Below are 115343 nucleotides of genomic sequence, written 5' to 3' on the forward strand. Positions count from 1 at the left end.
CCTTACGATTTCAGACTTTTAATAAAGCTCAGATTATGACCGTCTGAAGTATAGATGTTGCCCATCCAGCAAAAAATGTGACTAATATGCCAAAGAGTAGAAGTTTAATAGTTATGGGGGTTTGTAGAGGAATTCGGGATTTGAACATGGTTTTAGATTCAGACATGATAGCTAATTCCCTTTTATTGTAGTCATCTTGCAACTGAAAAAACTACCGCGTTTTCAACCATTTCTATTTTTCCTTATTCCTCTATTCCTGAAACGATTTGCTTATTTAAAGTTTATCTCCCAGGTATTTAGCCACTGTTTCAACATCTTTGTCGCCTCTTCCCGAACAGTTAAACACGATACGATGATTCCCTGTTAATTGAGGGCAAAGTTTTTCGAGATAGGCAAAAGCGTGGGCGGTTTCCAAGGCGGGGATAATACCCTCTTGTTCGGATAACAAACGTAATGCGGCGATCGCTTCCAGATCTGTGACAGCATAATATTCTGCCCGTTGAGTATCTTTAAGATAGCTATGTTCGGGGCCAACACCAGGATAATCTAGTCCCGCACTAATGGAATGAGCTTCAATAATTTGTCCTTGATTATCTTGCAATAAATAGCTCATCGCACCGTGTAATATTCCTGGGCTACCTTCGGTTAAAGTAGCAGCGTGTTTGCCCGAGGCGACACTTTCCCCCGCAGCTTCTACTCCAATCATGCGGACGCTAGATTCGGGAATGAACTCATAAAACAAACCCATTGCGTTTGAACCCCCACCCACACAAGCAATTAAAATATCGGGTAGTCCGCCCCATTTCTCCTCGCACTGCTGGCGGGTTTCTCTGCCAATTACAGCATGAAAGTCCCTGACCATCATAGGGTAAGGATGAGGCCCAGCGACCGAACCTAAAATATAATGAGTACTTTCAACATTAGTTACCCAGTCGCGAATTGCTTGACTGGTAGCATCTTTAAGCGTACCCGTACCAGCAGAAACGGGTTCTACTGTTGCTCCCAATAGACGCATCCGAAAGACATTAAGCTTTTGTCTCTCCATGTCTTCTACGCCCATGTAAATAATACATTCCAAACCAAAACGAGCGCAGACAGTAGCAGTTGCAACCCCATGCTGTCCCGCACCAGTTTCTGCGATAATGCGCTTTTTACCCATACGAATTGCCAATAAAGCTTGAGCTAGGGCATTATTAATTTTGTGCGCGCCTGTATGGTTTAGATCTTCTCGTTTGAGATAGATTTCGGGGGTAAAATCTGGGCGAGTATAATGTTGGCTAAGACGTTCGGCAAAATAGAGAGGATTTGCTCTACCGACATAATCTTTTAATAGTCCCTGTAATTCTTGAGTAAATTCAGGATCGTTTTTATATTTATTGTAAGCAGCTTCCAATTCCGCTAAAGCAGGCATCAAAGTTTCTGGAACATACTTACCACCATAAGGTCCAAAACGCCCTAGTTTATCGGGTACTGAGGTTGAAGTATTTTTGATGGGAGTAGCAGTCATAAAAGTTTTTCTAAGCTTAATTTATTGTGGGGGAAGTCAGGGGTTCTGATATCCCTGGTTAATGATTTATTATAAAGTGAATCAAAATCATTCTCTTGTTTTGCAGCGGACTAATTATCTTCCGCGATCGCTTGTAAGGCAGCTTTGATTAACTGAAAATAAGGTGCTTGAGTCACATTAACTTCTTTTGCCTCATCTCTCGACTTGCCTAACAAACCAGTGGGATTTCCCTGACTGACTGCCAAAACATTGCCCCGATCGTTTCTGATCCGCAGTTCTTTGGGAGTTTTGCTGCATACATAGATTCTGCCACTATGAGTAAAAACTGCTTTTTGAATATTGTTTTGGATGGGTTTTTTAATTGGTTGATTTGTAGCAGAAATATTATTACTTGCTGGTGTTTGGGGCAATCTAACACCCACTAACTCTAATTCAATACTAGTATTACCCTGCCAATGGTTTTCTTGTAATTTATAAGCCAGATCCAAATATTCTGGTAACGGGCAATATTCCGCCCATCTCCAGGCTATAGCTTTGATTTTAGTTGATGAATTGGCTTCTTGTAGGGTTAGTTTGAGATGAATTTTTGCAGTTTTACCGATCGCTCTTTGTTCGACTACTCTAACATTCCGCGTCCAAAACACGGGGGGACTATTGCCAATTCCCCAAGGTTGCAAACCTTCTAACTGTTGGTATAGCTCAAAATCAATTTGGCTAAAACTAGCTTCCGCGTCTATCTTGACTAAAGGTTTGAGGTGTTCTACTTCTAGACATTTGTGAGCAAATTCCCTCAATCTTTGCTTGACTGCTTCCAGATTTTCGGCTAAGAAACTAAAACCCCCTGCTGCGCGATGTCCGCCATATTTACCTAGCAAGTCGCCACAGTAATTAAGGGCATCAAATACATTAAATTCATCGATGCTGCGTGCCGATCCGCGAATCATTAATGGAGTTTTGTTTGCTTCTTTTTTTTCTTTTACTTCCTCTTCTTCCTCCTCATAAGTGCCAATAAAAACGGGTACGCCATAACGCTCGACTAAACGAGATGCGACAATGCCAATTACTCCATGATGCCAACCAGCCGATACTACTACCAAAACTCGGCTTTCTTTCCAGGGAATTGGAGTAGATTCCACCAAAGCGATCGCTTCTTGTTCGATTTGTTCGCACAATTGACGGCGTTTGCGGTTAGTTTGTTCGCATTTATCCGCCCGTTCTAAGGCTATTTGAGGATCGTCTGTAGTCAATAGCTCAATTACCATTTGGGGGTCGCCAATCCGCCCGACAGCATTGATTCTTGGCCCCAAACGAAAGCCAATATCATCGGGTTTCAATTGCTTTTGGGTTTCATTAATTTCTGCTACTTCCATTAGTGCCTGAATACCGACTAATTCCGAGTTAGGCAAGGCTCGCAAACCTCTTTTCAGCCAACGACGGTTAACTCCAACCAAGGGGGCGAGATCCGCAATCGTACCTAGAGTAAACAGTTCTAAAATAGGGTTAGTCAGACCTTTAATTTTGCCCAAACTTTGAGCAGTAGCGATCGCCACGACATAGGCAACTCCCACCCCTGCTAATCCTTTGTAGGGAGAAGTCTCAGATAACATTTTGGGGTTTAAGATAGCATCGGCGGGAGGCAATTTTTCGGGTAAGTCGTGGTGATCGGTAATAATCACGCTCAAACCCAATTCTATCGCTCTGGCGATCGGTTCGTAAGCAGAAATACCATTATCTACAGTAAGGATCAAACCCACACCCTGTTCGGCGAATTCTTCCACAATACGCTCGTTGATACCGTAGCCGTCTTTCATCCGACTGGGGATAGCGTAATCTACTTTTGCCCCTAAATGTTTTAAGGCTCGCAATAATAGTGCGGTGCTAGTCATACCATCCGCATCATAATCCCCACAAATAGCAATTTGTTCCCCATCGGCGATCGCATTCTTAATCAACTCGACACTAGCTGCCAAATCTTTAAACTCAGACAAAGGGGAAGGCAAATCTTGAGATTCTGGCTCGATATATGTATGGGCTGCATCGGCAGTAGCAATATCGCGATTAATAATCACTTGAGCTACTAAAGGTAGTAAACCCGTCGAGACACTTAATTCTTTAGCAGTATCGGGGCTAGGGGTAGCAATTTGCCATCTTTGAGTAGGAAAGGATTGGCGGATCGAGCGATCGCTCATTATTCAGTTATATATACAGGGGCGATTAGCAGTATAACAATTAAATTAAAAGCGATCGACAGTAGTCTCGAATTGGGATCGCCTTTCAAATTGTTCGTCAATTTCTAGATCGGATTCGATTAATGGCTTGATTTGCTTTTCCCAATCACGACCAATTTGCACTGTAATATCTGATTGTAGATATCCCGTACTTTCAACCACTACTTCCCCCACGCCTAAAACAGATTTTACTTCTTCGGCTGCTTTGTCATCTCCAGATTGAGCAATGACTCTAGTTTTGGGTAAAGGATTTTGCCAATTTTTAGTAGCAAATACTCTTCTATAACCTGCTCCTCGAAGAGCATCCAATGCAGACTGCAATACCTGTTGATCTTTAGTACTATCCTGCACCGCAATTCGTATTCGGGGGTTAGTGACATTAAAACGATTGTCTAAACTGGCATATGTGTTGCGAACATTATTGTTATATTCTTTTTCGTAGGAAGGTAAATTAAAATGACTAACCATTAGCTTGTTTATACCTTCGTAGTTGGGCAACCAATAGCTAACAGGCTCGTCTCCACTATTAAAATCTCCTGGTAACATCATCATATTGATATGAGATCTATCTCTTTGAGAAGCAAAATTAGCCAGTGCCATCAACTCCCTAACAGTTAGGTTGGTATCGAGATGAGATTGAATTACTGAAAGTATTTTGGGAATCTTAACTACAGTTGCGGGTTTGAGAGTTTGCTCTACTGTAGAACGCATCAACATTTGCTGTCGTTGTACTCGTGATATATCGCCATATTCATCATAACGATAGCGCAGAAACTGCATCGCTTTATCGCCATCCAAGTGCTGAATGCCTTTTTTGAGGTCGATATAAAGGTGTTGGCTAAAATCTGTATACTTCATATCTTTGGGTACATTAACCGTCACGCCACCCAAAGCATCAATTAGTTTTTCTACCCCTTGGACATTAACCCGCACATAGCGATCTATATTGATTCCCCCCAGTAGCTCGCTAGCCGTAGAAGCTGCCAAAGCGGGGCCGCCATACTCGTTGGCGTGATTTATTTTTCTAACCCCATGTCCGTCAATATAAATACGAGTGTCTCTGGGGATGGATAATACCGATACTTTTTCTTTCTTGGGATCGAACCGTAGGAGCAACATACTATCGCTCAAACCATCAAAGGAATTAACTAGATGCAGATAACCAACATCTTGTTTTTCATAATCTATTCCCTTTTTATCCAGATCGGAGGTAATTACTTTGATGCCTAGTACAAGAACATTTACGGGACGGTCTAGTTCTGGTAGGGTAAGATTCTTCACACTGACAGTTTTTTCTTGACTAAAAACTTTTTGTTCTTCAGGACTCAACTCTACCTTTTGTAGAGGAGAGGCGGTAGATAGAGCAACAGCTAGAAATGCACCTACTCCCGCTGATACTAGAGAAACACCCGCTAAACCTAAACCGACTAGAATTGCTCTTCTCTTATTCAATTTCCGTTTTTTAATGGTTGGATGATAGTTAATTGAATCAACCCTAGCAGAGGAATTTCTGCCTGAAGGGTTGGTTTGATAAGCTTTTCTAATTGGCACTCTCTCGCCCTCATGCTAAATAAAAATTAATTATGTTTTTAAAAGAAAATTAAGATATCTATATACACAAATGTAATTCAATTAATATTAACAGCTATTTGTTAGTAAAAATACTTAGAGCAGAAATTATTGTCTGATAGACCGTATACTCTACCGCGATTGTATTTGATTTTAACTTTTTCACTAAAGTAACGACAGTTTAAATTAGTGGCAACCACAAGATACATAACTTCGTCATGTTGGTGGTTGCTTATAAAACTCGATCTATTTTATCTGTTGACGACAAGCTTTTATGACTCAAGCGAGACATTAAGAATATACAAGCTACAAAATAGGCTGTAGTCAAAATAGTATTGGCATAAAGCAAGCGAAAAGCAACAATTCCAGTAGTATTAGAGGCACCTAAAGAAAGGGAAGTATATGAGATTAACCAAATTAAAACTAAATTAAGAGACAGACGACTGGCTTTTTTTTCTGACCGATGTTCTGCTAAATTGCTCTCATTGTTTGGTTGGGGTCGATACAATGTCCAAACAGCAGGAATAACCCCTACAACAGGTAATAAGTAAATCCATAGTTTGAGATGTCGCTCTATTTTTTGGGAATTTAATAATCGGTTATTCATGGATATTTTTGCTGAATGATGAATGAAAATGGGACAACCGAATTAATTGAGCATGAAATTACCGCCATTGTCTTGGCAGGGGGAGAAAGCTCTCGCATGGGACGAGATAAAGCTCTTCTAAATATGGGTGAGAATACATTGTTGTCTCATGTTTGTTTGATTGCTCTAGAAGTTGCTACTAAGGTTTATGTGGTAACTCCCTGGATTGAAAAATATCAATCTATTTTGCCTCCAAATTGTCAACTAGTTAAAGAGGAATTGGTTTTAAATACAAGATCTAATACGCCTATTATTGGCTTTCATCAAGCTTTACAGCTAGTTCAAACAGAGTGGGTATTATTACTGGCGTGCGATCTACCTTACTTATCCTCGTTTCAAGTAAAACAGTGGTCGAAAACTTTGGCAACAGTATTACCCACAGAAATTGCTCTTTTACCACGTCATCCCAAAGGTTGGGAGACTTTGTGCGGTTTTTATCGTAGCAACGCTAGATCCTCCCTAAAATTTTATCTAGACAATGGTGGTCGGTCTTTTCAAGGTTGGTTGAAAAATCTTGCGGTCAGAGAGTTGAAAATGAGCGATCGCACTTGTTTGTTTAATTGTAATACTCCCGCAGATTGGAAATTGATTAGCGATCGCTAATAGCTTCTGGTTTCAGTTGTTTGAGATAGAGGAGATCGAATTCTCTACTTCTCAAACCCACAAGTCGATGTAGACAAAGACTGCTTCAGATATTTGTTTGTTAGGGTTGTCAAACTGAAAATAGTCGATAGAATCGGAAATAGTGAAATAGTATTGTCCTCATGGGATAGTTATTCTTAAAAATAAATGGCGATCGAATCTCGTACCCAGTCTAGAAAGACTAATAGTCCTCAAGTCAAGCTGCAATATTTCGGACAATCTATTTGGTCGCTAATTCTATCCTGGCAAAGATTGGATTGGGTTTTGTTGATATCTATAATGGTATTAACCACATTTGGCGGTTTGACAATCTACAGTACGGAATTAGGAGAAAGACACGACTATAGTTATCAACATTGGACAATTAGCATTCTGGGTTTAGTTGTCGTTATGGTGTTGTCTCGTTGGCGTTATCAGATATTGTTGCGTTGGTATTGGTTGATTTATGCTTTAACCAATATTTCTTTGATTGCCGTAATGATAACAGGGGTAACTGCTAAAGGCGCGCAACGCTGGATTGCGATCGCAGGATTTAACGTCCAGCCTTCTGAGTTTGCCAAAATTGGCATGGTGATTGTCTTAGCAGCACTATTACACGACCGAGACGCAGCAGATCTTAAAACAGTGATCCGCACCCTAGCAATTACTGCCATTCCTTGGGCGTTAGTTTTTTTGCAGCCAGATTTGGGGACTTCCTTGGTTTTTGGGGTAATGCTAATTAGTATGCTCTATTGGGCGAATGCTAAAACAGGTTGGTTGATTTTGATGATTTCCCCCTTATTTTCGGCAATTCTTTATCATTTGTATCTCCCTGGTTGGGTCATGTGGGTTTTAAGCGTGGCGGGAATTACTTGGCTGACTTTACCCTCAAAAGTTGTTTCTACCCTAAGTGCGGTGGCGATTAATTTGGGTGCGGTGGAATTAGGTAATTTTTTCTGGGGGCTCTTGAAAGACTATCAAAAAGCCCGATTGATTATGTTCCTCGATCCCGAACAAGATCCTCTGGGAGGTGGCTATCATTTAATTCAATCTCGTATTGCCATTGGTGCTGGGAAAATGTGGGGACAAGGATGGCATCAAGGAACGCAAACGCAGCTTGATTTTATTCCCGAACAGCATACAGACTTCATTTTTTCGGCGGTGGGGGAAGAATTTGGCTTTGTTGGCAGTATTGTTTTGTTGGGGGTGTTATGGCTCATTTGTATGCGCCTAGTTTGGATTGCTTGTACTGCTAAGGATAACTTTGGTTCATTGCTGGCGATCGGAATTCTGGCGATCGTCGCTTTCCAAGTAGTAATCAATCTCAGCATGACAATTGGACTTGCTCCTATTACGGGTATTCCCTTACCCTGGATGAGTTACGGGCGATCTTCTTTGCTTTCAGGATTTTTAAGTATTGGTATCGTGGAATCAGTTGCCAATCATCGAGAAATAAAAACTAGGCGTTCTTATTAAGAGAATATTTAAACCCTGATTATTTACCAATCATTGTTAGTTTCGTAGCCGAGCTTAATTAGAACATCTCCAAATATTTGTTTGAACTCTTGTTTGTGGCGATCGCCAAATATTTCTCGCCACTCCCCCGTTCGACCAGAACGAAGATGAGACTTTTGATTGACTATTCCTTTTTTACGTCTACTTTGATTTTTGAAACTAAATTTATCAGCAATTCCAAGGCAATTCTGAATTGCTTCTTCATTAAAACCATAGTGTCGAAAAATTTTAGCAAAAACGGCTGATTCGTTTGTAATTAGATCTTCGTATTTAAACTCAATAAAGTGTGGATTGTTATAATTCCAGCGAGACATTTCTTCGATCGTTTCTTGGGAAGTCCCCCTCATTTCTGCTAGTAAACCTTCTTCCCGATTGAAAGAATGAAGATATTGTTGATAAGTCAAATTCTTCAAGTTTTTGCGAGGAATGTGCGCCCATTCTTCTTTTGTCCACAAATGATAAAAATACCCCGATATAATGATATCTCGCGGGTCACGAATCATATGAGAGCCGATGTAGTCGGGCAGCTTTGCTACGTCTACCCGACTCATATACTCCATAAAAATATCTGTGTCCCTTCTGAGATCGCTTTGGATGGAATTTTGAAAATTTAAGCCATAATATCTAGCGATACTTCTCAAGATTCTAATAAACCAGGCAGTACCCACTTTGTGATAACAGCAGTGGACGATTAATTTTTTCTCACTGTCATCAATGAAAGGAGTTCTAAATTTTTGCTTGACTGTAGACTCTAAAGGCGTGTAAAACAGGGGTAACATGATGATAGTTAGTTCAAACCAGCCTCAAAGTTAATACTAGATATATCTAAATATAAATCATACATACTAATTTGAGATCCTTGCTTCTTTCACACTTCAGTTAAAGACAATTTTGTAAAGACAACGTGAAGAGATCGGAAAAAACTTGACTAAACTGGTCATATTTACTTACCCATAAGACTCTATTTTCTCTTTCCCATCAGGCATTGTAGGAGCGAATTTTCTCAAGCCTATATATTGTTGGAAGATATGCCACAAATAAAGAGGATTGAGAATAGCATAACGCTGCCACAATCTTTTTGGCTCTTGAGTCAGACGGAAAAACCATTCCAAACCTGCATCTTGCATCCATTTAGGAGCTTGGGGTAAAGTTCCAGCATGAAAATCAAAAGCAGCACCGACAGCCAGAATTGGAATATTGAGCAAGTTACGGTATTCATAAGCCCAAGTTTCTTGTCTCGGACAACCCAATCCTAAGAAAACAGCACTTGCACCCGAATCTTTAATTCGTTGTACCAATGCCAACCTTTCAGATTCGTCAAGTCTTCTAAATTTGGAAGCTTCCATGCCCGCAATTTTTAACCCAGGATACATTTGAGCCAAATTGTGAGCGAACTTTTCGAGAGTTTCTGTCTTACTACCATAAAGGTAGATGCTCAAGCCCTCTTTAGTTAATGATTCTGCTACTTTTAAGGTTAAGTTGGGTCCGTATACGCGATCGGGTAGTTCCTTGCCGTGCAACCAAGACAATGCCCATCGAACGGGCTGCCCGTCGGGTACGACTAGATCCAAGCCATTCAATCGTCTAGCATGAACCCGATCTAGAAATCCCGTCATTACACCGTGTACGGCTAAAGCACTTACAGAACAAGCTTCTTTGGTTTTAGCTGCCGAAACAATGCGATCAACGGCAGAATCATAATCTACCGCATTGATATTAATTCCTAATATAGAATGTTTTCCTTGGTCAATCATTGTTCATTCCATCTTTCTACGCCACTTTCGTAAATCTCTGTCAAGATTTGGTTGATGTTGTATTTGAGCGACCAATCTGGATAGTGAGATTTGAATTTTGCTAGATCGCTGATATACCAAATGTGATCCCCGCTACGGTTGTCATCTGTGTAGGAGTAGTCGAGCTTTTTACCTGAAAGTTTTTCCGAAATTTCGATCGCCTCCAGCATCGAGCAATTGCTGTCTCTACCGCCACCAATATTGTATATTTCAGCCACACGGGGGTTTTTGTAGAATTCGTAAAAAGCAGCGATCAAGTCTGAAGAATGAATGTTATCGCGGACTTGCTTTCCTTTGTAACCATAGATGGTATAAGGTTTGCCAATGGCAGTACACTTGACCAAATAGGCAAGAAAGCCATGAAGTTCCGTACCAGAGTGGTTTGGCCCTGTCAAACAACCCCCTCTAAAGGAAGCAGTACGAATGCCAAAATAGCGTCCGTATTCTTGGACTAAGACATCCGCTGCAACCTTGGAAGCCCCAAATAAAGAATGTTTGCAGTTGTCAATACTCATGCTTTCGGGTATACCTGCATAGTATGGGTGAGATGAATCTATTTCCCAACGCTTTTCTTCCTCGATTAGAGGCAAAGCATTAGGAGTATCTCCATATACTTTGTTAGTAGATGTGAAAATAAATACCGCATCGGGACAGTATTCACGAGTTGCTTGCAATAAATTTAGAGTACCGTTGGCATTAACAGTAAAGTCAGAAAAGGGATCGCTGGCAGCCCAGTCATGGGAGGGTTGAGCAGCAGTATGAATAATTAAAGAAATATCACTACCATAGTGTTGGAATATTTCTTTAATATCTTCGTAGTCTCTAATATCTACTTCTTTATGCTGATAGTTATCAATTTCTTTTTCTAATCTTTGGCGATTCCATTTAGTAGAAGCTTCTTCGCCAAAGAAAAATTTCCGCATATCGTTGTCAATACCGACAACATTCATACCAATGCTGCTGAAAAACCTGACAGCTTCGGAGCCAATTAAACCAGCCGAACCAGTGATAAGTGCTACGCCCATACTTAACTTTATTTCTAATTATTTATTTAACTTGTTTCTAAGCTTGTTCCTTCAAACCCAACCAAAAGATTTAGAATCTAAATATTTTGGCTTATTTTTTGCGTATTTTCTACTACGTAGATTCACGAGTAATTTTAGTAATATTACTATGGAACTTGTGAATATGTCGATAGCTAATTGGCAAACTTCATGATAAAAATATTTGGACAAAAAAAATGTAACGATGGTATGATTACTAAGTTTAAAAAAACAACTTTTAACCTTTTAAGTAGAAGCTACTCAAGCAAATAATTCATGATTTACTTGATATAGGAGATAAATTTTCAGGGGGTAGGTAGTTAACTATATTTCAAGATTTTGTTGTCTAGGATCGAGTCAGTATCAGACATGGATTAGTTATTTTTGTTTGAGTATTATATAGTCATTTAGTTAAAAAATTATCATTATGTTAATTGGAATATTTGAAGTTAGCGAACCAAACCATTACTCTGCGGTAAACGGTTTAGTGAAAACTTACGCTAGCAATCCTGACAATGAAATAATAGTTTATACCCTACCTTCAATTGAAAAAGCACTTGTAGAAAATGGCTTGCCCGAGAACTGTAAATTGGTAATCTTAGCAGAAAATCAATCTTTGAAAAAGCTTTTAGATAGTGCAGAAAAGATTGCTTTTGATCGCATACATATTTGTACTATTTTTGATAACTATCTTGAATTTGGCAAGTTCAAACCTCAAACAAAAGATATATATTTCCACGTACATCAAATTGAAGAATGGTATAACGATGATTTTAGCCGTGCCATTAATACCTTGATTCCTAGTTTAAAAAATAAGGATCAAAATAGACAATATTCTCGTATTATTGCGCGGGCAGTCCGCGATTATTTAGTTTATCGACCTATTCGTCAAAAAATGTTAGATAATTTTGATCGCAACTATAATTTGCAGTTGATCGTTCATAGTGAAGGACAAAAGGAAGCTTTGGAGGAGTATTCTTGCAAATCTCCCATTACGATCTTTCCTTTTGCTATTTATGAAGGAATGGAAGATTCTTCCCAAGACAACAAAGTGTTACGAATTTGTATACCAGGAGTGATTACTCAAGCTAAACGAGATTATTTAAGCTTTTTTGCCGTTTTAGAAGAAAATGCTGCTATTTTGAGCGATCGCATCGATCTTTATTTATTAGGCTATGTTACGGATCGCGAGAAAGATGAAATGGGAGCAGCAATTGAGAAATTAATTAATAGTGGTTATCAAGTTTGCTATCACGATACATTTGTCTACGGAGAGGAATTCGATAGAGCGATCGCCAATTGCGATATATTATTAAACAATCAATTTATTAGCAAAAATAGTACAGAAGTTTATGGTAAAACCAAGGAATCTGGCATGATCTTTAATATGCTCAGAGCAGCGAAGCCTGGTTTTTTACCTAAAGAATACAATGTTTCTGAAGAATTTTACGAGTGTACTTTGTTTTTTGACAGTTACGAGCATTTAGTAGAGTTGATTAAGGATCTTGCCAAAGATCCACAACAATTGTCACAACTTAAATCCTCTGCCCAAAAGTTATCTAAGAGTTATTTACCCAACAATCTTTATCCCAGATTGGTAGGTAAGTAAGCATAATTAAATTAGAAACTCACGGTGATTCAACTTATCATCGTTGAGTTATTTGTCGCGCCATGCGATCTATTTCTTGTTGCAACGCGGTATTCCATCGATCGCGATCTTCACTAAGGTCTAGCTCTCGTAGTGATAGTCCTCTAATGGCAGCAGCGATCGATTCTACTGAATTATCAACCACTATCGCCCAATCTCCAAAGAGTTTTTGGGTTAAAGTGGTTTTGCTAATCACCAGTTGCGTATCGGAAGATAGTGCTTCACAAGCACCACTGGGTTGAGTTGCATTACTAGTAGTTAAAACCAACGCAGCAAGACTGGAACAAAGCATATTATGATATTCTTCTAGAGCTAAAAAACCAGTCAAACTAACATTATTTAATTCTTTAAGGCTAGCTGCTGTTGCCGAATCTAGCTTCTTAACATCGGCCGTGACTACAAACTGATATTCTGCTAATTCCTTCATGGTTTGAATTAGTAACTCGACAGGCTCATCCCAAGGATCGAAAGAAGCAATGACCAAAATTTGTTTTGCTTGGCGTTGTAGAGGGGAGGATGGTGCAATCGACACAATGGGGTCTGAGATGGTAAATAGTTGAGAATCAGGAGAGATCTTGCTAACCAACTGATACATTTCAGAGTTATGGACAATTATGCCCAAAGCATCTTGCAATAAAGTTTGGCTCAAAGGTAGTTTTTGCCACATTTCCACTTGAAACAAGGGGTTGTGAGCGTCAATTATATAAGGTGTTTTGGTTAACCAAGCAGGTAAAGCACTAAATGTAGGAGGACATTGAGCCACTACAAAGTCTGGCTTTTTCAGCCAAATATCTTTGATGCTAACAATTAATTTAATTAGATAATCTAAAGGTCGTAGATATTTACTGCTAAATAAATGAGGGATAAATTTTAGTTCGCAATTAATGGAGGGAGCTAGGACTTCTGGTCTTCTTTGATATTTTTTCCAGACTAAAAATAAACCAGAGGCTTTTTTTATTGTTGTATTATCAGGCATTATGAAAAATATATTTACTATAGTCTCTAAAAAAGCAATTATTCTGTAAAAACTTGGCAGCGATCGCTTTTTATCACCATCAATTTAATTTTACTCTTAGATTCTCTTAGATTCTCTCTGAGTCCCAAGTAATATTTTCTTTAATAACTTTAGCTGGAATACCCGCAACGACAGTATTACTCGACACATCTTGGGTTACTACCGAAGCAATACCTACTACAGAATCTTGGTTGATGGTAACTCCCTTAAGAATTTTAGAATAGGCTCCAATCCATACGTGGTCTGCAATCTTAATGTTCTGGGCTAGATTGATCCGCTTGCCACTGGCTAAATCGATAATTGAATGAGAATCGCCATTACGAATGTCAATACTATAAGCAAACAAACAATTCTTGCCTATTTCAATCGAAGAATTGGGTTCGGTGATAGAAATATCTACATTGACAATATAAGTATTGTCTCCAATTGATAAGTTGCAATTGCGATCTTCGATCCAAATTTTACCTCCATTGGTAAATCGACAGTTTTTGCCAATATAAATATTATGGTCGCAACCACGAATATAAAAAGTCACATTTTCAATAATTGCCTCTGCGCCGATGACGATTGTATTGCGATCGCCATTAATATCAAAACTAGAATTTTTAACTATAGAATTATTGATATCTATTTTATTGGATTTGCCCTCAATCTTGGTATGGTTATTAGTTGATTGCCACTTGACAAATATTTTTCTTATAATGTCCCTAGTTCGAGGATAATCAGTCAAATAAATGTTCGCTTTTTTTGCCCAGTGATATATTTGATATGTTTTGTTCATTGTTCTTAATCTCTTCGTTCGACTGTTGCCAATGAAATAAATTCATAAGTTAACGACAGACGGCTTTGATTGACATCACTACAATAATTGATGGCGGTAAAAATCTAGCTTGAAAAAAGTAGTTTTAATATATGTTTTAAACATATCTGAGAATAACATCTAGCTTTTGATAAGAATTTTTCTCAATTAATTTATTAGATCGTACTTTCAGATAAATAATTAGACTTTTATAATAATTAATGAAAATATATACTTTTGGAGCATTGGGAACTACTCGTGTAGAAATATTGTGGTCTCTCAGACCAAAAGATCGAGATCCAATCTTCACTCCATATATCGATGGAGCTAATCATATAGAAGTTGATTCGATTCAAGATTGTGAGATCGCTATTTATCCCCGACGAGTTTTCCACCCAGAAACTTTAGAATTTGACGATCGCGTTTATGATGCAGCGACCAAGGCAAAAAGATATAATAAGCCGCTGATCGTCGATGGGACCAGCGATTCTGATGTGTTTTTGAATCTACCAAATACTCATATATTACGTTGCGGTTTATATAAAAGCTTGCAGCAACCATTTGAGACAGAATGTCCTTTTTGGAGTAATTATAGGACCAAAAATAAATTAGATGCGCTCAAGATTTCATCTAAACCCAAAAAACCGACAATTGGTTTTTGTGGGACTACTTCTTCCATGGGTACTTTATCAAATATAGCAAAGTTTGCTGCACCCAGTATCCTGACTAAATATATCCTATCTCAAGGAAAAAGAGCTTCTCAGGTTGATATTAGACTCCGAGAAGGCATGAGCCTCAAGTTAAGAGAAATAGCAGTTAATTTACTAACCTCGGACAAAAGACTAAATAGTTATTTCGACCTCACGAATGATCATAAAAGTTACTATTCTAATGACGAAAATAATCGTATTGCTCTAGAAAATTTATTTATTGAAAATACTAGTAAATCTGACTATATTTTGTGCGTTAGAGGGACGGGTAATTATTCAGGACGTTTTTATATGGCATTAAATGCAGGAAGAATACCAATAGTTTTAGATACAGATCTTGTAATTCCTTTTGAAGATAAGCTTCATATAATCAAAATTTCTCTCGAATCTTTAGCGCAAATAGGAGACATAATTTTAGAACACTTTGAGAACACTACTGAAGGAGAATTTAAGGCAATTAAAGCGCAAAATCGCGAGGTATATCGCCAGTTTATAGCTCCCGAACGATTCTTCAATAATTTTATTAATAATATTGTGGAGTAGAGAATGTTTTAGGATCGATCGAGATTACTTATCTAGACGTCATTTTATTACTTGACGATTTAAAAGATAGAGAAAAATGTAGCTCGCTCAGTTGAGATTGAATATAAGACAATAAGCCATTGATAAAGATCACTATACCGAACATTTCTAGTAATTCTTCAATACTAGAAGCGATGCCATATATAGTTGTATATCCATAATTATCGGCTATATAACCTCCTACTAGCTCCATTCCCAAAGCTCCACCAACATAAACTGCTCCAGCTAAAATAAATAGCGTTCTTGTTTTAGTAGGTAAATTTTGAATAAATTTTCTAAAAGCAATCAGAAAAACAATTAATAAAAAGAATGCAGGAATAACCCAAGTAAAATATAAGATACCTTTTGCATTAATTGCTCCCCGCAAAATAGGAATTAATAGCTCGTGGATACTACAGGCTTCATCGAAAGCTAAAAATAAGAAAATAAAAGATAGTGCTTTCCAATGTTTGACATATTTAGCTTTTTGGGTTTTTCTGAAGGTAGTAATAATTGCCAAAAGATAACTACAAAATCCTAAAGCTAAAGCAGAATATAAAGAAGGAAAATTAGATTCCTGGTCAAAATTAAAGTAATGAGAAATAAGCTCTGTACCGTTAGTAGCATTGAACCAATAAACAATTACTCTTTCTGTGAGATTAAACAGAACTAACAAGGCAATTATTGAAAGCAAGAATCTCGTAACTCTTTTAGCGGATAGGTTATATACAGGTAGCTCGAATTGCTCTGAAACTTGACTAGACCTCATAAATATCTGTAGTTAACTCGATACTGAACGACGGTCTATTAATAATACCTTAACCCAATAATAATTTTATACCCACTGGTTCTTAACTTTATACAATATTTATCCGATCGAGTTATGGCGATCGATAGCAAAGTCTTCTGCTTGTTACCAATAAAAAACTCGACATAAGTTACTTAGATCGAGAAACATAAACTATCGGAAATGACTTTTTAATTTATTCATAGCCGACTAGGAGCTTCTTTCAAAGCTCTCGCCACTGCTTTCCAAGCAGATTTGGGTTCGTATTGCTGGTCTAACAATAAAGGGCGTACTGCTGCACCATCCTGTCTGGGGGCAAAACTAGAAATCCAAGTATGGCGATCGCTCAATCCCCAACTAATAATTGTGGTAACAGCAGGCTCATCTAGTACTACAGAAAGATATTGATAATAAGCTTCCGCCACAGCGCGATCGCGTTCGGCAATATTTTTAGGTAGTTTATTATCTCTGACATCTAATTCTGAGATAATAATTTTAATACCCATACTGGCGACATCACTTAAAAACTTACGAAATTTCTGAGCATCAAACTCTTTATTACGATGTCCTTCAAGATGACTTTGAATTCCTAAGGCATGAACTGGCGTACCTTTAGCTTTCAACCGTTCTAATAAGCGAAGAATGGCTGCTCTACGCTGTTCTTCGTAGCTGCTACCAAAAGGATTGCTGTAGGTTAATCCATTATCATTGTAGGTCAAGATTGCATTGGGGTCGGCTTCGGCTGCGATCTTAAAAGCACGTTCGATATAGTCTGGTCCGAGGAAATTCAGCCAAGTACGATATTTTTCTCCTCGAACACCACTTTTAGTAGTATCTTTTAAATTATCGCTACGACCATCTTCCACTCTGATCGCTTCGTTGACTACATCCCAAGAGCTAACTTTTCCTGCATGACGCTGGGCTATTGTCTTAATATGATTGGTAAAAATTGTATCAATTTCACTATTAGTAGTCTCGCTAGCCTTGAATTTATTAATTAACCAATCTGAATTAAACTCATTCCAAATTAAAGGATGACCTCGAAAATCAAGCTGATTTTGATTGGCAAAATTGAGAAAAGCATCAGTTTGACTAAAATTATAGTTGTTATTACCAAATGGACCTACAGTAACGCCAAAGAAGCCTCCAACTACAACCTCATATTCTCGGGTAAAAATTCTTTGAAACTTTTGATCGTTAGAAATATCTGTGTGAGATCTTTGAGTAAAGCCACCATATTTAATACCTTTTGCTGCTGCTAATTGACGTAAGGTTTCTCCTCTAGCTTTATTATTTTGTTTAGTTAAATTATTAATATATTCCCTCACTTCCTCTGCTTGTGCAGTAGAAGACAGGTGTTTATGTACCAAACTTAAGGCACTGAAACCACCCAATCCTAAAAGAAATGAACGTCTTCCTTTTTGATATTTGTTTTTAGTCATAGAACTAGATTCTTGACTTCATAATAGCTTTACATTATTAAGTTTATCCTTAAAAAATAAAAATTTACCTCTGTATATTTATCTATATTCAAGTTATAAAAATCGCAATCATTATGTTATTAAGATATCATTGAAATCAAGTAGATTGATTGTGATATTTATAAATAGCTCCCCAAAGAAAAACCATTAATAAAAATTCTGATGCAATTGTTGCCCAAATAGCTCCATGCCAGCCATAGAGAGGAATTAGCCAGAAGTTTAATAAACCATTAAAAATCGCTACTATTACTTGAGCCGTAGTTCTAACACTTTGATAGTTTGCTCCAGTTAAGGTATCTGCTGCAAAAAAGTGCATGGTTCTAAAGACAATTGTTGGTGACAACCAAATCAAAGCAGCAGCAGAATCTTGATACTCCGAACCTAATATCTTAGGTATGATTGGAGAGCAAATGGCAATGCCTGCAATGGCTATCATAGAGTATGCCAAAGACATAGGTAATAGTTTTTTGCATAGAGCAAAGCTACCTTTAATACCCGAAGCTCCCTGTTGAAAAAACTTTCTAAACGAAGCTAATGCCACTGACTGTATGGGAGTAAATGCTACGTTTAAAATCTGGTAGGCAGCACCGTATATCCCCGTGGCTTCTAAAGTAGACAACTTCGCCAACATTGACTTGTCTAAGTCATTGTAAATATTCTGAGCTGATATACCCACCGCAAAAGAAAGTCCCAATCTTAATTCTTTTCCTACCTTAGATAGATTAAATTTAGGATAAGCAACTTGCTTGATTACTAAAAAAGTTGACATCAAAGATGCAACGAATGTAGCAAAACAATATAATATGCACCAAGTTAATATACTGTGGTCGTCAAAACAAAGTAAAAAGAGTACGGATGCAAAGGATCGATTGAGAGCAACCATGATAATCGATTTAGCAGTATGACTAATCAACCCAACAGCAATAAAAACATCTCTAGTAGTATCATTTAACCTTAAAAAAATTAGATTGGCTAAGGAAACTAAAAATACCGCCCAGATAGAAATACCAGGTATGGGTATAAATTGATAAATTATTAAGATTAAAGAAGTAAATATAGAGCCAAAAATTAGAGTTTTAAGGATTGTTGTTCCCCAATATTCTCTAAACAAAGTGCGATCGCGAGAAACATTTTGAATTAAGACTTCTCCTGCCCCCAAACTGGCAAAAGGAATAAAAATAGAAACAATCGCAACTATACCGACATAAGCTCCATATCTTGTTGGCTCGAAGGTACGAGCTAAAATTACAAAATAAACCCCTTGAACGCCTAACTTTAAAATAAATGACTTAAAAATCGTCAAAGAGTTTTTTAATGTTTTACTTTGCAATAGATTATTAAACTTTGAATCAGACCTCTTTTTTGACATTAATTAATTAAGTAGATGCTACTACCTTTTTCTCGGTTATTACTTGAGTTTTTATTTTCATTGAATATATGGAAGCTAAAGCTACAATCCAAATACTGCTTGAAGAAAAGAAAGAAACTTCTGTCATATTCAAAAATACAGTATATATCAAAAACAAGAAAATCCAGAGCATTCGCAGATCTTTAGATACTAAATACTTGAATAAAGAGTTAAATAAACAGCTAAAATAGCCAAGAGTAAATACGCACAAACCAACAAGTCCTAGATTTAACCACAGTTGAATATATCCGTTATGGGAGTGTACGGGAGACCAATCATGTATCTGCCAAAGTAAATTTGCTTCGCGACTTTCACCAGAAAAGAAACTACCGTAGCCATAACCCAGTAGAGGTTTTTCTCTAATAAATTGCCATAAAGTATCCCACAGAATTGTCCTTCCAGAGAGAGTTACATCTTTATCATTAACAGTCAGAAATGCGTTGAAATTTGCTAAAAATAAAAATAAAATTATAACGGTAGAAATTGAAAACATCAAGAGGATCAATACGCTTTTTTTCGATGTTATTGATAATCTTTTCAACCCTTGAGCTGTCAAAAAAATAAAAAGTACGCTCATCAAAGCAGTAGCAGATTCTCCAAAATAAATTATTAATACTGACAAGAAACAGCAAACTTGAAAGAACAATTTTTTTTGCCTATCTTTACTTATGATTGAAGAAAAATAGAAGGTCATAAATCCAACAAACATAGCTTCTCCTAAACCATTTTTGTGAGGAAAAATTCCTTGCCATGCACCCACAATAGCATCGGTATTCATAATTCCATACTGCGGTAAAGCTAGGGCGAAGATATAGCTAAAAAATAAAGCAATTCCAAAAGTCCAGCTATAAACTTTTAATTGCTCTTCAAAATTGTATCGAGAACTCAGATAAACCCCGAATAAAGTTGCTCCAATTAAAGAAACAACTTTTCTAAATGCTATATGAGGTACAGAAGACCAAGATATAGAAACAACAGCCAAGCCGAGCAAGAATAGCAGCCATAAATTACTATTTAAAATAGTTAAAGTTCTCTGCCAGCGAAAGGCAAGCAGGATTAGAGTAACAAAATATATACCTATAAAAACCATCCGCAGTAGGGGACTATCTATATCTCCTTCTCCTACAGTGTTGCCCAAAATGATGGGATAAAATCCATTTGAAAACAACAATAAAGATATCACTGTAAATATATTTTCAAATGGACGAATTGACTGTTTCATCTTGTTCTACCAATGCTGGAAACTATTGCTATACATCGATCTCTACCTCCCACACCATCCCACAGGCTGTAAACTAGCAATGCTTTGCATATCAATTATTTGTAGGCAATTGAAAGAAAAACGTATTAGGGGGAGAGATTTTAAAAATTATTTTTAACTAATATTAGATTCAATCAATTTTTAAATATTAGTTATAAATATTAGTTACATACAAAGACAAACTAAAATAAAGAGATCGCATTTATTGAATCCAATTAATTACTATTGACGCAATGCGATCGGGTATTTGATTCTATAAAAATCAAATACCTAACTAGCGATCGTATTTAATTGTTGTTTTGCTCTTTGTAATAGTAACTATTGTAGTAATAGGGTTCTCGATTCATGTCTGCTCCATTGACAATTACACCCAACACTTTTAGTCCAGTACTGTCTAACATTTTTTTCGCAGCAGAAGCACTGCCATAATCTGCCACTCCAGGACGTACCACGAACAAAAATCCATTTACAAGTTTGCCAATAATTTTGGTATCGGCAATACCAATAATAGGAGGAGTATCAAAAATTACTTGATCGTAGTGTCGAGCTACATTATCGATAAAAGCTTTCATAAAAGCAGAATCAAGCAAGGCAATAGGATGATCGGGAATAGTTCCTGCGGTCAAAACATCTAAATTTGGCATGACATTTTGTACGCCATCTTCCCATTGAGTTTCATGTTTGAGGACATTACTCAAACCGACTTGGTTGGAAATTTCCCATATATGATGCTGAGTAGGGCGACGCATATCCGCATCTACTAGCAAAATTCTTTGACCGCATTGAGCGCGAGCTACAGCTAAATTAGCTGAGACAGAAGATTTACCTTCTTGGGGAACGGAACTGGTAATAGCAATAAGTTTTTGTTCGGTATCGCTATCCAAAAGTTTGAGATTGACTTGAATATTTTGATAAGCTTCCTTAAGAGGAAGCATCGAAACATCGGTTACTACTTGCTCTGGCAAGTTTGCCGTAGTCGTCCCTGCCAACTGCAATTGACCTTTTTCGGGACTTAAGCTTAAATTAGGAACAATACCGTGTAGGGGATAAGCAAACAGATCTTCTACTTCTTGAGTATTTTTGATGGTGTTATCTTTCAAATCGAGCAAGAAAGCCAACGCCATGCCAAACAAAGCTCCCATCATAGCTCCCGCAGCGACAATAACCTTACCATCAGGATTTACCGGATCTTCTGCTAGGGCTGCATTTGCTACTACGCGCACTTTATCATTATCCTTATTAACCAGAACATCTATTTCTTGCTTTCGGGACAAAAGAGTGTTGAAATTCTTTTGAGCAGCTTCTACTTTGCGCTGTAGCTCTCTTTGTTGCTGTTGCAATTGTGGTAAATTATCCGATCTGCGCTGGTAAGCACTGTAAGTATTTCTCAAAGAGGCTAACTTTTGCTCCAATCCTTCTTTACGCAGTCCCAATTCACCATATTGAGCTAACTGAGCTTGTTTTAGTTCTCCCAAACTAAGGATATTGATTTTGCTAGTTAAATTGCTTGGTTGACTGCCTAAAGTACTAGCAATTTCTCGTTCCAAAAGAGCATTTAGATCGGCTTCCTCTTCCTTGAGACTAACAATTTGAGGCGCACTATCAGACAGAAAGTTTTTTTTCTGAGCTAAGGCAACTTTCACATCTTGTAGTCGACCCAGTACTCTTTGGACGCTGATAGACTGACTGAGGGAACTGACCGCAGAAGCTTCCTGCCAAGTCATGTTTAGTTGAGTCCCCAATCGATTAAATTGAGCATTAATGTCTTTTAATTCTGCTTCAACTCCGTCAATTTGACCTTCAACTCCAGAGAGTGAATCAATTGTAGTAGTGGTTATGCCATCAATGTCGGGTATGCGATTGCGATTTTTGAACTGGCGTAGTTCTTCTTCCGCTTGTCTGACATTATCTTCTGCTTTGGGCAGTTCTGATTCTAGAAAATTTCTGGCTTTTTCTACTTCTCTACGACTAAATAAAGCATAGTCTTCCCTGTATATTTCTACCGCGCGATCGACAAATGCCACCGCAACATCGGGGTCGGGATCTGCATAGCTTACCTGTAATAATTCTGTGCCAATCACAGGCTCTACTTGAAGATTTTTGGCTACATTCTTATAAGTTAAAGTTTTACCATTTTTATCTTTGAGTTCTAATTCTTTAATTAGTTTTTCGACGATGGGTCGAGATTGAAGAATTTTCGCTTCAGTCTCTAGAGGATCTTTAGAATCTAAAACTCGGGTTTTACTTTCTCCTGCAACTCCTTTAATCCCCAATACGTTTTCTGTATTATCTGGTTTAATTTGTAATTGTGCCTCGGCTTCAAATACTTTCTCTGAAGTCAAAGCAGCAATTAAAGAAATTCCCAATATTCCCGCGAAAGTTGCCGTAGCTGGTACCCAACGACGTTTGATAACCTGCCAATATCGATTAAAGTCTATATATTCTTCTAAATGTAAGTTAGGATCCATAAATCTTAATTGATGAACTTACTGTAATTAAATTTATTTATGTTTGAACTATTATTTTTGGTTAGTTTGGGCTTCAATACGCACCTTTGGCAAAAAAGACAACCTGCACTGTTTGTAAAAGAATTTTGAAATCCAGCCCTAATGACCAATTCTCGATATATTCAAAGTCTAGATTAAATACCCCATCTGAATCCGTATCAGAACGACCGCTAACTTGCCACAAACCAGTGATACCAGGAAGAACTTCTTGACGAAAATAGTGACCTTGAGCAAATTTAGCTACATCTCTAACAGGCAAAGGACGAGGACCAACCAAACTCATTTCACCTCGAAGTACATTAAATAGTTGAGGTAGTTCGTCGAGACTATAGCGTCGCAAATATTTACCAACTTTTGTAATACGAGGATCGTCTTTTATTTTAAATAAAATGCCACCCTGTATTTCATTTTGAGTTTCTAGTTGCTGTTGTAACTCGCTGGCATTCTCGACCATAGTACGAAACTTCCAGATTTGAAAGTGATTGCCTTTTAATCCAACCCTAGTTTGTTTGTATAAAATAGGACCAGGAGATCCCAGTTTAATTAAAGCTGCGATCATCGACATTGGTATGCCAATAATGACCAAAAGAAATAAAGAAACTACAATATCAAAAATACGTTTGCTAAAGAAATCAATCCCAACGATCGCAGACTGAGCTAGTCTAATTGTGGGTACGCCAATGATGGTATCAATTTCTGCTGGTCTTTCTGGTAATTTGATATTAATTGGTAAAATACGCCAATTTACCCCAATTGTTCTTAGTTTCCAGTATAAACTGGCTGTTCCTTTGATTGATTCCCAAGAACAGATAAAAACTTCATCTAGCTCTTTGTCATTTATTCTATCTAAAGTTAAATGTAAAGAATCCTCATCATCAAAATCTGATAAGTCTAGTTGTCCAGCTATTTGAAATACTTCGCTACTTTCTAAAAGAAGCTTCGATCTTTCTAACTCTTCTGGATTACCAATGAGCAATATTTTTTGTCTTAGGGGAGTATGCTTCTGGCGCACGTATGACCAAATCCAGTTAAGAAGCGTACGTTGAAAAACAATTAAGAAGGTAGTCAATAGAGATGCAGCGATCAACTGATAAATAGTATCTGAATTATAAAATCTCAATACAATTGGTACTACGGCCAAATGAGATAATAGAACCGCTTTAATTGAGCTAAAAACTTTTCTACTCTTGTCACCTTTGCGATACAAATCAAAAGCAGAAAATAAGAAGATCGTAAACACTAACACAGTCAAAAATAAACTGTATATTTCCGCGTTTTGACTCATTATATTGACTTTAAAGTCCTGCCAGCTTGAAGCATATGCCATCGACCAACCAAGCCAGAGAGCAAGACTATCTACGACTACTAAAATAACTATTTTGGATCTATAGGAAAACTCTTTTCCTGCTAACTTGATAGAGCCAGGGGAGCGAAGATCTCTAGTCTCAGCTATTTCACTATCTACATAGCCTTTACCTATTCCGTAATCTGGAGGGCTGGAAAACTTATCTAACATAACTTGCTTTTCAATTTATTTTTTAGTGCTGAATCAGATCGCTGAAATTTCACTAGTTCAATCGGCTACTTAGCCTAAGTAGCTTGATAAAGGGGAGGTTTCATCTACGATTCAACAAAAGTCTTCTCACGATAATTGAGGTTCAAAAAATTTTAATAAATATCTACATAATAATAACTAAGTATTTCTATTTAAGAGAATATACGCAAGTTATAGATTAATGTATAACTCAGTGTTTGCTACCCTGTCAATTAATTATCTTAAAACTATCTTCTGCTTTATACGAACTTTACTAACAACGCAGAAAACGGTAAAGAATTCTAGTAGAAAACACTTGTCTGTTGATAGATAATCCTGAAAATAATACCAGTTCTTGTGGCTATACGAGAGCTGGTATTATTTTTCAACTAAATTAGTCTTAATGAGCTAATTTAATCGACTGCGATCGCTTTCTTCAACTTCCATTAGAAAATATCTTTACGACGTTGAACAATCAAAGCAATAACAGCATAAATTAAGGTATGAGCAATCAAAACGCCCCAGTTTAAGCCCAAATTATCCCAGGTAGGATTGTAAACATCAGAGGCTTTAAAGATGTCGTTAATAATCTCTTGAGTCAAAATTGGATTGGGTTTGGGAGCCATGGCATTGACATCTGCCAAAGAGCCATAAGCTCCAATAGACCAACGACTCAGCATCAACCAAGAAAGCTTGCTAGACCAACCTTCGAGGTTGAATAAGACCCCTGAAAAAATAATTTGAGGAATCATAATTAAAGGAAGAATTCCATTACCTTCATTTTCGGTTTTGACAAATGCAGATAGCATCAAACTCAAGCTAGTACTAGCCAACAAGGTCAAAAATGTAGTGATAAAAAATCCTAGAGACCAAGGTATTAGCTCGGACTCGGGAGCGTCGAATATTAGTAGAACTATGGCTGTAATTAGTAAAGTTTGAGCGAGAGCCAGACCCCCACGAATGAAGAGTTTGGAGGAAAAATAAGGCAGTAATCCTAGATTGAGCAAACGCTCGCGGAAATAAATGGCACTTTCTTTGACTATTTCGCGAATTGAGTTGGATAGTCCAATCCAAATGGCGACACAGCTAAAGATAAACAGCAAGCGTAATGCCAGAGATCCTTGAGTAATGCCTGGTTCTGACAATACACTGAGGGGTTGTTCGTTTTTTAAAGGAAGACCAGTTAATGCAATAGTAATTGGTCCAGCCAAGAGGGTTAAAATCAAACTGGTAGTATCTCGACTAACCAACTTCCAATAACGTTTACACAGCAAAGAAAGTTGGGCGATAGGAGAGATTCCTGTCTTGGTACTGTTGGACTTGGCTCCTTGCTGATTTTCTTTCCCAGGACTGAGGGAGTTTTGAATATAGGATTTATATTCAGGAGAATTGGCAAATTTCTCCGACCAATAGGCAACTCTTTCAGTAATGGCTGCTTTGTCTTTGCCTTTATTTAATTCAATATAGATATCGGCAAAATCGCCAAAATGTTCGCTTTCAAAATTCCCTGCATATCGCTGGAAAAAAGGCAGTGCTTCTGCTGGAGGCCCATAAAAACATAAACTACCTCCTAGTCCCATAAAAGCAATGCGATCGCAAATACCAATGTTATCTGTGGCGTGGGTTACTAAGGCAATAGTTCTACCTCGATCTGCTTGCTCTCGCAATAGCTGCATCATTTCTTTGTCCAAACCAGGATCTAATCCTGAAGTGGGTTCGTCTAAGAAGAATAGCTTAGGATCGGCTAAAAGCTCCACCCCAATACTGACTCGTTTGCGCTGTCCCCCACTCAGCCTAGATACCAGGGTATTGCGGACATGAGATAGTTTAATTTGATCTAAAGTATTGGTGATTACTTTGCTAATGTTTGTATCCGGGGGCAAACGCAATTGACAAGCAGAGCGAAGCACTTCTTCGACAGTTAATTCGCGGTGAATAATATCATCTTGGGGAACATAACCAACCTGAGAGCGATAGATCGGCCAATTTTTGCGGAGATTGTCGCCATTGAGATATACATTACCCGAAGAAATAGGCGCAATACCTAACAAAGCCTTCATCAAGGTAGATTTCCCCGCACCACTACCACCAACAAATGCGACTAATTGTCCTGGCTCTAAAACCAGATATACGTCGTTAAGAATTGTAAATGTATCGCCTTTTTTGTCTTTGACTCGAAAATTCAACTTATGAGCATCGAGACGAATCTGATTGGTAGCATTAGTAAGCTCTAGGGATTCCCCTGTAAAAAGCAATACATAAGGCCCTATTTGAATCGTATCGTCTTTATTGAGGGTACAAGATTTGTCGATGCGATTACCATTAACAAAAGTTCCGTTACTACTACTACTATCCTTTAAGATGTAGCCTCCTTTGCCATCGGGGTTAATCGTAGCGTGGAGACGAGATACGGTAGGCGCGTCCAATTCCATGGAAGAGGTACTGTGGGGGTTGGGGGATCTTCCTAGTTCTACTGGCCAATTTTGCAGTCCTTTGAGGCTCAATTTACGAACGCTGGGAATACTCATTTCGCCCAACTTGGGATTAAAATAGGTCAAAGAAATTTGATAGCGGGGATCTTGACCTATGTGTAGCTGTTCGCCATTTTTGAGGAGATAACCGTCGGTAAGGTTAATCCGAGACTGGTTGAGAAAAATACCGTTACCACTAGCTTTTTGACTGTTGCGATCGCCGTCATAGATCCGAAATCCACTACCTTCTTGTTCGATGGTGGCTTGTTTTCGGGAAACTACATTCCAATCTTGGGGAGTTTGTATATTTGCCCAGTTGGGATCTCGACCCAAACAATTGATACCATCTCTTAAATTTAAGATTTCTTTGCGACCTTGATTATCTAACTCGATGTATGGAGTTGTATTAGCAACTGTTGTTCTGTCGGAATAATTACCAGTCATGTTGCGTTTTATTAGGGTTTATTTTAAGGATTAAATGTAAATTTATCTTTGTATTTTAGAAACTTTATCTTGAAATTTTAATATATGCAATATATGCAATCTTTCGAGATCTAGCCTTTTTTTAACTATTTATGGTTATTTACTACTCCAAGATAAAATGTATCACAGATTAACTACAAAACTTGACCGTTTGGCAACTGTGGAAAAATACTAGCAAAGCTGTGCTTATTTCAAAGATGAAGCTAGATAATCAAAGACTTATAGCTTATAGTCTCTAAACTAGAGGTAAAAAAAACCTCTGGAATAGACTATCGGTGAATTAGCATTGTGTAGTATTTTGGTTAGAGAGTGTGGAGATTATGTCTTCACTTTTGTTATGTATGTTACTTTACGCCCTGCTTAAATACAGTACTTATGTATTCAAGCAGTAACGCCGAACTAACTAATTAAAATTAAAAAACACTATCTTTCATACTTGTTGGGTTTATTAATGCTCCCTCGCCAAGACACAGTTAAAATTTTTTCTACTTTTATTCAATTTGATTACGATCGCTTTAGCAGTTGGGCAACAGATAGTCGTTTACGCCGCAGTATGAAGCAGTGTTTGGCTAAAATACCCAGGGAGAGTTCGGAAAATTTTTGGGCGTTGTATTGGCATCAGATATGGGAGCAACAGCCCAAAAGTCTTGCTCGGGAACACTTGGTAGCCTATTTGCAAGAAATCTGTTTTTGGTCGTCTACCAAGACTATTAATGGCTTCACTAGTACCCAATATACTGTATCAGATTGTTTTCAAGTAGCGATCGCAGGTATTGATAAAGTCCTCAAAGGATTTGATCGTGAGCGGGGATTTAATCTTAAAAGCTATGCTAGTATTACCTTTGGCAATTTGATTCGGGAACTCCTCAGACAAAAAAGAGAAATTGACATCTGTTCTGATTGGTCTTTATTGCGCAAGCTGAGTCAGAAAAGAATGACTGAAGCATTGGCAGGGGCGGGATTAGATCCTGAAGTAGTAGCAAGCTACATCTTAGGGTGGAATTGTCTCAAGACAATATATGTCCCAGAAAGGGCTAGTTCTACGCGAAAATTGCCCAAACCAGAGCCAGAAACCTGGGTTGCAATTACTAATCTCTACAATCAAGAGCGACAAACGAGCCTCGATCAACCAGGGAAAACTGCCACCACCGAAGATTTAGAAAAATGGATGTTAAGCTGCGTCAAAGCTGCTCGCGCCCACCTATTCCCTAATGTTACTTCAATCAACCAACCCAAACCAGGATATGAATCGGGAGAAATAGTTGATTCTTTAGTAGGGGAAGTAGATGATTCCTTATTAACCGATATGATTGCCGATGAGGAAGCCCAACAACGCAGTCAACAGCAAAGTGAGATCGGTCAATTTTTGACTGCTACCATTCAACAACTCAAACCAGAAGAACAAAAATTATTAGAGCTATATTATTCCCTCGGACTAAAACAAGCAGAAATTGCTCAGGAGCTAAATACCCAACAATACACGGTTTCTCGTAAGCTGGCGCGATCGCGAAAAGCCTTGCTCAAAGCTCTCGCAAAATGGACTACAGAAACAATGCATATTTCTCTGACATCGGACATACTCGACAACATAAGCTCATTATTAGAAGAATGGCTGGCTGGGTATTACGACAGCCAAAAATAAAGAAAATCATATATATACCCTTAGGAGTACCCCGATGACTATTACTAACCAAATATTATTTAATCCTACTCAATTAGTTTTAGAACTAGACGAAGCTACTGTTGATCGAGCTTGGCAAACAAGCCAAGTAACTACTGGTAATTCTACTAGCCGTTGGCAAAGATATTTAAACCAACTCGCTTTGGATACTATTTTACCTTGGTTGCAAGCAGAAGAAGATGAAACCGCTAAAGCAGGATTGAATGAGGCTGTTCGAGCTGATATTTGGGAAGTAGTCAACGGTACGATAATTAATCTCAACGATGCAAAAATAGTCTTGATTCCTACAGAAGCAGAAGACTTAAGCGAGTTGCGGGTACCTCAAGAATGGATCGATATTCCAGAATGGAAAGCAGACTATTATTTAGCAGTGCAAGTAAGTATAGATGCTGGTTTTGTTCGGGTATGGGGTTATGCTACTCATCAACAATTAAAAAACAATGGTAATTTTAGCCATAGCGATCGCACTTATAGCTTGAGTGATGATGAATTGATCGCCGATATCAATGTTTTGTGGGTAGCTAGAGAACTATGTCCTGATGAAGTTACTCAAGCAGCAGTCGAACCAATCAACGACCTCGATCCCGATCGCGCAGACAGTCTCATTGAACGATTGGGCAGCCAATCTCAATTATTGCCTAGATTAGCCGTTCCTTTCACAACTTGGGCTACATTAATCAAAAATCCCCAATGGTGCGGTCGTCTGACAGCAAAACGTCGAGGTGAAGCCACTAAAACTCCTGTCTTACAGTGGTTCAAACGAGGGATTGCTAATATGGCTACAGAATTTGGTTGGAGACAGATCGAAATGACTGCCGATACTTTAGGTGCTAGGGGAATCAATATTCCAGAATTAACTAGTAATCTCGTTCCTACGGTGGGTTTCGCCAAACAAATTGCGATCGCCAACCAACCTTACGAACTGAGAGTTTTTCCTTTGGGAGAATCGGGTTCGTGGAGATTTGAATTAGGCTGTCTTACTCCTGGGTGTGTAATCCTGCCTGGAGTTAGGCTAAGACTGTTGACTGAAGATTTGCAGTCTTTTGAAGGAAACGAAGAGGTGGCTACCGAACCAGTACCCTTGCTGTTTATCGAAGTGGATCTAGAAGAGGGAGAATCTTTAGTATGGCAAGCAGAACCTACCCCCGACAACTATCAACAGGAAGTATTGCAATTTTAGATTCTTTCTGGAGTTATATTTGATGATAACAGGCCATTCAGGACTTGAACCTGAAACCTACGCCTTAGAAGGGCGGTGCTCTATCCAATTGAGCTAATGACCCAGATTAGCTAGATAATCATAGCATATTCATACCAAAACTTGTCAAGCTAGGTTTTAACTCAATCACGACCATACTAATAGCTACTACTAAACATCAAAATAGTATCTCATTGCTCCTGTTTCTTCATCATTATCCACATGAGCCAAACCTTGTTTGATGGCTTTATCTAACAGTGGCTGAACTTTTTCTATGGGAAATTCAGTCGATAACATCGCTTGACCTACTGATAAAACATTGTTGTGTTTGGCAGCAGCCTGAAGTAAAGTCAACATGGGATCTACTTCTTTTTTTTCTTGTTTGACTAGAGTTACGCGAGAGCCATTGTTATGGGATTGGACTGTAGCCTCATGCAAAAGATAAATATTTCTTTCTTTAACCATTCCAGGAATCAGAAATAAATCCACAAATTGACCGATACCAAAAAAACCCAGAGTGGCAAAATAAACTAAACCACTGGTGATTTTACCCGAATAAAAACGATGGAGACCATTAAAACCCATCAATCCAAACGCCCATAAAATATATGCCACACCAGGATCGAGTTTTTGCTTCTGCTGGTTCATATTCAAAATTGAGCCAAAATATCTACTATCTTTTTATTATAGACATTTCGCTCTTAGGACTGTCGATTTAATTAACAATTCAACCTAAACTATGATTTTCAATATTTTTTTCTAACTCCCCATAAGGAACGAGCCAAATAACATCATAGGGATGTAGGACTAGGAAAATTTTTTGTTGTTGTACTCTCCAGCCTCTATTACCAATTAGATCGTACCAATAATTATTCTCTGGGCTGCTACCCAGGTAAGAGTTATTTAATGGTAAGCAATCTAAAGGAATTTCTAATTGGCAAGTTTGATTAGAAACATTGGTAATAGTTAAAATATGCTCTTTTCCATCGGGAGCAACTCTTAACACCACAAAACATTGATGAGAAAGATTGAGAATTTGTTGTTTTCCTTGGGGATGAAAAGCCCTCTGTCGCACCCGATTTTCGAGTAATTTCCCTAAAGCTTGAGTGAGTTGAGATAATTTGGAATTGGCTAATTTTAGTTCTTTATCTAAAACAGTTTCCGAAATTACCTGTCGGTTAATATCTCGTTTGGACTTAGTTTTAATTACTGTATCTACATCATTGCTCGTACCAATCAAGCCATGTAAATAAATTCCTGGTACTCCCTTTAAAACTAAAGCGATACTGCGGGAAGCGACAAAACGTTTGATTTGAAGAGCCAGAGGTTCGCTACCACTATCGAGATTTAAAGCACTATACCAAGTAGTATTAATTTCGTAGGGTTCATCTTTACCACCCGCTCCTGTTTTATAGGAAATAAAAGCTCCATGTTCTCTAGCTCTACTAATTAAAAAATCTATATCTTGATTGGTAAGAATATTTTTAACCCCCATCAAGCCGATACCATCGTGGGTATCCAAGATATTGAGATAGGTGCAAGCCTCAGAAGGAAATTCTAAATTACTCGCCCATTTAGCCAAAGCTTCTGTATCTTCGCGATAAAAAGTATGCAAAACTAATGGAGGTAGAGCAAAATTATAAACCATTTGAGCTTCATCATTTCCATTGCCAAAATAAGCAATGTTTTCTTGATGGGGAATATTGGTTTCGGTAATTAAAGATACTCCAGGGGCAACTATGGCAAAAATATCGTGAAATAGTTTAATAGTTTCGTGGGTTTGGGGTAAATTAGCGCAACTCGTACCAGGAATTTGCCATAGATAGGTAACAGCATCGAGACGAATTAAGTCTGCACCCCGACGGACATAAAGTAGAAGGGTTTCAATTACCCACAGCAATACCTTAGGGTTGCAATAGTTGAGATCGATTTGGTCGGCAGAAAAAGTAGTCCAAACCCAAATTGCTCCATTGATACTCTGAAATTTAGTTAAAACATCGCTAGTACGAGGGCGTACTATCAGCTTACGATCTTCGGGAGTAAGTTCGTTAGGATCTAAATATACGGTGGCAATATCTTTATATTCGGGATTGCCACTGAGTAATTTTTGAAAAGCTTTACTCTTGGATGATGTATGGTTGCACACCGCATCAAACATCAGTTTGTAATCATCGCCAATTTTAGCAATATCTTGCCAAGAACCTAATTTGGGATCGACATTTCGAAAGTCAGTTACGGAAAATCCGCGATCGCTTGAATAGGGAAAAAAGGGCAAAATGTGCAGGGTATTGATCGCTTTTTTAAACCCTGGAACTTGTTCGAGAATATGAACTAGGCTAGCTAAGGGAGAAGAGGTTTCACTACGGAGGAGATCCCCGTAAGTAATGAGAATAACATCTTGTTCGGTAAAACGATCGCCTACCTGAATATTTTGTTCTGCGGCAATTCTGGCTGGAGGTTTGTGAGCATAGTAAACTTGCATCACTCTTTCTAGTTCGGGTAAATATTGTTTGGCAGTTTCCTCTCCATAGAGAAAACAGAGACGTTGGAAGATTTTATCTCTGGCTTGGGTAGGAATTTCTAAAGGAGAGCGATCGTAGTCGGGATATTCGTAGTGACGAATTTTTGTCCAATTTTTAAAGTCAGAATTTTGAGCTTGTTCTGAGGGTGTTGGGCTAATTTTCCGAGAAGCAACCATGCTTTTAGTTGTTGTTTTAAATTTTTGCTGATTTTTGGCAATAGACGTAGTTTAACTTGCCTTTAATCAAGATGTAATGGGTTTTATATTATAATCTTCTAAAAAAATTGCACCCTCAAAATCGACCTTATGAGATATATTGTTGTAACAGATTTGGACGGGACATTATTAAACCATAAGACTTACGATTATGCTCCAGCTTTAAATGCCATTGAGGAATTAAATCGACGGGAAATACCGATTATTCTCAACTCAAGTAAAACAAATGCGGAAATTTCCGATCTAAGACGTGAATTAGGCAATCACGAGCCTTTTGTCTGCGAAAATGGCGGAATTATTTGCGGGATTGGAGAGATTGAATATTTAGCAACTCCTAGAGAGGAATTTTTAGATAAACTAGCTGCTATTAAAGAAAAGCTACAGCTTCGGTATGGAAGTTTTTCTGAAGCAACGGTAGATGATGTGGTGGAATGGACGGGATTAGATTCAACCTCCGCAGCTAAAGCAATGCAACGATCTGCTACCGAACCTTTATTCTGGCAAGATAGCGATTCTGCATTAGATAACTTTCGCCGAGAATTAGAGAAATTAAGTTTACAGTGCGTCAAAGGGGGTAGATTCCATCATGTGATGGGTAATTTCAACAAAGCTAGTTGTTTTGACAAATTGAAAGAATATTATGCTCAAGCATGGGGACACCAAGTTAGTCTTTTAGGGCAAGAAGAAGTCGGAATTATTGCCTTGGGCGATAGTCCCAACGATCTGCCGATGTTAGAAAAAGCGAACCATGCCATTGTGATTCCCTCTCCTAAAGGAAACAATTTGAAGCTAAATAATTCTTCTGTTTATTATGCTACTCAAGCAGCACCTCATGGTTGGTCAGAAGGTATTAATGCGTTTTTGAGTGGTTACTAAATAAAAGATATCGAACAACACATCTCAAATAATTTTTTTCAGATATATTTAAGAATATATTTCATTTTAAAGGGTTACGAAATGGCTGATTTCTTTCAAAATGGAGAGATAACAACTCTACACGACCTACACAATCGTTCGATAGAATCTCTAGAAACAGAATTACTCCATATCTCCAAAACCTCTACACCAATGGCATTGGTTTTACCTTGTTTATTTTCTGAGTTAGAAGGTCCTGCATTGGGTAAGATAGTAGACGAACTAGCTCGGGTGAAATATTTAGATCAAATCATTATTGGTTTGGATCGAGCAAATGAGGCACAGTTTGAATATGCCAAGCAATATTTTTCTCGATTGCCCCAAGAACATAAAATTTTGTGGAATGATGGTCCTAGAATGAAGGCCGTCCATGAGTTTTTACAGAAGGAAGAATTAGCCCCTCACGAAAGAGGAAAAGGATTTAACGTCTGGTATTGTATGGGATATTTTCTCGCTAGCGGTAACGCCAAGATTTTGGCACTCCACGATTGCGATATTTTGACCTATGACAAAGGACTGCTTGCTAAATTGCTCTATCCCATTGCCAATCCTTTGTTTGATTTTAAATTCTGCAAGGGTTATTACTATCGACAGGCTGGTAATAAACTAAATGGTCGAGTGATGCGCCTACTGGTAAGTCCTTTAGTACGATCCTTTCAAAAATTATTTGAAGATAGCGATTTTCTCGACTATATTGGTAGTTTTCGCTATCCTCTATCGGGAGAATTCTCGATGGCTGCGGATGTGGTCAATAATGTCCGTATTCCCTATGATTGGGGTTTGGAAATCGGTATTTTAGATGATGTTTATCGTAATTATCACGTTAATAAAATCTGCCAGGTAGATGTTGCTGATGCTTACGATCACAAACATCAGGAACTTTCGATCCAAGATCGGGAGAAAGGTTTGTCGAGAATGTCAATTGATATTTGCAAAGTCTTTTTCCGTAAGATGGCTGCTAACGGTCAAGTCTTTTCTCAAGAAGTTTTTCGGACTATTAAAGCCACTTACTATCGTACTGCCCTAGACTATATCAAACGCTACTATAGCGATGCAGTGATGAATGGACTAACTCTAGATCTCAATAGCGAAGAGAAAGCGGTCGAACTATTTTCCCAATCTATCATTCATGCGGGTAATGCTTTCTTGCAAAATCCTCAATCGCGCCCTGTAATTCCTAGTTGGAACAGAGTTATCAGTGCCGATCCCCATATTTTTCAAAAGATATATGATGCGGTAGAAGCAGATAACAATGGACAATGGACAATGGACAATGAACAATTAGTAGGAGAAGAAGAGAAACTAGCAACTAGCAACTAGTCATAATTTTAATATCGCGACTTTTCATTACTTCGATAAATAATGGGGTAGATAAAGCTTGTTCTACAGGATAGATACCTGGCTGTTTTAGCTTTCCATCTAAGATTAACTGAGCGATCGCCCCCGTTCCCGCCCCTGCTGCGATCGCGGTATTATTATGTGTCATTGTTGCACAATATTTTTTTTCTTTGCCTTCATGCTCTCCGATAATTTCTGCCCGCATCGCCACGCCAATACCGCTAAAGCGATCGGTTATCTTGGTCATGAAGTAACTTACTTGAGAGAAGAATTCAATTCCCTTGGGGCTTGTTACCCAGCGTTCGGGGAATATATGGGCGGTAATCCAAGTTAAGTGATTGTACCAATCAGGAATAGAGCCAAATTTGGTAATTACGGTATCCACAGCAAAGGAATCAGCAAACGTATAGGTTTCGGGCATATCAAACCAATATACCCCCGTTTTACCATAGGGTTGGGGAAATTCTATGATTTCTCTTTCTGTATAGGGTAATATATCTTGCCACTTGCCGTTAATTAATGCCGAGAATTTATTTCTCAATCCGAGAAAAGTCGTTCGCATCACCGTTAAACCAGCACCCCCAGAACCTCCTACTATATAGCTGAGATGGATTTTTTGGGGTCGATCGAACTCCTCTATCCCTTGCTTGACCATGCTATTAGAAATGCCAGGAAATATACCCGTATTTAGAATAGCAGTAACGTTACTGGCGATCGCTTTTTCGTGGTGTTGAATTACTCGTTCGTAAAAGGAACGGTGGTCGCTAACATCAATATAATCTACCCCTGCATCGATACAGGTTTCTAATATGCTCCCGTCTCGATAGTGGAAAGGCCCCGCACAATGTATGACTAAATCTGTATAAGCGATCGCTCGTTCGATTTTTGCTTTGTTTGCTAAATCTAAACTTAAAAAATTAAACTTGGAATCTATTTTTTTTTGGCGATCGCGCGAAGTAACCGTAATTTCTGCATTGGTATGACTGGCAATATCTTGTGCCACACTATTACCAATTCTGCCACATCCCCCTATTACCAGTACTTTTTTAGTCATTTTTTTTGCTAAATTGTCCTTTTTATAACTATAAATTCGATCTAGTTTTAGTTTGATCGATAATTTTTTTGAAGTAAATGAATATTAAGAATCTTTATTGAGAATAAGCAACGAGTTTACAAGGATAGGCGTTCCGCCATAAAATGTTGGGTTATTAAACAACAAATTTTCTTTAGACTGGGAATTGTTGTCAATTTTCTAAAGTGAATTGTTTTGTATTTTTTGTAAGCTATATAGAACAATAATTACAGAGACACTCAAATCATCAACTTAATTGATCGCAATGATATCCTGTTTTTTCTTAATTGACTAAGTATAATAGCTGATTGACAAAGCAATTTTTATAATTACCAATAGCCAACAGATAAATTTCCTCGCTAATACAAGCAAATAATAAAATAAATTTGTAATATTCTGCTCTAAGGTTAGGTTAGGAGTTGATGCTTGCAAAGCATGAAACTAGTTTTGACTAATGAAATAGAAAACATCCTAAGTAAAGTTAGTATGATTTTGTCGAACATAATCTTATGGTTTATCCAATAAATAATGAGAAACTTTTATTTTTTAGTGGTTAATTATAATGCCAGTGAACTAATCACAAGATTATTACAATCTATTACTTTAAGAAAAAGCGATCGCATAATTATTGTTAATAATTCTCCTGAAGATAAAAGCATTTTAGATTTACAAAGTTATTTTGTTAACATACTGGAAGCCGAAGAAAATCTTGGGTTTGGCAAGGCTTGTAACTTAGGATTAAATTGGATTGCGCAACAAAATAATGAGGCTATTGTGTGGTTGATTAATCCTGATGCTTATTTTGAAATACACACTATATCTCCTGTCGATAAAGCGATCATTTTCTTCCAAAAATATAGAGAAATATCGATTTTAGGGACTACTGTTTATAACTCAGAAGGAGAACTAACTTCGGCAGGAGGTACGTTTGCCCCTAACACGGCTGCTTTAACTATTATCGATCGCTTACCAGAAGATTTAGCAGAAGATTATTATCAAACTGATTGGGTAAGCGGTTGTAGTTTATTAATTAATTTGGCTAACTTTGCAGAAGTTCCTCAATTTTGCGATCGCTTTTTCTTATATTACGAAGATCTTGATTTCTGTCTCCGCTACAGCCAACAAGGACACGAAATAGCCGTAACTCATCTATTAAAAGTTATTCACGACACTTCGACCATTACTAACCGCAACATTGTTGAGAAGTATCGTCATATCACTCAGAGTTATTTAATTTATCTTGAAAAATACGGCAGTAAAAAGATCTTCTTTATAACTAATATTCGTATGGCTTTGAATACAGCGAGACTGTTAATTTTAAAACCAAAACAAGGCTTAGGTAAAATATTCGGTATGTATCAATACTGGCTTAATTTTTTTTAGTCAAAATAATATCGAGGTTGATAAATATAGGTTCTATTCCTATACTAGTTAGTCCTGTTTTATAATCGCGATCCAAATCACACTTTCTATTATGAAGTAAAGATAAAGTTAGTCTAATGAAACATGAAGCAGAGACAAAGCATTCAAAACTTTTAAACCATTAACAATATTTTTATAAACTCATGATAGTTCCTAAAAATAGCGATACAAAAGCATCAACAACTGACGATTTAACAATCATTAATGTAGATAGTGATTTTAAAGGAGACTTGGAAAAAGCGATCGCTGCTGCCAAAAGTGGTGATGTAGTTAAACTGGGCAGACGTATATACGATACCGACCAAATTGTAATCGATAAGGATATCACCATTGATGGTCAGCAAGGTTCAATCATCAATGGAGGAGGAACTTCCGAATCAATCTTTTACCTTACTGCTGATGCTAGCGGGACAACTATCCAAGACGTTGAAATAACTAATGGTAACAATGGAATTATAGGAGAAAACGCATCTAACCTAACATTAAAAAATCTGAATATCCATAACATTGGTATTACAGAGTCTATTAGAGATGGGGTAAACAATACAGGAATAGCTCTAAGTCATGCTGAAGGACTTCAGTTATTAAATTCCCAGATACACAATATAGGCAGAAAAGCTGTTGGTCTTATAGATACAAACGGTGGTCTAATTAGTGATGTTTCAATATACGATGTCAATCTAGAAGCAGAACACGCTCAAAGTCATGATGCTGGTGGTATTAAGCTTTTCAATACCAATGATATTACAATACAAGATAGCTACCTTTCTAATATAAACGCTAACTATATCTGGAATGACACCACTAATGGCACAAGGATAGAAAATAATGTCTTAGAAGATGTTGGAGAAGACTTTTTAGCACCAGGCTTTAATCAAAATGTAGATATGTCTGGTATTTCTAACGAAAAAAGCTCTAATTCTACCGTCATAAACAACCAAGGTGATGCTTATGAAGAATTTTTAGCTTTTAAAGCAACGGAATTCTCTACCGAAACGATGACTCTTGAGGGCAATATTTTCTCCGCTTATGAGTTAGGTACAACAGATTATTGGGTAAATGAATCAGCAGAAAAACTTGTTGCACTGACAGAAGATCCCGATAGTGCCAACTACAGTTTGTTTGCTGATGACTATATCGCTCAAGCCAATATTGGTAATTAATCTTATTACTTATTACTTATTACTTATTACTTAAAATCAGTATCCTCCCAAGTAGTAGGTATAATCGGGATTATTAATAGCATCGATAACTTTGCGTTGAGAAAGTATTAAAAAGACAGTCGAACCGATGACTAAACCCAACACTGCCCAATCTGGGGCGATCGCATTAGCAGTAATATAGCCCACAATTAAATTAATAAGCAAACTGGGAAACAAAGAGGCGATCGCATTGGAAGCTAAATTGAGACTGAATAATATTACGGCGTTTAATAATGCCAGGACTAATAATAAGTATCCCAAACATCCAATCCAGCTAAGAAGAGTATTATCGGTAGCCCAAGCTTGAGGAGAAGGAAAGCCAATAGTAAAGGTTACTAATAGAGCAAAAAAACATAAAGTAATTCCTACTAATAGATAATAGTGACGTTTTAAAGATCGAGATAATTGTGCCATGTTTTCATAACTAACTACCTTGGCTTGTTTATACCAATAATTAATCAATTTATATGCTAGATATTCACTTAAAGGTACTGCTAACAAAAAATTCAATAAAGCCAAATCCATCCCCCTTTGATAAGAAGAATCAATGGCAAAAATTAATCCAGAAGTAGCATCAACTGCCCAACCAGCTACAAGGCGATCGGCAAATATAAAGCAAAAATAGATAATACCGTAAGCGAAAAAAGGTGCAAGTAAATAAACAGTTGCACTCAAGCTTGGTAATGGAACATTGAATCCATCAGAGTCATCTTTTTTCCGTTGACTAAACAACAAAAAAATAGTTATAGATAAGACGATCAAAACTATAAAAATTGCTATCATCTGGGCTTCTAAAGCAGCCATTCCCCCTAGAAAACGTAATGCCCAATATAAAAACGTCAACCCAATTAAAGTTAAGGGTGTTCCCCAAATAGATAATAAAGAAAGCATGGATAAAAGCATCCACAAAAGACTAAGGACTAAATAATAACCAGTCCCCAGAATTAAAAAATTATCGGGAAATAAACTGCGATAAAAACCAAACCATAAACTAACTACCGCCAGGAGAAAACTAGTCAACATCCCCCAGCCCAAAAGAGAAATACAAGCGCGTTTGGCTTGTTGAGACAAATTTAATCCTAGATAAAACTCTCCCCGTCGTGCGATCGCTTGAACAAATCCCCCACTAGTAATCAAACTGGCTAAAGTAGCAATAGTAAATAGGGCAGCCAATTGGGGTGGAATGAATTTCCAAGTATCGCTGGCTTTAATATTACCCAGGGCTAAAAGAGATATCAGGGGAATGGCATAGACAAAGCTACGAGAAAACTGTTCGACAAAAGCATAAATTTCCTCGATGGCGATCGCTTGCCAATTCCTGCGGGGTTTAACTTCTGGAATTAGTGCAGGAGGATTATTGTGTTGGTAGATATATTCCCCAAGTTCTAAAGCATCTTTAAAATCAAATTCAGCTTGAATAATGCGATCGGTATAGCCCAAAGATTCTATAATTGCAGTAGCTTGCCAACAATCGACTAGTTTGGGGCTAACTGCTTCTACTTGAGCAATTAATTCAGAAAGGTTTTCTGGATGAGACATTAGTAACTAGGGACAAATACAACTAGACTGTTAATTACTAATTGTTAATTGTTAATGGCTAATTGTCTCTCTAATCAACCGCAATTTCTCGAACCTCTGGCAATTCTTTCCTCTTGGTTAATAACTCCTAAGAAACAAATTAATCTGCCAATCCTTTAGGAAACCCTTTACCAGTCCTAACAGATTGCTCGGTGCGCAACATCAGTTACTTAGAGATTATGAGGTTATTGTTGATTATGATTAAAATGATATTTTCATCAAGCTTAAAGCTCATAGCTTGAAGTTTACCATTATTATATGAAACGTCTCCGTCGACCAATACTAATTACGATCGCATTTATTTTCAGCTTGTGGCTGATTTTTGAAGGTACGGCGCGTTTGTTTGCCGAGATACTTTGGTTTGAAGAAGTTGACTATCTCTCAACATTTATCACTCGTCGTACTAGTCAGTATATTTTATGGTTTGTGGTTAGTAGCGTTTCAGGATTATTTCTTGGGGTTAATCTTTGGTTAGTAAATCGTTGGCAATGGCAATGGTTGTCTAAGGATGCCCTGAAGAAGGGGGAAACGATCGGAAGATCTGATCGTGTTCCACCCGGTGATACCGCTGCCCATAATTGGTACTATTCGGGTATTCCTTATTTACCCCAAGATAATCAGCAATTAATCGCCTCTGGTACTGCACAAAATGTTTTGGGTAAGGAGTTTATTTCCCGACGTTATTCCAAGAAAAAAACCTATTCTCCTCGTTTAAACTTACCCTTCTTACTATTAAGTGCGATCGCTTTATCGGTGTCCATTACCTTAATTTTACTCCGCTATACTGAAATCGGTTTGGCTGTATGGAAGACTAGTTATCAGCTGTCAGAGTTAGCTTTGAGCAGCCAATCTACTTTAAATGGCGTAGAGCTTAATACTTTTTTATGGCGTTATATATATCAAATATCAATCACGGTAATATCGGTCGTATTACTATTATTTAAACCGAGAATTACCATTAAGGCGATCGCTGGTTTAATTAGTCTAGTTTTTGGGTTCATTGCTGCGGGTAACTGGGCAGTAATTTTACGTTTTTTGAATCCTTCTAATTTTGATTCTGTAGATCCACAATTTCAGAAAAATATCAGTTTTTATATTTTCCGCTTGCCCTTTTGGCAATTAATTGAAACTTGGTGTATTGGCTTATCTTGCACTGCTTTAATTGCCTGTACTTTATATTATTTGTTATCGGGAAATAGTTTATCCGAAGGACGTTTTCCTGGCTTTTCTAAAATTCAACTCCGCCATCTTTCCTTTTTGGGTGCTGGAGTTATGGTTAGCATCGCTATTCGACATTGGCTCAATCGCTTTGATTTACTATATGGTTTTCGGGGAGTAGTTTATGGTGCGGGATATACCAATATCACAGTTCAATTGCCCATTGAAGTCTGTTTGACTGTAATATCAATTATCAGCGCATTATGGTTACTATACAAAGGCTTTGTTGGCTATCACAATCGGCAAATACAAAAGCTTAAATTGCAGAGAATCCTCTTTTTGGCTTTGCCTTTTACGGTTTATTTACTAATATTTTCCCTGAGTAACTTTTTTAGTGCTACGGTACAGCGTCTGGCAGTCGAACCTAATGAATTAGTTAAAGAAAAACCTTTTATCGAGCGTAGTATTGCGATGACTCGAAAAGCTTTTAACCTAGATAGTATTGAAGCTAAAACTTTTAATCCCAAAGGAGAATTAACCGCCCAAGATATTAACAATAATAATTCCACGATTAAAAACATCCGTTTGTGGGATACTCGCCCAATCTTACAAACCAATCGTCAATTACAGCAAATTCGTCCTTACTATCAATTCCACGACGCAGACATAGATCGTTATCTGTTAAGTAAAGACGATACGGTTAAAAATGGAGATCGACAACAGGTAATTATTGCAGCGAGGGAATTAGATTATGCTCAAGTGATTAATATTGCTAAAACTTGGGTTAACGAACATTTAATCTATACTCACGGCTATGGTTTTACCCTCTCTCCTGTAAATCGCGTTGCAGACGGGGGCTTGCCCTATTATTACGTCAAAGATATTGGCGAAGGAAGTAAAAAATCAGGCACTCTTACCGTATCTGATGAGACGATTCGCAATAGTATTCCCATTGGTAAACCTCGCATCTATTATGGCGAATTAACTAACCCCTATATCATGACTTCAACCAAAGTAAGGGAGTTGGACTTTCCGAGTGGAGAAGAAAACGTCTATACCGTCTACGATGGACAAGGAGGTATCAAAATTGGTAACTATTTCCGACGGGTATTATTTGCCGAATACCTCAAAGATTGGCAGATGTTGTTTGCCCAAAACTTTACCGCAGATACTAAGCTACTGTTTAGACGAAATATCAAACAACGAATCAAAACGATCGCCCCTTTCCTTAATTACGATCGCGATCCCTATTTAGTAGCAGGCAAAACCAAAAGTCAAAATAATCTCTATTGGATCGTTGATGCCTATACTACTAGCGATCGCTATCCTTATTCCGATCCTGGCAAAAATGATTTTAATTATCTCCGCAACTCTGTCAAAGTGGTAATCGATGCCTACAATGGCAAAGTAGACTTTTATGTTGCCGATGAAGATCCCATCGTACAAACGTGGGAGAAAATCTTTCCCAAACTGTTTAAACCCCTGTCGGCAATGCCGTTAGATTTGCGCCGTCACATCCGCTATCCCGAAGATTTATTTAGCATCCAGTCAGAAAGATTGCTAACTTATCACATGACAGATCCCCAGGTATTTTATAACCGAGAAGATCAGTGGCAAATTCCCAAGGAAATATATGGCACAAAACCCCAAGCAGTAGCCCCCTATTACCTCATTACCAAGTTACCCACCGCCAGGGAAGAAGAATTTATTTTACTACATCCCTATACCCCCGCCAGTCGCCCTAACCTCATTGCCTGGTTGGCAGCTAGATCCGATGGCGCGGAATATGGCAAACTCCTACTCTACAAGTTTCCCAAACAAAAGCTCATTTATGGGCCCAATCAAATCGAAGCCTTAATTAACCAAGATCCCGTAATCTCGCAACAAATATCCCTCTGGAATCGGGAAGGATCGCGAGCAATTCAAGGAAATCTCTTAATTATTCCCATCGAGCAATCATTACTCTATGTAGAGCCTTTATACATCGAAGCAGAACAGAATAGCTTACCTGCTTTAACTAGAGTAATTGTGATTTATGAAAATCAGATTGTGATGGCGGAAACCCTAGAGGAAGGTATTAACGCAATTTTCCAACCCCAAGCAAGTGATTCTAATGCAATTGTTCGCCCAGTAGAAGATGTGACTCAAGAGAATTAATTTTAATACCTATTTACCGAAAAAACTTTCTCTGGATCTTAAAATTGAAAGGATTACCTGCTTTGCCATCTGCCATTTTTAAATTTCGTCGAACTCACGTTTAATAAGTTCTGCCTTTCCAAGCACCGCCTTTACCTTGATAGTATTTGATGGCAGAGTCGATGGTCATGAGAGTATATAAAAAAGCGATCGCGGGTAAACTAAAGACTCTCAAGATTGAAAGGTTGTATAACTTGATGGTAGGAGTATAAGCGATCGCCATTAAGCACCAAGTAGTAATAGCCATTCCCATTAATAGCCAGTTTTGTCTTTGGATGCTAATTATTAAACCGATGGGTGCAATTAGATAGACAAGACACATTCCAATTAATGTGCCAATTAATAATAGCCAGGAATAGTTTAATTGAGTAAAAGCGGTACGGGAGATCGTATCCCAAATAGTTTTTAAGTGATTGTAAGAACGCAAACTAATAGTAGTTTTAGTTAAACCAAGCCAGATGTTTTTATCCTTAGATTTAACAGCTTTGGCTAGAGAACAATCATCAATTAAAGCATCTTTAATCGCTGCAATACCGCCAATTTCTTCTAGAGCTTGGCTGCTAATTAAAATACACCCCCCCGCCGCCGCAGCGATCGCCTTCTGAGGATTGTTGACCCAAGAAAACGGATAGAGTTTTTGAAAGAAAAAGACAAAAGCGGGGATTAATTGTTTTTCCCAAAAGCTTTGACAGCGGAGTAACACCATCAAGGAAACTAAATCTAAATTCTCTGTTTCGGCTTTAGTAACTAAATTTTCTAAGTTATCAGGATCGTGATAGATATCGGCATCAGTGAAGAGAAAATAATCTGGTAAAGGGGTTTGCTTTTGGGCATAATCGATTCCCTGTTGCATTGCCCATAATTTGCCTTTCCAACCTTGTTTTAAAGCTTTACCTGAAATAATTTTAAATTGTTCTGTTTTATTGAATTTATTAGTAGTAGATAGAGCAATTTCTGCCGTGCGATCGCTACTATTGTCATCAACTAGAGCGATCGCAAAATTCCCTGGATATTTTTGATTTAAAAGAGAAGTCAAACTATCTTTTATTACTTCTGCTTCATCTCTAGCAGGAACGATAATCCATACTGTGGGATAAGATTTTAATTCGTTATTATGGCGATCAATATAGCGATCGCACAACCAAAAATCGCCCCAAAATAAGATTAAAAATAGCCAAATAAATAAGGATAAACCGACTAACAATATTACGATCATTTTGATTAATTTAATTATTAATGATTAAAAACATAAGATAACCAAATCATGACTAATGTAACTTTAGATTGAGATGGTTCAGAACATTGCCAAAATGGGAACAATCTAACTGGGTGCTTATCTTATCACTCTTTCTAGGTGACCTAGACTTGATAATAAATCAATGAACTCTAATTATTTATGGTCGATTCAACCCCAATATCGTATTTTAGTTGTCGACGATCAAGAACTCAATCGAGAGTTACTAATACAATTATTAGAGTCGATTGGATTTGAAGTTCAAACCGCTGACAATGGCAAAAAAGCGATCGCAATTTGGCAAGAGTGGCAACCAGACTTGATCTTGATGGATATTAGAATGCCTGTGATGGATGGATATAGTGCCACACAAAAAATTAAAAATAATTCCACTTTTCCAACCAAGATTATTGCTTTAACGGCTAGTGCATTAGAAGAAGAGTGTTCTGTGATTTTGGCAACGGGGTGTGATGATTTTATGCGAAAACCTTTTCAAGCCGACGAACTATTTTCTTTAATGACGAAGCATTTGGGGGTGTGTTATACCTATGCAGAGGCATTTAATTCCACAGAATCATCAGCTTCTTTATTACAGTTAGATAATGACTCTTTGGCGATGATATCTGATGAATTACTTCAAGAGCTACAGCAGTCTATTATGGCAATTGATTTGGATAAAATAAGCAAAATTGTTGATCGCATTAGTCAAGAAAATCAGCTTCTCGCCCAAACAATCAATCGACATATTAATAATTTTGAATACGAACATATTTTAAAACTTATATCTCTAACTTAAATTTTTTGGGAGCTTCAAAGATAATGAGAAATCTAATGGTGGCACAAGATCTTAATAATATTTTGGTAGTAGATGATACTCCCCAAAATTTACATTTATTAGTGGATATTTTAACTAAATATGAGTATAAAGTTAGACCCGTACCCAATGGCAAATTAGCTCTTTCCGCGATTGAAATCAATCCTCCCGATCTGATTTTACTAGATATTATGATGCCCGATTTAGATGGATATCAAGTTTGCAAAGAGTTAAAAAGCAATCCTAAAACTAGAAATATTCCAATTATTTTTATTAGTGCTATTGACGAACCTGTGGATAAAGTTAAGGCTTTTGCTTTGGGAGGAGTTGACTATATTACTAAACCATTTCAGATGCACGAAGTCTTGATAAGAGTTAGGCATCAGCTATCTTTAGTCAATCTCAAAAAGCAACTGAAAGAGAAAAATAAACAGCTAAATGAAACAGTAGATAAACTACATAAAAATCACAAGCAAATAGTAAAATCAAGCCATTCTGTAGTTTTAGAAAAAATTACTTCTGGTATTACTACTCAAGTGAATAGTCCGCTATCAGCTATTAATGATTCTTTGGCTGAACTAAATCAGTTTGGTAAATCTAATCTTAAAAATTTGCCAGATTTTTTGCATCAACTTTCCATAGAACAGCAGAAATATTTTATTGCTTTATTGAAACAATCTCATGATGATAATATTACTATGCTGCTCTCTAAAACAGAAAAGCAACAACTAAAAGATCTCATTCTCAATAAATTAGCAAAATTTGAGTTAGACAATTGTGAGAGAGTAGCGGATATGTTAATAGAACTAGGCTCTGATGAAGAAATAGAAGATTTCTTCCCCCTATTAACATGTAAAAACTATTTAGCAGTTTTAGAAAATGCTTGCCTAATTAAAAATATACATAAAAGTATTGACAATATTACTCAATCTAGCCAACAGTTTAATAAGATAATTACTGACTTAAATAATTATGCTATTTCTCATCAAAGTAGTGCAGAAAAGCGTCAAGCTCATCTTAAAAATACCATAGAAATGGCGTTGAGTTTGGCGAAAAAACAGATCCCCCCAGGGATTCGATTCATGAAAAATTATGGTGATGTTCCTTCTATTTATTGCTATCCAGAAGAACTACAAAAACTTTGGTATCATCTAATTAAGAATGCTATAGATGCTATTGGTTCTTTGGGAATAATAACGATTAATATCCATCGGCAAGATGAAAATTTGCTAGTGGATATTATTGATACGGGAGAAGGTATCGATCCAGAAATAGTTGAGAAGATGTGCGATCCTTTCTTTACTACCAAATCCCCTGGAGAAAACACAGGATTGGGCTTGACTATTGCCAAACAAATTATCGATCGCCATGAGGGAAATATCGCCGTAAACTTATTATCAGGAAGAACAACTCTACCTGGAAAAACAAAATTTACGGTTTCTTTGCCCCTAAGTTTAGAGCTTTAATCGGCGGGCAATAAACATCTAAATAAACATCTATAATAAATTATCTTTGCCAGTAGGAATTAAATTCAAAGTGCGATCTCTTGAAGAATTTTTTTCCGAGGTTATAGTAATAAAATCAGGAGAAGATACTCGTTCGTATCCAGATTCTAGGAAATGGTTCCATATTTGTAGAACCTCAGAATTCTCTAGAGTAGATTCAGTTTTAATCAGATTATTTACATAATCAAAATATTTGTTTTTACTCGTGCTTTTTTGACTAACTCTACGGGGATGAAAGCACAAAAACAGATCTTTTAAAAAATCTCCTAAAGAAGCCTGATTGTTCATTTCTAGTAATTCAGATAGTTTCAGGTTCAATTTTTGGCGATCTGGATCGTTTTCGACGGTATTGGTTTGAATAATATGATCGACGGCAAATTCCATTACTGCATATCTGATGCTATCGGCTTCTCGATTGATTAAATACCAAAAGAAAGGTAGAGCTTTGGGATAATGTTCTTCCAGAAAACTATGATATCCTCGATCCTTTAAAGACAGAGTTTCTTGGTCGGGCATTGGTAGTGCGGGATCGATTTGCGGCTTTTGATAGAGTTTTAAGAGAGAATTATAAATAGCTATGTTATTTTTTTGATAATACTTTAACAATTCATCTCGTACGATAGTATTACCAATTTCAAAGTTGGGTACGACACTGGCTACATCAGCAGGATAAAGCTTGACCAACCCACGATCGCCCATGTCATCGATAAACTGAATTAGCTCGATTACTTTGACTTTTTGATTAATCGTCCTCTCTTCCTCAAGCTGTTTTTTATTCTTTTTTGGCTCACCTCCTTCCATCGTAGGCAAAAGGGAATTTTGATTTTCTGTTTCTTCTGTTTCTAATTGGATCTTTGATAACAGAGTTTGTTTGAATTCTGCAAGATTGTTATAAGAAGACTTGACTACTTCAATTTCCTTTTGACGTTTGATATCGCGGTATCGATCTAGCAATAATTTTATTTCAGCTTCTTCGGCTTTGATTGCATCTAAAATACGCTCTTTTTCTTTAATAGTTTCTAGGTCGATCGCATTCAATTCCGATTGATAATCGCTCAAACTGAGCCTAATTTGCTCTAAATTTAATTCTGTTGATTGTGACATGATTTTCGATATTTTTACTCTATATTGATTCTAGAAAATTAGTATAAAGTATAAAGATTGAATATTTTACAAAATTCAGGCAAGTTAAGAGTAAAGTGTGGTGACATTATCAATAGAATCAATATCTCAAGCAAAACTAGATCGAGCGATCGCCAATTCTCAAAAACATTTACTATCAATTCAAGATAAACAAGGTTATTGGTGGGGAGAATTAGAATCAAATGTAACTATCACGGCTGAAGTTGTTTTGTTACACAAGATTTGGCATACTGATAAAACCAGACCCTTAGATAAAGCTGCCAACTATTTGCGATCGCAACAACAAGAACACGGTGGTTGGGAATTATATTACGGTGATGGAGGAGATCTTTCTACTTCGGTAGAGGCTTATATGGCATTGCGTTTGTTGGGTATACCTGCATCAGATCCAGCCTTAGTTGAAGCCCGAAAATTTATTTTGCAACAAGGTGGTATTAGTAAAACTCGCATCTTTACCAAAATGCACCTAGCATTAATTGCTTGCTATGACTGGAAAGGATTACCTTCTATACCCCCTTGGATTATGCTGCTTCCCGAAGAGTCCCCTTTTACTATTTATGAAATGTCTAGTTGGGCTAGGGGTAGCACCGTACCATTATTAATCGTATTCGATCGCCAACCTATCTTTGAAATTGATACGCCGATCAATTTAGATGAGTTGTATGCAGAAGGAATCAACAATGTCGTTTTTGAATTGCCCCGCAACCACGACTGGACAGATATTTTCTTAGCATTAGATAGTGCTTTTAAATTTGCCCAAGAGTTCAATCTAGTGCCATTTCGCCCTGAGGGTTTGGCTGCTGCGGAAAAATGGGTATTAGAAAGACAAGAAGCAACGGGAGACTGGGGCGGAATCATTCCTGCCATGCTCAACTCTTTGCTATGTCTGCGTACTCTTAATTACGATCTCAACGATCCGATAATTCAAAGAGGTTTAATTGCTGTCGATAATTTTGCCCTAGAAGATGAAACCAGCTATCGCATCCAGCCCTGTATATCTCCTGTATGGGATACTGCTTGGTGTTTGCGGGCTTTGGTAGAGTCGGGGATTAACCCAGACCACCCCAGTCTAGTCAAGGCGGGTAAATGGCTATTAGACAAGCAAATCCTCGACTACGGAGATTGGGCGGTTAAAAATAAAGGAGTGACCCCAGGGGGTTGGGCGTTTGAATTTGACAATCGTTTCTATCCCGATCTAGACGACTCGGCAGTAGTAGTAATGGGTTTATCTCAAGTCACATTACCCGACGAAGCCACCAAACAACAGGCAATTGCGCGTTGTCTAAATTGGATGGCATCGATGCAGTGCAAACCAGGAGGATGGGCAGCTTTCGACCTCGATAACGACCAAGATTGGATTAATCTGATTCCCTATGGCGATCTTAAAGCGATGATCGATCCCAATACTGCCGACGTGACTGCCAGGGTATTAGAAATGCTGGGAGAAGGCAATCTATCGATGGAAGATGGACGAGTACAAAAAGCGATCGCCTATTTGCTCGACGAACAAGAAGCGGATGGCAGTTGGTTTGGTCGTTGGGGAGTAAACTATATCTATGGTACGAGTGGCGTACTTGCTGCCCTTGGCGCGATCTCTCCCAGTCTCTGTCAGTCAGAAATCGAGCGGGGTGCAATGTGGTTGGTAAGCTGCCAAAATCCCGATGGTGGTTGGGGCGAAACCTGTGCTAGTTATAACGATCCTAGTTTAAAAGGTATTGGAGTCAGTACCGCTTCTCAGACAGCCTGGGCGTTGACAGGTATCTTGGCTGCTATGGATTCGATTAAGTTTTCAGGAGAGATCGCCGTTAACCAAGGAATAGAATATTTAATTCAAACTCAAGGGGATGATGGTAAGTGGAATGAAGATTATTTTACGGGTACTGGCTTTCCCTGTCATTTTTATCTCAAGTACCATCTTTATCAGCAATATTTCCCTCTCCAGGCATTAGCTAGATATCAAAAAATGGTTGGTAGTTAATTGCGATCGCGATTAGAGAGTAAAATAAATTGTTGCTCCGTTATCGGTTGCTCCATCAGCCCAAACTTTGCCACCATGACGATAAATAATGCGTTTTACAGTGGCTAAACCTATTCCCGTGCCAGGAAACTCTTGTTGGGTATGAAGACGTTTAAAAGCGGTGAATAGTTTATCGGCATATTCTAGATCGAAACCCGCGCCATTATCTCTAACATAGAAAGTTAGTTTATCTTGTCCTGAAGAGATGGCATTAAATTCGATTTTGGTTTGCGATCGCTTAGAGGTGTATTTCCAAGCATTATTTAAGAGATTATCTAAAACTATTCTTAATAGCTGAGGATCTCCTTTGGCGGTGATATTCCCACTAGTGATAAATTCTACCTGGCGTTGGGGATCTTCCCCCTGCAACTCTTCGATGATGTCTTCGGCAATCTTGCTCAGGTTAACTTGCACAGATTCCATCTGAGAGCGAGTCACCCTAGATAGTTGCAACAAAGCATCAATTAAGTCGCTCATTCTTTCGCTGTTAGCTTGTATTCTTTGTAGATAGTGCTTGCCGCGATCATCTAAATTAGGTTGATAATTTTCCCATAATACTTGACTAAAACCGTTGATTACTCGCAGAGGTGCTTGTAAATCGTGGGATACAGAATAAGAAAAAGATTCCAATTCTTTATTAGCAGCTTCTAGTTGTAAGGTACGTTCGGAAAGTTCTTCTTTGGTAGCTCCCAAGTCGGGTATATCATTAGAAGTGTGTAACAAAGCGTATATTTCGCCACTTTCATTATGTAGGGGCGTAATCGTAGTATCAAAATAGTGGATACCATCAGATAGAACGACTTCTTCTTGAACGTGAATTTCTTTGGCGTAAGTCAAGACTTGTTGTTCTTGCCAAAGAATTTGACGAGTATATTCTGAAGAAAAACACTCATAGATAGTCTTTCCTTTAAAGTAGTCGGGATCTGACACTCCCAGACTTCGAGACAGTTTGAGATTGATCAGTGAAATAGTCTTATCGCCGACATCTATGACAAAAACATAAGAGGGCAATACATTTATAATATTTACCAGCTCTTGGTTAGATTTGGTCACGTTTTGTTGTCGATCTTGCTGAAAATTAAGCTTGACTTTTGGTGAGTTTTCTTGATCCTTGGTAATATCCATCACTATTCCAGTCACTCGGATTACTTCTCTGGCAGAATTGTATCTAAGTTTACCTTGAAGCCGAATCCAGCAAATGGCGTAACTATCCCTGATAATAGGGTATTTCAAATCTATATTACGGTCAGTTTTAATCGCTTTAATTAAGCTGAGATCTATAGATTCCTTGGCTTCGGGATGAATGGATTGCAAAAAGCTGCCATAACTGCCATCAAACTCATTTAAACCCAAAATATCACGACTGCGATCGCAAATATTAATTTGATTATTAATTAGATCCCAACTCCAACCACCTGTATTAGTCGCTTTTAGCACCGAATTTAGTTTATCTTCCACTTCCATCAGTTGGGTAGCTTGGGTGACTACTTCGGTAATATCTTTGGCAATTGAGATGGTTAATTGTTCTGGTTCGTTATCCAAATTAAATGGTGCGCTATATGATTCCCAAAAACGCCGTTCTCCCCTGCTGGTAATGATGCTGACTTCGTTGACGGTGGCGCGTTCGATTTGAGCTTCTATTTCAATCTGAGCAATTTCCTCAGCCAAATTACTGAGAGACTTAGCAATTTGTCTTAATATATTTTGGGTTTGAGTTTCTATGTCAGACAACCTTGATATTTTTCGAGTATTATTCCTTAGAGAAACTTCTGGTGGGAATCTTTTTCTTAGTTTATGTTGTTTGACTTGAGCTTTCTGTTTCCACTGTGTCAGGGTAGATGTCTCCCCCATGTTGTAGCCAGTAGTCTCGATCCAGTTGTGGTTGAGATATAAGATTTCCTCGTTGTGGCTATGTATCATCACAGGAAAGGGTAGATTAGCCAAGTATTCTGTTAATGCTACTTGTTTTTGTTGCCAATTTAACCTGACTGTAGTGGAAGATGTTGGAGAAACTCTTAGTGGTGAAGAAATGCAAGACTTTTTTGCCGATAGCAAGTTTAACGATGAAGTTGAGGAGGGAGAATTGTCTAATTGAAGATTACTTTGAAAAAATTTAATTAATCTGCTTTCTGATAGTAGCAAAGATCCTAAGTGAGCTTGCGATCGAGGATCTTGTTGATGAGATATGCCTGGATTGCTGCTTACCCATTGATGACATAGTTTGATATAGCCCAGAAAAATTACCAAGTAATTGTAGTAAACTTCCCCTAAAAATTGTTTTAGGGTTTCCACGCATTTATTGGTTTGAGATCGATCTAAAAAAATTAAGCAAGAACAACGCAGCAATATTTTTTCCAACTGTGGATTATTTTGCCAAGGAATACTATCGTGCCATTGACTGTTTAGTAATTCTAAATCTGCAATCAGATCGTCTTCTGTATGGGGATTCGTAATTTCTTCCAAAGCCAAAATTTCTGTTGCGTTCATCCCTAAGGATCGCAAGGTACAGCTATGACAAACAGTAAAATAGCTAACACCAAAGTGACGGGATAAACAAACAAAAAGCTTCTCTTTGAATAAGCTAGGTAAAGGGTTATTTACGTAGGCAGATAAAGTTTGTTGAGATAGAGTCCGAAAAATTAGAGAAGAATTGATGGCGGGGATTAAGAAAGCGGGAAAATAACCTAGTTGTTTGGCAACTTCAGTTTTAGTTAAATACGAGCGATCGTGATTCATTGATAAGTTAGCGCGGTTTAAACAAATGAAGTCAGTAGAAGTCTTAAAAACTATATTTCTTATAAGTTAGCTAAAGATTTAAAAAATACTGAAGTTACGATTAAACCCTAAATTATATTCTTAAGTCTTGTAAGCTCTAAGGAATTTTACTTAGTAGTTTTGCTAGTAAATTTTTTTACGGTATCAGTGAAATTTAATTTAGATTGAGCGGTTTGAGTAGATAAATTAACAAAAAGTAATGTTGGTGATAAAAATTACCTAGTCAAATAGCGTCTAATTTCTCCTATTACTAACACGATGGAAGTTGCACCAATATATAGTCAAGCAATCCCCATAAGAAGGAAATTTATGAAAGGGACGATTAAAGTATTAATACCTAGGAGATGGGTTTTAGCTGTTTGATGCACTAGTAGTGAAAAAGAGAGACAATTCGTAAGTACTAATTTCAATAAAAAGCAAAGCAGAACATTCCACTTTGCTATGAATTATTAAATTTGTTTTGCTGATAGCTAAGAGCTAAGAGCTAAAAGCTAAAAACTTTATCAAAAAAGCTTTTTACTGATCGATTATCGTCCCATGCCGATATAACGTAAACCAGCAGCTTCTACTTTTTCGCGATCTAAGAAATTACGTCCATCAATCACTAAAGGATTATTCATCAATTTAGCCATTTTAGGGAAATCAAGCTTGGCAAACTCTTTCCAATCAGTGACCAAAACTACTGCATCGCAACCATCTGCAAGCATTTCGGCATTGGTTTCAATAATCACATTGGATAAGCCGTGACTCAAACCAGATTGAGAAACAATCGGATCGTAAGCTTTAACTCTCGCACCAAGACGATTGAGTTGTTCGATTAGATCCAGTGCGGGTGCGTCTCTCATATCGTCTGTATCTGGCTTAAAGGTTAAACCCAACAAACCAATAGTTTTACCCTTAAGGATTTTGAGTTCGTTTTGTAGTTTCTCTAAAGCCAACAGACGCTGACGCTGATTGACATTAATCGCTGCTTTCAATAGTTCGGTATCGTAACCATAGTCATCAGCAGTATGTACTAAAGCAGAAACATCTTTGGGGAAACAAGAACCACCCCAACCAATACCTGCACTCAAGAATTTACCGCCAATACGGGAATCCAAACCAATACCCTCAGCCACTTGAGTTACATCTGCACCAACGCGATCGCAAATATTTGCCACTTCATTAATGAAACTAATTTTGGTAGCAAGGAAAGAGTTGGCTGCATATTTAATCATTTCCGCAGAACTGAGATCGGTTACTACCACAGGTACAGGAGGTGCAGATTTATCTTCGGCGAATTCTCTCGTTACTAGAGGTTTATATAACTCCTGCATCATCGAAATAGCCTTTTCGCTATTGCCACCTAACACAATGCGATCGGGATTAAATGTGTCGTATACCGCAGAACCTTCTCTTAAAAATTCAGGATTACTAACTACATCAAATATAGGTTCAACAGTACTGCCAGATTCTTTATTGCCATCTAAGACAATCATTCTCACCCAATCACCAGAACCAATAGGAACGGTAGATTTATTAACAATTACTTTATATTCATCTTTTAAATGAGTTCCGATACCACGGGCTACTGCTTCGACGTAACGAGTATCGCTTTCTCCAGTAGGTAAAGGAGGAGTACCCACTGCAATGTATAAAATTTCTCCATGGGATACACCTTTTGCCAAATCCGCAGTAAAAGTCAATTTACCAGATTCTGCCGAAGACTTCATTAGTTCGGATAAGCCTGGTTCGTAGATCGGAGATTGTCCAGACTGCATTAACTTAACTTTTTCTTCGTTGTTATCAACACAGATAACATCGTGTCCGATATGAGACAAACAAACACCTGTAACCAAACCGACATATCCAGTACCAATAACGCAAACACGCATAAACTTATTTAACCTCTTGTATTATTTGTTGAACTTTTTGCGACATACATTAAATAACAAAAATTAAGCATATCAATAACAAAAAAACTGATATCTAAAATACTGCTTTCTGACTAATGTTGTCTAAGCTTCTCCCCGTTCGATTCGAGAACGGAAGTCTTCGATAGTCATTTTTAAACCTTCTTCTAGATCGATCTTGGGTTCCCAACCTAAAAGATTTTTAGCCTTAGTAATATCGGGCTGTCTTTGCAGGGGATCGTCTTGAGGGAGTGGTTTAAATGTCAACTCTGAATCGGGATTAACCATTTTTTGGATAGTTTCAGCCAATTGTAGAATTGTATATTCTCCAGGATTACCAATATTAATCGGTCCAGTATGTTCGCCGTTCATTAATCGCATCATGCCTTCAATAAGATCGGCAACATAGCAAAAACTGCGAGTTTGCGAACCATCGCCATAAACAGTCAAAGGAATACCTTTGAGAGCTTGAACGATAAAATTACTAACTACACGACCGTCATTTTCAAACATTCGAGGACCATAGGTATTAAAAATACGCATTACTCGAATATCTACATTATTTTGACGATGATAGTCAAAGGCTAGAGTTTCGGCAACTCTTTTGCCTTCGTCATAGCAGCTACGAATGCCAATAGTGTTGACGTTACCGCGATATTCTTCTGGTTGAGGATGGACGTCGGGATCGCCATACACCTCAGAAGTAGAAGCTAGCAAAAATCTAGCTTTGACTCGTTTGGCTAATCCCAACATATTTAATGTGCCCAAAACATTAGTTTTGATCGTTTTGACGGGATTATATTGATAGTGAACTGGGGAAGCAGGACAAGCAAGGTGATATATCTGGTCTACTTCCAAGCGAATTGGTTCGGTAATATCGTGACGAATCAACTCAAAATAAGGGTTGTCCATCCAGTGGCTAATATTACGTTTGTGACCAGTAAAAAAATTATCCAGACATATCACATCATTACCTTGCTTCATTAGGCGATCGATGAGATGGGACCCCAGAAAACCAGCACCGCCAGTTACTAATACTCTCATGCAATTAGATTTACTTTTTGACTATATTCAGAACTAATATTAAACCAAGGTTGTATTCTTTGGGATAATCACTTTCTTAACAACTTTGAAAATAAAATATTTCTAAAATACTTCTAATCGGCAATATTTAGTAAATAGTGTCTCTTTGTTGATAGGGACGATCTAAAGCTATTATCGCCTGTTGCAAATTCTCTACAGACATACAAGTGCCTCCTTTCGCCCCTGCCATCGTGGTAATGTGTTCTTCCATTAATGTCCCCCCAATATCATTACAACCACCTTGCAAAGCCTGCTGCGCCCCTTCTAGACCAATTTTGACCCAGCTTGGTTGATGATTGACAATCCAGTTGCCTAAAAAGATCCGAGATATGGCTGTTAAGTGCAGTACATCGGCTACACTTGGTTGATCTCTTCCTACCCGACGACGAATGGGTGCGGGGGCTTCTTGTCCTACAAAAGGTAAAATAATAAATTCAGTAATTTTGGCGGGGTAATTATTATCTACGGCAGTTTGCTGGAGCGATCGCAATTTTGCCAGATGTTCTATTTGTTGTTGGGGTGTTTCTATATGACCTGCCAACATGGTACTAGTAGTAAAGATCCCCAAACTGTGAGCCAAACTAATTATTTCTAACCAAGTCGCACTATTAATTTTTTCAGGACAAATTACATTTCTGACGCGATCGTCGAGTATTTCAGCAGCAGTACCAGGCATCGAACCCAATCCTATATCTTTTAGAGCTAATAAAACTTTTTCGTAGCTAATGCTATCTTCTCTGGCAATAAACTGAATTTCTTGGGGAGAAAAGGCGTGGAGGTGTAGTTGAGGAAAATGGGATTTAATTTCTGTAACTATGTTGAGGTAGTAAGCCAAAGAAGTACCTTCAAGTTTGGCTTGGGGATTTAAACCACCCTGCATACATATTTCCGTCGCGCCAATTTTCACTGCTTCGGCTGCTTTGTTAATTATTTGTTCTATATCTAGCCAAAAAGAGCCTGCTTCACCTGCATCCCGACGAAAAGCGCAGAAACTACAGTGTTGCTCGCAGATATTAGTGAAATTAATATTGCGGTTGATTATGTAGGTAACAGTATCTCCTACCTGTTGTTGGCGTAAGAGATCTGCTGTCTTTCTAATAGTTTTTCTAACTTCGGAATCGCTCTGCTCTAGCAGCAGCACTCCCTCGTCAATTGCAATATCTTTGCCATCAACAGCTCTTGTTAAAATATCTGAAACTAAGTCAATATTTTGGACTTGATTAACCACGCTTTATATTTAATTTGGTCTAGAAAAATTTTTACATCTGCCTTTAATTATTAACTATATCGCTAACTTGGATAGTCTTGGATGGTTGTAGCTTACCAAATTATTTCCAGCCCGCGATCGCTTTTTTTAAGACAAACGCACTAACATCTGCTATTTCTTGCTGAGTCAATTTATCCCCGTAAGCTGACATGATGCCTTTACCGTGATTTACTAAAGAGGCGATCGCATCTACGTTATCGACTTTATACTTATGGAGAGCTTTTAACTTCAGATTTTTACCCCGTCGTACAATATTTCCTCCCTTCACATGACAGCCAGCACAGTTGGCTTGAAATACTTTCGCACCATTATCTAAATTAGTAGCACTATCGGCTAAAACAGGGTTAGTCAAAAAGATCAAACAAAGAGAAAAGGCAATAATACTAATGCCTAGCTTGTGGAGGGCAAAATCGATCGATTTTAACAAAATAGTTTTCTCCTTTAATTAAGAATATAATTGCGGTGGGCATTGGGAAATTATTTGTTGCATTCGTTGCATTCTATGTATTCTGAAATGCCCACCCTACCCATCGATAATGAATTAAAACTCAACAATTTCGGGCTTACCATCGACAATTTTGCCGACCATAATAATATCGGCTACGCCTACAAAAATACCGTTTTCCAATACTCCAGGCAGATTATTAATTTCTTTTTCCATCTCAGCAGGGTTCTTAATGTGGTCGAATTTTACATCAATCACCAAGTTACCTTGATCCGTAACTACTGGCCCTGCTTTTTTGACTCCCATACGTAATTCTGGTTTACCACCCAACTTTGCTAAACTTCTCATTACAGGAGCAACAGCCATCGGAATAACTTCAACAGGTAACAGAAAGGTAGAGCCTAACTTGTCTACTAATTTACCCTCATCTACCACTACGATAAACTCTTTTGCTAAGGAATCTACAACTTTTTCGCGTGTGTGGGCTGCACCTCCACCTTTAATTAGGTTTTTATCGGGATCTACTTCATCCGCACCATCGATCGCTACATCAATGTGGTCGATCGCATCTAAAGTAACCAAGGGAATATTGAATTGTTTTGCTAATACTTCTGACTGAAATGATGTGGGTACGCCAACGACATTTTTAATTTCTCCTTTGGCAAGGCGATCGCCTATATACTCAATAGCATAAGCAGCAGTCGAACCCGATCCCAATCCAACAATAGAATCTGATTTAACGCGAGCCGCAGCAGCCCTACCAACTTCTTGCTTCATGGTTTTAACTGGATCGCTCATTACATTTTATCTCCGTATATTGTATAAATATTTAATCTGGTGTTCATTTTCCCAGATATCTTCCCAAAAGCATAAAAAATCACGGTGTCCAATTCCCCTTTGTTTGTAGAGTCCTTGTCACCGTTTTAGAAGCTGAGAGCCTCAAGCCCAAAGCTCTGAGATTAGTTGTTCGCCGAAGCAAGCATTTCTTTTAATTTTGCCAACTCATCTGCCCAACGAGGATCGGGTTGAATACTACCACTACCCTGTTGTTTCTGTCCTCCAGTTTGCTTTTTGGCACGTTTGTTATTATTAGGTTTGCGTTTAGGTGCTTCGCTACCTTCTGCTGCTGCACCCTCTTCTGTCTTAGCACGGGGTAGAGCTTTTTCAATTTTTAGGGGGCTGTCCATAAAGGGCTGACCATTATATTTCTCGATAAACTGGTCTGCAACTTCATCACTAGGGACGGTAACAAAGGCAAAACCACGACATTTCCCTGTTTTACGGTCTTTGATTACTTTGGTAGTAACTTGTTGTGCTTCGTCAGCAAACATGGTTGCTAGAGCATCGCGATCGATTTCTTCTTTAGGTAAATTACCTACATACAAACGAATAGACATGAGAATATATCTCCCAAACTTAGGTTAATTTTAAAATAGTGTGCAGAGCGAACGCTTTTCTGATGGCAACTGAGCCAAAATATAAGAAATTGTCCAAAAGCTTTTTATAGATGATTCTTCTGGTAAACTACTCTACTTTACACAACTATGGACACGCCAAGATACATACCACTCTTAAAATTAATCAAATAGTGAGGAGTACGATCGCATCTTGAAATGAAACAGTTATTTAATATGACGGTATTTTTAAATGTTGTCACAGTAGTTGGAAAACATCTGCTAACGAAATAAATGTCAATCAATTAGATTAGATTTGAAAATTTAGTTTGAAATTCTGCACTATCTCTAATTATTACAGAATGTTTACACTATTAGCCAATTTATTTATTTTTTTCTTTAAATGATGTGCCAAAAATAGTCAAAAAATATGCAATTGAGTAAAGGTTACTCTCTCACTCGGCAATTTTTTTTGAGATAAATTTAATGATTATCCGTCAAAATTCACAACGATGAAAAATGGCAACGCATTTTAGAGCTAATATTGTCAAATAATTGTTACATTAGATTACAATAGAATCGACCATGATTTTATTGTTAATCAGAAAACTAGAAAACTAGGAGATGTGCTATGTCCAACCCAATGGAACTATCACTGGAGCAGAAATTCAATATCCGTTCTTTTGAAAATCAAGTACAGTCCATGAGTCACGAGCAAGCTCAAGACTTTTTGGTCAAACTATACGAACAGATGTTGCTAAGAGACAATATGTATAAAGACTTTATTCGTCATCAGTGGGGGATAGAATCTCCCCCTCAATTGTGATTTGTTCTGATTAGCTAGTTTATCTAATCTCCTTCTCTTGCTCGTTTCAGTAGAAAAAAGCTGGGGATGTTGGGGTTATTTACATTAAGGCGAAAAGATACAAAAATCAAGATTATGGCGACGGTCGATCTTTTTTTTGCTAGTGTAAGAGGAAAAGAGATTTGCCCTTAATTCTGTATGTTTCAAAGTTGCTTGATCTGCACCGATTTTACTGACGGTTTATACCGCTTCATTGATTGCGTTCCTAGTCTGGCTCAGTGTGGTTTAAACAAAATTATCTTCTTTCATAGCGTTCCTTTCTGGGAAGAAGGAGAAGTCCCTAGGATTGATGAAGAAAAAGTAGAGCAAGCAAACCAACGCCTACAAAAAGCTCTAGAAAATATACCATCTAGCGTAGAAGTAGTAGTAGAAGTTCTTTCAGGAAAGCCATTAGATACTATTCCTCGCATCTTAAAAAAGCACTCCGTCGATGTCATTATGACGGGAACTCCGATTAAAAGCTTATTGCAAGAGAAGTTTTTTGGTAGCACTAGTGCGGGGTTAGCAAAAGTAACCACTCAACCCCTCAATATTATTCGCCCCGAACTTATTACGACTTATACCCGCGAAGAATTGGCTTTGCGCTGTCAGCATTTATGGCGTTATCTTTTGATTCCTTATAACAATAGTGAAACTGCTCGCTATTTAATCGAGGAAATTAAAAAATATGCCAAAGATCGCCCTGAAAATTCTCTCAAGCAGTGTATGTTAATGTCAGTGGTTGATGACTGCGGCAGAAAGTCAGTTTTGGCAGAACAACGTACTAAAGAAGCAGAGACTAGTTTGGGTTCTGTTAAAGCACAATTAGAAGAGTTGGGAATCGAAGTGAATACTTTGGTGAAAACAGGTAATCCTCTACAGGAGATTATTACTGCTGCATTGGATTTTGATATTAGCGCGATCGCAATTGCCACTGACTATCGTAACAGTCTTTTGCAGTGGACGGTTCGCAGTTTTGCTAATGATGTGATGCGGAGTAGCTGGTTTCCAGTATTGCTTTTTTCTCCGAAAAAGTAAGTCTCAGCTTGTTTCTAGATGGTTTATAGCTATTTCAGCTTCTTCTAATTGACTATAACCCATTAATTTTAACTATTAAAAATTAGAGAGAATAAAAAACTATGGTACAAACATCGTTAGACAAAAACGATAAGCTGAAAGAACTAGATTGGAATTGGCAAGGTCATAAAATTCGCTATACTGTTGCAGGAAAAGGAATACCACTGGTTCTGATTCATGGTTTTGGGGCCTCCATCGGACATTGGAGAAAAAATATTCCTGTCTTGGCAGAGAACGGGTATCGAGTTTTTGCTTTAGATTTGCTTGGTTTTGGAGGTTCGGACAAAGCCTTTTTAGACTACACCTTAGAATTATGGCAAGAACAAATCAAAGATTTTTGGTCGGAACATATTGATCGCCCAACAGTGTTTATTGGTAACTCTATTGGTGCATTACTCAGTCTAATGCTAGTCACTAATTATCCTGAAATTTCTGCGGGGGGAGTTCTGATTAATTGTGCGGGAGGATTAAATCATCGCCCTGGAGATCTTAATCCTGTATTAGGTTTAGTGATGGGTGGATTTGCTAAGTTAATAAACTCCCCGATAACGGGTAAATTTATTTTTAATAATATTCGCCGTAAAAGCCAAATTCGTCGCACGTTATATCAAGTTTATCGCGATCGCAATGCCGTAACAGATGAACTAGTGGAAATGCTGTATCAACCATCTTGTGATGATGGAGCGCAAAAAGTCTTTGCTTCAGTTTTAACCGCCCCCCCAGGAAACTCCCCCGATCGACTGCTGGTGAATTTACAACGTCCTTTATTAATTTTATGGGGAGAAAAAGATCCTTGGACACCTGTGACAGGAGCAAAAGTATATCAAGATCTAGCAATACAGAATCCTGATGTTCAATTTCAGATTATCGAAAATGCTGGTCACTGCCCCCACGACGAAAATCCCGAGGTAGTTAATTCTAAGATTATAGACTGGCTTCCCAAGGTTGAGGCAAACTTAGAAAGGGGACTTTTCTAGACTCCGATCGGAAAGATTAACCTTGTGAATATATTACACAACAAGATAGATGATATTTTTGGCAGTTATTTTAGTTTTGCTTTTATTTGGCAATTGGTTGATTAATGTTGTCTTAATATTTATCCCCGTTAGTTTTTTTATTCGTCTGACTCATCTTGGTTGGTGGGGATTAGCTTTATTAACGGTTTTGTTTCTGGCTTGGTGTATGGCGGAAGATTGAGCCAACATCAAAATAAAAAATACCGCTGTGCCATGGGTAAAACTCGTGCAGGTTCGCAGGTTAATAATTCACCATCGGCTTTTACTTCGTAAGTTTCAGGATTAACTTCAATATTGAGTAAAGCATCGTTTAACTTCATGTCTGTCTTACTCAACTTACGAGTATTACTAACCGCAGCCACCATTTTGCTTAAACCAATTTGTTCGGGGATACCTCCATCGATGGCAGCTTGGGAAAGGAAAGAGATAGATGTTGCTGCAACTGCACCACCGAAACTACCAAACATGGGACGCATATATACAGGTTGAGGAGTGGGAATACTAGCATTAGGATCTCCCATTTGAGCATAAGCGATCGCACCACCTTTAATTACGATCTCTGGTTTAACGCCAAACATGGCGGGTTTCCACAGACAAATATCCGCTAATTTACCTTCTTCAATCGAACCAACGCGATCGCTTATTCCATGGGTAATGGCTGGGTTAATTGTGTATTTGGCAATGTAGCGTTTGGCACGGAAGTTATCAGACCTCTCCCCCGCCCCCTCTCCTGTAGGATAGGGGAGATTGCCTCGCTGAACTTTCATTTTATGTGCCGTTTGCCAAGTACGAATGATGGTTTCTCCTACTCTCCCCATTGCCTGAGAATCAGAAGCAATCATACTAAATGCCCCAAGATCGTGCAGAATATCCTCTGCTGCTATAGTTTCTTGACGAATGCGGGATTCGGCAAAGGCTACATCTTCAGGAATACTTTTATCTAGGTGATGACACACCATCAACATATCCAAATGTTCTTCTAAAGTATTGACGGTGAAAGGACGAGTAGGGTTAGTAGAAGAAGGTAAAACATTACTTTGGGCGCAAACTTTAATAATATCGGGGGCGTGTCCGCCACCAGCACCTTCAGTATGATAGGTATGAATTACCCTGTCTTTAAAAGCTGCGATCGTATTCTCTACAAATCCAGCTTCGTTGAGGGTATCGGTATGAATTGCTACTTGCACATCGTATTCATCTGCCACATTCAAACAAGTATCGATCGCTTTGGGAGTTGTACCCCAATCTTCGTGGAGTTTTAGCCCCATTGCTCCTGCCTGCACCTGTTCGACTAGCCCTTCAGGTTTGGCACTGTTTCCCTTGCCCAAAAAGCCCAAATTCATGGGAAAAGCATCCCCCGCCTGTAGCATTCGCCAGATATTCCACGCCCCAGGAGTACAGGTTGTCGCGTTTGTACCTGTTGCAGGGCCAGTACCACCCCCGATCATAGTAGTAATACCCGATGCGATCGCCGTTTCTATCTGTTGGGGACAAATAAAGTGAATGTGGCTATCAATTCCCCCCGCTGTCACTATATGCCCTTCCCCTGCGACAATTTCCGTGGCGGCACCAATGATAATATCGACGTTATCCTGTATCTGAGGATTCCCCGCCTTACCAATTTTACAAATATTGCCGTCTTTTATCCCAATATCTGCCTTGACAATACCCCACCAGTCAAGAATTAAAGCATTGGTAATGACTAAATCTACCGCCCCATCCTTGCGGGAAATAGCAGATTGTCCCATCCCATCGCGAATTACTTTACCACCACCAAATTTAACCTCATCGCCGTAGGTAGTGTAGTCTCGTTCAACTTCAATAAATAATTCTGTATCTGCTAGTCTAACGCGATCGCCCGTCGTTGCACCATAAGTATCTGCATATGCCCGTCGATCCATTTGATAGCTCATGTTTATAATCTTTTTTATAAATTAATGATAGAACAGGATTAATGATAGAACAGGAAATCTCAATAACACAACAGAATATATTAACGACCTAAGATGGAAGGCGATCGGTTACCTATCTTGTTTTGCCCGAATATAAAGAAACATCGCCCAAGAATCAATTGCTTCTGGATTAGTTTCCGTATCTGCTAATTCTTGTCTAGCAATTTCTAGACAGTATCTTAGCAGTTTCGCATCAGCTTGTACCTGTTGATATTGCTTGGTTATTTCCAGTTTTTTTAAAGACAAGTGACTATGTTTAGTCTCCATTGTCTCAATTATGGGATCTTCTTCAGGATTAATACCATATTTTACTTCTTCGGCAAAACCAGAAGCCACAATACCTGCGGGGAGAACAAATACGCCAATACCAAAAAAAGCCAGACTCGCTCCTAATAGTTTACCAATAACTGTCACGGGATAAATATCGCCATATCCTACGGTAGTTAGAGTTACCGCTCCCCACCACATAGCAGCAGGAATACTCGAAAAAGCTTCTGGTTGGGCATCGTGTTCGGCAAAAAACATCAAACTAGAAGCAATAATTAGTAAGAAAAAAATAGTAGAAAAAGTAATGAGGAGTTCTTCTTGTTTGCGAATAACTACTTGCGCTAAAGAGCGTAAGGCTTTGGAATGTCTGCCAATCTTTAAAATCCTGGCTAATCTTAGCAACCGAAGAGTTTTTAAAAAAGCTAAGTTATGAAATACCAAAATTAGATAAAAGGGAAAGGTAGAAATAAAATCTATAATTGCCATCGGCGTGACAGCGTAATGGAGTCTACCCCAGAAGGGATGGCGAAAGCGACGTTCAAAAGTACACAACCACAAACGCAATCCATATTCTAAAGAAAAGATGATAGTCGAAAAAATTGCTACAGTTTTGAAAAACCAATAATATTGTTGATTGAGTTGAAATGAAGTTTCGAGAATAAACGAACTAATATCTAAAACAATTAAGATAAAGAGTAGAATTTGGTCTAGTTTGCCAAGCCAGCTACTATATCTAGTATCTTCTAAAACATGGTAAAGTTTGCGTTGAAAAGCCCTTCTCTTCATCTGTTATTGTTACTCTCCCATTCTGTAATTTGATATTAATCTAGAATTTCGATCTTAATGATTTTTACTCGTAACTTATATAAAGCGATCGCTTTGCTACTATTGTGTTTATTTCTGGCAACTGGTTGTAGCAATAGCGATCGACTAGAGCAACAGGGAGTTACCAAGATAACTTTTTGGCATGGTATTAACCCCCCAGAAAATCGCGATATCTTCCAAGAATTGGTAGCAAAGTTCAATCAAGATAATCCCCGCATTGAAGTTGAAGCTTTGTATGTGGGTCAACCCGACGCTCAATTACCCAAAATATTAGCAGCAACCGTTAGCGGACAGCCTCCCGATATTCTTTGGTATGTCGCTCAAATTACAGGGAAATTAAATCAATTGGGTGCGTTGTTTCCCTTAGAAAATTGGTTGGACAATTCTGCGATAAAATCCGAAATCGATCCAGCAATGTTTGACTCGATGGAGTTGGACGGACACATACTATCAATTCCTTTTGCGACTAACAATGCAGCGGTATTTTATCGTCCTAGTTTGTTTGCCCAAGCGGGTATTGAAGATATCCCCAAAAACTGGGATGAATTAAAGGCTACCGCGCAAAAATTAACTCAGGATACTAACAACGATCGGCGCGTAGATCGACACGGTATTTTCTTGTCTCTAGGTAAAGGAGAATGGACGGTATTTACTTGGCTGCCTTTTATCTATAGCGCGGGAGGAGATTTATTAAAAAATGGCAAACCTAATTTAGTCAACGATGGGGCGATCGCAGCCTTACAATTAGGAGCGGATTTGGTGCAGGATGGGGTTGCTATTTTATCTCCCCCCGAAAGGGGTTACGAAATCGATCGCTTTATTGAAGGTAAAGCTGCCATGCAAATTACTGGTCCTTGGACTCTAGCACAATTGAAATCAACTAATATAGATTATGGTGTCTTTCCCATACCTGTCGACAAGCAACCTGCTGCGGTAATAGGCGGGGAGAATTTATTTGTGTTCAAAACCACCCCCGAAAGACAACAGGCTAGCCTTAAGTTTTTGGAATATATCTTGAGTGAAGAATTTCAAACCAGTTGGGCATTAGCTACGGGTTATTTACCTGTTAATCTCAAGTCTCAACAAAGCCCAGGGTATCAAGAATTTGTCGCCGAAAATCCTGTAATTAATGTTTTTCTCGAACAGATGCAGTGGGCAAAATCTCGTCCGATAATTCCTCAATATACTAGGGTGTCAGAAAACTTGGGTAGAGCAATCGAAGCTAGTTTGCTGGGCAAACAAACCCCCTCTGAGGCTTTAAAGCGATCGCAACAACGTTTGGAGTTAGTTTTTGGTAATTAACTCTCAAAAAATGTTTTTAAATTAGAAATATTTACATAATCTGCTGTGAAATCTCCTTGAATAACTTGGCAGGGTTGATCTATTTCTCCCAGGTCCCTTACAACTAAATCCGCTTGACTGAAATCTTGTTGTTTTGTGTAATTATTAACTGTAACTATGGTTTTTAATCCTGCTTTTTTAGCGGCAATTAATCCATTATCAGAATCTTCAAACACCAGAAAATTTTGAGGTAGAATTTTGATCTTATTCAAAACATATTTATAAATATCTGGGGCGGGTTTTTTAGCTGCTACAATATCTCCTGCTGCAATCACCTCAAACCAATCTAGATCTAAATATTTTTCTAACAAAGCAATTACATTAGGCAAAGAAGTTGTAGTTGCGATCGCTAAAATTATATTTGCTTGTCTGGCTTCTTCGATTAATCTTATTGTCCCCCTTCGCATAGTAATTGCACCATTGTGAAGCAATTCTAAATAGTATTTAGTTTTAAGCTGATGAATATAGGCTGCAAATTGGTTTATATCTTGAGGGTCGACAAATCCAGGTTTATATTGACGCAAAAAATATTTGACACGCTCTTTTCCTCCTGCAACTTTTAACAACTCTCCATATAATTCTACAGACCAATTCCAATCTAATTCTGCTTCTTCAAAAGCAGTATTAAAAGCTACTCGATGTCCGTCTCTTTCTGTATTAGCCAAAGTCCCATCAACATCAAATATTAAACCTTGTAACTGATTCATCTTGTATTTATCAAAGTTTCTGAAAATAAAAAGATATACCTATAATTCAAAAGCCGACTGTAAATATTTTTTAATAGTCAACTGGTATTGCTCAATAATTATAGGCTGACCTATAGCAAGTCGAGTAATGTTTTGTAGATCTATTTCTGCGTCTATGTTCTTGCTGATTGGCATCAACTTTGTATAACCAACCAAAGCCAAGTCAAAACGACAAGGAAGTTCTCCTAAGAGAGGATATTTAGCCAAAAATAAAGATGCAGTTTTAATCATCTTCCCTTGCTTGATAGCATCAACAGCCAATAAACCACCTTCATCCCAATTATTCTTGCTGCGGGTTTTTACTTCCACAAAAGCGATCGCTTGATTGTCTCTATCTTGGGCAATAATATCTATTTCACCCCAACGGCAACGCCAATTTTGCTGCAATAGATCATAATCTTGCAACTCTAACCATCTACTAGTTAGTTCCTCGCCTAATACGCCGATATCTTTCATCCTGATTATCATTATTATAGATTTTCTACTTGCGATCGCGTAAACGTATTAATTCATTCATTACCACTCCAAGAATCGCGATCGCCAAATATCAAATAAATTGTTTACCAAGGACTACCAATAATAGTAAATGGAGCCCAGAAATAAGGATGAGACCAATCTGCATTTTCGTTGTTTTCGTTCTGGAGTTTTTCTGGTAAAGGTATAGTACCCCAAGTAGTTGTTATTTCATCCTCACCACTTTTAACTTGTTGTTCGATGACTGCTTGTTGAGCTTTTCGTAAAGCTTCGGCTTTTGTAGGAGCAGTTTTTAGCTGATGATAAAATTCACTCATCAGACCAGAAGTACTAGTGTCTCCCACATACCAAAGGCTACCAATGGCAGTTTTTACCCCCGCTTTGACAGCCAAACCGCCAAAACCGAGTTCTGCTTCATTATCGCCAAATGCAGAGCGACAGGCAGAGATAACCATGAGATCTACGACAGGATCGTTAAGTTTTAGTTCTTTCAACTCATCAAGAGTAAGCTTGCGATTGTAGAGTTGAATGTAAATATCTTCGATGTCTTTGGGGTTGAAGTCTGCATGGGTAGAAAGGTGAACGATCGCGGGGCGGCGATCGCCTAAATTTTCCTTGAGGTTATCAAAGGTAAAGTTCTCATTCATAATCGATTTACCTCCTCTGAGTTTTTTAATTGTGGATAATTCAATTTCTACGGCAGGGAGTGCAGATTGATTTTCGTCACTCTCAAAATCCGAAGCTCCAAAAGCCAAGACAGCAGAGTCTTGAATATTTCTATAGGTGGTGTTCATTAGGTTAAGACTCGGAGCAAAACCAACATTAAAGCTTTTTTGGGCTAAGAATAAATCAGTTTTAGCATCGTATAGTGCTGCGATGGGGAGCGATCGCAATTTGGGAGGCATAATAAATAATAAGTTATCTATTTCCCGTTCTTCTAATTGGTTTTCGATTGTACCGATCAACCACTCATACATTTGTTTGGCAGGAGCTTTATAATATCTGCCAGTAGGGCGAGAAACTTGTCGGTAGAGCTTTTCGGCTACTTTTTCGACTTCCTCGCGGGTAACATCTACAGGGACGTAAATTGGCTCACCTTCGCTAGTAATGACCAAAAGTTCCAAGCGATCGCTCGGCTGAGGTGCAATGCACAATGAAGGTGCAGTATCGACTTGTTTGATACCCAATGAAGCTTGATATTCAGCAGTACGACAGCTTTCGGAATTGAGAAAAGAATCTTCGGCAGTTTCGTTAGCGTTGAGTTTTGCAGGAGAAAAATTGACATAGGCTAAAGCAGGTTTTTGCGCTGCTTCTTCGGCAATTTTCATCAAAGTTTTTTGCGCTTCGGGAATGGAAGAAATATTGAGAGTAGGGTTAAAACTAGAGCTAACTGCTACTTGTTGTTCGGGTGGATGAGATAAGAATTCCCCTGGATCGTCTTCTGTTGGAAGGATTCTGACTCCATCGACAGAGATGATGCTGATATTGCTTCGTATTTCGGTGAATAAAAATGAGTCGCCAATCGAGAAGGGGAAGCTGTTGCTATAAATATTCCCTTCAGTACCATTAACTTCAGCATTACCAATAGTGAATGGGGTTTCGCCATCTCCCCCATGACGGATAATAATATCACCACTGCTACCATCAGGACTCAATGTCGATATACTGACGTTAGGGTTAGGAGAAGTGCTTTCTGTTTCTTCTGCTTCATTCTCTTCTTCAAAAGATAGAGTGGATATCAGGGAAATAAATTGTTCGGTGGCGCGGAAAAATCTTTGAGTTGTGACGTTAATATCTCCACCATCTCCTTCGTTACTTTCCGCATTAATAGTGCTGGCAACAATATCTCGATTATCCGTACTGGTAGTTAAGCTAATTGCACCACTATTGTTAATCGAAAAAGAACTAATCCCAGATAAAATAGTATCTGTCAAATTGAAGTCTGCGTTATTTCTAATTTCTTGTGGTAAATCAAAAAGCAGTCTTTCGGCTATATTTGATGGTTCTAATGTCAGATCGGTTCCTTCTGGATTAATGTCAGGGGAATTATTAGCAATGGTAACAACTCCATCGATATATGCTTGATTGACACCTTTACTTGTATCGATATTCCCTCTCGTACTTTGAAGAAAAACATTTCCTCCTTGGAAAGATTCGCTGTCAACTTCGCTGTCAATTTCGCCAAAAGAACCAGAATAAATATATCCCGTGGTAATATCCTGCGCTGCTTTCAAGGTGATATCGCCACCTTTTTCTCTACCACCAGATACGAAAATTCCCAGATCTAAAGTTTCAGCCAGTCCGTCATCATCGCTATCTATAATAATTTCTTGGGTAGCATCAATTCCGCCTTCAACAGATGTAATTTGAATATTTCCACCATCGCTTTCACTCGAACCTGAAGCAACACCAATAATCCGAATATTATTTTTGGCATATAGGGTAACATCGCCACCATCGCCATTAGCAGTATAGGAATAGATACCCAGAGGAGACGAAACATCGATCGCGCCATTGGTACTGATAATGGCAATATCTCCCCCTTCCCCTTCTTCTGAAGAAGAGTCAATGGAATTGAGATTAAGATTGTTTTCGGCTACTGCGGTAATATTATTACCTTCAGTTTCAACAACTCCCTCAAAAGTAATTTCTCCCGCACCTATGGCTTCATTTTCGGGGATCTCTAGATCGAAGTCGTTGGGTAGATCTTCTACTCCTTCCGCATTAGTAACGCTGTTATCTGCAAGATTAATAATCGTTCCCGCACCATTTTCAGTTACGGCAATTCTAGTAGGATTGCCATTCAAGGGACTAAAATCACCAGAAGCACTAAACCAGCCTTCGCTAAAACCAATTCCGTTAGCAGTAGTGACAGTAGTGACGGAAAAGTCGGCAGGAACATTTAAACTAGCCTGTTCGCCAAAGATAACCCCCGCAGGATTAATTAGGAACAGATTGAGATTACCATCACCTGTAATTTGGATTGCGCCATTAATCTCGGAAGCATCGCCACTAGATACTCGCGCTAGAACGTTATTAATGGAATTGTTACTAATAACAAAGTTGGCAGTTTGATCTGTTTGAGGTAAATCAAAGCGAGAGAAACTATGAAAGAGATTTTGATTTTCTGGATCGCTGGAAGTCAAGCCACCAGTCAGATCAAAAGTAACGCCATCTTCTTGGGCGGTAACAACCGAACCCGTATCGTCATTAGCTGCGACAATGGGTAATTCTCCTTCAACGGTTGGGGAAACTACGGGAGGAACTACAGGAGGTTGATCTGTAGTTAAAATTGCGATCGTATTACCAGTTGAAGTAAAACTATTGGGAAAAGGAGTAACAGTATTAACGTTTTCGGAAGTAATAATATTTCCTGTCGTACCGTTAATAGTTGCATCGCCAACCGTAAATTCGGTTCTGGGATTGGTATTACCACCACCGTGTTCGATAGTTACATTTGTTCCTCTGATGCTGGTGCTTGTTCCAGGAATAGTCCCACTAGTAGTAAATAAACCTTGAGTATTATTGCTCGTTCCGTTGACATCAATATTAATATCTCCGTTACCATCAATAGAACCAGTTGCGATCGCATTGGGAGAAGTTAAGCTAATGTTTCCTGCTGCTGATTCGTTAGCAACTGCATTAATAGCATTGGTGGAGATCGCACCATTGGCAGAAGTTATTTCTACATCACCAGAAGAATTAATATCTGCATTTACATTGATATCATTACCTGCATTTAACACCAATCCAGACGACTCAATATTATTATTAACTGCGATCGTGCCATTGGGTTGTGGAGATTGTAGAATTAATCTAGTGTTGAAATTGAGATCGTTAGCAATTGTTATAGTACCGCTACTATCGTTTCTGCCAAAGGTAATAACATCAAAATCACCTTGAATGGCAGCAATATCTTCAATAGTAAAATCGAGACTGTCAGGATTTTCAGAAGTACCTGCGATCGCAATATTTAATTCCGAAGTATCTGGCTGGATAAATATGTTGTTTCCGCCCAGCAAAGCAACCCCACCATTGGTACTAGAACTAGTTTGTAGATCTATTTCATCTGCTGTTAGGGTAATGTTACCCGATCCCGCATTAATAGCCGTAGTATTAATGCCGTTATTATCATCAACATCTCCGCCTTGAATGGCAATACCAGCAAAATTATTAGTTCTACCAGTGAGGGTGATATCCCCTCCAGCAGAATTAATTACAGATTCGCTACTGCGAGGAGAACTTATAGATATACCTTCCTCTCCATTACTCGTGCCAGTGAGGGTAATATTTCCTCCTCCCGAATTAATTTGACTGTCAATAATTTTTATGCCTTCATTATCATCAGCAGTCGTACCAGTTAGGGTAATATTTCCTCCCTCGGAAATAATATCGCTGTCATTGATTTCCATTCCCTCACTGTTACCAACAGTACCGAAATGATTGCCAGTCAGATCGATATTGCCACCGCCAGAATTAATTAAGCTAGCATTATAGACACCCAACTCATCTTTACTAGTAATAATTACATTGCCACCACCAGTAACGAAAGAGAAAGGGAAATTAGCTTGAAATTCGCCAATATTATTATTATCGCGATCGCCTGTTAAAGTAAGATTTAATGAGTCTGGTGTAGTAGGATCGCTATCGGTTATTTCTAATCTGTCTGTTACTTCGTCAAAGTCGGCCGTCGGATCTCCTAAATTAATACTATTATCCGCTTCAATATTTAAACTACTATTACCCGCACCATTGAAATTAAGATCGGCTTCTGGTGCAAAAGTAACGTCGCCATCGTCTAGGGTGCTTTCAATCGGATCGAGTCGATTTTGGGCAATGATGTTTATATTGCGATCGCCCGTACCTAATTCTATCGGTGCATTAAAGTTAAGATCGTTACCCTGTAAAGTAATATCTTCACCGTTTTGTCCTACAGATAATCCAGTGTTATAAGTCTGATCTCTGGTAGTAGTTACATTACCATTTAGAGAAGTAGTTCCCGTACCGTTAGTCGTTAAACGATCGACATTGACAGTACCGCCTAAAATAATATCTCCTACTCCAGCAGTCAGATCCAGACTACCAGTACTAGCATCGCTGACATCTATCGTTCCTTGAATATCGATATTTGCGCCATCAAATCCTTCATCGGTAGTATTGAGGCTGCTATTTCCTGCCACGATTACATTATCGTCAATAATATTAATCGGTTGTCCTTGAGTAGTAACATTACCGTTGAGAGTAGTCGAACCAATACTAATGCTGTTGAGATCGACACTGGCGTTATCTCTTCCTTCGATGTTGCCATTAACTACAATATTTCCCGACTGGAAAGTTACAGGATCTAGGAAAACCGCATTACCATTATTTACTGTCAGGGTGCTGGTGTCGTCTTCAATAGTTTGCCCGATAATTATCGAAGAGAAACCATCACTTAGGGCATTGAGATCTTCATTGCTAAGATCTAGACTATCAGGATTGTCTTCAGTAGCGTTAACAACTACATTTTGACCTGAAGATCTTTTTTGAATCGTTAGAGTATTTTCCAATCCGCTAACTGCATCAGTTGTAGGAGGGAGATCTATTTCATCGCCAGTTAAAGTAATTTCTCCGCCAAACACTTGCGTACCCTGAAGGGATATATTATTCGCTTCTAAATTAATTTCTCCTTCCGTACCTGTTTGAGTGACAACACTACCAGTAACAGTTAAATTGTTTCCCGAAGTAACGTTGATATTTCCCGAATTAGAAATTCCTCCTGCATCCAAACGACTGAGAATAGTATCATCTCCTGCATTCAGAGTAATATTTCCTGCCGTTTCGCCACCAGAGTCTAAGCCTAAGATGCCATTGGCAATAATATTACCTCCAGCAGTTAAATCTATATCGCCACCGTTACTACCAGTACCGCTAGATAGCGCGCTAATATTTTGACCATCACCATCGTTGTCAACAATATTGATATCTCCACCAGCAGCAAGATCTACCGAACCTGCATCGAAGCCACTGCTATTAGAAATAGCAATATCTCCCAAAATATCGATATTGTTATTAGCCCGCATTAATACCGAACCAGAATTACCATTATCAGCAATAGTAAAAATATCAGTTAAAAATGAATCGCCGATGCTAATATCATTTCGAGAGTCAATAAAGATCGAACCGCTATTCCCAGTAAATGTCGGAGGATCGCTACTATCGCTAGTACGAATATTAGCAGTGGTAATATCTCCTCCCGATAAAGTAGTGTTAGGAAAATATTGATTAGTTAATAATAAAACTCCATCAGCAGCTTGGAAAGAAATATCGCTAACAATAATATCTGCATTGGTAGCATCATTAAGAGTTGAAGGAGGAATCGAGAAATCGCTTTCATCAGCTACAGAATTGCTTATTAACCCTCCTGGTACTTGACTCCAATCAATACCAGCACGTAAATCTAAAGTAGGTTGACTGTCTCCTGCGATCTCAACTTGGGTAGTACCATCGGAAAGAGTAACTGTTTCAGTAATCGAGTTAACCGTATCGGGGTTGGTAATAATCACATCCCCTGTAATATTAATTTGTCCCCCTGCCAAAATATGTAAAGATGCTCCTGTATAGTCTTGGAGAAAGACATCTCCTAAAGATCTAACAACAGGATCGAAAGGACTAAATAAATTACCTGGAGTACCATCCAATTGTTCGATGCGGAAGTCTCCCCCAGCAGTATAACGAGCGTCGCCATCTACTGTATTATTAGAGCGTAGAGTCATCTCTCCCCCCGAAAATAAACCGCTATCAGGGTTATTTAAGGCAAATACATCAATTTTTTGATCGCCTTGAAGAGTTAATTCGTCTCCTGCTTGGGCAATAAAAGGATTGTTTTCGCTATCTCTTGCTAGGACGGTATTGTTGGCTTGTATATTAAGATCGTCAGTGGCGATTATTTCGCTTTCAACGAGGGAAATATTGTTATCTGCCTCAAGAGTAATATTTTCTCCTGTAATATCTTTGGCTACTGTATCTCCAGATTCGATAGTAGTTTCAGAATTAGCAACGGTAACCTTATCATTAGCTGCGACTTCTACCCCCGTATCTACTTCTACGGGCAAACCCCGCAAGAGATTGGGTAAGTCGGTAACTTTAACGGGCAATTGTTCTCCAGAATTGTCGGTGGGTACGGCTACCTCTAGGTTTAGTATTTGTCCTTCTTGAGAAATACGGATGCGGTTTGTTCCTGGTACTGCGGCGACGGTAATATTGCCTCCTGGGGCTTTAATCGTACCAGTATTGATTACATTTCCCCCAGTTAGAGATATATTATGTCCTTTGGCTATTTCTAAATTACCTGCATTAATAATCGTTCCTGCATCTGTCTCTGAAAAGTTAAAACTGTTGGGGTTTCCTTCCAGATTGAGATAGTCGTTTGCCCCTACTGCATTAAAGAAACCATCCCCAATACCGATACCCGTAGCGGTGGTAGCAGCAAAGTCACCAGGAACGTTTAAACTGGCATTGTTGCCAAAGACAATTCCCGATGGATTCATTAGATAGAGGTTGGAATTGCCCCCCGTAACTTCGATTAAACCATTGATAATAGAAGGATTTCCGCCGTTAATTCTGCCGAGAATATTTTGGATATTGGGATCGGAGAGAAAGTTAGCAATTTGTCCCGCATCCAAACCAAATTCTTGGAAGGAATGAAAGAGGTTTTTGCCATCTTTTGATAGTGTCCCCCCATCAATATTAAAACTATTACCATCTTCGGTAATCACAGTCATTGTCCCGTCGTTATTCGGTACGATCTGCTGTGCTTGGGCGGGTGCAATTGCTAATGCGAGAGTGAAAGGAATACTCGCCAAAAACATTGCTGCTTTAGAGAGTAAATTAAATTTTCTTCGTTCTTGTTGAATTCGAGTTTTAGCAGATTGAAAATTAAAACGAATATATTTAGGTTCAATATTTCTAGACATAATTTTAATTAATAAATAATTGATAAGCGATCTTTGTGGCGGGCAATAAAGGGTTGTTAGTTTATTACCAACAAATTTATTTGCCTTCCCCGCCCGACAATTAGGTAACTGATTTAGAAGCTATAACCCGCACTAAAATGCCAACCATCATCTTGAATATCGTCACCGCGATCGCTAAGATCGATGAGAGGCGGTGCGTAATCTAAACGCATATTTAAGTTCTCGATGGGTTGCAGCAGTAAACCCAAACCCGCACCTGCAATGAATTGTCCGTCGGGGATTTGGTTGGGATTGCCGATTGTTTGCCAGACATAGGCGAGATCTGCAAAGGGTGCGATGACAAATACAGAATCACCATTACTATTACGCGCTACAGTCAGGCGATCTTCAACGGAAAAACGTATTCCTTGATCGCCAGAACGGACATTTTGTCGATAACCCCGTACCGATTGACCCCCACCAATACTAAACTGTTCCGAGGGTAGTAAAGTATTGGGAGTTGCTTGTAAGTCTGCTTGGAAAATTAGAAAGTTGCTATTGTTAATTACTTGAAGACGTTGTAGTTGAGTTAAAAAGCTAATAAACTTACCATCAGGAATGGGAGAATCGTTTTCTGTCGCCCCAAAAAGCCCTGTTCCCCAACGCAATCGCGATCGCCATCCCCAAGCACCAGCGGTATCTCTTTTGGTGTATTCATAGCCTAAATGGAAGACGCTAGTACGGCTTACTCCATCTTCATCGGGACCAAAACCAAAGGGTGTCGCGCCTTGAAAAGTAAAGGTTTGTCCGTCTTGATAGTCAAAGCCAACTGATATGGCTGATTCTATTACAGGAGTGCGGACTACTGGCTGTCTGTAGGTTAGAGAATATCTTTCTGATTCTCCTTGAATATCTAGCTGTTCTAATTCTCCTTGAATCACCTCATTGCGATTGATGCCAATATTTGCTTGTATTGTGCCATTCATGGCATTGATGGGTACTCGATAGCCAAAATCTAGGCCGTAAGTAGCAAAGTTTTCTAGTCTGGGGCTATATCCAACAGAAATTTCGTCTCCTAAACCAGTCAGGTTGCGATAGGCTAAACCCATTCCAAAACGCTCACCCCCGACACTAGGAGGGGAAAAGTTATCAAAACCCACGCTACCAGAAATACGCGTAGCTTCTGTTACGGTAACTTTTAATTGGGTCTGATTTTTGACTTTTCCTGGTTGTAAGGTTGCTTCTATATTATTAAATAAAGGATCGTCTTTTAACAGTCTGAGTTGGTCTTCGAGTTTTTTGGTATTTAAAGGATTGGTAGCTAATTCTAGACGCGATCGCACGTAATTTTGCAGTCTTTTTGTTCCTTCTACTACAACATCGACTTTTCCTTCATCAACTACAATTCGGGCAATGTTACCTGGATTATCTATTATGGGTATGGCTCGCGAATTGATATAGCCCTTATCGATATAAATTTTAGTTATTTGTCGGGCAACTTCTTGTAATTCTTCTTCTGCGATCAAAGCTTTATTTGATGGCTTGAGGGTAATTATTTTTTGGGGACAAAATGTTGTCGGGGAAGCTGCATTTAGAGATTCTTGAGGATTTGTTTGCTTGCTGGTTTTACTATCGATCTTAAAATCGGGTAGAACTTTTTTTATTTCTGTTGGTGTTAAATTTGTCGTGCAGAAAATCTCAATTGATTTAAAATTATTTATCGAACTTTCTATTGGTTCTTTAGATGTATCTGTCGTTTGAGCAATTATACTTGTCGAATAAAAGGCATTAATACTTAGAAAAAGGACCGTTAGAAAAAACAATTTTGTTTTTCCTAAACTTAAAAATCTCAAACAAATATACAACATCAATTTCTCTTCAAAAAAATATTTGATATTATTGACAATTTCGATCTATATCAACTAGGTCAAAAAGCTGGAATGCGAGAATAAAATGAATTTTTACGCAATTTAATCCATTTTGATTATTAAGAAGTCAAAATACCTCTAGGAATACACTTAGATGTCTTACGTAGTTAATTAGACTACTGGTAAAAACACTACTATTATCTCGATAAATAAATGATAATTATGCTATTTACCATAATTTACGATCTATAAAATTAATGTCTTAGACTGCAAATAAAGAATTATTAATTATTTTAGTTTTTGTTAAACAATTATTTTTTTATTCGACTTTTTGCATAATGGCTTGTTTGGCTTTTGAATGTTGCGATCGATTATAATTACTCCGTAGAATCACCCTTTTCTTTGAAGATTATAAGGATTACTTTACAAGCGATATTAGGGGGTGTAATTTCTTTAGCTGGAATTGCTTTGATGTTCGTGCGCTGATGGTTTCGAGATTTCAAAGTATTCTTGTAGCTTGTCGTGTGAAAAAAAACTTAAATCTTGACTAGCGATCGCTTTTTATGGTATTCTAAAAAAAAATTATCATAATGGAAATATTAGCCCTCATCAATAAGAGTCACCACTCCCATTATAAAAATAATTTTAACATTAAACGGCGATCGCCGTAAATCCCTAAAATAAAAAATTTTCGCGCCGATCAAAAACCTTGAAAATAATCAGTTTTCATCATACTACTTATTGCTTAATTTATTGCCAATTTCCCACCAAAACATAGGGAGACCAATAATAAGGATGGGGTGGTAAATTATTCAATGCGGGGGATGGAGGATCTTGGCGCAAAGAATCAATTAAGGATAGTTGAGCCTTCTGTAAAGCATCTACTTTTTTAGCGGCAGGGTCTTCAAACTCTTGGTAAAATTTACTCATCAATTGGGCAGTAGAAGAATCATCCACCGACCAAAGAGAAGCTATAGTACTACTGGTACCCGATCGCACTGCTACCCCAGCCAAACCTAAAATAGCGCGATCGTCACCTACGGCAGTATCACAAGCACTCAAGACAACTAATTCGGGATGGATACTACTAGAATTCAAGAGATTGCTTAAAGTCTCGATGCCAATTTTTTCCCCATCCCCCGTAATAATAAAAGTTTCATCGGGATTAGAACTAAAAATTCCATGAGTTGCCAAGTGTACGACAGAGAAACCAGCTTCAAGTTGCTTTTTAATACTGGCGGTAGTAAATTCTTGATTGAGTAACTTATGAGATTGAGGAAAAATATCTTTAATTCGATTTAATTCTTGGGGAACATTAGCCAAAGCGGGAAAAATGTTTCCCTGAATTTCTACTTGTTCGCTCAATCCTGCTGCTAATACTTTTGTTTTATCTCTGGCTATAGTTTGAGGTTCGAGCAATTGCAAACTAGGTGCTAGAGCAACACCATACTTTTCTAATAAATATTGCTTGCCATCATAGAGTGCAGAGATAGGTACGTTTTGTAGATTTCCATTTAAAACAAAGACTAAAGTACGAACTTGATTTGCCGTTAAACTAGGGTTTAGAGGTTCGATGAGCCAACTATATATATCTTGCAGAATAGGCAAAAGAGTTTGCATATTTGCGGTGATTTCTTGAGGATCTAGAGGAGTGGTACTAAAAATATTAACCGCAGATTTATTGACGCTGGGGTTATAAAGACTATCGTAGAGTAAATCTATGGTTTGATTCAACGTAGTTTCAGAAACTCTCGTCGTAAATCTCTGTAGAGGTTGATTGGGTAAAGAAAGAAGTATTTCTAGGCGATCGCCCAATACAATTGGATAGATTACTGCTGCTTGATCGTCTAGTCGATCGATAATAATGGTAGTGTCGGCAGTTTCCGAACAAGGATCTTGAAAGAAGTTATCCAATTCTGCTAGTTGCAGAGATTCAATTACCTGACGAGCTAACTCTAAGTTGGGATTAGAATCAGTCTTAGTAGCAACTAGTTCAAAAGAGTTGATAGCTTGGGGATGATCGCTTTGTAATAATAAGTTAGCCAAACGCAGATATACGGGTTTGACTTCCTGGCGAAAATCAAACTGTACGACTCGATTGTTGGCATTTAGATCGGTACGAAGAGATTGAAGAGTATTAAAAGCGGATGTATAGGCAGGAATTGCAGCGGATATCTTTCCTTGCTGTTCTAATAATTGACCGAGTTGAGATTGCCATAAATAGGTAACTTCCCGAGCATCATTAACAACACCTTGTTCTTGAGCCAAAATTAGAGCTTGATTGGTAAGAGCGATCGCTTTGTCTAATTGTTGCTGTTGACCGTAATATTGACCCAGATAACCCAAAGCGTAACTTTCTCCCAAGGGATAGTCAATAGTTTTTGCTTGAGTTAGGGCGGTTTGTAGAATTGATTTTACTCGTTGGCTTTTACCCAAGGCGGCTAGGCTGCGACTGTAGTTAATGCGAGCATAAATGCTTTGGTGACTGGGGGGTATTTGATGCCAATATCCATCGATAGCTATGATGGTACTCGCTCTAATCTTTGTCAATCGAAATTCTAGTAGCTCAGAAAAACGATTTGCAGCCTCAATCAGTTTAGTTTCCTGTTGTCTTTGCCAAGTCTCAATTCTCCTCTTGGTTTGAGTTTTCCACCAGTCTTCAATTTCAATTAACAGATGCAAATAATTAAGCTGTGCTTGAACTCGAACAATGGGGGATGCTCGATTGTCTGCGGTGACTTTGGTATAGGCTAAAAAAGTTTTTTGATAAGGCTCTAATGCCAGTTGGGGATCTTGGCGATCGATAATTTCAGTAATCTTATCATAGCGATCGCGATCGCGACTGCGATTTGCCAAAGCTTGTTCCACATTACCCAATGCCAACAATGTCGCCCCAAATTCAGGCGTATTTTGGGTAGCACGTTCGCTCAAACTTAACAATCTGGCAGATTCTTCTAGTTTGCCCTGGTGTTTTAAGACTTCTGCCAAACTCCGCAAACCAATACCTTGAATCGTTGATAACTGATTCTTACCTTCAAAATCCTCCATTAACTGATTGATTTGTTCGCGATCGCAATCGGGATTGTTGACTCCAAAAACAGCTAATAAAGTGTCGCAGGCTTTGGGATATAGTCCGAGATCCTGCAACACTTGAGCTTGATTGATCGAACTTTTTGTTCTGCCTAAAGAATCGTTTTGCTCTTGATATGCTGTTGCTGCTTGTTGCCAAGTGATGGCAGCGGTTGATAATTTACCTGTGCGATATAGCTGTTGTGCTGCGATCGCCAAATCCAAAGCTGGCGAAGATCGAGATGTCTGAGACTTGGCAGGCAAATGGAAAGCGACAGCCAATAAAGCGGAAAATATAAAAATAATAATTTTGTTAATAGTCATTTTTTTTAAAAAAGATCGTATTGTAGTTGTAGATATACTCCGCTTTCCTGTAGGGTATTGCCTGTAGAATTATCATTAATTAAAGGAATACCCCAATCGATCCGCGCTGATAGTTTTTCGTTGCTTTGCAAAATAAAACCCACCCCCGTACCCAATAAAGTAGTAAACTCAATCGATCGATCGTCTGTATTCCAACCAGTACCAAAATCAATGAAGGGCGCAAATTGGAGGCTGGTATTGAGCTTAGAGAAACGAGCAATAGGTAAGCGCAATTCCGCAGCAGCGGAGAAACCATTATCAGTCAATAGAGTATCCTGACGATAACCCCGCACCGTTGTCGCACCACCCAAACTAAATTGTTCCGTGGGTATTAAAGGATCGGTTGCCAATTGCAATTCCGAGCGGAATAATATCGTCGAGCCAACGGCAGGTATACCTTTAGGCTTACTCAACAATCTCAAATAAGATGCTTGTCCCCGCCAAGCGAAAAATTGGCTGTCGGGTTCGCTATCATTGATGGTAGCATCAAAAACATCTAGCCCAATATTAAACTGAGAACGAGCGGAAATGACTTGTCTGCGATTGCGTTGCAACCATTCTTGACCAAAACTTAAAGCAGAAGTACGAATTTCTCCCCGAGCATTTCCTCCTGGGGAGATACTGGTGGGAGTGTCGAGCAAAGAAGTATCGCTTTCTCTTCTGGATGCGGCGATATTAAGCGCAAATTCCCGACTAATTTCGGGGGTTGCTTTTTGGATAATTGGTTGTCGCCAGGTTAGGTTATAACTTCGGGATTCGATATCAATATCTATTTCTTCAAAATCAGCCTCGATTATTTCGTTTTGTGCCAGGCGAAAATCAAAACTAAGAGTACCATCGCGAGAATTAAGGGGTAGAGTATAATCTCCGCCATATTGGTTACTACCCTCAGTATTAAAAAAGCTTAAGTTGAATTCATCTCCGATACCCAAGAGATTGGCTTCTGATAGTTTAATACCCCGTTCAAAACTACCAATAGTAGGATTGCGATTGTTGTTGACTCTTGCTTGGAGGGTAAAAGTATCTGCACCTATAACCGAAACTTTGAGAGCATTTGTCCCTGGCTGGATCCCCGTCGATAACTCTGCATCCAGGCTGGCAATCAGAGGATTGAGTTGAATTAGTTGTAATGCAGATTGAACTTGATTGATGTTAAGGGGGGTAGAAATCCTGTTCTCTAAGCGATCGCGAATATAGTTTTCTGTTAACCTCCCTTCCTCGATATTGATTTCTATATCTGATAAAGTTCCCTCAACTACTTGAATCTGTACCGTTCCAGAACTAAGATTTTGGGTGGGAAGATAAGCCCCAGAAGTTATATAGCCTTGCCTGACATACAATTGGGTGATAGCACTAGCAGCTTGAACTAGTTGAGCAAAAGAAATAGGCTTGCCTGTAAAAGAAGCGATCGCTTTGTTTAATTCTGCTTCCTCGAATACTGTACTTCCGACAAAGGTAAATCGATCCACTACAATTGTCCCAGGAATATCTAAGACAGATTCGGGAAGAGGCGGAGCATCGAGAGAATCATTTAAGGGATTGTTCCTTGGGGGTAAAGGTTGGGGTTGAGGCGGTATATCGCGATCGGGGGTTAAAGGTTGGTTCGGCTGGGCTGATACTCCCGATCGCGGAACTATGCCCAGAACAATAAACAAAATGTAGATAAAAAGTTTGCCTAATTTTTGGAAATTCTTTGCATGGCGATCTCCAAGTAAAATAATGGCGTAGAGCAAATATTCCCAGAAAGCAATTTTAAGTTGATAACGAGAATGGAGATCGCCCAAATTGACTTGAGAATTAGGATATAACGCAATTTTAAGTCTACTAGAGCGGGACTTAGGGAACATGACAGTCAGGAGAATTAAATCGAGGAGTGTTATCAGAAGGTTGAGAGGTGAGGATAATTTCTCCTTTACTATTTTGATACCAGTTGCGAGCGGGACTGGGTAATAGAGCTTGTTTTTTCGGTTCTTCTTCTGTTCTAGTTTCGGTATTTGCTTGGGGAATATCAAAACTAACTATAGATTTACTGCTTAATGTTTCCCTGGGGCTATTGGGCAATCCTCCCCTACCTGTAACGGTTAGTTTGCTATTGTTAGCCAGAGTCGAATTAGAACAAGCTCTAGCTACGGTTTCTTCTGGTTGAGTCAACTTAATTGGCACCTCAACAATGCCAAAAGTAGCTTCTGGTTCTAAAGTATCAATTTCCACCACTCCATCTACCCCTAATCTTGAACTGGCACTGATTATACATTCTTGGCAGACAAATAATCCCTTCGCACTAATATCAATATTGCCACCCGTTCCGTTTTCCGCTTCTGCGGTAAGCTTGCTGGATTCTAAAACCACTAGATTTGTGCCAACAAGGTTAATATTGCCACCATTAGCATTGCCCGTTGCCGTTGCAGTAGTAGTACTGTTGCCACGCCAAAAAATATTACGACCTAAAATATCAATATTGCCACCATTGCCAAAGTTATTGGCAGCAGAGATTATCCCTTCGTCGTCCAATAAAATATCATTAGCCGACTCAATATTTAGATTCCCCGCACTTCCCGTTCCCAAACTTTGAACGTCAATACTCGCACCGTTTTGGATCTTTAAATTGCCAGTGTCGATTCTAATATCTCCCGATGCACCACTAGCTACTAAATCGGGAAATGCAGATCGTCCTGAGGTAGTGATAATTCCCCCTCGTTTCATATTATTAATCGTAGTTGTACCAAATAATTCTAGAGAATCCAGGACATTAATGTTGACACTACCTCCATTTCCCGAACCAAGAGTGGTGGCAGCAATTTCCGAACCATCTCGGATAAATAGCTTGCGGGCAGAGACTTGGATATTTCCCGCAGCACCATTAGTAAAAGAACTAGAGTTGATACCGCTGGCGAATCTAGGATCGGTAGGAATGCCCAAAATTTCGATGGTATCTGCTACATCAATATTGATATTTCCACCATCTCCACCACCACTAAAAGTCAAATTAGCATCGTCATTAATAAACCCCCCTGTAGTACTGCTAACAAAAGCATCTTCAATCGATAAGTTATCGGTTCGGAGAGTTACATTTCCTCCTTTTCCCTCGCCAATACTGGTGTTAGCATAAATTCCCGTGAATAATCGAGAACCAGAAGGGGTATTTCGCAGATTGATCGACTCTCTGGCATCAATGTTAATATTTCCTCCTGTCGCCTCGCCAAAAGTGGCGTTGACAATCGTGCCACCATTTTCCACTATCAATCTATCTGTATTAATAAAAATATTTCCTGCCGTCGCCAGACTGGTACTATCAACCCCCGCACCAATTTGTAGAGCCGAAGCATCAATCGTAATATCATTAGCGTTAACTTGGATCTCCCCTCCCGTGCCGTTGGTGAAAATCGGGCTAAAGATAATTCCTCCTTCGGCTATGTTTAAAGCATTAGCATTAACTTCTAAATTCCCTCCTATACCCTCGGCAGCTGTTCCGAGAAAGATTCCCGTGCCTCTTGTGCCTGGTGTTAAATTGCCATTTAAAGAGTTGGCTTGGAACGCTTCTTGAAATTCCCTGAATCCTATTCCCGTAATATTAACCTGGTCGAGAATATTGAGAACGATATTACCACCTCTACCCGAACCAAAAGTAGTAGTAGTAATAAAAGAGCGATCGCTTATATCCAAAGAGTTGGCAGCAATCTCGATTTCTCCCCCGTCTCCCGTGCCACTATTGTCACTAGAAATTTGACTGCCCCTAGTAAGAGTAAAAGAATCTGCTACTTCTAGATTAATTGTGCCTCCTAAACCCTCTTTTACTGCTGCGGTGATACCTCCTCCATCGCGCAAAGCAATAGTGTTGGCATTGATATTGAGGTTTCCTGCATTACCCGTACCGTCATTTCGCACGGTTACTTGCCCTCCGTTCATAATTTCTAACTGAGGCGTTTCAATAATGACATTGCCAGAGTTAGCACTAGGAGTTGGAGGTAAATTAAACAATTCTCGCAATGCGGGATCGAGAATGTTAGCTGAAGCAATAATGAGGCTGGGGTTAAGTGAATTTGGTACTGTACCCGTTACCATAATTGACTCGGAGGCATTAATCGTGACGTTTCCTGCATCCCCCGTCGCGGTAGCCGAAGCATCGACTCTTCCCCCCTCGATCAAAGTCAAATTTTTAGTATTTAGTTCGACATTACCCGCATTTCCAACACCCCCACTACCAGCGGTAATTTGACTGGGAGCAAAGGCGATGGGATTAAATCCCGACAGCAAGATTGATTCCCTGGCATTAACCGTGACATTTCCTCCAGAACCTGTACCGTTAGGGGTTGCCGTAACAGAGGCAATGTTTCCTCCATCCAAGGCGGTTAAATTTTGAGTAGTAATGTCGATCTCTCCCGCATCCCCTGTATTGTAAGTTTGAGCTGAAATAAGACTAAATTGATTGGGATTGATTTCGGCAAAGCCAATTACCCGCAAACTATCAGCAATATTAAGCTTGAGGTTTCCCGATGGGGCTTGAGTGTAGGTAGTACTGAGAATCTTAGCTCCGCCCGAAACTTCTAAATTGGGAGTATCAATGGTAATATTTCCCCCCGCACCATCTCCCAAGGGTTCGGTATAGATGCCAGTGGAAATAATTCCATCTTCGGCAATGCCATCTACTGTTAAAAATTCTCTAGCATTGACTTTTAGATTTCCCGAAGCTTCAGTCCCCTGATTTTGAATTAATACTGCCGAACCATCAGCGATCGCAATTCTATTTCCCTGAATTGCGATCGAGCCACTATTATTACCACTAGCATCAACCAAAGCTCGTTCTTCGAGATTAATATTTTTAAAGCTTTCTACCCCTTCATAGCTCAAAGAAAAATCCCTCTCGCCAAAAGCGATCGACACCGTACCTTCAGCAACGCTACCTAACTCGATTCTTCCTTGTTCTGAGATTAAAACACCCCCCGTAAAGGAAACGTCACCCCCCACCAATCCCAAAGTCCCGCCAGATTGCAGTTTTAAACCCGATACTTGTCCCCGATTGAAAGGAAAGAAAATAGGGATATCTAGGCTAAGATCGTGTCCTACCCCAGCTACATTGATTGCTCCTGAATTTTGCCCCAACTGCAAGCCCACGGGAACTCTCACCGTTAATAGAGGAGAAACAGTTAAATCTCCAGCACTAAACACCGTACCGTCTTCAAAAATAACGCTGTCGGCTGTACTACCCAAAAAAGAACCGCCAATTTGTAATCGAGCATTTGCGCCAAAATCAATGCCGTTGGGATTAATTAAAATTAAATTGGCATCGCCGTTGGCTCGCAAAAATCCATCAATAGTTGAGATAGAGCTTCCTGTAACCCGCCCAATAATATTATCGATTTCGCCAAGATTGTTAAAATAAGCCGTATTACCCGTATCTACGGAAAATTCTTGAAAGCTATGAAATAAATTGCCACCTTGGGTAGTTCCTCCCGTAATTTCTGCGATATTGTCACTATTATTCACTTCTGTAGATACAGTGTCATCTGGTACTATTTGGGCTTGTACCAAATCACCACGACTCAAACAGAAAAGAAGAGAAAAACCTCCATACAGCAAGGTAGCTAAACAAATTGATAATTTACCGTCGAGGCTTGATTTTTGGCTGTTATGATGATTTGTTGGTTTGATCGGTAATTTCTCAGGCATTGTTTAATTTTTCCAGTAAACAAAAAAATTGTTGCTTAAATTTAGCTACCTACTTTTAAGCTGTTATCTAAAAGCATACTGATGTTCCGAACTAAAATTCTATAGATCTATACTTAAATTTAATTTTTGTGATTCTTAAGGAGATTATTTTGTTACAATTACATCCTTAGAGATCGATCAACCTGATTATTTAAGGTGATTTTTTATCTCAGAGAGTTTTAATAATTAGTAACGCGCAAAGAGATTATGAGCAAACTAAATTACTTGAGGACTGCGATCGCCTTACCAGTGGCTTTTGGAGTTTTGGGGACTTATGGTCATCGAGTGAATGCGACAAATACGATTCAAGTTAGTTGTGACACTAGCACTTCTATTCCTACTATCGCTGCAACTTTATCCAATTCAGACAAATCTTCTGGTGATGTAGATCGAGCTTTTCAAACAACTCATATTTTGTCGTTTTTACCAGAATATTTTTCTACGGAAGAGGCATCTTTTAACTGTCAAAAAACAGCCGCATCTTTACAGAGTTACTATAGTAAGGGGGTGATGAACTATTTAGCTAGCGATACTATTGATGGCAAACCCGTAGTTTGTGCTGTGGAAAGAAGAGGCGTTAGCTGCGATGGATATAGCAGCGAAATACTATTTAGTTTAGATCGAGCAGTTAATCCCAACCAGCTTTTATATGATATGTTAGGCGAGGATTTTAAAAGTTCTCAGTCACCTTCTTATAGAACCCTCAGTCGTACCTACACAGATTTGCGCCCTACTTGGTGGCCATTTTAAGCTAGGAAATAGGGCGAAATAAGCTCGGATCTTCGTTGTTTGACTGAGTGCTAAATACAATTTTGTTTTGCTTGTTGGGCTGCTTGATAATCTGGTACTAATTTAATGGCTTGCTCAAAAGCATCAATCCCAGAAGATCTAGATTGAGATTGACAGAGAGTTGTGCCTAAATAAAACCAAGTTTGGGCTTGTTTGGTAGTTGAAAGTTGTTTGTTTTTTAAAATGTTTTCAAATTCTTTTTGTGCTTGTTGATAGCGTTTTAATCGTTTGAGAACAATCCCTTTGCCTATTTGGGCGGGAAAATAGTTGGGGGAATATTCTAAAGCGCGGTTGTAATTGGATATTGCAGTTTTGTATTGTTCTTTGTTTCTATAGCCGTTACCCAAAAAAGTCAAGGCTACTGCAAATTCACCCCTAACCCTCTCTTTGCCTCTAGTGTCTTCTATTTGTTCTAAAACTTTGATCGCTTCAGAAATAGTGACCAGAGACTCTTCCTCTTTGCCAATAGCTTTGAGGGATTCGCTTTTATTCATCAAAAAAATTGGATCGGTTTGATCTAAAGCGATCGCTTTATCAAATGCGAGGATCGCCTCTTCTGCTCGTTGCAGGTTATGTAAGGCTTCCCCTTGGCAATTCCACGCATATACTGCGGTAGGATCGATAATGGTAGCTGTAGAACAAGATTCTCTCATTTCACCATATTGCTGTAATCCAGCTAGGGCATAACCCCGATTAGTCCAAGCTTGAAAATAGTTGCTATCGATATTTAATAGCTGATTGTATTGGGCGATCGCTTCGTTAAAAGATTTTTGCTTGAGAAATTGATTGCCTTGTTTAAAAGCCGTTCTAACTTTAAGTTTTTTGCTTATATTCTCAAAAAATATTAAGATTAGGGCTAGTAAAGCCAATAATAACAGCAGGTTTTTCAAAGTTAAAGATTGTTTGGCTGTTTTCGGAGAACTAGGTACTACTGCCTTGGTCTTAGAGGGAACAATCGCCACAGCAGAATTATCGGAATGTTTTAGCTTGGTTATTTGGTTATCTATCCAACTGGGGTTAAATATCAGTTGATAAATACGATTGGCTACAACTAATTGCTCTTGTTGTTTTACCACTAAACCTGTTTTTAATAGCTCTTGCTGCTGAAGAGTGCGATCGGGGGCAACTACCGTAGTTAATATTTGATGGTAGAGTTGGAGCAGTTGAATCGGTTCGCTTTGTTGGTTATTAAGCAAACGGTCTTCAACGGCTTGGAGGTGTTTCCCTGCTATTCCCTCTCGCCAATTCTTAAGTAATCTGGTTTGAACTAAATAATCTACTTGCTCTGCTTCTTTTCCTCGAATAACTAGGTCGCGTTTTTCTCCAATAAGCCCGAAGAGTTTTTGAGTTAAAAAAGATTGACCTCCAGTCCAAAACAATACTTTTTCTAAAACTTTTTCCGAATAAGCTTCTCGATCTTCTAAATTAAGTAATTTTAACTTTATTTTATAAAAGCTTTCTTGTTGTCCTAGGGGAGCAAATTCGGACTCACTAGAGTACTTTAACTGTTGTGTTGTTGCTTTTTCAGATTCTGTTGGAGATTGGGGAGTTATGTATCGTAGGAAAAAATCAACTGTAGTTTGTTTGAGCCAGCCTGTGGCGATCGCTATTTCACCAAACTTCAATTTACTTTGCTTTTGTCGGTCTAGAATAGTTTGTATCTGTCGATCGTCTAGTAATGCAGCTTGTTTAAAATACTGACCTATGGGTTGCTGTGGTTTTTCTTGAATTAAAATCAACCAACTTTCAGCAAAAAAATCTGCTGTTTTGAGATTTATATGACCCTGAGAAGCTAAAATTTCTCCAATACGTCTATTTTGCGATTCTTGGCGTTGTTGTTGTAAGGCTTCTTTTATATCATCAGCAGATACAAGACCTGCTTGCTGCAAAACCGCACCGAGAGGTACTTTATTTTGAGATGGACACACGGTATCTAATGGTATTTAAGGATATGTAAATTTGTTCATTATATCTATGTAGTGATTTTCAGAACATTTTAAATTTTAATGATCGCAATCTTATTGATTTAGCCATTCTATCAATAATTGGACTTGATTTACACATTGGTAATCAAGACAAAAAAATCTTGTGTGTATTTTAATTTCTTCTTAAGAATTACTGAAAACCTCCTAATTATATGTTTCCTATCTCTAAATTTCAATTGAATTTTGATGTTTTTCTAGTTTTTGCACGGAAAAGTCATTTTCATAGTTGCGGTGGCAATTTTATATGTTAATATGTATTTCGTGGCAAACAAAGATTCAGTGAAATGCGTCTTTGATAAATATGAAAGGGACTGTAGTTCAGCTGGTTAGAATGCCTGCCTGTCACGCAGGAGGTCGCGGGTTCGAGTCCCGTCAGTCCCGTATATTTTTAACTACTACATTTTTGTTGTTTAAGTAGTTCATCAACTAGGGAACTGATGAAATAGATTTGATGAAATAGATTACTTCTACATGAACTACTCCTAGCTCACGGAGTAGGTAGGAGTATCCTAAAATCACGTTTGGGTTGCGGGTCTTATTCCGCTTCTAGATAAAGATTTCACATTTTCGTTAAAAATAGTTAAATTGATCGCTATTTGGTCAATATACATATTGATTGTCCTAAATTACCTTTGACCGACATTTCTGCACCGTTGTCCCAGGTGACAACACCTTCGAGGATATCAATATGAGGCTTATCTCCATCAAATATTTCCAAGATCGAAAGTTCTAAATATTGCGCCCAGGATTTGATGCCATCTCGACTAATAAATTGGTTAAGAACGCTATCGGGGTTGAGATCGTTTAAAGAACCTTGAAAAACCGCCCAATGAGAAGGAATATAAAATTCTAAAAACGAGAAAACCAGCTTTCCTCCTGGTTTGAGTACTCGTTTTGCTTCTGCTAAATATTTGTAACTTTGTTCGTGAAGCAGATGAGTTAAGACTGAAAAGAAACAGACAAAATCTGCTGAATTATCTGGTTCGGGGATAGTCAATCCTGGTGCTTGATAAAACTTCCAATCTGCTCTTTTGGTAACTTTTCGAGCATAGTTAAATAATTCAGGAATAACATCTATGCCAACATAAGAACCCGTTAAATATTCTTTGAGTTGAAAAGCCAATCTTCCACTACCACAACCTACGTCGATAACCGTATCTCCTCGTTGTAATCCCAGTTGTCTGAGCAAATAATATTCTAATAAGCCTCCCGCTTCAAAGTTGCCTCCAATTGCTAAAGATAGAGCCTCGTCTTCATCGTATTCTTGCTGTAAATCTTGTACTTTTTGGGTATAACTTTTAAGATAATCAGGTTTGTTCATATTGATCGTGTTAGAAAATTAATTAGCTAATCCAGACAATAAGCAGGAATTCAGAGTTAAAGTATCATGATACACAGGAATTAACCTAATACTGCTCTCGATCTAATTTTGATGTTTAAGTTATTCAACCGTTTTAAATCTTTAAAATCAAACACCAGTAATTCAAAATCCAATTCAGGTACTTTTCACCCCGACACTCCTGTAATTCCCCAAAATTCTGTCGATATCCAAAATATTTCGGTTTTCCGCCGCGAAAACTTTCCCCAAAACGAACCTACTCCCTGGTTAGATCGCCCAGATGCAGCCGAACTAGTCAAAAAACTAGTCGCTAACAAAACCCTCTCTCCAGAAGAAGGAGAACTTTGCTATAAATGGAGCGAAAATGGCTATGTAATCATCCCAGGTTTGTTTGATCGAGCTACTTTAGACAGTGCTTGGACAGAATACGAACGGGCGATCGCCGATGGTAAGATTAAGCCAGAAGAAGCTTGTGTGGTTAATGGCTTACCTGGGAGAAATCTCAACACCCATTTTCAGGTTAAGCAAATCGAACAATTACTCCGCGATCGCCGAATGACTAATATTATTAGTATGTTATTGGGGGCAAAATGCTTACCATTCCAAACCATTACAGGGCATAACGGTTCTCAACAACTAGAACATTCTGATGCCATCCACATGACCACCTATCCCATGGATTATTTGGCTGCAACCTGGACGACTTTTGAAGATATCGATCCTGATTCTGGTCCCTTGGTTTATTATCCCAAAAGCCATCGCATTCCCCATTTTCTTAGTCAAGAAGCCGAAATTAGCACTGATGAATTCGAGCGAGGGGGTTATATCCCCTATCATGAGAAATACGAACCCCAATTGCAAAAAATCATTAAATCCCATCAACTTGAGCCTAAATATTTTCATGCAAAAAAAGGAGATGTTTTGATTTGGCACTCAAACCTAATTCATGGAGGCTCTCCTAGAAAAAACATGCAGCTTTCTCGCAACGCTTTAGTTTGTCATTATTTTGCCGCAGGCTGCATTTGCTACCACGATTTGGCATCTAGCATTTCTCATGTTCACAGCTAATTTTAATTTACTGAAAAACTACAGCAGGTAAAACGCACAGAATTTCTAATCCTTGTTGTAAACTATATTCTACTCGCGATTAAGGTGATAAAAATGGAGATAGACTATCCAGAAGATTTAAAATACCTAGATACTCACGAATACGTGCGTTTTGATGGAGAAATTGCCACAATTGGAGTTAGTGCTTTTGCTCTCGATCAGTTGGGTGACGTGGTTTTTCTGGAGCTTCCAGAAGTAGGAGATGCCATCGAAGTAGGAGAAACATTAGGCACAATTGAATCAGTCAAAGCAGTAGAAGATCTCAACCCTCCAGTATCAGGAACAGTCATTGAGCGCAACGAAACAGCCATAGATGCACCTGAAACTTTAGCAGAAGATCCTTATGGTGAAGGCTGGTTGATCAAAGTTAGGCTAGACAATCCCGACGAGGAACTAGATGATGTTCTCTCGGCTGCGGAATATCGCGCTCAAGTTGAAGGAATGGATGGAGAATAATTGAACCAACGGGGAGATAGTGCTTTGAAACTGTTGATAAGATTAATTTGGTGATAATAGTTTCTTTTACCGAACAAATTTGTTAACCTTTATTACAAATATATAAACCAAGTGGTTGCGTCAATATTTAAAGCGGTGCGCCACTATTTTTTTACTTAAACCCAAGTAATATTTTTTATTAACATGGTTAATCTGAACTCGGCTGTAGAGTCCCAAACTGCAAAAGTTAACAAGAATATTAGTACAAGCCCACCTAGAGAGAATACATCTTTGTTTGCCGAGCGACATATTGGAACAAACGAGCAGGAAATACAAGAAATGCTGCAAGTTTTGGGATTAGCTAGTTTAGACGAACTAATCAATAAGACTATTCCCCCTGCAATTCGTCTGATTCAGCCCTTAAATTTGCCCCCAGCTTTAAGCGAATCAGCAGCTTTGGCAAAATTGAAAGCGATCGCATCTCAAAACCAAGTTTATCGCTCTTTTATTGGCATGGGTTATCACAACTGTATAACTCCTCCTGTAATTTTACGAAACGTCTTAGAAAACCCTGGTTGGTATACCTCTTATACTCCCTATCAAGCAGAAATTGCCCAGGGAAGACTAGAAGCCTTGCTCAACTTCCAAACTATGATTATCGAGCTAACAGGCTTGGAAATCGCCAATTCTTCCCTATTAGATGAAGGTACGGCAGCAGCAGAAGCGATGAGCATGAGTTATGGCTTGTGTAAAACTAAAGCCAATGCTTTTTTTGTGGATGCAGGTTGTCATCCTCAAACCATTGAAGTAATTAAAACCCGCGCTTTACCTCTAAAAATAGAAGTAATTGTCGGTGACTATAATTTGTTTAATTTTTCTACACCAATATTTGGCGCATTGCTACAGTATCCCACTACAGAAGGTACAGTTCGAGATTATAGTCAGTTTATCGATCGCGTCCACGAAGCAAAAGCCCTCGCCACCGTAGCAGCAGATATTCTCAGCTTGGCTTTATTAACTCCCCCTGGGGAATTTGGGGCAGATATTGCCGTAGGAAGTACTCAAAGGTTTGGCGTACCCTTGGGTTATGGAGGGCCTCATGCAGCTTATTTTGCTACTAAAGAAAAATACCAAAGACAAGTACCAGGAAGAATTGTGGGAGTTTCTCAAGATGCTACGGGGAAACCTGCTTTGCGTCTAGCCCTCCAAACTAGAGAGCAACATATTAGAAGAGAAAAAGCTACCAGTAATATTTGTACCGCGCAGGTTTTATTAGCGGTAATAGCTTCCATGTATGGAGTGTATCACGGTAGATCGGGCATAAAAGCGATCGCCCTGCGGGTTCATCAGCTTACAGCAGCTTTGGCAGCAGGTTTACAACAGCTAGGATATAGTATTGCATCCCCAGATTTTTTTGATACTATTCGGGTCGAAACAGGGGATAAAAAGGCGATAGATTTAATCGAGATTGCTGCGGATAATAAAATTAATTTACGTTGGTTAGACGATCGCGCCCTCGGCATCTCTTTAGATGAAACTACCAGTCAAGAAGATGTGATTCTTCTCTGGCAAATCTTTGCAGGTAATCTGGAATTGCCTTTTGAAGTGGCAGAATTACTCAACCACCAATCATCAAACCTCAAAACCGAGTATCTACGCACTAGTGACTATTTAACCGAAAAAGTATTCAATCGCTACCATTCCGAAACAGAATTATTGCGCTATCTCCACCAACTAGAAACCAAGGACTTGTCCCTGACAACTTCGATGATTCCCTTGGGTTCTTGTACCATGAAGTTGAACGCCACAGCCGAAATGATTCCCGTAACTTGGGCAGAATTTGGTAACATTCATCCTTTCGCCCCTTTAGAACAAGCGCAAGGCTATCAGCAGCTATTCCAAGAACTCGAAGAATGGTTGGGAGAGATTACGGGTTTTGCTGGTATTTCCCTACAACCCAATGCAGGTTCTCAAGGAGAGTATGCGGGGCTACAGGTAATTCGTCAATATCATCAATCTAGAGGAGAATCTCACCGTCATATCTGTCTAATTCCCGAATCAGCCCACGGAACAAATCCCGCTAGTGCGGTAATGTGTGGGATGAAGGTAGTTGCTGTAAAATGCGATCGCGATGGCAACATCGACCTCAAAGATTTGCAAGTAAAAGCAGAAAAGCATCAAGATCATTTAGCTGCCTTAATGGTGACTTATCCCTCCACTCATGGAGTATTTGAGGCGGGAATTAAAAGTATTTGCGCAGTTGTCCATCAATGTGGCGGACAAGTATATATGGATGGGGCAAATATGAATGCCCAAGTAGGTCTGTGTCGCCCAGGAGATTTTGGCGCGGATGTCTGTCACCTCAACTTACACAAAACCTTTTGTATTCCCCACGGTGGTGGCGGTCCAGGCGTTGGACCCATTGGAGTCATGCCTCATTTAGTGCCGTTTCTTCCTGCAACTCCCACCACACCCCAAGATGCTAGCCCGATAGGAGCAATTTCTGCTGCACCTTGGGGTAGTGCTAGTATTTTGGTTATTTCTTGGATGTATATCGCTATGATGGGGACAGAGGGCTTAACTCGGGCGACTCAGGTAGCGATTCTCAATGCTAACTACATGGCAAAACGTCTCGAACCTAATTACTCGGTATTGTTTAAAGGAGAATCTGGTTTTGTCGCCCACGAATGTATTATCGATTTACGTCCGCTAAAAAAAGAAGCGAGAGTGGAAGTGGATGACGTAGCCAAGCGACTTATGGATTTTGGATTTCACGCCCCTACGGTATCTTGGCCTGTAATTGGTACGGTAATGATCGAGCCTACGGAAAGCGAATCAAAAGAGCAACTAGACCGCTATTGTGAAGCAATGTTAGCTATCTACAGAGAAGCAAAAGCGATCGCCCATGGGGAGATAGACAAAGACAACAATCCTTTGAAAAACGCCCCCCACACTGCCGAATCCCTAATCTGTGGCGACTGGAATCGTCCTTATACTCGCGAACAAGCAGCCTATCCCGCCCCCTGGACTAAAGAACATAAATTTTGGACTCCTGTAGGTAGAATCAATAATGCTTACGGCGATCGCAACTTAGTCTGTTCTTGTGTGGGGATGGAAGCATATCAGGATTAGGTAGCTGAGGACTTGGAGACTGTGGAGACAAAGCATGCCTTGTCTCTTCTTACGCCCCATTTCTCCCTAAAACCCCTGAAATAATCTCCGCAACTTCTCCTGGGGCTTCCACCATGGCTAAATGACCGCAGTCGGGTATAGCGAATACATTACTATCTTGATTGGAAAACAGGTAGTGGAAACTAGCCAAATGATTGACATATTTTATTTCCATCACTTTATCTTTTTCTCCTGCAATGAAGTAAACTGGTTGTTTTAGTCGCGATACTAATTGGGGTAATAAGTGTACTTCTGCTTCGGTAGTTGATTCTAACAATGCACCCAATGCTGCTTCTCCATCAGCCTGAATAAAGTCAATAATTCTTTGACGACCCCACTTTAAATCTAACGGTCGCGCTACCATCATGCGGGAAAAAAACACGCTCAAAAATGGTATATAACGCAACCAGTCAGGACGAAATTTTACTAATTGTCGACCTGCATTCCGAAAGCGTTCAAATTCCTCTTTTAAATAAATCCCGCCGCCTGCATTAAGACCAATTACTCCTTCGATAATTTCAGGACAGATATCTGCGGTCCACAAAGCAACGCTACCACCTAAAGAGTGTCCAATTATCCAAGCCCGTTCAATTTCCAAATTTTGTAGTAGCTCTTTCAAATCCTGGGCGTAGGCATTGAGACTATAGTTTTTAGATTTGCGGTCATTTTGACTAATTTTTGTAATCCTAGAGTCACCAAAACCTCGGGCATCGTAGATCAGACATTGATATTCCGACTGCAATAATTGCACCACAGGTTGCCAATAATTACGGCTTAAAAGCCAGCCATGAACGAATACTAACACAGGAAGCTTGGGGTTGGCAGCGGGGGGGGGTTAGCTCATAAAAATGAGGTATTTCCGATATACTAATGGATGGCATTTTTTTATCGTATCATCATCTTTCAGAGCTTTTAGAAGCCTTTGGATTTAGTATAAAATGCTTTTGGGTCAGAAAATAGACTAATATAACTAAGATATATAAATATATCCTGTTAAAATCACCAATCAATAAAGCCATATCCGCATGGTGTTTTGGAAAAAACTGTTCAGTAATTCAGATACAGTAGCAACATCAGAAACTACTGAGGCTGGTAATGGGTTATTAAACTCAGACAGCGACAATAGCGATCTGCCTCAAATAGTATTTAGTACCGATAGAGAACTAGATCTATACGAACTTGAGGAACTCTGCGATCGCGTTGGCTGGGCTCGCCGTCCTCTAAAAAAAGTCAAAAAAGCTATCAATCATAGTTTTTTGGTGGTTTCGATGTGGGAAGTTAAAAATAAAAAACGTCGTTTAATTGGTTTTGCTCGTGCTACCTCCGACCACGCTTTTAACGCCACTATTTGGGATGTTGTAGTAGACCCTACTTTTCAAGGTCGAGGTTTGGGCAAAGCAATGATGAAATATGCTATTACTCAATTACGCAGCGAAGATATCAGCAATATTACTCTTTTTGCCGACCCTCAAGTAATCGATTTTTATCAGCGACTTGGTTTTATTCTCGACCCCGAAGGTATTAAAGGGATGTTCTGGTATCCAGACTAATTAGCACAAAGCAACTGACAACTGATAACTGATAACTAATAACTGAATAGGAATTGCAATGTATTTAGTAACTGGTGCTACGGGATCGTTAGGTAGAAGAATTGTCAAACAATTGAGGAGTGATGACCAGCTAACAAGAGCCTTTGTGCGTTTATCTTCAAAATTTGGCGAATTGTCAGATCGGGGTGCAGATATTTTTATTGGTGACTTAAAGCAAGAAAGAGATATTGAGAAAGCTTGTCGCGATATAAACTATATTATCAGCAGCCATGGATCGGGCAATGACCCTCAAGCTCTAGACTATCGAGCTAATATCGATCTGATCGATCAGGCGATCGCTAATAATGTAGAACATTTTGTGTTTATTTCGGTTTTGGGCGTAGATCGCGGTTACGAAGATTCTGTGACTTTCAAAGCAAAACGAGAAGTAGAAAAGTATTTAATCAATAGCGGTTTGAGCTATACAATTCTGCGTCCTTCAGGATTTGCTAATAATCTTATTCCTCTAGCAGAAAGGTTTCGAGACACGGGAATATATTTATCTATTGGCGAACAAAAAAATCGTTCCTCAATCGTCAGTACTGACGATCTTGCCACAATTGCGATCGCTTCTTGCCAAATTGAAGCAGCAAAAAATCAAATATTTGCCGTAGGTGGACCCGATAGTCTCAAAAGAGAAGATATTCCTCGTATTTTCTCTCGTTTATTCGATCGCGAACCAATTGTCATCAATCCACCCCTACAACTATTTGACGGTTTGAGAGCGGGAGTCGGTTTAATTAATCCCCAACTAAATAAGTCTTTGGGTACATTAAGGACTCTTTTAGCCCATGAATTTTACTGTACTCCAGAAGAAATATTTCGCTTAGAATCGACTTTTGCGATCGAGATGGAATCTCTAGAAAGCTTTCTGCGTCGTTATGTAGGACAAAGTTAGTCTCGGAGTTTTGAAATTAATTAATCAATTAATGCGATCGCATTAAAAATAGGTCAAGTTCGATTCAATCGAACTTGGCTTTTATTTTGACAATCCTCAATCGTATCTGCTTAATTTTGTCAAAACCATCGTAATTTTAGAATACTGTCTTAAAAAAGAGTCAGGAATGATTATTTACTACTTATTACTTACTTAGCTATCTGGGTAAGTTGAAATTATGGAGCGATCGAAAATTATTTAATTTACAACCTATTAGTTTCGCTCGAATTTAAGTAACTAACGCCAAAGCAAATCACAAAAGTCATCATGGAAAATATTTATCCTGCTAGCCCAATAGATGTTCCTCCAAATCTACGAAAACCCAGAAAGAGCTACAAACAGCGAGCCATATTAGCAATGGTGGGGCTGTCACTATTTGTCACCTTATACTTCACTTTAACCTCTTGGTTTATTTGGACGGCTTATCGATTATTCACCACTCCTAATGTGGAGTTTGAAGGAATGTTTATTGGAGTTTTATCCAGTTTTCTGGCGGTGTTTATGGTAAAACCATTGCTGCGAGTTAGGCATAGTTCCGAATCTAAAGATATTGAAATTACAGCCAAAGATGAACCCCGACTATTTGAATTCATCTATCGCCTTGCAGATGAAGCTCAAGCACCGCGACCTCACCGAGTCTTTTTATCTCCAAGAGTTAATGCTGCCGTTTTTTATGATGTTTCCATTTTAAATTTATTTTTCACCTCTAAGAAAAACTTAGAAATAGGTTTGGGGTTGGTCAATATTTTGACTTTGGGAGAATTTAAGGCAGTTTTAGCCCACGAATTTGGTCACTTTGCTCAACGTTCGATGGCGGTAGGTCGTTGGGTTTATATTGCCCAACAAATCGCTTCTCACATTATCCACGAACGAGATGCTTTAGATAAATTCTTGAGAGTTTTGTCTCGCGTCGATATACGAATTGCTTGGATTGGCTGGCTCTTATCCTTAATTGTTTGGTCGATTCGTTCTTTGTTAGAAACAGCATTTCGCTGGTTACTTTTGGCGCAGCGCGCACTGTCGAGAGAAATGGAATTTCAGGCAGATTTAGTCGCAGTATCCCTCACGGGTAGCGATGCTTTAGTCCATGCTTTACATCGCATTCATGCAGCGGATGATGCTTGGGATCGCACCTTGAGTTTTGCTAGTTCGGAGATGAGAAATAATCGCCTGGTGACGGATTTGTTTACGATTCAAAACCATTCCATCAACAAAATGAGAGAAATTCTGAACGATCAAGAATACGGTCAAGCACCTAAGTTACCAGATCTAGAACCAGAAAATCACCGTGTATTTCAAGCTGCGATCGCCGAATCTCCCCGTATGTGGTCGACTCATCCTTCCAATGTCGATCGCGAAAACAACGCCAAGCGAATTTATGTTGCTAATGCTTGTGACAATCGCTCTACTTGGGATTTATTCGCCAATTCTAAACAAATACGACTAAAAATGACCAAAAACCTACTTGATGGTGCGTCTCCTTCTAATGATGCTAAGTCGGTCAATATCCAAGATTCTCTCGAACAATTCGATCACCAATACAGTCGTCTCTACTTAAATCCCCTCTATCAAGGCAATTACTTGGGTCGTTCTATAGTGGGTCATGCAGCTAGTACTCCAGAGTTGTACGAATCGTCCCATAAAAATCGCAATCTAGAACAAGATCTAGCCTCTCTATATCCCGAATCATTAGTTGACGATTTAGAAAAACTCAGAGTTTTAGAAAGTGAGAAAGCATCTCTAAGAGCTTTGCAAGAAGGATATGTCAAAGCTCCTGAAGGTGTCATCAGACATCGAGGAAAAACTATTTCTCGTCTAGATCTACCTTCGACCATTGCCCAAGTCAATGTGGAGTTGAGAGCAGTCAAGGAAAGAATTCTATTCCACGATCGCCTTTGTCGAACTACTCACCGTAGGATTGCCGTTAAGATGGGTCGTGGTTGGGAACAATATTTAGTTGGTTTGCTAGAGATTTTGCACTATACAGACCATACAGAAGCCAATTTAAGAGATGCTCTGGGGTATTTAGATAATGTGGTGGGAGTGATTACCGCAGACGGCAATGTTAGCGGAAAAGAATTGCAACGTTTGTTAGTGGCTGCCACGGAGGTTTATCAGGTTTTGGCTTTGGTATACGAACAAAGTAGTTTAGTTAAAATCGATGCCAATCTATCTCAAGCCTTTGACAATCTTACTTGGGGAGAAATATTAGGCTCATTTGAGCTTGTTAGTCCCGACAGACAAAATATCAATCAGTGGATGAATATAATTCATAACTGGTTTGGGGTAACTATCAATGCTCTTTCTGCATTAAAACTAGAAGCATTAGAACAATTATTAAAAGCAGAGGAAATGCTATCTAATGCCTATCGTCAATCAGAAACATTAGAAACAGCCCCCGATCCTTCCCAAACACCAGAACAATATTCTGTTTTGTTGCCAGGTAAAGAACGAAAAAGACAAACTCGCTTGGGTTGGTGGGATAGATTCCAAACCGCAGATGGTTTAGTCCCACAAATCTTGAGATTGGTTGTAGCAGGAACGATTATCGCTTCTGTTCCGATAGCTGTAGCGACTTTGAGTCAATAATGAGGGGCAAGAATAAAGTTTTACCACAAGCTATCGCTTTAGTTGACAATCTTTTGTTACAATTGTCGGCGTGAAAATAATATTGACAAGATAGATATATTAATTGAGCCAACAACCATTAGATACTGTAACTCTAAGCGATCCCAGTCTCGATACATTGACTCAAGAACTAGCTGCGATTCAGCAAACTGGTTCTAAGAGAATTGCGTTACTAGGTTCTCGCCACGTACCGATTATGCACCAACAGCTAATCGAGATGATGAGCTATGCCTTAGTTTTAGGGGGAAATCGCTTGCTTACCTCTGGAGCTATCGGCACTAATTCAGCAGCAATAAAAGGTGCAATGCGTGCCGATTCTAACCTGCTGACGGTAATTTTACCTCAAAGTTTATCTCGTCAACCCAAGGAGTCCCGCAGTCAATTGGAAAACGTAATTCATCTAATTGAAAACTCCAAAAACGATAATCTTTCTTTGGGCGAAGCTAGTGCTATGTGTAATAGCGAAATTGTTGCTCGCTGCGATCAACTAATTTGTTTTGCTTTTCATGACAGCAATACTTTATTAAAAACCTGTCATGAAGCGGAAGATTTACGCAAAATAGTCACTCTGTTTTATTTTGATTGAATAACGATAATTAACACCCATTAAATAAGCACATGAAATTATCTGTTGATATAATACTGCTCTGTTCGGTGGTGGGGGCAGTAATTTTAGTGTACGCGCCTTTTTTGGTAGTTGGTTGGGGGCGTTTGCAAGCAGGATACGACCAATCTGCCCCGAGAGCGATGTTCGATAAATTACCCCCTTATGCCCAAAGGGCTACCTGGGCGCACCAGAATAGCTTTGAAGCCCTGACAATTTATGGCTTAGCTGCACTGATGGCTTATGCAACGGGGGTGGATTCAGACTGGGGGAGGAATGCCGCGATCGCTTTTTTAGTGGCTCGCCTGTTTTATTCTGTGTTTTATATTGCTAATATTCCTGTCGGGCGATCTCTCATGTTTGCGATCGGTTCTCTTTCTGCTTGGACTTTATTTGGTTTGAGTATTTTGCAAATTAGTCACTAGTTACGATCAGGAAACCCGATCGTTTCCGCCTTATTTTCGGCGCGATCGGGCTATCTTGACTTATAAATTAAATTAAATTCTGTCTTCCATCATTTTTTGTACCGCTTCAGCAATTTGTGCGGGCTGCACGATGGTTAAACTTTCCAACTTGCCATTGTACGGTGTGGGAATATCTTGAGAAGATAGACGCAATACAGGGGCATCTAGCTCGTCAAATAGCTGCTCGTTGATTAATGCTACTAATTCCGCAGCAATACCACCAGTTTTCATACATTCTTCAACGATGATTACTTTATGAGTTTTGCGGATCGATTCGCTAATGGTTTCCATATCAAATGGCTTGAGAGAAATTAGATCGATAATTTCTGGATCGTAGCCTTGTTTTTCGATCTCTTTAACTGCTTGAGTACAATGGTGACGCATCCGCGAATAGGTGAGGATAGTTACATCCTTTCCTTTACGTACCATTTCTGCTTTATCTAAAGGTAGAACGTACTCATCATCGGGCAGATCGTCTTTGAGGTTGTAGAGTAAAACGTGTTCAAAAAATAGTACGGGGTTATCGTCTCTGATAGCTGCTTTGAGTAAACCCTTGGAGTTATAGGCTGTCGAACAAGCAACAATTTTCAATCCTGGTACAGCGTGAAAATAGGCTTCCAATCGTTGAGAGTGTTCTGCACCCAACTGTCTGCCCACACCCCCAGGCCCTCTAATTACCATGGGAATTTTAAAGTTACCGCCAGATGTATAGCGCAACATCCCTGCGTTATTAGCAATTTGATTGAATGCCAACAGTAAAAAACCCATGTTCATCCCCTCAATCACGGGGCGCAAACCAGTCAAAGCTGCTCCCACAGCCATGCCACAAAAGCTATTTTCCGCAATAGGAGTATCTAATAAACGTAGATCTCCATACTTTTTGTATAGATCTTTGGTGACTTTGTACGAACCACCATAATGTCCGACATCTTCGCCCAAGACGAAGACAGTTTTGTCTCTTGCCATTTCTTCGTCTGTCGCTTCTCTCAAAGCGTTAAACATTAAAGTTTCAGCCATAATAATTTATCCTTCAGTCACCAAAAATTAATATTATCATTACCAGATTGGTACTATGTAACTTTATATAGTTTAGGCTTTAAAAGCAAAAGCTCATAGGTTATTACTACTCAATTGTTAGTTCAATATGACTTCCGCCACCCTCAATAGTTTTATTACTCAATCTGAAGCCCTCGCTTTAATTGATTTTGCGATCGCCCAATCTCAAGCAGATGGTGTATTTGTGAGTCTGGATGCTTGCGAAAAAGCCCTCAGTCGCTTTAGCGAGAATCAAATTAGTCAGAACGTCCGCAAGAACACTTTTAGCCTGACGATCACTAGTTATTTTGGCAAGCGGAGTGCCACCGCTTCTACAACACAATTGGATCGAGATGCGATCGCCTTGACTGTCAAGCGGGCTGAAGATCTTGCCACCATTGCCCCAGAAGATCCTGAATGGGTAGAATTATTACCCGAACAAACTTATAGTAGTCGTATCCCTGCCTTCGATCCCCCTACCGCTACTCTTTCCCCCCTCAAAAAAGGTCAAATAATTCAACAGGTATGTTCTTTGAGTCAGGATGCAGCAGTCAACGGCTCGGGTACCCTGAGTTTTAGTGCGGATCTTTATGCTATCGGTAATTCGGCGGGTTTGCGAAGTTGCGATCGCTCTACGGAAGCGGATTTTAGCTATACTGCCCGTATTGACAATGGTTCTAGCTGGAATCGTTGTACTGCCTGGAGTATCGAACAATTACCAATTATGGAATTAACCAAAAAAGTAATTGAACGGGCGATCGCTTCGAGAAATCCACAAGTTGTTCAGCCTGACGACTATACCGTCGTTTTTGAGCCTTCTGCCTTTGCTAGTTTGCTTCCTTGGGTAATTTGGAATCTGGATGCCCGTGCAGCGGATGAAGGACGTTCTTTTATGTCTCTCAGGGATGATTCTGGCAAGCCTATCGGCAGTAAAGTTGGCGATCGACTATTTAGTCCTATGGTGCAAATCCAGCGTAATTCCGCCCATCCTCTGTTGCAAGGAGGTAGGTTTTTTGGCAATGGTTTACCGAATGAGGAGTTGAATATTATCCGAGATGGTATTCCCCAAACTCTTGCTTACAGTCGTTATTGGGCAAAAGAAAAAAGTCAAGAAGCTACTGGCGTAATGTCTCCAATTGTGATGGCGGGTTCGGATAAAACCGTGGCGGATTTGGTTGCTAGTACGGAAAGAGGTATTTTTGTCAGTCGTGCTTGGTATGTGCGTTATGTTAATCCTCGCACTTTGGAAGTTACGGGAATGACTAGAGATGGTACTTTTTTGATTGAAAACGGTAAGATTTCTTATCCAATTAAGAATCTACGCTTTAATCAGTGTTTGCCTGAGATGTTGAATAATATTGTGGGGGTGAGTCGGGTTAAGCGTTGTGGTGGTAGCGTTATTCCTGGTTGCAAAGTGGAGAATTTTCACTTTAGCAGTATTACCGATAGTATTTAAGACATTCAACATTAGAGATTGAGTAATTATGAAAAGCGATCGCATCTTTCTCGGATTTAAGCGATCGCTCTAAAAATTATTTCATATCGTAGCCGAACAAATTAGCATCCACCTCACCCAGATCTATATCTCCCAAACCGTATTCTTGCCAACGTCTCGATACCATTGCCGATACATCATCATCAGATTCTAAAGGTTCGCCCCATTCGTGGTTAGTTTCGGGAGGAATTTTGGTGGTTGCATCGATACCCATCCGTCCGCCCAAACCAATTTTTTCACTAGCAAAATCTAAAGTGTCAAAAGGAGTATCGGGCAGAATAAAGACATCGCGAGAAGGGTCTACTTTAGAACTAATTGCCCATACTACCTGACGAGGATCGCGGATATTAATATCTTTGTCTACCACAATCACAAACTTAGTGTAGGTAAATTGGGGTAAGGCACTCCAAAAGGCTAAAGCTGCCCTCCTTGCTTGACCAGGATAGGCTTTATCAATAGAAATAATTGCTGCTTTATAGCTTAACGCTTCCATTGGCAGGAAGAAATCGACTATTTCTGCAACTTGTTGGCGCAAAATGGGAGTATAAATCCGATTTAAAGCGATCGCCATCATTGCTTCTTCTTTGGGAGGACGACCGCTAAAGGTAGTTAAATAAATGGGATCTTTACGATGGGTCATGCAGTGGAAACGCACGAGAGGAGAGTCTTCAACTCCACCGTAGTATCCCATGTGATCTCCAAATGGCCCATCGGGTAGCATTTCTCCTGGGGTAATTGTTCCTTCTAAAACAAACTCAGAATCTGCGGGGACTTCAAGATCGACAGTTTGGCATTTGGCTAACTTGACTCCACTACCACCATACAATCCTGCAAACAACCATTCAGATAGATCTACAGGGATAGGAGTAGCTGCTGCCATAATAATCATGGGATCGACTCCTAAAGCGATCGCAACTTCTAATTTTTTACCCGCTTCGGCTGCTTTTCTCAGGTGTCTTGCACCACCACGGACAGATAACCAGTGAACGGTCATGGTGGTTTTAGACTGTAGCTGGAGACGATATACCCCAACATTGGGCGTTCCAGTTTCAACATCTTTGGTGATGACCAAACCCAAAGTAATAATTTTTCCCGCATCCCCAGAATAGGGGCGAATCATCGGGATTTTATTCAGGTCTAATTCTTCTTCTTCTAAAATTACTTGCTGGCAGGGGGGAAAGAAATCACGTCCTGGTTTTGCCTTGAGAACATCAAACAGTACTTTGCCAAAATCTACAGCTTGCTTGATTTTCTTAGGTGGCTTGGGTTGTTGCAACATGGCAAGTTTTGAACCCAACGTTTCCAATTCTTCTGGGGCTTCCATGTTCATCGACCAGCAAATTCTCTCTACCGTCCCCATTAGGTTTACGGCGACAGGAAAAGGCGAACCTTTGACGTTTTCAAATAGTAGTCCAGGTCCTCCTGCTTGCAGCATCCGATTAGAAATTTCGGCTATTTCTAATTCAGGATCGACCAAAGCAGAAATGCGTCTTAGTTGTCCTTTCGATTCTAAAAGTTTAATAAATCCCCGTAAATCTCTAGCCATATAAAGAAATGTAAAGCAATAGTTCTATTATCAGTCTAGAAGAGTTAGGGAGCAATCTCCAATCAGTTTGCCATATCGTCTGAGGTGAAAACTATTTGAAGATTTGATTTTAGCGATCGCTTTTTAGAGAGATTTTGAGATCGTAATCTTGATTCATGGCATCGATCACATTGTGTAGGGCATCAATAAATTCGCTTTCCGAACTAGAATTCAAAGCATTTAGCAGATAATTTCTACCTCCTTGAGGTTGACAAAGGAATTGGATTACCCGATCGTTATTACTTTGATTCTTCATGGGAACAATTTAGATTAAAAATGTTATTTGTAGTTAGATATACTTAAAATTATCTATCCCTATTAGACTACATTTCTTCAGTTAAAGAACTAATGCGATCAATAGAAATAAGTTATACTACGGGGCAATACTTATAATAACAAGTTAAAATTGTCTACTTTGATATTGTTTGCTGCTTCTTTTTGATTAAGGCGATCGCAATTAATAATGAATAATGAACTAAAAAAAAGATTGCATGAGTACTTAATTCAAATAGTTCGAGAAAGAGATCCTTATCTGGCTTCTGGAGGACATTTCTTCGTTAGAGAGTATATTCGCGAGTTCTTGGGACAATATGGTGCAATAAAAGTTCATGAATTTCAGTTTCGAGGCAAAACTCATCAAAATTTGATTCTCAATCTCAACTCTGCTGCTGAGTCTAATTTACCCCCTATTTTGATTGGCGCACATTATGACGGCGTACCTGGAACTCCTGGGGCTGATGATAATGCTACGGGAGTAGCAGTCTTATTGGAATTGGCAACGGTTTTTTCAACTAACCCTGTAAAATATCCCATCCAATTAGTAGCTTTCGATCTTGAAGAATACAATCGCGCGGGTAGTTTTGCATACGCTAAATATTTAAAAAATAAAAAGCAAAAATTGAGGCTAATGCTATCTTTGGAAATGCTGGGATATTGCGATCGCGCAGTCAATTCCCAGAGATATCCTGACATAATTAAGCCTTTCTATCCAGACACGGGGGATTTCATCGCTTTAGTCGGTAACTCCAGTGCATTCCTCGATTTAGTCCGTCTCAGTCGGCAAATAAAACGCAATGGTACTCCCTGCCAAATACTGCCCGATCCTAGTAGCGGTAAATTAGTCCCCATCACAGGATTTAGCGATCACTTTGCTTTTTGGCAACAAAAATACCGTGCCATTATGGTGACTGACACGGCAATGCTGCGCAATCCTCATTACCACAAGCCTAGCGATACCATCGATACCCTAGACTTAGATTTCTTGACTGATGTATGTCAAAGCTTGATTGCTGCATTAAAAACAATTCAATAGAGCGAATCGTCATTCGTCCCTAGCAACCAATTAATACTGATATTTAATGCGATCGTAAACATTAATATATTGCACCCCCGCACTCTTCCAAGAATAGTCATATTCCATTCCTTGCTGGACTAACTGCTCGAATTCCTTGGGATATTCATAGAACAAGCCGATCGCTCTTTCCATTGCCGATTCTAAAGCATAGTTATCTGTTTGATAGAAGACATAGCCGTTGCGTTTTTCTGGAGCATGATTGAGATCGTAATCGCGATCGAATACCGTACTCAACAAGCCTCCCACGCCCCTCACAATTGGTACTGTACCGTATTTCAGACTAATTAACTGAGTCAAACCGCAGGGTTCAAATTTACTAGGCACGACTACCATATCTGCCCCTGCATAAATTAGGTGGGCTAATTCTTCATTGAAACCAAGCTCTAAATGTACGTCGGGGTTATCGTTAAGGAAGTGTTTTTCGTGCCAGAATTTGGCATTGACATCAGCGGAAGTTGCCGAACCCAACAACACAAATTGAGCCTTGCGATTGAGGGCATAATATATAGCATGGTGTACCTGATTCACACCTTTTTGATCGTCTAAGCGACCGATGTAGGCAATAATTGGCTTGTCAGAATCTGCTAGCAGTAATTGTTCCCGTAGAGCTTTTTTATTCTTAGCCTTTCCTTTTAGGTCGTCAATACCATACATACTGGAAATTAGCTCGTCAGTTTCAGGATTCCACAGATTGTAATCAACACCATTGAGAATACCGCTAAATTTATCCTGATGAAGTTCTAAAGTATGACCCAAACCATAGCCTACTTCTGTATAGCGAGCTTCCCAAGCGTGGTGAGGAGAAACTGTATTGACGTAGTTAGAATAAACGATTCCCCCTTTCATTAAATTGAGGGCAAAAGGATTAAAATTATCTCGCAAGCGATCGTAATGGAAATAGTATTCAGGTCGATTCAAACCTGTTGCTTCTAAAATTTCATTACCGCAATTTCCTTGATGCCTAAAGTTGTGAATGGTGTAACAAACTCGTTGGCGTTCCATACCATAATACTGATACATTTCATATAGCATTACAGGAATTAAGCCAGTTTGCCAGTCATGACAATGAATTATATCGGGACGCTTGTTACTCTTTAGTAAAAATTCCATTGCTGCTTTACTAAAGAAAGCAAAGCGCATCGGATCGTCGTGTCCGCCATATACATAGCCTCGATTGAAAAACTCATCTTGGCTTTTGGGCTGAATGAAGAAGCAAAGTCTACCGTGTACCCAACCGCAGAAAACATCGCATTTAATTTCACCACCGTACCAAGGTACGCCCAAGTCGCGATATGCATCGTGCAACCCCCATATATGGTCGTATCTCATGCAGTCATACATGGGCAGAATTAGCTCAACACAGTTACCTCGATTTTCTAATTCTCGACTCAACCCATAAACTACATCTCCCAAACCGCCAGCTTTAATTACAGGAGCGCATTCGGAGGCAATTTGCACGATGTACATATGTTAATCCTCGCTTAATAAAACTTTATATTTATCTATTTTTATTAAAATAATAGACCACAAAATAACTTTACGCGGACTAATTGAGGGAAAATAATAAAAATATTATTCTAGAAACTGCTAATAAGCACCATTATTGCGGGGAAAAATAATTACGCCAATAGTTTTGTAGACAATCCATAAATCTAAGAGCCAATTGTGGCTAGTGGCATAGTAAACGTCTATTTTTACTCTTTGAGGATAGGGTATATCGTTTCTACCTGATACTTGCCACAAACCAGTGATACCAGGCTTGATTGTGAGTACTGTGTTGATTTTACGACCGTATTTCGGCAATTCTTCGGGAACTAAAGGTCTAGGACCAACGACGCTCATTTCTCCCTTGAGTACGTTCCAAAATTGAGGAAATTCATCAAGGCTAGTCAATCGTAAAAATTTACCTACTTTAGTAATTCTGGGATCTTGCTTTATTTTAAAATTATCTTGGAACTCTTCTCGCATGTCCTCGGAATCTTCCATAATGGTTTCTAGCATCCGATCTGCATTGTTAACCATCGTTCTGAATTTGATGCAGTTAAAAGGTCGATGATTTCTCCCAATTCTCTCTTGGACATAAAAAATTGGTCCTTTCGAGTTGAGGGCGATCGATATCATTAAAATCAAATATACGGGAGAAAATACAGTTAGTACAAATAAAGCAAAAACTATATCAAATATACGTTTAATAAGATTTCCGTTTAAAACAGAGAAAGACTGATTCAATCGAGGAAGATTGAAGAAAGATTGAAAACCTTTTCTAACTAGTCCTTGTACTACTTTAACGGAAATAAGTTGGCTGTTAGCAGTCATCTTACTCCTTCACACATCACACCACACTGTCCAATAATAAAGCCATTAAGTATTATTTTGCTGAAAAATAACTAACAAAAACAGACTTTAATAGCTCACTTTCCTTGTTTCCACTCCCCATAGCAATCTTCAATAAATTGTAAATAAGATTGTTTAAAAATCGTCGGACTAAAGTTATTTGCTTGGGAACGACAGTTTTCTGGGTCAATTTGATTTTGTAATTGCTCAAATTCTATTACTGCCTTAGCTAAAGCATCGGACTTTTGAACGTTAAAAAACAAACCCGTACCGTTTTGGGGATCGACTCTAATATCTTTGACTGTTTCTAATGCACCTCCTTTTCCATAAGCAATTACTGGTGTACCACAAGCTTGTGCTTCGACTAAAGCTATGCCAAAATCTTCACAAGCTGCATAAACAAAAGCTTTTGCTTTAGTTATGTATTTTTTGACTACATTATGCGGTTGCCAGCCCAAAACTCGAACATGGGGTTCTGCAAGCTGACGTATTTCATCTATTTGCGAACCTTCTCCAATAATTACTAGAGGTTTTTTGAGTTTATTAAAAGCCTTTACGATTAAGCATATTTGTTTATAACTTACTAATCGGGAAATTGTCAGATAGAAATCTTCTTTTTCTGGGCAAAACTCAAATTTTTCTAGATTTACGGGAGGATAAATTACTTTTGCTGGGCGACGATAACAACGCCAAATACGTTGAGCTGTGTGTTGGGAATTGGCAATGAAATAGTCAACTCGGTTTGCCGAAATAACATCCCAGGTTCGCAAACGATGAAGGATATACCTTGCGATCGCGCCTTGAACTCCTTTTCCCTTGCGATCGCCTTTTAAGTAATCAAAGGTTAGATCCCAAGCATAGCGCATTGGAGTATGGCAATAGCAAATATGTAATTGATGGGGATTAGTTAAGACTCCTTTCGCTACTGCATGAGATGAAGAGAGAATAATATCATAATGATTGAGATCTAACTGCTCGATGGCGATGGGTAACAAGGGTAAGTATTTTTGTACGCCATTGCGAGCTTGGGGAAATTTTTGCAGAAAAGTAGTACTGATTTCTCTTTGATAGAGATAGCTTTCTGGGTTAGTTGATTCAAAGTCAATCAAGGCATAGAGATCAGCATCGATATGTTGCAAAATTTCTTGCACCACTAGTTCCGATCCCCCTGTGGCTTTGGGAGTCAGCCATTCGTGTACTAAAGCATAGTTTAAATCCACAATATTTGATTATTGATTACTAATTAATTGCCATGTTATGCCGTCTAATTGTTTGCCTAGTTTGACATATTCTTGGAATTCTAAGCGGTTTAAAGCATCTCGATCTACTAGGAAGTAAACTGGCTTGGTTTGTTGCCAAAGTTCTTTTAATCGATCGTCGGTAGCAGGAATAATAACGCGATCGCTATAAAATTCTAGAGAAGGTCGTAAATTGGGATAAGCAGTATAGATGTTTTGTTGGGGAGGAGTATGCTGCTGAATGCTTGTAGCTAAAGGTTTGACTGGGAAAGCTTCGTTTAATTCCCACAACCAATAGTTAGAATTGAATAAAAATAATAATGCTAGATAAAAACCAGCAATGATTGTAGGTATAAAGTAGGGAGAAGAAGATAAAAGAAAAAATGAAGCAATGCTAAATATTAGAGCAATAAATCCCGTAAGGATCGCTAAACCTGGTTCTATTTGACCGCTTAATCCGAAATAAATAGTACCTACCCAGCAAACTATTGCTAGTAATGTCATAGATATTTTCCAACTAGGAAAATAAATATTTTGCTCCCAGGAGATCTCCAAACTAGCCCCAATAAATAAAGACAACCCAGGGTATATGGGCATAATATACCAAGGTAATTTAGTCACCATTAAAGAAGTAGCCAGTAAATAAACCCCGCACCAAATTAGAGCCAGTTTTGCCCAACTGAGATGATAATTTTTGCCAGCCACTCGAAGTCCATAAGGCAGAAATATGAGCCAGGGCAGGCTGTATTTAGCAATTTCTGACAAATAATACCAAGGAGGATGAGAAACGTGGCTGACAGGCTCCCAGATACGGTTGAAGGTCTGTTTGCCCAAACTAATCCCCAAGAAATCCGACCCATAGTGGAAATATTGTAATAAATACCAAGCGATCGCAGGAATAACTCCTAAAATAACTCCGACCCAAAAATGGGGAGTAAGTAATAATTTAGGGCTATCCCAAAGGAGGAAAATTATGATAATTCCCCCCAACAATATTCCCATCATGATGCCTTTGGTCAGACAGATCGAACCAAGTCCCAAACCAGCCCCCAACAACCACCTGGGATCTTTGCGTCCTCGCAACAAACACCACACAGCAAAGCAAAACCAGCAGTTGATTGCACCGTCTAGCATTGCTACTCTACCGTGACGAGCTATGGGCAAGAAGGTTAAATATACTAAAGCAGAAAAAATGGCTGCTGGGCGGGAGACAAATAGCTCTCTCCCAATTTTATAGAGCAAGGGGACAGAACAAGCAGAAAGTAATGCAGGAAATAATCGAGTACTCCATTCGCCGATCCCAAACAAGCTATAGGAAAAAGCAACTAGCCAATGTATCAACGGGGGTTTATTCCAATAAGGATCGTCGTAATTAATCGTAGGATAAAGCCAAGTATTGCTATCGGGAAAACCGCGCCAAATATTACGGGCGACTCCCGCGACAATACCCTCATCCCAATCTCTTAACGGCAGATTTCCTAGTCCAGAAGTATAAAGAGCGATCGCTATAACTAATAAACTCAGGACACAAAAGCGATCGCTATTAAATAGTTTCTTCCATGTCCCCAATCTCTCCATCTCCCTGTCCTATTCAGGGTATCCGCTAACTGCACCAGGGTCATTATCTCTTTTCGAGCCTAACAATTCTAAGCGATCGACTTTAATCGTAGGGCGCGATCGCAATCCTCCTGTATTTTTATCCGTCCAGGTTTCAATCTTCAAAGATCCCTGAATGCCGATTAATTTGCCTTTTTGAACATAGTTTCCCGCTATTTCTGCCGTTTTGCCCCATATTTCGAGATTAAACCAGTCTGGTTGCTCGCTATTACGGCTACGACGGTTAACCGCCAAAGGCAATTTACATAAAACCGAACCCGATTGAAAGTGAATTATTTCTGGCGCAGCACCAGCACGACCAACTAAATTAACTACATTAAGGCTCATGGCTTCGATCCAACTAAATAGTACTAAAGAACTGAATAATGACTTTTTAGTCTAGCAAATTATGTACTCCTAATTCCACAGAAATTGCTTTGGGTCAATATTTTTTATCGATCGATATTACAACACTTATTGATAACCCTCGCCAACAGTCAAAAATTGATAGTATATTGTATCGAGATAAGATTGGTGATGGTGAATCTTGGTGTCCAAAGCACTTTCTAGCTGGCAGAAAATGTTGAATCAACTTCTTAAGGATAAGCAGCTGCGCAAAACAATCGGATGGTTGTTGGCGATCGCGATCGCCGCTTTTTTGTGGTACTTAAATTGGAAATTGTTCCTAGCTACCACAATGGGTATAGGCTTGATGTCTTTGTCTTATTTACTGCAAAATTATTATTGGCAACATTATTGTCGAAAATGGCAAAGTTTCTTGGTGGGTTCAAACCGTCAGCTAATTTTGGCGGTTGGGAGTGGTGCGATAGGTTCTTTTTGTACCTATTTAGCAGTTTCAGTGTGGGCTGATGCGGAAAACCAATGGTTGGCAACTGGGGCAATTCTACAGGGTTTTGCAAGTCTAACTACTCTATCAGTATTACTGTGGTCATTAGGTAAAAGGAGAGACAATACAAAAGAAAACAAGTTAGATAATTTATTAATTAATTTGACTGATAGTGACTCTTTAAAACGGTTAGTTGCTATTAGACAACTAACTCGTTTATTGATTAGTAATCGTTTGACATCAGACCATTATGCCCAATCAATTGAATATTTTAGTTTGATGTTATCCGAGCCTCAATTACCGATAGTTAAAAATGCTTTATTAGAAAGTTTGGAACTTTTAGATTCAAAAGAAATAGCTAAATTAAAATCTCAACAGGTAAAAATACCAATTAATTTACAACACTCCCATAAATCTGTCAAAGCATTGCAAGATTAGTCACGAATAAAAAGCTATTTTTGGAGATAAAACTGATATCTTTCTTTTAATTGAGTTACAGTCAAATCCTTAGTCCAATACTCCACCAAAGCATGACCAAACGCCCACGCATCATTATCTGCTCGATTATTATCTAATAATAAAGACCATAAAGAACGCAGATCGAAGTTACCAATACTAGCATCGTCATTTAGCAAAGTATATAAATCATAAGCCATTTGAAGCTTGCCAATAACTACAGGTGCTTGTTCTACGGGGATTTGTTCCGCTAGAATATAAGCCAAGGCGTTACTACCAGTAGACATAGTGGAAATAACTTGCAGGATGGGACTTTTAAGGAATGCGGTTAAACCTTGAGTAGTAGCCATCTGGCGGGTATAGCGATCGATAATCTTGGCAGCAGACTGACTGCGGGCTTCTAAATTGCGCAAGAAACGGGCTAAACGGAGTTGCTTGGCAGGGGCGATCGCCTGGATTAATTCCAGAGATAAACTTTCCACACCCCACCCAAGGCGATTATTGGCTTTATCTTCCGTCACAATAGGTAAGATTAGATCGCAGATATCTCCTAATTGTTCGGCGCGATAAGCCGTAGCCTCGCGGATTGATTTCTCTTTGGGTTTGTTTCCTTCTCGCCAGTCATAGGGGGGATTCCATTCGCGAATGGGGCGCAAGCGATCGACTTGGGTAACAATTCCCACTGCCCTAAGATCGGGCAGGTCTTCTTTTAAGGCGTGGAGAAAATCTAGATCCATTTGTAGGGCTGGATCTAAAGCGGGAGTAACTAATAATAATAAATCGGCAGTAATTGCATAATCTAAAACCTGTTCTCTAAACTCTGGGCGGTTTACCTGTTCGTAACCAGGAGTGTCTAAGAGGTTGAGGGTTTCTTTAGTGGAAGTTTGCCAGGTGTAGGTTTTAATTTTATCCGTACTGGGCAAAACATCAACTTCTGCTTGATCCGCCTGAAACAGAGTATTAATTAGACTACTTTTTCCCGCACCAGTACGACCGACTAAAATAATATTAACGGGTTTTTGAACTACTTCTTCGGGGGATTCTGCCGACTCTAAAATTTCTTTGAGGGTTTTAGTTTGGGCTTTAGGAATAGCTGGCTGGGATTCTACTTCAGGAAGAGTTATAGTCTCATCTCCGTATAAGGCGATCGCCTGTTGAGCTAGATTTTTTAATGCTGTTTCTCGCATTAATTGACCTAAATTGACTAATAACTCTTGATT

General features: G+C 38.9%; 81 protein-coding genes and 2 tRNA genes (1 of these 83 running past the window's edge). 32 read left to right on the plus strand and 51 right to left on the minus strand.

Features of this window, described 5'->3' with window-relative positions:
* Positions 1-274 precede the first annotated feature (274 nt).
* The 4 genes from trpB to I4641_RS02985 all read right to left on the minus strand — a co-directional run bounded on the left by trpB (position 275) and on the right by I4641_RS02985 (position 5911).
* A complete protein-coding gene (gene trpB / locus I4641_RS02970) occupies positions 275-1507 on the minus strand; it encodes a tryptophan synthase subunit beta (RefSeq protein WP_229638960.1) in 1233 nt (410 codons plus the stop codon).
* Positions 1508-1617: 110 nt separating this feature from the next.
* A complete protein-coding gene (gene recJ / locus I4641_RS02975; protein WP_229638961.1) occupies positions 1618-3696 on the minus strand; it encodes a single-stranded-DNA-specific exonuclease RecJ in 2079 nt (692 codons plus the stop codon).
* A 45-nt stretch (positions 3697-3741) separates the two neighbouring features.
* Entirely contained in the window at positions 3742-5286 is a 1545-nt protein-coding gene (locus tag I4641_RS02980; RefSeq protein ID WP_229638965.1) for an LCP family protein, read from the minus strand.
* 250 nt (positions 5287-5536) lie between these two features.
* A complete protein-coding gene (locus I4641_RS02985) occupies positions 5537-5911 on the minus strand; it encodes a hypothetical protein (RefSeq protein WP_229638966.1) in 375 nt (124 codons plus the stop codon).
* A gap of 15 nt (positions 5912-5926) precedes the next feature.
* Between I4641_RS02985 and I4641_RS02990 the strand changes: the two genes are divergently transcribed.
* Positions 5927-6553 carry a molybdenum cofactor guanylyltransferase gene (locus tag I4641_RS02990; protein WP_229638967.1) on the plus strand — a complete coding sequence of 209 codons (627 nt, stop codon included), beginning with the start codon at positions 5927-5929 and terminating at the stop codon, positions 6551-6553.
* Between the two features lie 186 nt (positions 6554-6739).
* Positions 6740-8047: a rod shape-determining protein RodA gene (gene rodA, locus I4641_RS02995; RefSeq protein ID WP_229638969.1), complete on the plus strand. Its 1308-nt coding sequence runs from the start codon at positions 6740-6742 to the stop codon at positions 8045-8047.
* 23 nt (positions 8048-8070) lie between these two features.
* Here the strand turns inward: rodA and I4641_RS03000 are convergent, their stop codons facing one another.
* From I4641_RS03000 to I4641_RS03010, 3 genes are all read right to left on the minus strand, one after another.
* A complete protein-coding gene (locus I4641_RS03000) occupies positions 8071-8865 on the minus strand; it encodes a sulfotransferase domain-containing protein (RefSeq protein ID WP_229638970.1) in 795 nt (264 codons plus the stop codon).
* 168 nt (positions 8866-9033) lie between these two features.
* Entirely contained in the window at positions 9034-9840 is an 807-nt protein-coding gene (locus I4641_RS03005; RefSeq protein WP_229638972.1) for a WecB/TagA/CpsF family glycosyltransferase, read from the minus strand.
* On the minus strand, positions 9837-10904 hold the full coding sequence (locus I4641_RS03010; protein ID WP_229638973.1) for an NAD-dependent epimerase/dehydratase family protein: 1068 nt from the start codon (positions 10902-10904) through the stop codon (positions 9837-9839). Before I4641_RS03010 ends, I4641_RS03005 begins: the two co-directional genes overlap by 4 nt.
* Positions 10905-11349: 445 nt before the next feature.
* On the opposite strand from I4641_RS03010, the gene I4641_RS03015 reads away from it, so the two are divergent.
* Complete coding sequence (locus I4641_RS03015) at positions 11350-12531, plus strand: hypothetical protein (RefSeq protein ID WP_229638974.1); 1182 nt, start codon at positions 11350-11352, stop codon at positions 12529-12531.
* Between the two features lie 37 nt (positions 12532-12568).
* On the opposite strand, the gene I4641_RS03020 is transcribed toward I4641_RS03015, so the two are convergent.
* Positions 12569-13546 carry a glycosyltransferase gene (locus tag I4641_RS03020; protein ID WP_229638975.1) on the minus strand — a complete coding sequence of 326 codons (978 nt, stop codon included), beginning with the start codon at positions 13544-13546 and terminating at the stop codon, positions 12569-12571.
* A 106-nt stretch (positions 13547-13652) separates the two neighbouring features.
* Positions 13653-14366, minus strand: coding sequence for an acyltransferase (locus I4641_RS03025; RefSeq protein WP_229638977.1), 714 nt, complete (start codon positions 14364-14366; stop codon positions 13653-13655).
* Positions 14367-14605: 239 nt separating this feature from the next.
* Here I4641_RS03025 and I4641_RS03030 point away from each other — a divergent pair, with 239 nt between their 5' ends.
* On the plus strand, positions 14606-15637 hold the full coding sequence (locus I4641_RS03030) for a hypothetical protein (RefSeq protein WP_229638978.1): 1032 nt from the start codon (positions 14606-14608) through the stop codon (positions 15635-15637).
* Positions 15638-15665: 28 nt separating this feature from the next.
* On the opposite strand, the gene I4641_RS03035 is transcribed toward I4641_RS03030, so the two are convergent.
* From I4641_RS03035 to I4641_RS03065, 7 genes are all read right to left on the minus strand, one after another.
* A complete protein-coding gene (locus tag I4641_RS03035) occupies positions 15666-16424 on the minus strand; it encodes a DUF8692 domain-containing protein (protein ID WP_229638980.1) in 759 nt (252 codons plus the stop codon).
* A 218-nt stretch (positions 16425-16642) separates the two neighbouring features.
* Positions 16643-17884, minus strand: coding sequence for an endo-1,4-beta-xylanase (locus tag I4641_RS03040; protein ID WP_229638981.1), 1242 nt, complete (start codon positions 17882-17884; stop codon positions 16643-16645).
* 136 nt (positions 17885-18020) lie between these two features.
* Positions 18021-19226 (minus strand): oligosaccharide flippase family protein, encoded by a 1206-nt coding sequence (locus tag I4641_RS03045; protein WP_229638982.1) that lies wholly within the window; start codon positions 19224-19226, stop codon positions 18021-18023.
* A 73-nt stretch (positions 19227-19299) separates the two neighbouring features.
* Positions 19300-20553, minus strand: coding sequence for an O-antigen ligase family protein (locus tag I4641_RS03050; RefSeq protein ID WP_229638984.1), 1254 nt, complete (start codon positions 20551-20553; stop codon positions 19300-19302).
* 326 nt (positions 20554-20879) lie between these two features.
* Positions 20880-23060: a GumC family protein gene (locus I4641_RS03055; RefSeq protein ID WP_229638985.1), complete on the minus strand. Its 2181-nt coding sequence runs from the start codon at positions 23058-23060 to the stop codon at positions 20880-20882.
* Between the two features lie 73 nt (positions 23061-23133).
* Positions 23134-24615: a sugar transferase gene (locus tag I4641_RS03060; RefSeq protein WP_229638986.1), complete on the minus strand. Its 1482-nt coding sequence runs from the start codon at positions 24613-24615 to the stop codon at positions 23134-23136.
* Between the two features lie 464 nt (positions 24616-25079).
* On the minus strand, positions 25080-27548 hold the full coding sequence (locus I4641_RS03065) for an ATP-binding cassette domain-containing protein (protein ID WP_229638987.1): 2469 nt from the start codon (positions 27546-27548) through the stop codon (positions 25080-25082).
* Positions 27549-28038: 490 nt separating this feature from the next.
* Here I4641_RS03065 and I4641_RS03070 point away from each other — a divergent pair, with 490 nt between their 5' ends.
* Complete coding sequence (locus I4641_RS03070) at positions 28039-29229, plus strand: sigma-70 family RNA polymerase sigma factor (RefSeq protein ID WP_229638989.1); 1191 nt, start codon at positions 28039-28041, stop codon at positions 29227-29229.
* Positions 29230-29263: 34 nt separating this feature from the next.
* Positions 29264-30448, plus strand: a complete 1185-nt coding sequence (locus I4641_RS03075) for a DUF1822 family protein (protein WP_229638990.1) — start codon at positions 29264-29266, stop codon at positions 30446-30448.
* 29 nt (positions 30449-30477) lie between these two features.
* On the opposite strand, the gene I4641_RS03080 is transcribed toward I4641_RS03075, so the two are convergent.
* The 3 genes from I4641_RS03080 to I4641_RS03090 all read right to left on the minus strand — a co-directional run bounded on the left by I4641_RS03080 (position 30478) and on the right by I4641_RS03090 (position 33164).
* Positions 30478-30551, minus strand: a tRNA-Arg gene (locus I4641_RS03080).
* An 86-nt stretch (positions 30552-30637) separates the two neighbouring features.
* Entirely contained in the window at positions 30638-31114 is a 477-nt protein-coding gene (locus tag I4641_RS03085) for an NINE protein (RefSeq protein WP_229638992.1), read from the minus strand.
* Positions 31115-31193: 79 nt separating this feature from the next.
* The gene (locus I4641_RS03090) at positions 31194-33164 is read right to left on the minus strand and encodes an alpha-amylase family glycosyl hydrolase (protein ID WP_229638994.1); all 1971 of its coding nucleotides are present in this window, start codon (positions 33162-33164) and stop codon (positions 31194-31196) included.
* 129 nt (positions 33165-33293) lie between these two features.
* Between I4641_RS03090 and I4641_RS03095 the strand changes: the two genes are divergently transcribed.
* Together I4641_RS03095 and I4641_RS03100 are read left to right on the plus strand one after the other, a co-directional pair.
* The gene (locus tag I4641_RS03095) at positions 33294-34079 is read left to right on the plus strand and encodes an HAD-IIB family hydrolase (protein ID WP_229638995.1); all 786 of its coding nucleotides are present in this window, start codon (positions 33294-33296) and stop codon (positions 34077-34079) included.
* 81 nt (positions 34080-34160) lie between these two features.
* On the plus strand, positions 34161-35438 hold the full coding sequence (locus I4641_RS03100; RefSeq protein ID WP_229638997.1) for a glycosyltransferase family protein: 1278 nt from the start codon (positions 34161-34163) through the stop codon (positions 35436-35438).
* On the opposite strand, the gene I4641_RS03105 is transcribed toward I4641_RS03100, so the two are convergent.
* On the minus strand, positions 35428-36510 hold the full coding sequence (locus I4641_RS03105) for a saccharopine dehydrogenase family protein (protein ID WP_229638998.1): 1083 nt from the start codon (positions 36508-36510) through the stop codon (positions 35428-35430). The genes I4641_RS03100 and I4641_RS03105 overlap by 11 nt on opposite strands.
* 546 nt (positions 36511-37056) lie before the next feature.
* Here I4641_RS03105 and I4641_RS03110 point away from each other — a divergent pair.
* Both I4641_RS03110 and I4641_RS03115 read left to right on the plus strand, forming a co-directional pair.
* Positions 37057-37911 (plus strand): glycosyltransferase family 2 protein, encoded by an 855-nt coding sequence (locus tag I4641_RS03110; protein WP_229639000.1) that lies wholly within the window; start codon positions 37057-37059, stop codon positions 37909-37911.
* Between the two features lie 182 nt (positions 37912-38093).
* Positions 38094-39113, plus strand: coding sequence for a right-handed parallel beta-helix repeat-containing protein (locus I4641_RS03115; RefSeq protein ID WP_229639002.1), 1020 nt, complete (start codon positions 38094-38096; stop codon positions 39111-39113).
* 36 nt (positions 39114-39149) lie between these two features.
* Here I4641_RS03115 and I4641_RS03120 read toward each other — a convergent pair whose 3' ends face one another.
* The gene (locus I4641_RS03120) at positions 39150-40691 is read right to left on the minus strand and encodes a hypothetical protein (RefSeq protein ID WP_229639003.1); all 1542 of its coding nucleotides are present in this window, start codon (positions 40689-40691) and stop codon (positions 39150-39152) included.
* 297 nt (positions 40692-40988) lie between these two features.
* On the opposite strand from I4641_RS03120, the gene I4641_RS03125 reads away from it, so the two are divergent.
* Positions 40989-44045, plus strand: a complete 3057-nt coding sequence (locus I4641_RS03125) for a UPF0182 family protein (RefSeq protein ID WP_229639004.1) — start codon at positions 40989-40991, stop codon at positions 44043-44045.
* Positions 44046-44145: 100 nt separating this feature from the next.
* On the opposite strand, the gene I4641_RS03130 is transcribed toward I4641_RS03125, so the two are convergent.
* A complete protein-coding gene (locus tag I4641_RS03130; protein WP_229639005.1) occupies positions 44146-45300 on the minus strand; it encodes a glycosyltransferase in 1155 nt (384 codons plus the stop codon).
* Between the two features lie 163 nt (positions 45301-45463).
* Between I4641_RS03130 and I4641_RS03135 the strand changes: the two genes are divergently transcribed.
* On the plus strand, positions 45464-46114 hold the full coding sequence (locus I4641_RS03135; protein ID WP_229639006.1) for a response regulator: 651 nt from the start codon (positions 45464-45466) through the stop codon (positions 46112-46114).
* A 23-nt stretch (positions 46115-46137) separates the two neighbouring features.
* Positions 46138-47598, plus strand: coding sequence for a response regulator (locus tag I4641_RS03140; RefSeq protein ID WP_229639007.1), 1461 nt, complete (start codon positions 46138-46140; stop codon positions 47596-47598).
* A 30-nt stretch (positions 47599-47628) separates the two neighbouring features.
* On the opposite strand, the gene I4641_RS03145 is transcribed toward I4641_RS03140, so the two are convergent.
* The gene (locus I4641_RS03145) at positions 47629-48741 is read right to left on the minus strand and encodes a hypothetical protein (protein WP_229639008.1); all 1113 of its coding nucleotides are present in this window, start codon (positions 48739-48741) and stop codon (positions 47629-47631) included.
* A 100-nt stretch (positions 48742-48841) separates the two neighbouring features.
* Between I4641_RS03145 and shc the strand changes: the two genes are divergently transcribed.
* A complete protein-coding gene (shc, locus tag I4641_RS03150; RefSeq protein ID WP_229639009.1) occupies positions 48842-50758 on the plus strand; it encodes a squalene--hopene cyclase in 1917 nt (638 codons plus the stop codon).
* 12 nt (positions 50759-50770) lie between these two features.
* On the opposite strand, the gene I4641_RS03155 is transcribed toward shc, so the two are convergent.
* The 7 genes from I4641_RS03155 to I4641_RS03185 form a co-directional block, all read right to left on the minus strand.
* On the minus strand, positions 50771-53533 hold the full coding sequence (locus I4641_RS03155) for a sensor histidine kinase (protein ID WP_229639010.1): 2763 nt from the start codon (positions 53531-53533) through the stop codon (positions 50771-50773).
* Between the two features lie 566 nt (positions 53534-54099).
* Positions 54100-55446, minus strand: a complete 1347-nt coding sequence (locus I4641_RS03160; protein WP_229639011.1) for a UDP-glucose dehydrogenase family protein — start codon at positions 55444-55446, stop codon at positions 54100-54102.
* A 123-nt stretch (positions 55447-55569) separates the two neighbouring features.
* Positions 55570-56508 (minus strand): UDP-glucuronic acid decarboxylase family protein, encoded by a 939-nt coding sequence (locus I4641_RS03165; RefSeq protein ID WP_229639012.1) that lies wholly within the window; start codon positions 56506-56508, stop codon positions 55570-55572.
* 127 nt (positions 56509-56635) lie between these two features.
* Positions 56636-57775, minus strand: coding sequence for a 7,8-didemethyl-8-hydroxy-5-deazariboflavin synthase subunit CofH (gene cofH, locus I4641_RS03170; RefSeq protein WP_229639013.1), 1140 nt, complete (start codon positions 57773-57775; stop codon positions 56636-56638).
* 100 nt (positions 57776-57875) lie between these two features.
* Positions 57876-58241: a c-type cytochrome gene (locus I4641_RS03175; RefSeq protein WP_229639014.1), complete on the minus strand. Its 366-nt coding sequence runs from the start codon at positions 58239-58241 to the stop codon at positions 57876-57878.
* A gap of 114 nt (positions 58242-58355) precedes the next feature.
* Positions 58356-59057: a ribose-5-phosphate isomerase RpiA gene (gene rpiA, locus I4641_RS03180; RefSeq protein ID WP_229639015.1), complete on the minus strand. Its 702-nt coding sequence runs from the start codon at positions 59055-59057 to the stop codon at positions 58356-58358.
* Positions 59058-59218: 161 nt separating this feature from the next.
* Complete coding sequence (locus tag I4641_RS03185) at positions 59219-59656, minus strand: RNA recognition motif domain-containing protein (protein WP_229639016.1); 438 nt, start codon at positions 59654-59656, stop codon at positions 59219-59221.
* A 628-nt stretch (positions 59657-60284) separates the two neighbouring features.
* On the opposite strand from I4641_RS03185, the gene I4641_RS03190 reads away from it, so the two are divergent.
* The 4 genes from I4641_RS03190 (at position 60285) to I4641_RS03205 (ending at position 62771) form a co-directional block, all read left to right on the plus strand.
* Complete coding sequence (locus I4641_RS03190; protein ID WP_229639017.1) at positions 60285-60479, plus strand: NblA/ycf18 family protein; 195 nt, start codon at positions 60285-60287, stop codon at positions 60477-60479.
* Between the two features lie 177 nt (positions 60480-60656).
* Complete coding sequence (locus I4641_RS03195) at positions 60657-61535, plus strand: universal stress protein (RefSeq protein WP_229639018.1); 879 nt, start codon at positions 60657-60659, stop codon at positions 61533-61535.
* 101 nt (positions 61536-61636) lie between these two features.
* Positions 61637-62551, plus strand: a complete 915-nt coding sequence (locus I4641_RS03200; RefSeq protein ID WP_229639019.1) for an alpha/beta fold hydrolase — start codon at positions 61637-61639, stop codon at positions 62549-62551.
* Positions 62552-62600: 49 nt separating this feature from the next.
* Positions 62601-62771, plus strand: a complete 171-nt coding sequence (locus I4641_RS03205) for a hypothetical protein (RefSeq protein ID WP_229639020.1) — start codon at positions 62601-62603, stop codon at positions 62769-62771.
* A gap of 7 nt (positions 62772-62778) precedes the next feature.
* On the opposite strand, the gene ureC is transcribed toward I4641_RS03205, so the two are convergent.
* Positions 62779-64503, minus strand: a complete 1725-nt coding sequence (gene ureC / locus I4641_RS03210) for an urease subunit alpha (protein WP_229639021.1) — start codon at positions 64501-64503, stop codon at positions 62779-62781.
* Positions 64504-64611: 108 nt separating this feature from the next.
* Complete coding sequence (locus I4641_RS03215; RefSeq protein ID WP_229639022.1) at positions 64612-65595, minus strand: ion transporter; 984 nt, start codon at positions 65593-65595, stop codon at positions 64612-64614.
* 57 nt (positions 65596-65652) lie between these two features.
* Between I4641_RS03215 and I4641_RS03220 the strand changes: the two genes are divergently transcribed.
* Positions 65653-66936, plus strand: coding sequence for an ABC transporter substrate-binding protein (locus I4641_RS03220; RefSeq protein ID WP_229639023.1), 1284 nt, complete (start codon positions 65653-65655; stop codon positions 66934-66936).
* On the opposite strand, the gene I4641_RS03225 is transcribed toward I4641_RS03220, so the two are convergent.
* The 7 genes from I4641_RS03225 to I4641_RS03255 form a co-directional block, all read right to left on the minus strand.
* Entirely contained in the window at positions 66933-67682 is a 750-nt protein-coding gene (locus tag I4641_RS03225; protein WP_229639024.1) for an HAD family hydrolase, read from the minus strand. The two genes, I4641_RS03220 and I4641_RS03225, sit on opposite strands and share 4 nt — an antisense overlap.
* Before the next feature lie 39 nt (positions 67683-67721).
* Positions 67722-68177 carry a YraN family protein gene (locus tag I4641_RS03230; RefSeq protein WP_229639025.1) on the minus strand — a complete coding sequence of 152 codons (456 nt, stop codon included), beginning with the start codon at positions 68175-68177 and terminating at the stop codon, positions 67722-67724.
* Positions 68178-68281: 104 nt separating this feature from the next.
* Entirely contained in the window at positions 68282-76150 is a 7869-nt protein-coding gene (locus tag I4641_RS03235; protein WP_229639026.1) for a two-partner secretion domain-containing protein, read from the minus strand.
* A 113-nt stretch (positions 76151-76263) separates the two neighbouring features.
* Positions 76264-77952 carry a ShlB/FhaC/HecB family hemolysin secretion/activation protein gene (locus I4641_RS03240; RefSeq protein WP_229639027.1) on the minus strand — a complete coding sequence of 563 codons (1689 nt, stop codon included), beginning with the start codon at positions 77950-77952 and terminating at the stop codon, positions 76264-76266.
* Between the two features lie 795 nt (positions 77953-78747).
* Positions 78748-81390, minus strand: a complete 2643-nt coding sequence (locus tag I4641_RS03245; RefSeq protein WP_229639028.1) for a CHAT domain-containing protein — start codon at positions 81388-81390, stop codon at positions 78748-78750.
* A 5-nt stretch (positions 81391-81395) separates the two neighbouring features.
* Complete coding sequence (locus tag I4641_RS03250; RefSeq protein ID WP_229639029.1) at positions 81396-83276, minus strand: ShlB/FhaC/HecB family hemolysin secretion/activation protein; 1881 nt, start codon at positions 83274-83276, stop codon at positions 81396-81398.
* Positions 83266-87096 (minus strand): two-partner secretion domain-containing protein, encoded by a 3831-nt coding sequence (locus tag I4641_RS03255; RefSeq protein ID WP_229639030.1) that lies wholly within the window; start codon positions 87094-87096, stop codon positions 83266-83268. Before I4641_RS03255 ends, I4641_RS03250 begins: the two co-directional genes overlap by 11 nt.
* Before the next feature lie 246 nt (positions 87097-87342).
* Between I4641_RS03255 and I4641_RS03260 the strand changes: the two genes are divergently transcribed.
* A complete protein-coding gene (locus I4641_RS03260) occupies positions 87343-87885 on the plus strand; it encodes a COP23 domain-containing protein (RefSeq protein ID WP_229639031.1) in 543 nt (180 codons plus the stop codon).
* A gap of 50 nt (positions 87886-87935) precedes the next feature.
* Here I4641_RS03260 and I4641_RS24090 read toward each other — a convergent pair whose 3' ends face one another.
* A complete protein-coding gene (locus tag I4641_RS24090) occupies positions 87936-89852 on the minus strand; it encodes a tetratricopeptide repeat protein (RefSeq protein ID WP_229639032.1) in 1917 nt (638 codons plus the stop codon).
* Between the two features lie 364 nt (positions 89853-90216).
* Here I4641_RS24090 and I4641_RS03270 point away from each other — a divergent pair.
* Positions 90217-90290, plus strand: a tRNA-Asp gene (locus I4641_RS03270).
* A gap of 211 nt (positions 90291-90501) precedes the next feature.
* Here the strand turns inward: I4641_RS03270 and I4641_RS03275 are convergent.
* Entirely contained in the window at positions 90502-91230 is a 729-nt protein-coding gene (locus I4641_RS03275; protein WP_229639033.1) for a class I SAM-dependent methyltransferase, read from the minus strand.
* Positions 91231-91341: 111 nt separating this feature from the next.
* Here I4641_RS03275 and I4641_RS03280 point away from each other — a divergent pair, with 111 nt between their 5' ends.
* The 3 genes from I4641_RS03280 (at position 91342) to gcvP (ending at position 95922) form a co-directional block, all read left to right on the plus strand.
* The gene (locus tag I4641_RS03280; protein WP_229639034.1) at positions 91342-92316 is read left to right on the plus strand and encodes a phytanoyl-CoA dioxygenase family protein; all 975 of its coding nucleotides are present in this window, start codon (positions 91342-91344) and stop codon (positions 92314-92316) included.
* A gap of 93 nt (positions 92317-92409) precedes the next feature.
* Positions 92410-92811: a glycine cleavage system protein GcvH gene (gene gcvH / locus I4641_RS03285; RefSeq protein WP_229639035.1), complete on the plus strand. Its 402-nt coding sequence runs from the start codon at positions 92410-92412 to the stop codon at positions 92809-92811.
* 183 nt (positions 92812-92994) lie between these two features.
* On the plus strand, positions 92995-95922 hold the full coding sequence (gene gcvP, locus I4641_RS03290) for an aminomethyl-transferring glycine dehydrogenase (RefSeq protein WP_229639036.1): 2928 nt from the start codon (positions 92995-92997) through the stop codon (positions 95920-95922).
* A gap of 49 nt (positions 95923-95971) precedes the next feature.
* Here the strand turns inward: gcvP and I4641_RS03295 are convergent, their stop codons facing one another.
* Positions 95972-96766: an alpha/beta fold hydrolase gene (locus I4641_RS03295; RefSeq protein ID WP_229639037.1), complete on the minus strand. Its 795-nt coding sequence runs from the start codon at positions 96764-96766 to the stop codon at positions 95972-95974.
* Between the two features lie 220 nt (positions 96767-96986).
* Here I4641_RS03295 and I4641_RS03300 point away from each other — a divergent pair, with 220 nt between their 5' ends.
* From I4641_RS03300 to I4641_RS03320, 5 genes are all read left to right on the plus strand, one after another.
* Complete coding sequence (locus tag I4641_RS03300) at positions 96987-97511, plus strand: GNAT family N-acetyltransferase (RefSeq protein ID WP_229639038.1); 525 nt, start codon at positions 96987-96989, stop codon at positions 97509-97511.
* A 58-nt stretch (positions 97512-97569) separates the two neighbouring features.
* The gene (locus I4641_RS03305; protein WP_229639039.1) at positions 97570-98448 is read left to right on the plus strand and encodes an SDR family oxidoreductase; all 879 of its coding nucleotides are present in this window, start codon (positions 97570-97572) and stop codon (positions 98446-98448) included.
* Positions 98449-98754: 306 nt separating this feature from the next.
* Positions 98755-101076 carry a M48 family metallopeptidase gene (locus tag I4641_RS03310; protein ID WP_229639040.1) on the plus strand — a complete coding sequence of 774 codons (2322 nt, stop codon included), beginning with the start codon at positions 98755-98757 and terminating at the stop codon, positions 101074-101076.
* 103 nt (positions 101077-101179) lie between these two features.
* Complete coding sequence (locus I4641_RS03315) at positions 101180-101701, plus strand: DNA recombination-mediator protein A (protein WP_229639041.1); 522 nt, start codon at positions 101180-101182, stop codon at positions 101699-101701.
* Positions 101702-101733: 32 nt separating this feature from the next.
* Positions 101734-102144 (plus strand): MAPEG family protein, encoded by a 411-nt coding sequence (locus I4641_RS03320; protein WP_229639042.1) that lies wholly within the window; start codon positions 101734-101736, stop codon positions 102142-102144.
* 72 nt (positions 102145-102216) lie between these two features.
* Here the strand turns inward: I4641_RS03320 and I4641_RS03325 are convergent, their stop codons facing one another.
* Positions 102217-103200 carry an alpha-ketoacid dehydrogenase subunit beta gene (locus tag I4641_RS03325; RefSeq protein WP_229639043.1) on the minus strand — a complete coding sequence of 328 codons (984 nt, stop codon included), beginning with the start codon at positions 103198-103200 and terminating at the stop codon, positions 102217-102219.
* A 127-nt stretch (positions 103201-103327) separates the two neighbouring features.
* Here I4641_RS03325 and I4641_RS03330 point away from each other — a divergent pair, with 127 nt between their 5' ends.
* A complete protein-coding gene (locus tag I4641_RS03330; RefSeq protein WP_229639044.1) occupies positions 103328-104674 on the plus strand; it encodes a TldD/PmbA family protein in 1347 nt (448 codons plus the stop codon).
* 76 nt (positions 104675-104750) lie between these two features.
* On the opposite strand, the gene I4641_RS03335 is transcribed toward I4641_RS03330, so the two are convergent.
* Together I4641_RS03335 and I4641_RS03340 are read right to left on the minus strand one after the other, a co-directional pair.
* Positions 104751-106259: a UbiD family decarboxylase gene (locus tag I4641_RS03335; protein WP_229639045.1), complete on the minus strand. Its 1509-nt coding sequence runs from the start codon at positions 106257-106259 to the stop codon at positions 104751-104753.
* 109 nt (positions 106260-106368) lie between these two features.
* Positions 106369-106554 (minus strand): hypothetical protein, encoded by a 186-nt coding sequence (locus I4641_RS03340; RefSeq protein WP_229639046.1) that lies wholly within the window; start codon positions 106552-106554, stop codon positions 106369-106371.
* Positions 106555-106761: 207 nt separating this feature from the next.
* On the opposite strand from I4641_RS03340, the gene I4641_RS03345 reads away from it, so the two are divergent.
* On the plus strand, positions 106762-107610 hold the full coding sequence (locus tag I4641_RS03345) for a M28 family peptidase (protein WP_229639047.1): 849 nt from the start codon (positions 106762-106764) through the stop codon (positions 107608-107610).
* A 30-nt stretch (positions 107611-107640) separates the two neighbouring features.
* Here I4641_RS03345 and glgA read toward each other — a convergent pair whose 3' ends face one another.
* The 5 genes from glgA to I4641_RS03370 all read right to left on the minus strand — a co-directional run bounded on the left by glgA (position 107641) and on the right by I4641_RS03370 (position 113168).
* On the minus strand, positions 107641-109119 hold the full coding sequence (gene glgA, locus I4641_RS03350) for a glycogen synthase GlgA (protein WP_229639048.1): 1479 nt from the start codon (positions 109117-109119) through the stop codon (positions 107641-107643).
* A gap of 120 nt (positions 109120-109239) precedes the next feature.
* A complete protein-coding gene (locus I4641_RS03355; RefSeq protein WP_229639049.1) occupies positions 109240-109968 on the minus strand; it encodes an undecaprenyl-phosphate galactose phosphotransferase family protein in 729 nt (242 codons plus the stop codon).
* A 95-nt stretch (positions 109969-110063) separates the two neighbouring features.
* Positions 110064-111206, minus strand: a complete 1143-nt coding sequence (locus I4641_RS03360) for a glycosyltransferase (protein ID WP_229639050.1) — start codon at positions 111204-111206, stop codon at positions 110064-110066.
* Positions 111207-111215: 9 nt separating this feature from the next.
* Positions 111216-112802 (minus strand): ArnT family glycosyltransferase, encoded by a 1587-nt coding sequence (locus tag I4641_RS03365; RefSeq protein ID WP_229639051.1) that lies wholly within the window; start codon positions 112800-112802, stop codon positions 111216-111218.
* A gap of 9 nt (positions 112803-112811) precedes the next feature.
* Positions 112812-113168 (minus strand): single-stranded DNA-binding protein, encoded by a 357-nt coding sequence (locus tag I4641_RS03370; protein ID WP_229639052.1) that lies wholly within the window; start codon positions 113166-113168, stop codon positions 112812-112814.
* 202 nt (positions 113169-113370) lie between these two features.
* Between I4641_RS03370 and I4641_RS03375 the strand changes: the two genes are divergently transcribed.
* Complete coding sequence (locus tag I4641_RS03375) at positions 113371-114105, plus strand: ATP synthase subunit I (protein ID WP_229639053.1); 735 nt, start codon at positions 113371-113373, stop codon at positions 114103-114105.
* 14 nt (positions 114106-114119) lie between these two features.
* Here the strand turns inward: I4641_RS03375 and I4641_RS03380 are convergent, their stop codons facing one another.
* Positions 114120-115343, minus strand: the 3' portion of a protein-coding gene (locus I4641_RS03380; RefSeq protein WP_229639054.1) for a GTPase family protein. Its footprint extends 672 nt past the window's final position; only the last 1224 of its 1896 coding nucleotides appear in the window; the start codon falls outside the window, past its right edge; the stop codon is at positions 114120-114122.

The sequence above is a fragment of the Waterburya agarophytonicola KI4 genome, assembly GCF_020640915.1.
In the GTDB taxonomy this organism is placed as follows: domain Bacteria; phylum Cyanobacteriota; class Cyanobacteriia; order Cyanobacteriales; family Xenococcaceae; genus Waterburya; species Waterburya agarophytonicola.

Excerpts from the sequence above, each read along its gene's own strand:
- trpB (WP_229638960.1), bottom strand. The coding sequence starts at position 1,507 with ATGACTGCTACTCCCATCAAAAATACTTCAACCTCAGTACCCGATAAA.
- recJ (WP_229638961.1), bottom strand. The coding sequence starts at position 3,696 with ATGAGCGATCGCTCGATCCGCCAATCCTTTCCTACTCAAAGATGGCAA.
- I4641_RS02985 (WP_229638966.1), bottom strand. The coding sequence starts at position 5,911 with ATGAATAACCGATTATTAAATTCCCAAAAAATAGAGCGACATCTCAAA.
- I4641_RS02990 (WP_229638967.1), top strand. The coding sequence starts at position 5,927 with ATGATGAATGAAAATGGGACAACCGAATTAATTGAGCATGAAATTACC.
- rodA (WP_229638969.1), top strand. The coding sequence starts at position 6,740 with ATGGCGATCGAATCTCGTACCCAGTCTAGAAAGACTAATAGTCCTCAA.
- I4641_RS03000 (WP_229638970.1), bottom strand. The coding sequence starts at position 8,865 with ATGTTACCCCTGTTTTACACGCCTTTAGAGTCTACAGTCAAGCAAAAA.
- I4641_RS03005 (WP_229638972.1), bottom strand. The coding sequence starts at position 9,840 with ATGATTGACCAAGGAAAACATTCTATATTAGGAATTAATATCAATGCG.
- I4641_RS03010 (WP_229638973.1), bottom strand. The coding sequence starts at position 10,904 with ATGGGCGTAGCACTTATCACTGGTTCGGCTGGTTTAATTGGCTCCGAA.
- I4641_RS03015 (WP_229638974.1), top strand. The coding sequence starts at position 11,350 with ATGTTAATTGGAATATTTGAAGTTAGCGAACCAAACCATTACTCTGCG.
- I4641_RS03020 (WP_229638975.1), bottom strand. The coding sequence starts at position 13,546 with ATGCCTGATAATACAACAATAAAAAAAGCCTCTGGTTTATTTTTAGTC.
- I4641_RS03025 (WP_229638977.1), bottom strand. The coding sequence starts at position 14,366 with ATGAACAAAACATATCAAATATATCACTGGGCAAAAAAAGCGAACATT.
- I4641_RS03030 (WP_229638978.1), top strand. The coding sequence starts at position 14,606 with ATGAAAATATATACTTTTGGAGCATTGGGAACTACTCGTGTAGAAATA.
- I4641_RS03035 (WP_229638980.1), bottom strand. The coding sequence starts at position 16,424 with ATGAGGTCTAGTCAAGTTTCAGAGCAATTCGAGCTACCTGTATATAAC.
- I4641_RS03040 (WP_229638981.1), bottom strand. The coding sequence starts at position 17,884 with ATGACTAAAAACAAATATCAAAAAGGAAGACGTTCATTTCTTTTAGGA.
- I4641_RS03050 (WP_229638984.1), bottom strand. The coding sequence starts at position 20,553 with ATGAAACAGTCAATTCGTCCATTTGAAAATATATTTACAGTGATATCT.
- I4641_RS03055 (WP_229638985.1), bottom strand. The coding sequence starts at position 23,060 with ATGGATCCTAACTTACATTTAGAAGAATATATAGACTTTAATCGATAT.
- I4641_RS03060 (WP_229638986.1), bottom strand. The coding sequence starts at position 24,615 with ATGTTAGATAAGTTTTCCAGCCCTCCAGATTACGGAATAGGTAAAGGC.
- I4641_RS03065 (WP_229638987.1), bottom strand. The coding sequence starts at position 27,548 with ATGACTGGTAATTATTCCGACAGAACAACAGTTGCTAATACAACTCCA.
- I4641_RS03070 (WP_229638989.1), top strand. The coding sequence starts at position 28,039 with ATGCTCCCTCGCCAAGACACAGTTAAAATTTTTTCTACTTTTATTCAA.
- I4641_RS03075 (WP_229638990.1), top strand. The coding sequence starts at position 29,264 with ATGACTATTACTAACCAAATATTATTTAATCCTACTCAATTAGTTTTA.
- I4641_RS03085 (WP_229638992.1), bottom strand. The coding sequence starts at position 31,114 with ATGAACCAGCAGAAGCAAAAACTCGATCCTGGTGTGGCATATATTTTA.
- I4641_RS03090 (WP_229638994.1), bottom strand. The coding sequence starts at position 33,164 with ATGGTTGCTTCTCGGAAAATTAGCCCAACACCCTCAGAACAAGCTCAA.
- I4641_RS03095 (WP_229638995.1), top strand. The coding sequence starts at position 33,294 with ATGAGATATATTGTTGTAACAGATTTGGACGGGACATTATTAAACCAT.
- I4641_RS03100 (WP_229638997.1), top strand. The coding sequence starts at position 34,161 with ATGGCTGATTTCTTTCAAAATGGAGAGATAACAACTCTACACGACCTA.
- I4641_RS03105 (WP_229638998.1), bottom strand. The coding sequence starts at position 36,510 with ATGACTAAAAAAGTACTGGTAATAGGGGGATGTGGCAGAATTGGTAAT.
- I4641_RS03110 (WP_229639000.1), top strand. The coding sequence starts at position 37,057 with ATGAGAAACTTTTATTTTTTAGTGGTTAATTATAATGCCAGTGAACTA.
- I4641_RS03115 (WP_229639002.1), top strand. The coding sequence starts at position 38,094 with ATGATAGTTCCTAAAAATAGCGATACAAAAGCATCAACAACTGACGAT.
- I4641_RS03120 (WP_229639003.1), bottom strand. The coding sequence starts at position 40,691 with ATGTCTCATCCAGAAAACCTTTCTGAATTAATTGCTCAAGTAGAAGCA.
- I4641_RS03125 (WP_229639004.1), top strand. The coding sequence starts at position 40,989 with ATGAAACGTCTCCGTCGACCAATACTAATTACGATCGCATTTATTTTC.
- I4641_RS03130 (WP_229639005.1), bottom strand. The coding sequence starts at position 45,300 with ATGATCGTAATATTGTTAGTCGGTTTATCCTTATTTATTTGGCTATTT.
- I4641_RS03135 (WP_229639006.1), top strand. The coding sequence starts at position 45,464 with ATGAACTCTAATTATTTATGGTCGATTCAACCCCAATATCGTATTTTA.
- I4641_RS03140 (WP_229639007.1), top strand. The coding sequence starts at position 46,138 with ATGAGAAATCTAATGGTGGCACAAGATCTTAATAATATTTTGGTAGTA.
- I4641_RS03145 (WP_229639008.1), bottom strand. The coding sequence starts at position 48,741 with ATGTCACAATCAACAGAATTAAATTTAGAGCAAATTAGGCTCAGTTTG.
- I4641_RS03155 (WP_229639010.1), bottom strand. The coding sequence starts at position 53,533 with ATGAATCACGATCGCTCGTATTTAACTAAAACTGAAGTTGCCAAACAA.
- I4641_RS03160 (WP_229639011.1), bottom strand. The coding sequence starts at position 55,446 with ATGCGTGTTTGCGTTATTGGTACTGGATATGTCGGTTTGGTTACAGGT.
- I4641_RS03165 (WP_229639012.1), bottom strand. The coding sequence starts at position 56,508 with ATGAGAGTATTAGTAACTGGCGGTGCTGGTTTTCTGGGGTCCCATCTC.
- rpiA (WP_229639015.1), bottom strand. The coding sequence starts at position 59,057 with ATGAGCGATCCAGTTAAAACCATGAAGCAAGAAGTTGGTAGGGCTGCT.
- I4641_RS03185 (WP_229639016.1), bottom strand. The coding sequence starts at position 59,656 with ATGTCTATTCGTTTGTATGTAGGTAATTTACCTAAAGAAGAAATCGAT.
- I4641_RS03190 (WP_229639017.1), top strand. The coding sequence starts at position 60,285 with ATGTCCAACCCAATGGAACTATCACTGGAGCAGAAATTCAATATCCGT.
- I4641_RS03195 (WP_229639018.1), top strand. The coding sequence starts at position 60,657 with ATGTTTCAAAGTTGCTTGATCTGCACCGATTTTACTGACGGTTTATAC.
- I4641_RS03200 (WP_229639019.1), top strand. The coding sequence starts at position 61,637 with ATGGTACAAACATCGTTAGACAAAAACGATAAGCTGAAAGAACTAGAT.
- I4641_RS03205 (WP_229639020.1), top strand. The coding sequence starts at position 62,601 with ATGATATTTTTGGCAGTTATTTTAGTTTTGCTTTTATTTGGCAATTGG.
- ureC (WP_229639021.1), bottom strand. The coding sequence starts at position 64,503 with ATGAGCTATCAAATGGATCGACGGGCATATGCAGATACTTATGGTGCA.
- I4641_RS03215 (WP_229639022.1), bottom strand. The coding sequence starts at position 65,595 with ATGAAGAGAAGGGCTTTTCAACGCAAACTTTACCATGTTTTAGAAGAT.
- I4641_RS03220 (WP_229639023.1), top strand. The coding sequence starts at position 65,653 with ATGATTTTTACTCGTAACTTATATAAAGCGATCGCTTTGCTACTATTG.
- I4641_RS03225 (WP_229639024.1), bottom strand. The coding sequence starts at position 67,682 with ATGAATCAGTTACAAGGTTTAATATTTGATGTTGATGGGACTTTGGCT.
- I4641_RS03230 (WP_229639025.1), bottom strand. The coding sequence starts at position 68,177 with ATGAAAGATATCGGCGTATTAGGCGAGGAACTAACTAGTAGATGGTTA.
- I4641_RS03235 (WP_229639026.1), bottom strand. The coding sequence starts at position 76,150 with ATGTCTAGAAATATTGAACCTAAATATATTCGTTTTAATTTTCAATCT.
- I4641_RS03245 (WP_229639028.1), bottom strand. The coding sequence starts at position 81,390 with ATGACTATTAACAAAATTATTATTTTTATATTTTCCGCTTTATTGGCT.
- I4641_RS03250 (WP_229639029.1), bottom strand. The coding sequence starts at position 83,276 with ATGTTCCCTAAGTCCCGCTCTAGTAGACTTAAAATTGCGTTATATCCT.
- I4641_RS03255 (WP_229639030.1), bottom strand. The coding sequence starts at position 87,096 with ATGCCTGAGAAATTACCGATCAAACCAACAAATCATCATAACAGCCAA.
- I4641_RS03260 (WP_229639031.1), top strand. The coding sequence starts at position 87,343 with ATGAGCAAACTAAATTACTTGAGGACTGCGATCGCCTTACCAGTGGCT.
- I4641_RS03275 (WP_229639033.1), bottom strand. The coding sequence starts at position 91,230 with ATGAACAAACCTGATTATCTTAAAAGTTATACCCAAAAAGTACAAGAT.
- I4641_RS03280 (WP_229639034.1), top strand. The coding sequence starts at position 91,342 with ATGTTTAAGTTATTCAACCGTTTTAAATCTTTAAAATCAAACACCAGT.
- gcvH (WP_229639035.1), top strand. The coding sequence starts at position 92,410 with ATGGAGATAGACTATCCAGAAGATTTAAAATACCTAGATACTCACGAA.
- gcvP (WP_229639036.1), top strand. The coding sequence starts at position 92,995 with ATGGTTAATCTGAACTCGGCTGTAGAGTCCCAAACTGCAAAAGTTAAC.
- I4641_RS03300 (WP_229639038.1), top strand. The coding sequence starts at position 96,987 with ATGGTGTTTTGGAAAAAACTGTTCAGTAATTCAGATACAGTAGCAACA.
- I4641_RS03305 (WP_229639039.1), top strand. The coding sequence starts at position 97,570 with ATGTATTTAGTAACTGGTGCTACGGGATCGTTAGGTAGAAGAATTGTC.
- I4641_RS03310 (WP_229639040.1), top strand. The coding sequence starts at position 98,755 with ATGGAAAATATTTATCCTGCTAGCCCAATAGATGTTCCTCCAAATCTA.
- I4641_RS03320 (WP_229639042.1), top strand. The coding sequence starts at position 101,734 with ATGAAATTATCTGTTGATATAATACTGCTCTGTTCGGTGGTGGGGGCA.
- I4641_RS03325 (WP_229639043.1), bottom strand. The coding sequence starts at position 103,200 with ATGGCTGAAACTTTAATGTTTAACGCTTTGAGAGAAGCGACAGACGAA.
- I4641_RS03330 (WP_229639044.1), top strand. The coding sequence starts at position 103,328 with ATGACTTCCGCCACCCTCAATAGTTTTATTACTCAATCTGAAGCCCTC.
- I4641_RS03335 (WP_229639045.1), bottom strand. The coding sequence starts at position 106,259 with ATGGCTAGAGATTTACGGGGATTTATTAAACTTTTAGAATCGAAAGGA.
- I4641_RS03340 (WP_229639046.1), bottom strand. The coding sequence starts at position 106,554 with ATGAAGAATCAAAGTAATAACGATCGGGTAATCCAATTCCTTTGTCAA.
- I4641_RS03345 (WP_229639047.1), top strand. The coding sequence starts at position 106,762 with ATGAATAATGAACTAAAAAAAAGATTGCATGAGTACTTAATTCAAATA.
- glgA (WP_229639048.1), bottom strand. The coding sequence starts at position 109,119 with ATGTACATCGTGCAAATTGCCTCCGAATGCGCTCCTGTAATTAAAGCT.
- I4641_RS03355 (WP_229639049.1), bottom strand. The coding sequence starts at position 109,968 with ATGACTGCTAACAGCCAACTTATTTCCGTTAAAGTAGTACAAGGACTA.
- I4641_RS03365 (WP_229639051.1), bottom strand. The coding sequence starts at position 112,802 with ATGGAGAGATTGGGGACATGGAAGAAACTATTTAATAGCGATCGCTTT.
- I4641_RS03370 (WP_229639052.1), bottom strand. The coding sequence starts at position 113,168 with ATGAGCCTTAATGTAGTTAATTTAGTTGGTCGTGCTGGTGCTGCGCCA.